Source organism: Mesorhizobium sp. BHbdii (assembly GCF_053848045.1).
Genome location: NZ_JBSPKX010000005.1, coordinates 274,578 through 385,506 on the forward strand (window position 1 = coordinate 274,578; position 110,929 = coordinate 385,506).

111 protein-coding genes, 1 other RNA gene, 4 pseudogenes and 1 riboswitch (2 of these 117 only partly in view) are annotated in these 110,929 nt (G+C 62.9%); of the genes and pseudogenes, 38 read left to right on the forward strand and 78 right to left on the reverse strand.

Annotated elements, in window-relative coordinates:
- From ACWTU8_RS24860 to ACWTU8_RS24870, 3 genes are all read right to left on the reverse strand, one after another.
- Positions 1-714: the 5' portion of an amino acid ABC transporter ATP-binding protein gene (locus ACWTU8_RS24860; RefSeq protein WP_455850241.1), read on the reverse strand. It extends 60 nt beyond the left edge of the window; 714 of the gene's 774 nt are visible here — the first part of the coding sequence; its start codon is at positions 712-714; its stop codon lies off the left edge, out of view.
- A complete protein-coding gene (locus ACWTU8_RS24865; protein ID WP_029348816.1) occupies positions 711-1,391 on the reverse strand; it encodes an amino acid ABC transporter permease in 681 nt (226 codons plus the stop codon). Before ACWTU8_RS24865 ends, ACWTU8_RS24860 begins: the two co-directional genes overlap by 4 nt.
- A gap of 159 nt (positions 1,392-1,550) precedes the next feature.
- Entirely contained in the window at positions 1,551-2,324 is a 774-nt protein-coding gene (locus ACWTU8_RS24870) for an amino acid ABC transporter substrate-binding protein (protein ID WP_455850242.1), read from the reverse strand.
- 331 nt (positions 2,325-2,655) lie between these two features.
- Between ACWTU8_RS24870 and ACWTU8_RS24875 the strand changes: the two genes are divergently transcribed.
- Positions 2,656-3,519 (forward strand): RNA polymerase factor sigma-32, encoded by an 864-nt coding sequence (locus ACWTU8_RS24875; protein WP_455850243.1) that lies wholly within the window; start codon positions 2,656-2,658, stop codon positions 3,517-3,519.
- A gap of 3 nt (positions 3,520-3,522) precedes the next feature.
- Here ACWTU8_RS24875 and ACWTU8_RS24880 read toward each other — a convergent pair whose 3' ends face one another.
- From ACWTU8_RS24880 to thiB, 4 genes are all read right to left on the reverse strand, one after another.
- Positions 3,523-4,950 carry a M48 family metalloprotease gene (locus ACWTU8_RS24880; protein ID WP_455850388.1) on the reverse strand — a complete coding sequence of 476 codons (1,428 nt, stop codon included), beginning with the start codon at positions 4,948-4,950 and terminating at the stop codon, positions 3,523-3,525.
- Between the two features lie 297 nt (positions 4,951-5,247).
- Positions 5,248-6,018: a thiamine ABC transporter ATP-binding protein gene (gene thiQ, locus ACWTU8_RS24885; protein WP_455850244.1), complete on the reverse strand. Its 771-nt coding sequence runs from the start codon at positions 6,016-6,018 to the stop codon at positions 5,248-5,250.
- On the reverse strand, positions 6,015-7,637 hold the full coding sequence (gene thiP / locus ACWTU8_RS24890; protein WP_455850245.1) for a thiamine/thiamine pyrophosphate ABC transporter permease: 1,623 nt from the start codon (positions 7,635-7,637) through the stop codon (positions 6,015-6,017). Before thiP ends, thiQ begins: the two co-directional genes overlap by 4 nt.
- A gap of 125 nt (positions 7,638-7,762) precedes the next feature.
- Complete coding sequence (gene thiB, locus ACWTU8_RS24895) at positions 7,763-8,776, reverse strand: thiamine ABC transporter substrate binding subunit (protein ID WP_095517973.1); 1,014 nt, start codon at positions 8,774-8,776, stop codon at positions 7,763-7,765.
- A 43-nt stretch (positions 8,777-8,819) separates the two neighbouring features.
- A riboswitch (TPP riboswitch) is annotated at positions 8,820-8,934 on the reverse strand.
- 102 nt (positions 8,935-9,036) lie between these two features.
- Between thiB and ACWTU8_RS24900 the strand changes: the two genes are divergently transcribed.
- The 4 genes from ACWTU8_RS24900 to ACWTU8_RS24915 are packed head-to-tail and all read left to right on the forward strand — an operon-like array spanning position 9,037 to position 11,889.
- Positions 9,037-9,681 carry a thiamine diphosphokinase gene (locus ACWTU8_RS24900; RefSeq protein WP_455850246.1) on the forward strand — a complete coding sequence of 215 codons (645 nt, stop codon included), beginning with the start codon at positions 9,037-9,039 and terminating at the stop codon, positions 9,679-9,681.
- Between the two features lies 1 nt (position 9,682).
- Positions 9,683-11,506, forward strand: a complete 1,824-nt coding sequence (locus ACWTU8_RS24905) for an ABC-F family ATP-binding cassette domain-containing protein (protein WP_455850247.1) — start codon at positions 9,683-9,685, stop codon at positions 11,504-11,506.
- A 42-nt stretch (positions 11,507-11,548) separates the two neighbouring features.
- Positions 11,549-11,746 carry a type II toxin-antitoxin system CcdA family antitoxin gene (locus ACWTU8_RS24910; protein WP_455850248.1) on the forward strand — a complete coding sequence of 66 codons (198 nt, stop codon included), beginning with the start codon at positions 11,549-11,551 and terminating at the stop codon, positions 11,744-11,746.
- Entirely contained in the window at positions 11,746-11,889 is a 144-nt protein-coding gene (locus tag ACWTU8_RS24915) for a CcdB family protein (protein WP_455838574.1), read from the forward strand. The genes ACWTU8_RS24910 and ACWTU8_RS24915 overlap by 1 nt, the downstream gene beginning before the upstream one ends.
- A 189-nt stretch (positions 11,890-12,078) precedes the next feature.
- On the opposite strand, the gene ACWTU8_RS24920 is transcribed toward ACWTU8_RS24915, so the two are convergent.
- Complete coding sequence (locus ACWTU8_RS24920; RefSeq protein WP_455850249.1) at positions 12,079-13,734, reverse strand: hypothetical protein; 1,656 nt, start codon at positions 13,732-13,734, stop codon at positions 12,079-12,081.
- Between the two features lie 72 nt (positions 13,735-13,806).
- Entirely contained in the window at positions 13,807-15,105 is a 1,299-nt protein-coding gene (locus tag ACWTU8_RS24925; protein WP_455850250.1) for an adenylosuccinate synthase, read from the reverse strand.
- A 320-nt stretch (positions 15,106-15,425) separates the two neighbouring features.
- On the opposite strand from ACWTU8_RS24925, the gene ACWTU8_RS24930 reads away from it, so the two are divergent.
- Complete coding sequence (locus ACWTU8_RS24930) at positions 15,426-16,316, forward strand: DMT family transporter (RefSeq protein WP_455850251.1); 891 nt, start codon at positions 15,426-15,428, stop codon at positions 16,314-16,316.
- Between the two features lie 108 nt (positions 16,317-16,424).
- Here the strand turns inward: ACWTU8_RS24930 and serA are convergent, their stop codons facing one another.
- The 5 genes from serA to glmM form a co-directional block, all read right to left on the reverse strand.
- Complete coding sequence (gene serA / locus ACWTU8_RS24935) at positions 16,425-18,023, reverse strand: phosphoglycerate dehydrogenase (protein WP_127209862.1); 1,599 nt, start codon at positions 18,021-18,023, stop codon at positions 16,425-16,427.
- A gap of 68 nt (positions 18,024-18,091) precedes the next feature.
- Positions 18,092-19,267 (reverse strand): phosphoserine transaminase, encoded by a 1,176-nt coding sequence (locus ACWTU8_RS24940; protein WP_455850252.1) that lies wholly within the window; start codon positions 19,265-19,267, stop codon positions 18,092-18,094.
- 204 nt (positions 19,268-19,471) lie between these two features.
- Positions 19,472-20,332: an outer membrane protein gene (locus tag ACWTU8_RS24945; RefSeq protein WP_455850253.1), complete on the reverse strand. Its 861-nt coding sequence runs from the start codon at positions 20,330-20,332 to the stop codon at positions 19,472-19,474.
- Positions 20,333-20,522: 190 nt separating this feature from the next.
- On the reverse strand, positions 20,523-21,353 hold the full coding sequence (locus ACWTU8_RS24950) for an outer membrane protein (protein ID WP_065011265.1): 831 nt from the start codon (positions 21,351-21,353) through the stop codon (positions 20,523-20,525).
- A 225-nt stretch (positions 21,354-21,578) separates the two neighbouring features.
- Positions 21,579-22,931, reverse strand: coding sequence for a phosphoglucosamine mutase (gene glmM / locus ACWTU8_RS24955; protein ID WP_455850254.1), 1,353 nt, complete (start codon positions 22,929-22,931; stop codon positions 21,579-21,581).
- A gap of 521 nt (positions 22,932-23,452) precedes the next feature.
- On the opposite strand from glmM, the gene ACWTU8_RS24960 reads away from it, so the two are divergent.
- A complete protein-coding gene (locus ACWTU8_RS24960; protein WP_455850255.1) occupies positions 23,453-24,244 on the forward strand; it encodes a hypothetical protein in 792 nt (263 codons plus the stop codon).
- 329 nt (positions 24,245-24,573) lie between these two features.
- Here ACWTU8_RS24960 and ftsH read toward each other — a convergent pair whose 3' ends face one another.
- The 9 genes from ftsH to ybgC form a co-directional block, all read right to left on the reverse strand.
- Positions 24,574-26,502, reverse strand: coding sequence for an ATP-dependent zinc metalloprotease FtsH (gene ftsH / locus ACWTU8_RS24965; protein ID WP_065011263.1), 1,929 nt, complete (start codon positions 26,500-26,502; stop codon positions 24,574-24,576).
- Between the two features lie 123 nt (positions 26,503-26,625).
- A complete protein-coding gene (gene tilS, locus ACWTU8_RS24970; protein WP_455850256.1) occupies positions 26,626-28,035 on the reverse strand; it encodes a tRNA lysidine(34) synthetase TilS in 1,410 nt (469 codons plus the stop codon).
- Entirely contained in the window at positions 28,029-29,141 is a 1,113-nt protein-coding gene (gene ybgF, locus ACWTU8_RS24975; protein WP_455850257.1) for a tol-pal system protein YbgF, read from the reverse strand. The genes tilS and ybgF overlap by 7 nt, the downstream gene beginning before the upstream one ends.
- A 202-nt stretch (positions 29,142-29,343) precedes the next feature.
- On the reverse strand, positions 29,344-29,850 hold the full coding sequence (pal, locus tag ACWTU8_RS24980) for a peptidoglycan-associated lipoprotein Pal (RefSeq protein ID WP_095517985.1): 507 nt from the start codon (positions 29,848-29,850) through the stop codon (positions 29,344-29,346).
- 270 nt (positions 29,851-30,120) lie between these two features.
- On the reverse strand, positions 30,121-31,404 hold the full coding sequence (tolB, locus tag ACWTU8_RS24985; protein ID WP_455850389.1) for a Tol-Pal system beta propeller repeat protein TolB: 1,284 nt from the start codon (positions 31,402-31,404) through the stop codon (positions 30,121-30,123).
- Positions 31,405-31,471: 67 nt separating this feature from the next.
- A complete protein-coding gene (locus tag ACWTU8_RS24990) occupies positions 31,472-32,629 on the reverse strand; it encodes a TonB family protein (RefSeq protein ID WP_455850258.1) in 1,158 nt (385 codons plus the stop codon).
- A gap of 7 nt (positions 32,630-32,636) precedes the next feature.
- The gene (tolR, locus tag ACWTU8_RS24995) at positions 32,637-33,095 is read right to left on the reverse strand and encodes a protein TolR (protein ID WP_065011259.1); all 459 of its coding nucleotides are present in this window, start codon (positions 33,093-33,095) and stop codon (positions 32,637-32,639) included.
- 9 nt (positions 33,096-33,104) lie between these two features.
- Positions 33,105-33,815 carry a protein TolQ gene (gene tolQ, locus ACWTU8_RS25000; RefSeq protein ID WP_029348869.1) on the reverse strand — a complete coding sequence of 237 codons (711 nt, stop codon included), beginning with the start codon at positions 33,813-33,815 and terminating at the stop codon, positions 33,105-33,107.
- A 278-nt stretch (positions 33,816-34,093) separates the two neighbouring features.
- Positions 34,094-34,570 carry a tol-pal system-associated acyl-CoA thioesterase gene (gene ybgC / locus ACWTU8_RS25005; protein ID WP_455850259.1) on the reverse strand — a complete coding sequence of 159 codons (477 nt, stop codon included), beginning with the start codon at positions 34,568-34,570 and terminating at the stop codon, positions 34,094-34,096.
- A 126-nt stretch (positions 34,571-34,696) separates the two neighbouring features.
- On the opposite strand from ybgC, the gene ACWTU8_RS25010 reads away from it, so the two are divergent.
- The gene (locus ACWTU8_RS25010) at positions 34,697-35,947 is read left to right on the forward strand and encodes a glycoside hydrolase family 5 protein (protein ID WP_455850260.1); all 1,251 of its coding nucleotides are present in this window, start codon (positions 34,697-34,699) and stop codon (positions 35,945-35,947) included.
- Between the two features lie 6 nt (positions 35,948-35,953).
- Here ACWTU8_RS25010 and ACWTU8_RS25015 read toward each other — a convergent pair.
- From ACWTU8_RS25015 to ACWTU8_RS25050, 8 genes and pseudogenes are all read right to left on the reverse strand, one after another.
- Positions 35,954-36,852, reverse strand: a pseudogene (locus ACWTU8_RS25015) (metallophosphoesterase).
- 127 nt (positions 36,853-36,979) lie between these two features.
- On the reverse strand, positions 36,980-38,017 hold the full coding sequence (ruvB, locus tag ACWTU8_RS25020) for a Holliday junction branch migration DNA helicase RuvB (RefSeq protein WP_287159637.1): 1,038 nt from the start codon (positions 38,015-38,017) through the stop codon (positions 36,980-36,982).
- A 43-nt stretch (positions 38,018-38,060) separates the two neighbouring features.
- Positions 38,061-38,681, reverse strand: a complete 621-nt coding sequence (gene ruvA / locus ACWTU8_RS25025; RefSeq protein ID WP_287093023.1) for a Holliday junction branch migration protein RuvA — start codon at positions 38,679-38,681, stop codon at positions 38,061-38,063.
- A gap of 27 nt (positions 38,682-38,708) precedes the next feature.
- Complete coding sequence (locus ACWTU8_RS25030; protein WP_455850261.1) at positions 38,709-39,128, reverse strand: type II toxin-antitoxin system VapC family toxin; 420 nt, start codon at positions 39,126-39,128, stop codon at positions 38,709-38,711.
- Positions 39,106-39,375 carry an AbrB/MazE/SpoVT family DNA-binding domain-containing protein gene (locus tag ACWTU8_RS25035; protein ID WP_095517992.1) on the reverse strand — a complete coding sequence of 90 codons (270 nt, stop codon included), beginning with the start codon at positions 39,373-39,375 and terminating at the stop codon, positions 39,106-39,108. Before ACWTU8_RS25035 ends, ACWTU8_RS25030 begins: the two co-directional genes overlap by 23 nt.
- A gap of 44 nt (positions 39,376-39,419) precedes the next feature.
- Positions 39,420-39,941 carry a crossover junction endodeoxyribonuclease RuvC gene (gene ruvC / locus ACWTU8_RS25040; RefSeq protein WP_455850262.1) on the reverse strand — a complete coding sequence of 174 codons (522 nt, stop codon included), beginning with the start codon at positions 39,939-39,941 and terminating at the stop codon, positions 39,420-39,422.
- Between the two features lie 316 nt (positions 39,942-40,257).
- Positions 40,258-40,788, reverse strand: coding sequence for a protease adaptor protein RcdA (gene rcdA, locus ACWTU8_RS25045; protein WP_029348882.1), 531 nt, complete (start codon positions 40,786-40,788; stop codon positions 40,258-40,260).
- A 364-nt stretch (positions 40,789-41,152) separates the two neighbouring features.
- Positions 41,153-41,557: a hypothetical protein gene (locus ACWTU8_RS25050; RefSeq protein WP_455850263.1), complete on the reverse strand. Its 405-nt coding sequence runs from the start codon at positions 41,555-41,557 to the stop codon at positions 41,153-41,155.
- 346 nt (positions 41,558-41,903) lie between these two features.
- On the opposite strand from ACWTU8_RS25050, the gene ACWTU8_RS25055 reads away from it, so the two are divergent.
- Positions 41,904-42,455 carry a DUF2269 family protein gene (locus tag ACWTU8_RS25055; protein ID WP_455850264.1) on the forward strand — a complete coding sequence of 184 codons (552 nt, stop codon included), beginning with the start codon at positions 41,904-41,906 and terminating at the stop codon, positions 42,453-42,455.
- Between the two features lie 49 nt (positions 42,456-42,504).
- On the opposite strand, the gene ACWTU8_RS25060 is transcribed toward ACWTU8_RS25055, so the two are convergent.
- Entirely contained in the window at positions 42,505-43,275 is a 771-nt protein-coding gene (locus ACWTU8_RS25060; protein WP_455850265.1) for a sulfite exporter TauE/SafE family protein, read from the reverse strand.
- 112 nt (positions 43,276-43,387) lie between these two features.
- Positions 43,388-43,846 (reverse strand): Lrp/AsnC family transcriptional regulator, encoded by a 459-nt coding sequence (locus tag ACWTU8_RS25065; RefSeq protein WP_135934361.1) that lies wholly within the window; start codon positions 43,844-43,846, stop codon positions 43,388-43,390.
- A 134-nt stretch (positions 43,847-43,980) separates the two neighbouring features.
- Here ACWTU8_RS25065 and ACWTU8_RS25070 point away from each other — a divergent pair, with 134 nt between their 5' ends.
- From ACWTU8_RS25070 to ACWTU8_RS25110, 9 genes are all read left to right on the forward strand, one after another.
- The gene (locus ACWTU8_RS25070; RefSeq protein ID WP_455850266.1) at positions 43,981-44,916 is read left to right on the forward strand and encodes a DMT family transporter; all 936 of its coding nucleotides are present in this window, start codon (positions 43,981-43,983) and stop codon (positions 44,914-44,916) included.
- A 134-nt stretch (positions 44,917-45,050) separates the two neighbouring features.
- Positions 45,051-45,698: a thiamine phosphate synthase gene (locus tag ACWTU8_RS25075; protein WP_455850267.1), complete on the forward strand. Its 648-nt coding sequence runs from the start codon at positions 45,051-45,053 to the stop codon at positions 45,696-45,698.
- Positions 45,658-46,731, forward strand: coding sequence for a tetratricopeptide repeat protein (locus ACWTU8_RS25080; protein ID WP_455850268.1), 1,074 nt, complete (start codon positions 45,658-45,660; stop codon positions 46,729-46,731). Before ACWTU8_RS25075 ends, ACWTU8_RS25080 begins: the two co-directional genes overlap by 41 nt.
- Positions 46,732-46,903: 172 nt before the next feature.
- A complete protein-coding gene (gene efp / locus ACWTU8_RS25085) occupies positions 46,904-47,470 on the forward strand; it encodes an elongation factor P (protein WP_065011342.1) in 567 nt (188 codons plus the stop codon).
- Between the two features lie 41 nt (positions 47,471-47,511).
- Positions 47,512-48,312, forward strand: a complete 801-nt coding sequence (locus tag ACWTU8_RS25090) for an inositol monophosphatase family protein (protein ID WP_455850269.1) — start codon at positions 47,512-47,514, stop codon at positions 48,310-48,312.
- Between the two features lie 107 nt (positions 48,313-48,419).
- Positions 48,420-49,112 (forward strand): PAQR family membrane homeostasis protein TrhA, encoded by a 693-nt coding sequence (gene trhA, locus ACWTU8_RS25095; protein ID WP_455850270.1) that lies wholly within the window; start codon positions 48,420-48,422, stop codon positions 49,110-49,112.
- 107 nt (positions 49,113-49,219) lie between these two features.
- Positions 49,220-50,245: a MotA/TolQ/ExbB proton channel family protein gene (locus ACWTU8_RS25100; RefSeq protein WP_455850271.1), complete on the forward strand. Its 1,026-nt coding sequence runs from the start codon at positions 49,220-49,222 to the stop codon at positions 50,243-50,245.
- A 1-nt stretch (position 50,246) separates the two neighbouring features.
- Positions 50,247-51,278: a peptidoglycan -binding protein gene (locus tag ACWTU8_RS25105; protein WP_029348904.1), complete on the forward strand. Its 1,032-nt coding sequence runs from the start codon at positions 50,247-50,249 to the stop codon at positions 51,276-51,278.
- 218 nt (positions 51,279-51,496) lie between these two features.
- Positions 51,497-51,895 carry a hypothetical protein gene (locus ACWTU8_RS25110; protein ID WP_455850272.1) on the forward strand — a complete coding sequence of 133 codons (399 nt, stop codon included), beginning with the start codon at positions 51,497-51,499 and terminating at the stop codon, positions 51,893-51,895.
- Positions 51,896-52,021: 126 nt separating this feature from the next.
- Here ACWTU8_RS25110 and ACWTU8_RS25115 read toward each other — a convergent pair whose 3' ends face one another.
- The gene (locus tag ACWTU8_RS25115; protein WP_455850273.1) at positions 52,022-52,366 is read right to left on the reverse strand and encodes a DUF1304 domain-containing protein; all 345 of its coding nucleotides are present in this window, start codon (positions 52,364-52,366) and stop codon (positions 52,022-52,024) included.
- 186 nt (positions 52,367-52,552) lie between these two features.
- Between ACWTU8_RS25115 and ACWTU8_RS25120 the strand changes: the two genes are divergently transcribed.
- Together ACWTU8_RS25120 and ACWTU8_RS25125 are read left to right on the forward strand one after the other, a co-directional pair.
- A complete protein-coding gene (locus ACWTU8_RS25120) occupies positions 52,553-54,037 on the forward strand; it encodes a carboxypeptidase M32 (RefSeq protein WP_455850274.1) in 1,485 nt (494 codons plus the stop codon).
- A 157-nt stretch (positions 54,038-54,194) separates the two neighbouring features.
- Positions 54,195-56,207 carry a DUF3857 domain-containing protein gene (locus tag ACWTU8_RS25125; protein WP_455850390.1) on the forward strand — a complete coding sequence of 671 codons (2,013 nt, stop codon included), beginning with the start codon at positions 54,195-54,197 and terminating at the stop codon, positions 56,205-56,207.
- A 15-nt stretch (positions 56,208-56,222) separates the two neighbouring features.
- Here ACWTU8_RS25125 and ACWTU8_RS25130 read toward each other — a convergent pair whose 3' ends face one another.
- Positions 56,223-58,025 (reverse strand): ABC transporter transmembrane domain-containing protein, encoded by a 1,803-nt coding sequence (locus ACWTU8_RS25130; protein WP_455850275.1) that lies wholly within the window; start codon positions 58,023-58,025, stop codon positions 56,223-56,225.
- A gap of 203 nt (positions 58,026-58,228) precedes the next feature.
- Between ACWTU8_RS25130 and rpmE the strand changes: the two genes are divergently transcribed.
- Together rpmE and ACWTU8_RS25140 are read left to right on the forward strand one after the other, a co-directional pair.
- Entirely contained in the window at positions 58,229-58,450 is a 222-nt protein-coding gene (gene rpmE / locus ACWTU8_RS25135) for a 50S ribosomal protein L31 (protein ID WP_065011237.1), read from the forward strand.
- Positions 58,451-58,536: 86 nt separating this feature from the next.
- Positions 58,537-59,055: a hypothetical protein gene (locus ACWTU8_RS25140; RefSeq protein ID WP_455850276.1), complete on the forward strand. Its 519-nt coding sequence runs from the start codon at positions 58,537-58,539 to the stop codon at positions 59,053-59,055.
- 9 nt (positions 59,056-59,064) lie between these two features.
- On the opposite strand, the gene ACWTU8_RS25145 is transcribed toward ACWTU8_RS25140, so the two are convergent.
- Positions 59,065-59,706 (reverse strand): TetR/AcrR family transcriptional regulator, encoded by a 642-nt coding sequence (locus ACWTU8_RS25145; protein WP_455850277.1) that lies wholly within the window; start codon positions 59,704-59,706, stop codon positions 59,065-59,067.
- 113 nt (positions 59,707-59,819) lie between these two features.
- Here ACWTU8_RS25145 and ACWTU8_RS25150 point away from each other — a divergent pair, with 113 nt between their 5' ends.
- Together ACWTU8_RS25150 and ACWTU8_RS25155 are read left to right on the forward strand one after the other, a co-directional pair.
- Positions 59,820-60,653: an NmrA family transcriptional regulator gene (locus ACWTU8_RS25150; RefSeq protein ID WP_455850278.1), complete on the forward strand. Its 834-nt coding sequence runs from the start codon at positions 59,820-59,822 to the stop codon at positions 60,651-60,653.
- 1 nt (position 60,654) lies between these two features.
- Positions 60,655-61,134: an anthrone oxygenase family protein gene (locus ACWTU8_RS25155; protein WP_455850279.1), complete on the forward strand. Its 480-nt coding sequence runs from the start codon at positions 60,655-60,657 to the stop codon at positions 61,132-61,134.
- 27 nt (positions 61,135-61,161) lie between these two features.
- On the opposite strand, the gene ACWTU8_RS25160 is transcribed toward ACWTU8_RS25155, so the two are convergent.
- The 3 genes from ACWTU8_RS25160 to ACWTU8_RS25170 form a co-directional block, all read right to left on the reverse strand.
- Positions 61,162-61,473, reverse strand: a complete 312-nt coding sequence (locus tag ACWTU8_RS25160) for a SelT/SelW/SelH family protein (protein WP_065011235.1) — start codon at positions 61,471-61,473, stop codon at positions 61,162-61,164.
- A gap of 82 nt (positions 61,474-61,555) precedes the next feature.
- Entirely contained in the window at positions 61,556-62,305 is a 750-nt protein-coding gene (locus ACWTU8_RS25165) for a YebC/PmpR family DNA-binding transcriptional regulator (RefSeq protein WP_023800014.1), read from the reverse strand.
- A gap of 219 nt (positions 62,306-62,524) precedes the next feature.
- The gene (locus ACWTU8_RS25170) at positions 62,525-62,848 is read right to left on the reverse strand and encodes an ArsR/SmtB family transcription factor (protein ID WP_455850280.1); all 324 of its coding nucleotides are present in this window, start codon (positions 62,846-62,848) and stop codon (positions 62,525-62,527) included.
- 51 nt (positions 62,849-62,899) lie between these two features.
- Between ACWTU8_RS25170 and ACWTU8_RS25175 the strand changes: the two genes are divergently transcribed.
- The 3 genes from ACWTU8_RS25175 to ACWTU8_RS25185 are packed head-to-tail and all read left to right on the forward strand — an operon-like array spanning position 62,900 to position 64,277.
- Complete coding sequence (locus ACWTU8_RS25175) at positions 62,900-63,382, forward strand: SRPBCC domain-containing protein (protein WP_455840173.1); 483 nt, start codon at positions 62,900-62,902, stop codon at positions 63,380-63,382.
- A 16-nt stretch (positions 63,383-63,398) separates the two neighbouring features.
- Positions 63,399-63,761: a hypothetical protein gene (locus tag ACWTU8_RS25180; RefSeq protein WP_455850281.1), complete on the forward strand. Its 363-nt coding sequence runs from the start codon at positions 63,399-63,401 to the stop codon at positions 63,759-63,761.
- Positions 63,762-63,809: 48 nt separating this feature from the next.
- Positions 63,810-64,277 carry an SRPBCC family protein gene (locus ACWTU8_RS25185; protein WP_455850282.1) on the forward strand — a complete coding sequence of 156 codons (468 nt, stop codon included), beginning with the start codon at positions 63,810-63,812 and terminating at the stop codon, positions 64,275-64,277.
- 34 nt (positions 64,278-64,311) lie between these two features.
- Here the strand turns inward: ACWTU8_RS25185 and ACWTU8_RS25190 are convergent, their stop codons facing one another.
- The 4 genes from ACWTU8_RS25190 to ssrS all read right to left on the reverse strand — a co-directional run bounded on the left by ACWTU8_RS25190 (position 64,312) and on the right by ssrS (position 66,991).
- Positions 64,312-65,076, reverse strand: a complete 765-nt coding sequence (locus tag ACWTU8_RS25190; RefSeq protein WP_029348937.1) for a TerC family protein — start codon at positions 65,074-65,076, stop codon at positions 64,312-64,314.
- A 71-nt stretch (positions 65,077-65,147) separates the two neighbouring features.
- Entirely contained in the window at positions 65,148-65,972 is an 825-nt protein-coding gene (locus tag ACWTU8_RS25195) for a TIGR00282 family metallophosphoesterase (protein ID WP_455850283.1), read from the reverse strand.
- Between the two features lie 81 nt (positions 65,973-66,053).
- A complete protein-coding gene (locus ACWTU8_RS25200) occupies positions 66,054-66,641 on the reverse strand; it encodes a 5-formyltetrahydrofolate cyclo-ligase (protein WP_455850284.1) in 588 nt (195 codons plus the stop codon).
- 194 nt (positions 66,642-66,835) lie between these two features.
- A non-coding RNA gene (ssrS, locus tag ACWTU8_RS25205) (6S RNA) lies at positions 66,836-66,991 on the reverse strand.
- A 181-nt stretch (positions 66,992-67,172) separates the two neighbouring features.
- On the opposite strand from ssrS, the gene ACWTU8_RS25210 reads away from it, so the two are divergent.
- From ACWTU8_RS25210 to msrB, 5 genes are all read left to right on the forward strand, one after another.
- A complete protein-coding gene (locus tag ACWTU8_RS25210; RefSeq protein ID WP_455850285.1) occupies positions 67,173-68,012 on the forward strand; it encodes an AAA family ATPase in 840 nt (279 codons plus the stop codon).
- Positions 68,013-68,190: 178 nt separating this feature from the next.
- Positions 68,191-68,637 carry an N-acetyltransferase family protein gene (locus ACWTU8_RS25215; RefSeq protein ID WP_455850286.1) on the forward strand — a complete coding sequence of 149 codons (447 nt, stop codon included), beginning with the start codon at positions 68,191-68,193 and terminating at the stop codon, positions 68,635-68,637.
- An 8-nt stretch (positions 68,638-68,645) separates the two neighbouring features.
- Positions 68,646-69,836, forward strand: a complete 1,191-nt coding sequence (locus ACWTU8_RS25220; protein ID WP_455850287.1) for a vWA domain-containing protein — start codon at positions 68,646-68,648, stop codon at positions 69,834-69,836.
- 32 nt (positions 69,837-69,868) lie between these two features.
- Positions 69,869-70,666: an MBL fold metallo-hydrolase gene (locus ACWTU8_RS25225; protein WP_455850288.1), complete on the forward strand. Its 798-nt coding sequence runs from the start codon at positions 69,869-69,871 to the stop codon at positions 70,664-70,666.
- Between the two features lie 110 nt (positions 70,667-70,776).
- Positions 70,777-71,181: a peptide-methionine (R)-S-oxide reductase MsrB gene (gene msrB, locus ACWTU8_RS25230; RefSeq protein WP_027152870.1), complete on the forward strand. Its 405-nt coding sequence runs from the start codon at positions 70,777-70,779 to the stop codon at positions 71,179-71,181.
- A 61-nt stretch (positions 71,182-71,242) separates the two neighbouring features.
- Here the strand turns inward: msrB and ACWTU8_RS25235 are convergent, their stop codons facing one another.
- Positions 71,243-71,587 carry a hypothetical protein gene (locus ACWTU8_RS25235; protein ID WP_128342557.1) on the reverse strand — a complete coding sequence of 115 codons (345 nt, stop codon included), beginning with the start codon at positions 71,585-71,587 and terminating at the stop codon, positions 71,243-71,245.
- A gap of 213 nt (positions 71,588-71,800) precedes the next feature.
- On the opposite strand from ACWTU8_RS25235, the gene ACWTU8_RS25240 reads away from it, so the two are divergent.
- Complete coding sequence (locus ACWTU8_RS25240; RefSeq protein WP_455850289.1) at positions 71,801-72,310, forward strand: arsenate reductase ArsC; 510 nt, start codon at positions 71,801-71,803, stop codon at positions 72,308-72,310.
- A gap of 129 nt (positions 72,311-72,439) precedes the next feature.
- On the opposite strand, the gene ACWTU8_RS25245 is transcribed toward ACWTU8_RS25240, so the two are convergent.
- The 13 genes and pseudogenes from ACWTU8_RS25245 to ACWTU8_RS25305 all read right to left on the reverse strand — a co-directional run bounded on the left by ACWTU8_RS25245 (position 72,440) and on the right by ACWTU8_RS25305 (position 86,980).
- Positions 72,440-72,895 (reverse strand): hypothetical protein, encoded by a 456-nt coding sequence (locus ACWTU8_RS25245; RefSeq protein ID WP_455850290.1) that lies wholly within the window; start codon positions 72,893-72,895, stop codon positions 72,440-72,442.
- A gap of 49 nt (positions 72,896-72,944) precedes the next feature.
- Entirely contained in the window at positions 72,945-73,205 is a 261-nt protein-coding gene (locus ACWTU8_RS25250; RefSeq protein ID WP_023800031.1) for a DUF2312 domain-containing protein, read from the reverse strand.
- 363 nt (positions 73,206-73,568) lie between these two features.
- Positions 73,569-77,027 (reverse strand): pyruvate carboxylase, encoded by a 3,459-nt coding sequence (gene pyc, locus ACWTU8_RS25255; protein WP_455850291.1) that lies wholly within the window; start codon positions 77,025-77,027, stop codon positions 73,569-73,571.
- 234 nt (positions 77,028-77,261) lie between these two features.
- Positions 77,262-78,380 carry a branched-chain amino acid ABC transporter substrate-binding protein gene (locus ACWTU8_RS25260; RefSeq protein WP_455850292.1) on the reverse strand — a complete coding sequence of 373 codons (1,119 nt, stop codon included), beginning with the start codon at positions 78,378-78,380 and terminating at the stop codon, positions 77,262-77,264.
- A 139-nt stretch (positions 78,381-78,519) separates the two neighbouring features.
- Positions 78,520-78,867, reverse strand: a complete 348-nt coding sequence (locus tag ACWTU8_RS25265) for a DUF6867 family protein (RefSeq protein ID WP_455850293.1) — start codon at positions 78,865-78,867, stop codon at positions 78,520-78,522.
- 17 nt (positions 78,868-78,884) lie between these two features.
- Entirely contained in the window at positions 78,885-79,613 is a 729-nt protein-coding gene (locus ACWTU8_RS25270; RefSeq protein WP_029348958.1) for an ABC transporter ATP-binding protein, read from the reverse strand.
- Positions 79,614-79,622: 9 nt separating this feature from the next.
- Positions 79,623-80,789: pseudogene (locus ACWTU8_RS25275) on the reverse strand (ABC transporter ATP-binding protein); the annotation flags it as partial.
- Positions 80,789-81,910 (reverse strand): annotated as a pseudogene (livM, locus tag ACWTU8_RS25280) (high-affinity branched-chain amino acid ABC transporter permease LivM); the annotation flags it as partial. The pseudogenes livM and ACWTU8_RS25275, both read right to left, overlap by 1 nt.
- Positions 81,911-82,105: 195 nt before the next feature.
- Positions 82,106-82,384 (reverse strand): annotated as a pseudogene (locus tag ACWTU8_RS25285) (DUF3382 domain-containing protein); the annotation flags it as partial.
- 4 nt (positions 82,385-82,388) lie between these two features.
- Positions 82,389-83,291, reverse strand: a complete 903-nt coding sequence (locus ACWTU8_RS25290; protein ID WP_455850294.1) for a branched-chain amino acid ABC transporter permease — start codon at positions 83,289-83,291, stop codon at positions 82,389-82,391.
- Between the two features lie 335 nt (positions 83,292-83,626).
- Positions 83,627-84,628: a 4-hydroxyproline epimerase gene (locus tag ACWTU8_RS25295; protein ID WP_455850295.1), complete on the reverse strand. Its 1,002-nt coding sequence runs from the start codon at positions 84,626-84,628 to the stop codon at positions 83,627-83,629.
- A 12-nt stretch (positions 84,629-84,640) separates the two neighbouring features.
- On the reverse strand, positions 84,641-85,891 hold the full coding sequence (locus ACWTU8_RS25300; protein ID WP_455850296.1) for an NAD(P)/FAD-dependent oxidoreductase: 1,251 nt from the start codon (positions 85,889-85,891) through the stop codon (positions 84,641-84,643).
- Between the two features lie 195 nt (positions 85,892-86,086).
- On the reverse strand, positions 86,087-86,980 hold the full coding sequence (locus ACWTU8_RS25305) for a dihydrodipicolinate synthase family protein (RefSeq protein WP_455850297.1): 894 nt from the start codon (positions 86,978-86,980) through the stop codon (positions 86,087-86,089).
- A 101-nt stretch (positions 86,981-87,081) separates the two neighbouring features.
- Here ACWTU8_RS25305 and ACWTU8_RS25310 point away from each other — a divergent pair, with 101 nt between their 5' ends.
- Positions 87,082-87,741, forward strand: a complete 660-nt coding sequence (locus ACWTU8_RS25310; RefSeq protein ID WP_455850298.1) for a GntR family transcriptional regulator — start codon at positions 87,082-87,084, stop codon at positions 87,739-87,741.
- 150 nt (positions 87,742-87,891) lie between these two features.
- Here ACWTU8_RS25310 and ACWTU8_RS25315 read toward each other — a convergent pair whose 3' ends face one another.
- Positions 87,892-88,206 (reverse strand): hypothetical protein, encoded by a 315-nt coding sequence (locus ACWTU8_RS25315; RefSeq protein ID WP_455850299.1) that lies wholly within the window; start codon positions 88,204-88,206, stop codon positions 87,892-87,894.
- A 12-nt stretch (positions 88,207-88,218) separates the two neighbouring features.
- Between ACWTU8_RS25315 and ACWTU8_RS25320 the strand changes: the two genes are divergently transcribed.
- Complete coding sequence (locus tag ACWTU8_RS25320; protein WP_455850300.1) at positions 88,219-88,485, forward strand: hypothetical protein; 267 nt, start codon at positions 88,219-88,221, stop codon at positions 88,483-88,485.
- Between the two features lie 5 nt (positions 88,486-88,490).
- Here ACWTU8_RS25320 and ACWTU8_RS25325 read toward each other — a convergent pair whose 3' ends face one another.
- Together ACWTU8_RS25325 and ACWTU8_RS25330 are read right to left on the reverse strand one after the other, a co-directional pair.
- Positions 88,491-88,790 (reverse strand): hypothetical protein, encoded by a 300-nt coding sequence (locus tag ACWTU8_RS25325; RefSeq protein WP_029348981.1) that lies wholly within the window; start codon positions 88,788-88,790, stop codon positions 88,491-88,493.
- Between the two features lie 511 nt (positions 88,791-89,301).
- Positions 89,302-90,798 (reverse strand): CoA-acylating methylmalonate-semialdehyde dehydrogenase, encoded by a 1,497-nt coding sequence (locus ACWTU8_RS25330; RefSeq protein WP_455850301.1) that lies wholly within the window; start codon positions 90,796-90,798, stop codon positions 89,302-89,304.
- 375 nt (positions 90,799-91,173) lie between these two features.
- On the opposite strand from ACWTU8_RS25330, the gene ACWTU8_RS25335 reads away from it, so the two are divergent.
- Positions 91,174-92,055, forward strand: coding sequence for a LysR family transcriptional regulator (locus ACWTU8_RS25335; RefSeq protein WP_455850302.1), 882 nt, complete (start codon positions 91,174-91,176; stop codon positions 92,053-92,055).
- A gap of 96 nt (positions 92,056-92,151) precedes the next feature.
- Here the strand turns inward: ACWTU8_RS25335 and ACWTU8_RS25340 are convergent, their stop codons facing one another.
- From ACWTU8_RS25340 to rsfS, 10 genes are all read right to left on the reverse strand, one after another.
- The gene (locus ACWTU8_RS25340; RefSeq protein ID WP_455850303.1) at positions 92,152-93,408 is read right to left on the reverse strand and encodes a D-amino acid dehydrogenase; all 1,257 of its coding nucleotides are present in this window, start codon (positions 93,406-93,408) and stop codon (positions 92,152-92,154) included.
- Positions 93,409-93,429: 21 nt separating this feature from the next.
- Positions 93,430-93,969 (reverse strand): nucleoside-diphosphate kinase, encoded by a 540-nt coding sequence (locus ACWTU8_RS25345; RefSeq protein WP_455850304.1) that lies wholly within the window; start codon positions 93,967-93,969, stop codon positions 93,430-93,432.
- 13 nt (positions 93,970-93,982) lie between these two features.
- Positions 93,983-94,405: a nucleoside diphosphate kinase regulator gene (rnk, locus tag ACWTU8_RS25350; protein WP_455850305.1), complete on the reverse strand. Its 423-nt coding sequence runs from the start codon at positions 94,403-94,405 to the stop codon at positions 93,983-93,985.
- 271 nt (positions 94,406-94,676) lie between these two features.
- Positions 94,677-95,828 carry an alanine racemase gene (alr, locus tag ACWTU8_RS25355; protein WP_455850306.1) on the reverse strand — a complete coding sequence of 384 codons (1,152 nt, stop codon included), beginning with the start codon at positions 95,826-95,828 and terminating at the stop codon, positions 94,677-94,679.
- An 89-nt stretch (positions 95,829-95,917) separates the two neighbouring features.
- Positions 95,918-96,439 carry an RNA pyrophosphohydrolase gene (locus ACWTU8_RS25360; protein WP_455850307.1) on the reverse strand — a complete coding sequence of 174 codons (522 nt, stop codon included), beginning with the start codon at positions 96,437-96,439 and terminating at the stop codon, positions 95,918-95,920.
- Positions 96,440-96,441: 2 nt separating this feature from the next.
- Positions 96,442-97,641, reverse strand: a complete 1,200-nt coding sequence (locus ACWTU8_RS25365; RefSeq protein WP_455850308.1) for a divergent polysaccharide deacetylase family protein — start codon at positions 97,639-97,641, stop codon at positions 96,442-96,444.
- A 172-nt stretch (positions 97,642-97,813) separates the two neighbouring features.
- On the reverse strand, positions 97,814-99,139 hold the full coding sequence (locus ACWTU8_RS25370; RefSeq protein ID WP_029348996.1) for a S41 family peptidase: 1,326 nt from the start codon (positions 99,137-99,139) through the stop codon (positions 97,814-97,816).
- Position 99,140: 1 nt separating this feature from the next.
- A complete protein-coding gene (locus ACWTU8_RS25375; RefSeq protein WP_455850309.1) occupies positions 99,141-100,517 on the reverse strand; it encodes a murein hydrolase activator EnvC family protein in 1,377 nt (458 codons plus the stop codon).
- Positions 100,518-100,682: 165 nt separating this feature from the next.
- Positions 100,683-101,165, reverse strand: a complete 483-nt coding sequence (gene rlmH / locus ACWTU8_RS25380; protein WP_455850310.1) for a 23S rRNA (pseudouridine(1915)-N(3))-methyltransferase RlmH — start codon at positions 101,163-101,165, stop codon at positions 100,683-100,685.
- 81 nt (positions 101,166-101,246) lie between these two features.
- Positions 101,247-101,624 carry a ribosome silencing factor gene (rsfS, locus tag ACWTU8_RS25385; protein ID WP_455850391.1) on the reverse strand — a complete coding sequence of 126 codons (378 nt, stop codon included), beginning with the start codon at positions 101,622-101,624 and terminating at the stop codon, positions 101,247-101,249.
- 240 nt (positions 101,625-101,864) lie between these two features.
- On the opposite strand from rsfS, the gene ACWTU8_RS25390 reads away from it, so the two are divergent.
- Positions 101,865-102,719 carry a mechanosensitive ion channel family protein gene (locus tag ACWTU8_RS25390; protein ID WP_287113893.1) on the forward strand — a complete coding sequence of 285 codons (855 nt, stop codon included), beginning with the start codon at positions 101,865-101,867 and terminating at the stop codon, positions 102,717-102,719.
- A gap of 23 nt (positions 102,720-102,742) precedes the next feature.
- Here ACWTU8_RS25390 and ACWTU8_RS25395 read toward each other — a convergent pair whose 3' ends face one another.
- The 5 genes from ACWTU8_RS25395 to obgE all read right to left on the reverse strand — a co-directional run bounded on the left by ACWTU8_RS25395 (position 102,743) and on the right by obgE (position 108,377).
- On the reverse strand, positions 102,743-104,038 hold the full coding sequence (locus ACWTU8_RS25395; protein WP_455850311.1) for an MFS transporter: 1,296 nt from the start codon (positions 104,036-104,038) through the stop codon (positions 102,743-102,745).
- 103 nt (positions 104,039-104,141) lie between these two features.
- Positions 104,142-104,729, reverse strand: a complete 588-nt coding sequence (locus tag ACWTU8_RS25400; RefSeq protein ID WP_455850312.1) for a nicotinate-nucleotide adenylyltransferase — start codon at positions 104,727-104,729, stop codon at positions 104,142-104,144.
- A 163-nt stretch (positions 104,730-104,892) separates the two neighbouring features.
- Positions 104,893-106,179 carry a glutamate-5-semialdehyde dehydrogenase gene (locus tag ACWTU8_RS25405; protein WP_455850313.1) on the reverse strand — a complete coding sequence of 429 codons (1,287 nt, stop codon included), beginning with the start codon at positions 106,177-106,179 and terminating at the stop codon, positions 104,893-104,895.
- Positions 106,180-106,182: 3 nt separating this feature from the next.
- Positions 106,183-107,346: a glutamate 5-kinase gene (proB, locus tag ACWTU8_RS25410; RefSeq protein ID WP_455850314.1), complete on the reverse strand. Its 1,164-nt coding sequence runs from the start codon at positions 107,344-107,346 to the stop codon at positions 106,183-106,185.
- Positions 107,347-107,348: 2 nt separating this feature from the next.
- Complete coding sequence (gene obgE, locus ACWTU8_RS25415) at positions 107,349-108,377, reverse strand: GTPase ObgE (protein ID WP_455850315.1); 1,029 nt, start codon at positions 108,375-108,377, stop codon at positions 107,349-107,351.
- Positions 108,378-108,471: 94 nt separating this feature from the next.
- Between obgE and ACWTU8_RS25420 the strand changes: the two genes are divergently transcribed.
- Positions 108,472-109,323, forward strand: coding sequence for an endonuclease/exonuclease/phosphatase family protein (locus ACWTU8_RS25420; protein ID WP_455850316.1), 852 nt, complete (start codon positions 108,472-108,474; stop codon positions 109,321-109,323).
- A gap of 10 nt (positions 109,324-109,333) precedes the next feature.
- Here the strand turns inward: ACWTU8_RS25420 and ACWTU8_RS25425 are convergent, their stop codons facing one another.
- From ACWTU8_RS25425 to ACWTU8_RS25435, 3 genes are all read right to left on the reverse strand, one after another.
- On the reverse strand, positions 109,334-109,921 hold the full coding sequence (locus ACWTU8_RS25425; RefSeq protein WP_455850317.1) for a GNAT family N-acetyltransferase: 588 nt from the start codon (positions 109,919-109,921) through the stop codon (positions 109,334-109,336).
- A gap of 118 nt (positions 109,922-110,039) precedes the next feature.
- Positions 110,040-110,309, reverse strand: coding sequence for a 50S ribosomal protein L27 (gene rpmA, locus ACWTU8_RS25430; RefSeq protein ID WP_023678077.1), 270 nt, complete (start codon positions 110,307-110,309; stop codon positions 110,040-110,042).
- 100 nt (positions 110,310-110,409) lie between these two features.
- Positions 110,410-110,929, reverse strand: the 3' portion of a protein-coding gene (locus ACWTU8_RS25435) for a 50S ribosomal protein L21 (RefSeq protein ID WP_095518038.1). Its footprint extends 134 nt past the window's final position; 520 of the gene's 654 nt are visible here — the last part of the coding sequence; its start codon lies beyond the right edge, outside the window; its stop codon occupies positions 110,410-110,412.

Consider the following 110,929-nt stretch of genomic DNA (forward strand, 5'->3'; position numbering starts at 1 on the left):
CGTTCGCTGGCGCTCCGGATTGCTGAACAGGACAGCGGCGGGGCCTTTCTCGACGATGGCGCCGGCGTCGAGGAACACCACCTCCTGCGCGATCTTCGATGCGAGGCGCAGGTCGTGCGTCGCCATCACCATGGTGGTCCCCTCGCGGGCGAGCCGGCTGAGCACGTCGACCACCTCCTGCGCCAGTTCCGGATCGAGCGCCGAGGTCGGCTCGTCGCACAACAGCACTTTCGGCGATGGCGCCAGCGCCCGGGCGATCGCAACGCGTTGCTGCTGGCCGCCTGACAGCGTCGCCGGCCAGGCATCGGCCTTATGCGCCATCCCGACCTTTTCGAGCAGAGCGAGCCCCCGCTCGCGCGCCCTCGCCGTCGGCCATTTCAGCACCGTCACCAGCCCCTCCATGACATTCTCGATCGCGGTGCGGTGTGGGAACAGCTGGAAATTCTGGAACACCATGCCCGTCTGCAGCCGCAGGCGCCGGATGGCCGTTGCGGAAACCTTGCCGCCAGGGTGGAATTCGAGCGCGTCGTCGCCGATGCGCACCGTGCCCGAAGTCGGGATCTCAAGCAGGTTGATGCAGCGCAGAAGCGTGCTTTTCCCGCCGCCCGAGGGACCGACAAGGGCTGTGACGCTGCCTTCCTCGATGGTGACGGTCACGCCCTTCAGCACGAGGTTGTCGCCGAAGCGCTTCTCGATGTCGGTGAGGCCGATCATGAGCGCGCCTCCAGGAAGCCGCCATAGCGGTTAAGCCGCTTTTCCAAGCGCGTCTGCAATGCCGACAGCACCGAGCTCAGCGCCAGATACAGGGCCGCCGCCTCGATATAGAGGATCAGCGGCTCATAGGTGGTGGCGACGATCCGCTGCGCCGCCTGGAACATTTCCGGCACGGTGATGGCGGCGGCCAGCGATGTATCCTTGACCAGCGAGATGAAGGTGTTGGACAGCGGCGGCACCGCCACGCGGCCGGCCTGCGGCAGTATGGTGCGCCGCATCGCCTGGCTCCAGGTCATGCCGATCGAGTAGGCCGCCTCCCACTGCCCCTTGGGCACCGAGCCTATGACGGCGCGGATGATTTCCGACGTATAGGCGCCGATGTTGAGCGTGAAGCCGATCAACGCGGCTGAAAAAGCGTCGAGCAGGATGCCGACCGAGGGCAGGCCGTAGAAGATCAGGAAGAGCTGCACCAGAAGTGGCGTGCCACGGAAGATCCAGACGTAGAAGCGGACCACGGCGACCAGCGGCTTCGGGCCGAACAGCCGGACAAGCGCCGCAACCAGCCCTACGAAGAGACCGAATGCGAACGACAGGAGCGTTAGCGGCACGGTGAAGATCAGCGCGGCCCATAGCAGCGTCGGCAATGAGTCCAGCATCAATTGCAGCCAGTGCGGCACGAAAACCCTCCTTGCGAGATTGCCGCCCAAAACCGGCCCGGCAGCATCGAGGCGCGACCATACGATCGTCATATCACGCGAAAAGCGGCGGCCGTCAAAGACGGCTCGCCGCGATGCTTGCCATGCGGGCCGGCAACCGGCCCGCTCCGTGCGATGCGCTTACTTCGAAACGTCCTGGCCGAAATAGGTGTCGGCGATCTTCTGGTAGGTGCCGTCGGCCTTGATGTCGGCCAGTGCCTGATTGATGGCGGCGACCAGTTCCGGATCGCCCTTGCGCACGATGACGCCGGAATAGTCGGCGTTTTCTTCCTGCGCGGCGATCTTCACATTGGCGTCGGGCTTTTGCTTCTTGAAATCGAGGAAAGACAGGCTGTCGTTGATGGTGGCGTCGGCGCGGCCGGTAAGAAGCAGCTGGATCGATTGGTCGAAACCATCGGTGCCGACGAGCTCGGCGCCGTTCGTTTCGGCGAGTTTGCCGAAATTCGAAGTCAGCGACTGCGCCGCCTTCTTGCCCTTGAGGTCGGCAAAGCTCTTGATATCGGTATTGTCGCCGCGCACGATCAGCACCGCCTTGGAAGCGATGTAGGGATCGGAGAAATCATACTTGGCCTTTCGCGCCTCGGTGATGCCGACCTGATTGATGACGGCGTCATAACGCTTGGCGTCGAGGCCGGCGATCAGCCCGTCCCATTTGCCTTCGAGGAATTCGGCCTTGACGCCGAGGCGCTCGGCAATCGCCTGGGCTATCTCGACGTCGAAGCCGACCAATGCACCCGAGGCATCATGATAGGTGAAGGGGGCATAGGTGCCTTCGGTGCCGACCTTAAGGACGCCGACCTGCTTGATCTGATCGAGATTTGCGCCGGTATGGCCTGATGTGACGGCCAAAACCTGCAGTGTTCCGGCGACGATAAGCGATTTGAGCCATTTCATTTTTCTGTGATCCCGTCCTTGGCCGACGTCCGGCGTATTTGTTGAGCGCCGGAAACTGACAGATGCAGCCTGGCGAAATAAGGAACCGGATTTCAAAAATAAGACGCTTTTGAAATCCAATTCTCAAAACCACGTCGAGTCACGCCAACCGACCGCGCAGCGACCGCCGCAACGAGCTTTCGCCAGTGCAATCCACGCGCCATCAGCCGCGGAACCATTCACCCGCGTGGCACGTTCTTGGCTGTTGTAGGGCGCGGCGTCGCCAATTCAACCACGATGCCAGCTCAGGGTCGAGCGATCGCACCGCAACGCCCGGAACAGGGAGCGTGGCATGATGGAAGATATGGCAGGGCGAACCATGGTCCGCGCGGCGATGAAAGCCCCCTATCTCGAGCGCGACGAGGAGCATCTTCTCGCGCTGCGCTGGAAGCAAGACAACGACCAGCAGGCGCTGCACCAAATCGCCATGGCGCATATGCGGCTGGTCATTTCCATGGCCTCGAAATTCCGCCACTACGGTCTGCCGCTCGGCGACCTGGTCCAGGAAGGCCATGTCGGCCTGCTGGAGGCAGCGGCCCGTTTCGAACCGGAGCGCGAGGTGCGGTTTTCGACCTATGCGACGTGGTGGATCCGCGCCTCGATGCAGGACTATATCCTGCGCAACTGGTCGATCGTGCGTGGCGGCACCAGTTCGGCGCAAAAGGCGCTGTTCTTCAATTTGCGGCGCCTGCGCGCCCGCTTGGCGAACGGCGCCGAGCCGATCTCGAATACTTCGCTCTACCGCGAGGTGTCGGTGGCGCTCGGCGTCTCGGAGGCCGACGTGGCGATGATGGACTCCCGCCTTTCGGCACCGGATAGCTCGCTCAACCAGCCGCTCGCCGACGATGCGGGCGCCACCGAGCGAATGGATTTCCTGGTTTCTGACGATCCTTTGCCGGACGAGGTCGTAAGCGACACGATCGATGTCGAACGCCGCTCTGTCTGGCTGAAAACGGCGCTCGGCGCGCTCAATGCCCGCGAGCTCAGGATCATCGAGGAGCGCCGGCTGAGCGACGAGGGCGCGACGCTCGAAGCCCTCGGCGAGGCGCTCGGCATCTCCAAGGAGCGCGTCCGCCAAATCGAGGCACGCGCCATGGAAAAGCTCAAGATAGCGCTGGTGAAGCAAAACCCCGAGTTTCTGGCGACAGCCGCCTGAATCTTATTTGTCGGTGATGATCTTGACCTTGTCGCCGGCGGACACTGCTGCACCGGGCGACATCGCGTTGAGCACCCTGAACAGGTCCAGCTTGCGATCGACGCCGACCATCTGCGCGGCGAGCGACCCCATGGTCTGTCCGGGCCGCACCGTGACAACGCGGATATGCAGCGGCTTCAGCGCCGCTTTCTCGGTTGCGCTCAAGATACGGAAGGAGCCGCTGACCGAGCGCGCCAAGGCATCCAGCGAGGTGCTGGCGGAAGGTGCCGCGGTCAACAGCCGGTAGACCTGACCGCCGGCGCGGATCACGGCGATGTCGAACTGCCAGCCCTCGGCGCTGGCATGCGCCGTCGCCGCCTCGTTGCCATTGATCGTTTCCTGGCGCACGCTGCTTTCGTCGAGACCGGCCACCCAGCCGCTGCGGATGTAGTCGGTCAGCGAGCGGCTCTTGTCGATCGAAACGCCGTCGAAGCGGATCGCTATGTCGCCTGGCCCGGTTGCCGTCACCGCCGCGGCCGAGTTGTCGATGATGAAGCCATCGGGCACCGAGAACGACACGCCGAGCCCTGGATGCAGGAAGGTTTCGCCACGCACATAGCCCTCTTCCGGTGTGTCGCCGTAGAGCAGGCCGTCTATACCGGCGAGGAAGGCGTCGCGGTCGCGCGTGCCGACGCCGGGCGCACCGAACTGGCGGGCATGACGCTGCGCCAGATCGATGCGTTGCGGCGTGTTGGGATGCGTCGCCAGGAAGTCGAGGCTGGCGTCGGTGGCGCCGCTGATAGAGCGGAAATCGGTGTAGGCCGACATGGACTGCAGGAAGCGGCCGGCGGCAAAGGGATCGAAGCCCGCCTCGCCGATCGACTTGATGCCGATGCCGTCAGCCTCAAGCTCCTGATTGCGCGAGAACTGGGCAAGCCGCAGCTTGCCACGGATCAGTGCCGCCTTGGCGGTCGGGCTGTCGCCGAGCACATCCGAGACGACCTTGGTTGCAAACCCCTCCTCAGCCTCGAGCTGCTGGCGCTGCAAGCCGTGGTTTGCAGTGACGTGGCCCATCTCATGCGCGATGACCGCGGCGAGCTCGGCCGAATCGTTGGCCAGCGCCAACAGGCCGCGCGTGATGTAGAGATAGCCGCCCGGCAGCGCGAAAGCATTGACGTTGGGCGAATTGAGGATGGTGATGCGGTAGGTCTGGGTCGGGTTGGCGGACACCACGGTCAGGCTGCCGACGACCTTGGCGACCATACGTTCGAGCTTGGGATCGGAATACTCGCCGCCATAGGTGGCGAGGATGCGCGGGTGCTGCGCCTTCGCCATTTCGGCGAGCTTGCTGTTGGCTGCGACATTGTCGACCGTGATCGGTTTGTTGGAAGGCTGGAAGCCGGATTCCTGCACGTCCGGAGGCGTGAACATCTGGCAGCTTGCCAGCGCCATGGCAAAGCCGGCCAGCGCGAGGAAGCGCGCCAGTGGTTTCCTTCTCACTCTGTCGGTGCCGGTCGGCAGAACAGCTTCCTTTCGGGTCTCAGCACATGGCCCTGAAAATCGGGCATCGATTTTCAGAAAGGATCATACGCACAATCAACTGCCACAGCGTCCTTCGCGCCCACGAGCACGCATGACACCGAAGTGGCAAATCACAACCTATGCCGGACCAGTATCGGAGGACCTAGCCACACTACTTTGACCATGGCAAGCAAGCACCACATCGCCTGAAGCCGGTTTGGCCGTAAATTATGTCCGCTTCCGGGCAACATCTCGTGATCCCGCGCCAAACGGACCTGCACCGATATAGTGCCGGAAGGCTTCCGGTCCAGCCTTGGTGAAAAAATCGGCGACAGTCCCGGTTGCGGCAACTGTGGCATTGTCCAGGAACACCATGTCCTTGCCGATACGGTGGGCGTCCTCCGGCTGATGCGTGACGAACAGCACCGTCATGCGCCGCTCTGCATGAACGTCGGCTACCAGATCGAGCATGTCGTCGCGCAAGGCCGGTCCGAGCGAGGCGAACGGTTCGTCGAGCAAGAGCACCGGCCGGTCGCGCACCAGGACGCGGGCGAGCGCGACGCGTTGCCGCTCGCCACCGGAGAGTTCGCGCGGCAGGCGCTGTTGCTTGCCGGCAAGGCCGACGCGCTTGAGCGCCGCGGCGACCGCAGCGTGGTCGGCCTCGGTCAGCCTGAGCGACGGCGAGCGGCCAAGGCCGACATTTCGTTCGACCGAAAGATGGGCAAAGAGATTGTTTTCCTGGAACACCATCGACACCGGCCGCGCCGAAGGCGGTTTGGCGCCGAAATCGGCGCCGCCGATCAGCACGCGGCCCGATCGCGGCCTCTCGAAGCCGGCCACCAGATTGAGCAGTGTCGATTTTCCCGAACCGCTCGACCCCATGATGGCGGTGATCTTCGAGGCGGCGAACTCGACATCGAATAAAAACGGCGCTTCGCCATAGCTGAACGAGACCTTTTCCAGCCGCACAGCCGTACCGCTTTCACTGTTGAGCGTCATGATTTTTCTCCCCCCCGTCCCAGCCAGTCCGCGGCCAGGACAAGCGCGAGACAGACCAGGCCGAGCAGCAATGCCAGGCCTGCCGCGTCCATAGTGCGGTAGCTGCCCATGCGCGACAGCAAGAGATAAGGCAGCGTCTGCAGGGAGTCGCTGCCGAACAGGGCAATGACGCCGAGATCGCCGAGCGACAAAGCCATCGCGAACGCGAAACCGGTGGCGAGCGGCCGCCGCAGCGACGGCCAGTCGACCAGCCGGAACCGGTCCCAGCCCGAAATGCCAAGCAGTAAACAGAGCCGTTCGTGGCGTTCGCTCGCCGCATCATAGCCGGGGCGAATGGCGCGGATGGCAAACGGCATCGCCATCACCGCGTTGACGGCGACGACCATGACAGGGGCGATGGCAAAGACATCGCTGAAAGTACGCAGGAGAAGGAACCAGCCGGCGCCGATTACGATGGGCGGCACGACGAGGACGAAGCCGGCGCCGGTATCGGTGGCGTATTCGAGCAGCGTCTTGGCGTCGACGCGACGCCTCAAGGCCAGCGCCCGTCGTGCCATGACGAGCGACAGCGACAGCGCCACTGAAAGCAGCGCCGCCAGCAAGGCGAGCACGGCGCTGGTCAGCGTTGCCTGCCGCACCGCGCGCTCGGCCGCCAGCCGGCCGAGATCGGCCCCAAGGCCTGACGTCACCGTGGCCGCCATCGGCCCGGCGACGAACAGCAATGCCAGAACGATCAATGCTGCGTTCAGCACGGTCTCGGCCGTACCAGCCGAAAGATACCGGCGCGGTGCCACCGGCAGGTTGGCGTCGCCGACGGTGTTGGCGCCAAGCCGCATCAATGCAAGCACCACGATGAAGGTCAGCGCGATCTGCAGCAGTGTCAGCGTGACCGCGCGGGCAGGATCGAAATCGAAACGCAGCGCCTGATAGATGGCGACCTCCAGTGTCGTCGCGCCCGGCCCACCGCCCAGCGTGAGCACGATGGTAAAGGATGTGATGCAGAGCATGAAGACAAGCCCGGCGACCCCTGGCAGTGCCGCACGCAGCGTCGGCCATTCGATCAACCGGAATGCGGGTCTGGCGCCCATGCCGAGCTGGCTCGCCAGCCGCCACTGGTCGGCCGGCACCGTCGCCAGCGCCTCGAGGAACAGCCGCGTCGCCAGCGGCAGATTGAAGAAGACATGGGCTACGAGGATGCCGGACAGGCCGTATATGCCCGGCCAGCCCTGACCGCCAATCGCGGTGAGCACGCCGGCGAAATAGCCGGCACGGCCATAGAGAGCCAGAATGCCGAGTGCGGCGACGATGGCCGGCAGCGCAAGCGGCACGGCGAAGAGCTGCAGGATCAAGGCACGACCAAAGAAGCGCGGATGCCGCGACAGCGCCCGCGCAACGAACAGCGCCGGCACCACGGAAAGCAGTGTCGACAGCAAAGCCTGCCACAGCGTGAAACGGGCGACACGGAAGAGGTAGGAATCGAAAGTCGACGCGGCGCCGGTCGGGTTGCGCGTAGCTTCAAGGATGAGCCCGGCGAACGCTCCGCCGATCAGCAGCGCAACAGCGGCAAGCGCGATGGTGCCGGCGGTGACGCGGGGATCGGCAGGATATCCGGTATGCATGCCGCCCTGCCTGGTTCAACGATCGTCGAAGCAGAAAATATGGCTGAGGCCGAGTTCCCGCCCACGCCCCTCTGTCCTGCAGGACAGAGGGGGGCACCGTAAGGTGATCATCTTTCAATCACAAGCTACTTGCTCATCACCGACAGCCATTCGTCGACCCAGGCCTTGCGGTTGGCGGCGACCTCTTCGGGGCTGAACAGCAAAGTCTTGGTCGGCTTGACGAGCTTGTCGAAGGCCGGATTGAGCGGCTTGTCAGTTTTGCCGGCAGGAAACATCCAGTTGGTCTCGGGGATGACATCCTGGAATTTCGGCCCGGTCATGAAAGTCAAGAACTGTTTCGCCAACGGGTTCTTCGCACCCGTGGTGGTTATGCCGGCAACCTCGATCTGCAGATACTCGCCCTCCTCGAAGGACGCCGCCTGATAGCGTTCGGTGTTTTCGGCGACCATGTGATAGGCCGGCGACGTGGTATAGGACAGCACCATCGGCGCCTCACCCTTGGTGAACAGGCCATAGGCCTCGCTCCAGCCCGGCGTCACGGTGAGCACCTTTGCCTTAAGCTTGGCCCAGGCTTCCGGCGCCTTGTCGCCATAGACCGACCTCACCCACAACAGCAGGCCGAGACCGGGCGTCGAGGTGCGCGGATCCTGGATAACGATCTTCTCATCGGCATTGCCGTCGACCAATTCCTTCAGGCTCTTCGGCGGGGTCTTTAGCTTTTCGGTGTCGTAGACGACGGCGAAATAGCCATAGTCGAACGGCACGAAAATATTGTCGCTCCAGCCACCCGGCACATTGACGTCGATGACGACGCCATGCGGCGAAAACAGGCCGGTGGCCTTGGCTTCGGCCGTCAGATTGGTGTCGAGGCCGAGCACGATGTCGGCCTTGGTTGCGGCGCCTTCCAGCTTGACGCGGTTGAGCAGGGCGACGCCGTCGGCGACCGCGACGAATTCGAGAGTACAGCCGCATTCGGCCTCGAAGGCCTTCTTCACCGCGGGGCCTGGACCCCAGTCGGCGGTGAAGCTCTCATAGGTATAGACGGTGAGTTTTTCCTGCGCGGATGCCGGCCCGATGCCGGCGAGAAGGGCCGCCGCAAGCAGCATTGCCGAAACAAGAGTGTATAAAAACGTGCGCATCGGCGCCTCCTTCGTTCACGTTGAAAGGAATTGAGGCGTCGGGCTGTCCGAAACGTCTAATCCCTCCGCCGGTACAAACCGGATCAGGTTCAGCGGGTTGGCATGGTTGCCTCTCAGCTGGTCCGCGAAGATCGCGTCCAGCACCCCGTTAGAGCGTTTCGACACATAGGCCCGGCCCAGGTGTGGCGCAAGCGGAAGTTTGCCGGGCATCCGGAACGCGGCCTTCCGTTTCGCAAGCAGGGCTGGTAAGGGCCACGCATATGAGCAAATTCACCATCCTGCTTGGCGGCGATCTTATCCGCACGCCGCTGCTCGACCGCCAGGTCGCTGGCACGCGTGTCATCGCCGCCGACGCCGGCATGAGCCATGCCCGGACGCTGAGCCTGACGCCGGAACTCTGGGTCGGCGACTTCGATTCGGTGCCGGCGGATTTGCCGGACGAGCTGGCCGCCGTGCCCCGCCAGGTGTTTCCGGCAGAAAAGGACAAGACCGACGGCGAACTGGCTATCGCCGCCGCGCTCGAACGCGGCGCGACCAGCCTCGTGCTTGCCGGCGCGTTCGGTGGCAAGCGGACCGACCACGCCTTCTTGCACCTGGCGCTCAGCGTCCGACTGGCCGAGGCAGGGACGGAGGTGCTTTTGACCAGCGGCGCACAGGAAGGCATCCCCTTGCTTCGCGGAAAGGTCGGCTTCGACTACGCCGATGGCACGCTGTTTTCGATTCTCGGCTTTTCCGACCTTTCCGGCCTGAGCGTGACCGGCGCCAAATGGCCGCTGAACCATATCGAGATGGCGTTCGGCTCGTCGCTGACCATTTCCAATGAGGTCAAGGGCCGGCTTGAAATCGCGCTGGGCAGCGGCCGCGCGCTGTTGCTCGCCCACCCATTCCCCCTTACCGAAAGCTGACATGGCGCCGCCACTTCTCAATCTCGACGGGATAAAACTGACCTTCGGTGGCACGCCGCTGCTCGACGGAGCGGAACTGACGGCGTCGGCGGGCGACAAGATCGCTTTGGTCGGCCGCAACGGCTCGGGCAAGTCGACGTTGCTCAAGATCGCTGCGGGATTGATCGAGCCGCAGGACGGCGAGGTGTTCCGCCAGCCTTCGGCGACAGTGCGCTACCTGCCGCAAATGCCCGACATGGATGATTTCGCCAGCGTCCGCGCCTACGTCGAGGCGGGGCTCGGACCCGCCGACGATCCCTACCGCGCCACCTATCTGATGGAGCATCTCGGCCTGTCCGGCGACGAGCGGCCGAACGATCTCTCCGGCGGCGAGGCGCGCCGTGCTGCCCTTGCCCGCGTCATGGCGCCGGAGCCCGACATTCTCCTCCTTGATGAGCCGACCAACCATCTCGACCTGTCGGTCATCGAGTGGCTGGAGGAGGAGCTTGGCCGCACCTCTTCGGCGCTGATCGTCATCTCGCACGACCGCCGTTTCCTCGAGCGCGTGTCACGCGCCACTGTCTGGCTCGATCGCGGCCAGACCCGCAGGCTCGACAAGGGCTTTGGCCATTTCGAGGAATGGCGCGACAACGTGCTGGAAGAAGAAGAGCGCGAGCAGCACAAGCTTGGCCGCCAGATCGTGCGCGAGGAGCACTGGTTGCGCTACGGCGTGACGGCAAGGCGCAAGCGCAACATGCGCCGGCTCGGCGAACTGCAGACCCTGCGCCAGCGTTTTCGTGGCCATCGCGGCGCCGAGGGTGCGGCGACCATGGTGGCCAGCGACGCCGCCGAATCCGGCAAGCTGGTGATCGAGGCCAAGAACATCGAGAAGAGCTTTGGCGATCTTACCGTGGTCAAGGGCTTCTCGACCCGCATCCAGCGCGGCGATCGTGTCGGCTTGGTCGGCCCGAACGGCGCCGGCAAGACGACGCTGCTGAAGATGCTGACCGGCGAATTGAAGCCGGATTCAGGCTCGGTGCGGCTCGGCACCAATCTGGAGATCGCCACGCTCGACCAGAAGCGCGAGGCGGTTGACCCGGCCGAAACACTGGCGCAATACCTCACCGACGGGCGCGGCGAGAACCTTGTCATCAATGGCGAGCAGCGCCACGTCGTCTCCTATATGAAGGATTTCCTGTTCAAGCCGGAACAGGCGCGCACGCCGGTGCGCGAGCTTTCGGGCGGCGAGCGGGCGCGGCTGCTGCTCGCCCGCGTGCTGGCGCGGCCGGCAAACCTGCTGGTGCTCGACGAGCCGACCAACGATCTCGACATGGAGACACTGGAACTGCTTCAGGAACTGGTCGCCGGTTTTGCCGGTACCGTCATCCTGGTCAGCCACGACCGCGATTTCCTCGATCGCACGGTGACCAGCCTGATCGCGCCGGACGGCGGCGGCCGCTGGATCGAATATGCCGGCGGCTATTCCGACATGCTGGCGCAGCGCGGCGGCACCAGACTGGACGATCGCAAGGCACGGCCGCCAAAGGCGGAGACCAGCGAAGTGGCGGCGGCAGGCAGGACCGAAGCAGCTGCGCCGAAGGGTCCAGCAAAGAAACTGTCGTTCAAGCAGAAATTCGCGCTGGAATCACTGCCGAAGAAGATCGAGGCGGTGAACGCCTCGATCTCACGGCTGGAGAACAACATCGCCGACCCGGCCTATTACGAGCGCGACCCGGCCTCATTCCAGCAGACCATCGCCGCGCTCGATAAGGAGCGCGCCACGCTGGCAGCGCTCGAGGAGGAATGGCTGGAACTGGAGATGCTGCGCGAGGAGATGGAGGGGTAGGGATTTCATGCGTGCTCTTATGCGCCTACCTTATGCGCATGAATGGGAGCTGCTCCATTGATCGAAGACGCCAAGGCGCTCGGTATTAACATATCTCGCGCCGCCGAGGAGGGTATCGCCAAGGCGATTTCAGCCGAAAAAACGCGCCGGTGGCAGGAGGAAAACAGGGAGACGATCGAGAGCTCTAACGACTATGTCAGGCGCAACGGTCTGCCACTGGCCAAGTACCGGCCGTTTTGATGGCGCGTTACGATTTCTACCGGAGAGCTGAAGGCGACGGCTATCTGCTCGACGTTCAGGCTGATCTTCTTAAAAGTCTAAACACAAGGGTTGTTATCCCGTTGATGCCGCCCAACAGGCCCCGGTGCCGGGCCGCCGGCTAAACCCCACCTTCACGATCAACGGCAGTGACCATGTCATGGTCACTCAATTCATATCAGCCTTGATGGGCTTCTGAATTGTCTGCTGCCGAAGGAAATCTTTCCAGTCGTCACGACGACATCGTGGCCGCACTCGACATGCTGTTCCAAGGCTTCTGAGCCAAAGGGAGCGTTGAGGCTGGTGAGCCGGCCTCAGCCCGCCGTCTTTGTTTGCCAGGCCTTCAGCGCCTCGTCGAACACCTTCTCGCCGGGAATGCCCTTTTCCATGGTGAGCAGCGCCCGCCGTCCGGTCTTGTAGACGACCGGCACGTCGATCCAGTTCTGCCCCCGGAGCAGGGTGAGATTGGCGTCTTCGTCCGCCTTGGTGTCGTTGAGAGCGACCAGGAAGAAGCCATCGGCGATCTTGGCCGGGATGCCGATCAGCGGGCTGCCGGCATCCTGTTCAGAGCCCTTCATGGCGACGCGCAGGATATTGTCGACGCCGCCGCCGTCGAAACCATCGGGCGTCAGGAAAATCATCTCGATGATATGGCTGGCCGGCAGTGTCTGGTCGGTGTTGCGGCGGATGGTCATGCGCAGCTGCACGTCCTTGCCCGGAATGCTCGCTTCGGCGCGGATTGCCGGCTCGGGCGGCAAATTGCCGCCGGGCGATTCCTGCACCAGCGACCAGACGATGCTGCCGGGCTCGGCCGAGCCTTGGGCGGTGCTGGTACGCTCCTCGTAGAAGATTGCCTTTTGGCCGACCGCCAGCGCGGTTTCCGCAGGCGCGGCTGTCGGCGCGGCCGGCGCAGCACCCGGGGCCGGCGCTGCCGGGGCGGCTGCGCTATCGGTCGGCGCCGCCGGCGCCGGCGTTGCTTCATCGGCAGGCGGTGTTGTGGGGGCAGCGCCGGGCGTGGCGGGCGCAGTCGTGGCTGGCGTTTCGCCGGCCGGCGCTGTAGGCGCAGGTGCGGCCGGCGGCGGTGTGGTCAGTGCTGCGACGGATTCGCCCTCTCCGATACCGCTTTGTCCTGAAGCGGGGCCGGGATCGACCTCACCGCCCTCCGGTGTCAGCCGCTGGGTGAACTTTGTGCCCTCGGCATCCGTTGGAGCCGCTGCGGCCGGGGGCCTTGCCGCGGCCTCGGTAGCCGGCTCGGCCGGGGCCGGCTTCACCAACGGTTCTATGGTTGCAACAGTCGTGCTGTTGAGACCCATCATGTTGCTGAACGCGTCCTTGTTCAGCCAGACGCCGTAGCCGCCGCCGGCGACGACGAGCAAAGCGATGACAGCGGCGATCAGCCCGCCATAGCTGCGCTTGCGCTCGGCAGGACGAAGACGCTGAAAGGTGTCCGGCGCCGGCTCCTCGTCGTTGGGAAAGACATGGTCTCGAAACGTATCGCTCTTCTCGTCCGCCGCCGGAAAATCCGCGTCCGAAGGCACCGCATCGGTGCGCTCTGGCGGAAAAGCAACGGATGGCGGTTTTTGCCAATTCGGCGCGGCTTTGGCGGCAGGCGCCGGCTGCCATGTCGGCTCGGTCTTTGCCGGTTGCCATGCCGGCTCGGCCTTTGCCGGCTGCCGGACGTGGCTGGGTTGGTTCTTGTTGCGGTCGATGGAGGAGAAGATGTCCTCCAGCTCCGACAGCGGATCGGATGCCGGCGCAGGCTTGGCGTACTCCCGCTCGACGCTGGCGATGGCCTCCTCCAGGGTGCGCTTATGCTGGGCAACGACCGAAGGCGCCAGCGGCGGTATGTTCTTGGCCAGCTTGTCCGCGATCGTGGAACGGGCCTTGTCATAGACCCTCGCGCGTATTTCCGGCGTCGGGTTGTCGAGTTTATCGAGCGTCTTTTTCAGAGCACCAACAAAATCTGCCATGCTTCAGTTGACCTGCATTTCGTTTCTGGGCCGGCCCCCGCAAATCGGCCGATGCCCGGAACGGCTGAGAATCTAGTCTTGAAACGGATCGGTCACAAGTATTGTGTCGTCCCGTTCAGGGCTGGTGGAAAGGAGTGCGACCGGCGCGCCGATCAGCTCCTCGATGTGACGGACATATTTGACTGCCTGGGCCGGCAGATCGTTCCAGCTTCTGGCGCCGGCGGTGGTGCCTTTCCAGCCCTCCAGCGTCTCGTAGACTGGTTCGACGCGCCCCTGCGCACCCTGGCTGGCCGGTAGATAATCGATCGCCTCGCCATCGAGACGGTAGCCGGTGCAGACCTTAATCTCGTCCAGCCCGTCGAGCACGTCGAGCTTGGTCAGCGCAATGCCCTTGATGCCGTTGACGGCCACGGCCTGACGAACCAGCACGGCATCGAACCAGCCGCAGCGGCGCTTGCGGCCGGTGACGACGCCGAACTCATGGCCACGCGTGCCCAGGAACTCGCCGATCTCGTTCTTCTGTTCGGTCGGAAACGGACCTTCGCCGACACGCGTCGTATAGGCCTTGGTGATGCCGAGTACATAGCCGATGGCACCCGGGCCGACGCCGGATCCGGCGGCGGCTTGACCAGCTACCGTGTTGGACGAGGTGACGAACGGATAAGTGCCGTGGTCGATGTCGAGCAGCGTGCCTTGCGCGCCCTCGAACAGGATGCGTTCGCCGGCGCGGCGCTTGTCGTCGAGGATCTTCCAGACACGGTCCATATAGGGCAGGATCTCGTCGGCGACCGAAATCAGCTCACTCATGATTGCGTCATGCGTGACTTCGGCGTGGCCGAGCCCACGGCGCAGCGCATTGTGGTGCGTCAGCAGCCTGTCGACCTTCAAGGGCAGCGTTTCCAAATCCGCCAAATCCATCACCCTGACCGCGCGCCGGCCCACCTTATCCTCATAGGCGGGGCCGATGCCACGACGGGTCGTGCCGATCTTCGTCCCGGAATTGGTGGCGGCGTCTTCGCGGAATCCGTCCAGCTCCCGGTGCAAGGACAGGATAAGCGCGGTGTTTTCGGCTATTTTCAGGCGCTCCGGCGTCACCTCGACGCCTTGCGCCTTCAATTTCGCCACTTCCGCGACGAAGGCGTGCGGATCGAAGACGACGCCATTGCCGATGATGGACAGCTTGCCTTGCCGCACCACCCCGGACGGCAGCAGCGACAGCTTGTAGACCTTGCCGTCGACGACCAGCGTATGGCCGGCATTGTGGCCGCCCTGGAAGCGTACGACGACGTCGGCGCGTTCCGACAGCCAGTCCACGATCTTGCCTTTGCCCTCGTCGCCCCATTGCGAGCCGACGACCACCACATTGGCCATGTTTCTTTTCCCTTGAGGCGCCGCTCGGAGCGGCTTGAAATAGTTCGAAACGACAGGCTTCTATCGCATAGGCCCGAAAATCGGAATCGATTTTCGGAAAGCACGATGCGAACATTCAAGCCTTGAGACGCGTACTTTGTCCGTCCAGTGGACGCACGTCGCTCTATAACGTCAAGACCCGGCGAGCGCGACCATTCTTTACCGCCGAAAGCGCCCTCAGGCACAACAATTTTCGCCTTTGACATCATTTACTTGGGCGAACCGCCACAATAGGTCGGCAAAAGACCCTTCGCCTGCCCTCCCGGCTGGAAATTTTAGCCATGCATCGAACCGCCTATCTGTTCCTGCTGTTCACCACCTTGCTGTGGGGCGGCAACTCCGTGGCCGGCAAGCTGGCGGTCGACCACATCTCGCCGATGACGCTGGTCTTCCTACGCTGGGTTCTGGCCGTTCTGATCATGCTGCCGCTCGGCTGGCGAACGCTGCGCGAGGACTGGCCGGTGGTGCGCAAGCATTGGTTGCTGCTTGGCGGGCTCGGCGCTTGCGGCTTCACCTTCTTCAACGCGATCTTCTACACGGCGCTCAACTACACGACGGCGATCAACGTCTCGATCGAGCAGGCGGCGATACCGATCGTGATCATCCTCGCCAATTTCGTGCTGTTTCGCCTGCGTGTGAACCGGGTGCAGATCGCCGGCGTCGTGCTGACGATTGTCGGTGTCGCCCTGACAGCCAGCCATGGCGATCTGCGCCAGGTTCTCAAGCTGGATCTCAACTTCGGCGACGCCATCATGCTGATCGCGGTGCTTTGCTACAGCTTCTACTCGGTCGGGCTGCGGCTGAAGCCGGCTATACGCTGGCAAAGCCTGATGCTGGCGCTGTCGATTGCCGCACTTGTCACCTCGCTGCCTTTCTTCCTGTGGGAAGTGGCCGCCGGCAAGGTCATCGTCCCCGATGCGAGCGGCTGGGCGATAGCGTTCTACACCGCGATCGGCGCCTCAGTCGTCTCGCAGATCTTTTACATCAGGGGCAACGAACTGATCGGCGCCAACCGGGCTGGCCTGTTCATCAACCTGGTGCCGATCTTCGGCACGCTCCTGTCGGTGCTGATCGTCGGTGAGACATTCCAGCTCTATCAGGGACTGGCCCTGGTGCTGGTGCTTGGCGGTATCAGCCTCGCCGAATACAGCGGAAGGAAGATGGCGATTTAGCCGGCAAATATTCGACGCCGCATGGAGATGGTGCAATCCAGAGCCTGTCAGCCACATTGTCCAAGCGCCCCGCGTGCTTGCAGAGCACGCGGGGCGCGTGGGCATTATTCAGGCGCCCACATCGAAATGCAGCCGCTTGGCGGAGTCGATCGACTTGTGCGCCCGCACCTGTTCCAGCACGTTTTCCGGGAACGGCGCATCGAGATAAAGCAGTGCAATGGCATCGCCGCCAGGCCGGTTGCGGCCGAGCTGGAAGTTGGCGATGTTGACGCCGTTCTCGCCGCAGACCGTGCCGAGCAGGCCGATGATGCCGGGCGCATCGGCATTCGTCGTGTAGAGCATGTGCTGGCCGACCTCGGCGTCGAGGTTGATGCCCTTGATCTGGATGAAGCGCGGCTTTCCGTCCGAGAAGCAGGTGCCGGCGATCGAACGCGTTCTATGCTCGGTCTTGACCGTCAGCTTGATGTAGCCGTCGAACACGCCGGATTTGTCGCGCTTGACCTCGGCGACGATGATGCCGCGCTCCTTCACCATGATCGGCGCCGACACCATGTTGACGTCGGAGACTTGCGGCCGGATCAGGCCGGCAAGAGTGGCGCTGATCAGCGCGCGCGTGTTCATCGTCGCGGTCGAGCCGTCGAACAGTATCTCGACCTCCTTGATCGGATCCTCGGTGACCTGGCCGACAAAGGCGCCGAGCACTTCGGCAAGCTTGACGAAAGGCTTCAGGCGCGGCGCTTCTTCAGCGGTGATCGACGGCATGTTGATGGCGTTGGAAACAGCGCCCTTGATCAGATAGTCGGCCATCTGCTCGGCGACCTGCAGGGCGACATTCTCCTGCGCCTCCATCGTCGACGCACCGAGATGCGGCGTCGCCACCACGTGCTCCATGCCGAACAGCTCACTTTTCTCCGCCGGCTCTACCTCGAACACATCGATGCCAGCGCCCGCCACCTTGCCGCTTTTCAACGCCGCGATCAGGTCGGCCTCGACGATCAGCCCGCCACGGGCGCAGTTGATGATGCGCACGCCGGTCTTCATTTTGGCGATCGCCGCGGCGTCGATGATGTTGCGCGTCTTGTCGGTCAATGGCGTGTGCAGAGTGATGAAATCGGCGCGGGTGAACAGCTCGTCCAGTTCGACCTTCTCGACGCCGAGCTCCTCGGCGCGGCTGTCCGACAGGAACGGGTCGAAGGCGATGACGTGCATCTTCAGGCCGACGCCGCGCGTGGCCACGATCGAGCCGATATTGCCGCAGCCGATGATGCCCAGCGTCTTGCCGGTGATCTCGATGCCCATGAAGCGGTTCTTTTCCCATTTGCCGGCATGGGTCGAGGCATTGGCTTCCGGTATCTGGCGGGCCAGCGCGAAGATCATGGCGACGGCATGCTCGGCGGTGGTGATCGAATTGCCGAACGGCGTGTTCATGACAATGATGCCCTTGCGGCTCGCCGCCGGGATGTCGACATTGTCGACGCCGATGCCGGCGCGGCCGACCACCTTGAGCCTGGTGGCCGCGTTGATCAGCTTTTCGGTGACTTTGGTCGCCGAACGGATGGCGAGGCCGTCATACTGGCCGATCACTTCGAGCAGCTTTTCCTTGTCCTTGCCGAGGTCGGGCAGGTAGTCGACGTCGATGCCGCGATCCCTAAAGATCTGAACGGCAGTGGTGGAGAGTTTGTCTGAGACGAGAACGCGGGGCGCCATGGCGGCCTCCTTCAAATGAGATTTGATCCGTTTGGGAATGGGCGGCCCCGAGGGCCGCCACGGGAAACTCAGGCGGCCGCCTTGAGCGACGCCTTTTGTGCGGCAAAGGCCCAGTCGAGCCACGGCAGCAGCGCTTCGAGGTCGGAGGTCTCGACCGTCGCGCCGCACCAGATGCGCAGGCCGGGCGGCGCATCGCGATAGGCGCCGAGATCGTAGGCGACGCCTTCCTTGTCGAGCGTCGAGACGATCCCCTTGGCGAACGCCGCTTGTCCGTCGGCATCAAGCGCGGCGACATCCGGGTCGGTGAAGGAAAGACAGACGGACGTGTTCGACCGCGTCGCCGGGTCGGTGGCCAGATGGCCGAGCCATGCGGATCTGTCGACGAAACCGTCGATAACGGCGACATTGGCGTCGGCGCGGGCAATCAATGCGTCGAGGCCGCCGATCGACTTCGCCCAACGCAGCGCGTCAAGATAGTCCTCGACGCACAGCATCGATGGCGTGTTGATGGTCTCGCCCTTGAAGATGCCTTCGATGAGCTTGCCGCCCGAGGTGAGGCGAAAGATTTTCGGCAGCGGCCAGGCGGGCTTGTAGCTTTCCAGCCGCTCGACGGCGCGCGGGCTGAGGATCAGCATGCCGTGCGCACCTTCGCCGCCCAGCACCTTCTGCCAGGAGAAGGTGACGACATCGAGCTTCTGGAAATCGAGCTTTTGCGCAAAGGCCGCCGACGTCGCGTCGCAGATGGTCAGGCCCTTGCGGCTGACCGGAATGAACTCACCGTTCGGGACACGCACGCCTGATGTCGTGCCGTTCCAGGTGAAGACCACATCGCGGTCGAAGTCGATTTTTGTCAGATCCGGCAGCGCGCCGTAACCGGCCTCGATCCTGCGCACGTCGGCGAGCTTCAGCTGCTTGACCACGTCGGTGACCCAGCCGGAACCGAAACTCTCCCAGGCGATCATGTCGACGCCGCGCTCGCCGAGCAGCGACCACAGCGCCATCTCGACCGCGCCGGTATCCGACGCCGGCACAATGCCGATGCGATAGTCTGCCGGAACCTGGAGGACCTCTCGCGTCAGCTCGATCGCCTGTTCGAGCTTGGTCTTGCCGATCTTGGCGCGGTGCGAGCGTCCGAGCGCGGCATTGGTCAGCGCCTCGACCGACCAGCCGGGACGTTTTGCACAGGGACCTGAGGAAAAATTGGGATTTGCCGGACGGAGTCCGGGCTTCGTATGCGTCGTCATTGTGGTCTATCCTTCCAGATAGTGGCCCCTCGTTGGGGAGGGGTGGCCCACGGACGGCGATATGCGTTCAGGCGTCAGGCGTCAAGGGGAAAGTTTTTGTCGCTGGCAGGATACTGGTCGCATGCGGCGAAAATGCCATGGCTTAAAACGCAAACGGCGGACTCTAGAATCCGCCGTTCAAATTCTTCGGGCTTTTCGCCATGCTTACCAGAGATCGTAACGCAGCCCGACCTTGACTGTCTGGTAGTCTATGCCTTTGTGGATGTTGAAAGCGCCATCGTCATAGGCGACGTATTTTGCGTTGGGCACGGCGAAATATTCGTAGCCGAGGTCGACCGAGACGTTCTTGGTCACCCGATAGGAAAGGCCGGCGCCTATCGAGTACGCGAGATTGAATTTGGCTTCCGAGTCGGTCGCGCCCTCGTATCCCGCAGGGTCATCGCAAATGAAGCCACCGGTTCCGGAGGGGTTTGGGGCCACCTCGACGCAATCGCGCGCGCCGATGCTCTTGTAGTATTTGTTATAGGCGACACCGAGGCCGCCGCCAATATACGGAGTTATCCCAACATACGTGCCGAGATCTACATAGCCGTTGGCCATGACGCTATAGCCCTTGTTGGAGGCATTGTTGGAGAGATCGCACGCCTGTGTTGCCGGTACGGAATTGATGTTCCCGAAGAGGTCGGCTTCGAGTGTCGATCCGTCGCAAGTGGCTGCCAGCTTCTGATGTTCCCCGAATTTGTCGGTCGGGAGAATCCCACCGTTCAGTTCGACCCTAAGATAGTCATTGACGTGATACCCCATACCGATGCTGCCTGTGAAAAGGCTGCTCTCCTCGGTAAAGCTGTCAAGCGGGCCAGTTACCGTTTCCTTATGTTCGAACGGATGGCTGAACGCGTAGCCGACATCGCCGCGCAGATACCATCCCGAACCGACTTCGACCGGCACATAGTCGGGCGCCTGGTCGACATAGATCGGCGGATCGTAGTCGGCACCAAGTGCCTGCGACAGCGGCATCAGGGCGATTGCTGCAAGCGCCAGCGCTATGCGCGATTTGACTGTCATGATCCCCGGCTCCCGAAGGTGGCGCCATTCGCGATCGCGAGCGCCGTTTCAGGAAGCATTGTTAACCATAGTGGTTAAACGGCGGTTAAGGATAACAAGGGGTTAGCGAATTGATTTTGATGCGCTTTCCCGGCCAAACGAAAACCGCCCGGCTTTCGCCGGGCGGTCCGCAACCCTGCTCTCGAAGCGACTACTTGGTGTAGACCGGTTCGGGTTCGTAGGCGATCGGCTCCGGCTGGGCGCAGCCCGAGTTGCCGAACTGGTAGCGCAGGCCGCCGCGCACTTCGTGCACATTGATGCCTTTGTCATGGCCCGGACCGACGCCACTGGCGAAGTCGAACATCTTACCGCCTTCGATATGGCTGTAGCGGTAGCCGACATCGAGCTTGACACGATCGGTCAGGCAGTAGGATGCGCCCGCCATGGCGGCATAGGCAAAACGCCAGCCTTTGCCGCCGCTATGCTCAAACGAACCGTCCTCAGTGACGTTGTGCAGCGTATCCCACTTGACCCAGGCACCGCCGATGCCGGCGCCGACATACGGCGTGATGCCATGCCAGGTGCCGATATCGACATAGGCGTTGGCGAGAAGCAGCAGCGCCGTATAGGACGAGGTGTCGGTCGAAGTGCAGGGATCTCCATCGAGGCAGATGCCGCTGGTCGAGCCGCGGAAATCGGATTTGCTCATCCAGTCGGCGGTCAGGTCGGTGCGAAAATGCTGGTTGATCTGATAGCCGACGCCGGCGCCGGCCGAGAAGGCGCCCTCCAGCTTGCCGCTGTCAAAGCGGCCGGTGCCTGGATCCGGCCCGTAGGTGATGTAGTCGCCGCCGCGGAACTTCGACCAGTGGTAGTCGATGTCGCCGCGAATGTACCAACCGCCATATTCGACCGGCTGCTCGTAGACGGGCGGCGGCGGGGCCGGCTCGACCACGGGCGGCTCGACGAAGTCGGCGGCGAACACTGGTCCGGCCACGCCCGCGAGCAGCGCGGCAAAGAGGGCCATTCTTGCTGTATTGAACATGCTTGTCACCCCTGAGAACCCTCGGCACAGCGAACGCGTCCGAATCTGATTGGCTTCAGTCGTGGATAATGAATTGGAAAAGTTAAAACGCGTTTAACCGTATCGCTTAACCATGTACCTCTAAATCTTTCAGAGTTTTCGCGTCATTTCTGCGGAGAATTTGCGTGCAAGCCAACGAAAAAAGCCCGCCGGAGGCGGGCTTTCAAACTGGCAAAAGCTGCAGGATCAGGCGGCGCTGCGCGTTTCCGAAATGACCTCGACGATATCGTTGACGACGGCCTCGACCAGTTGCTGATCGTCGCCTTCCGCCATGACGCGGATGAGCGGTTCCGTGCCGGATGGCCGGATGACCAGGCGCCCGGCCTTGCCCAGGCGGTGCCGTCCATCTTCGATCGCCGCCTTGACCAGGGCTTCCTCGAGCGGCTTGCCGCCGGAAATGTGGACGTTCTTCAGCAGCTGCGGCACCGGCGCAAACTTCTTCGACAGTTCGCTGACCGGCCGGTTCTGCCGCTTGATGCAGGCGAGCACCTGGAGCGCCGAGACGAGGCCGTCGCCGGTGGTGGAAAAATCGGACAGCACGATGTGGCCCGACTGTTCGCCGCCGACATTCAGGCCGTGCGCACGCATGTGCTCGACGACATAGCGGTCGCCGACCTTGGTGCGGTGCAACTGCAGGTTCATGTCGCCGAGGAAGCGTTCGAGGCCGAGATTGGACATCACCGTCGAGACGATGCCACCTCCGGCCAGCCGTCCGCTCTGATGCCAGGACTCGGCGATCAGCGCCATGATCTGATCGCCATCGACGATCGCGCCGTTCTCGTCGACGATGACGACGCGGTCGGCATCGCCGTCGAGCGCGATGCCGATATCGGCGCGCACTTCGTGGACCTTCTTCTGCAGGCCGGCCGGATGGGTCGAGCCGCACTCCTTGTTGATGTTGAAGCCATTGGGCTCGACATTGATAGCGACGACCTCGGCGCCGAGTTCCCACAGCGCCTCGGGCGCCACCTTGTATGCAGCGCCGTTGGCGCAATCGACGACGATGCGGAGGCCCGAAAGCGACATCGAGCGCGGCAGCGTGCGCTTGGCGAATTCGATGTAGCGGTCATGGACGCCGTCGACGCGCTTGGCGCGGCCGAGCCCGTCCGAATCGGCGAGCGCCAGGTCGATATCCTTGTCGAGCATCCCCTCAATTCGCTCCTCGATCTCATCGGAGAGCTTGTAGCCATCTGGGCCGAACAGCTTGATACCGTTGTCGTAGTAGGGATTGTGCGAGGCCGAGATCATCACGCCGATGTCGGCGCGCAATGAGCGCACCAGCATGGCGACCGCGGGCGTCGGAATCGGGCCGAGCAGGAATACGTCCATGCCGGCGGCGCACAAACCCGACACCATCGCATTCTCGATCATGTAACCGGAAAGCCTGGTGTCCTTGCCGAGCACGACGCGGTGGCGATGGTTGCCGCGCTGGAACGAAAGGCCGGCGGCCATGCCGACCCTCATGGCGACCTCCGCCGTCATTGGAAACCTGTTGGCGCGCCCGCGAATGCCGTCCGTACCGAAATAACTTCCTGCCATGCTAGCCAGCTTCCCGATGGTTCTTTTCCGGCACGTCATGCCATAAATTGGCCCGAGCCCTATCATCACAATGCATGATTATAGGTCACCAATCCTTAGAAAATTGTTGTTTTGTGTGTTTTGTGTCACGCTCGTGCGTGGATTTTCAAGTTCTCTGCCTGGTTGCGGCAGCAGCGTTCAGGAACTTCAGACTGCATCTGGATTCTTTGTTGTCTCAGTCAGTAGGCACTGAACTCGCAATCCGCGGGTCGAGTGGCCCTGGATCGGGCATTCAGTTGCGCCGCAGCGGCGACACTCGATCCAACCCGCCATGTCAGGCAGTCCCTCACTGGGCCGCTCTATGCGCGCTTTCCGTGCAAAAGCGCTCGGGAAAATCTACCTGGCGGACAGGAGCTGGCTACGACTTTATCGAAATAATGCACTTTCCGACAGCTTTTACGCCATTTCGCCTCTGGCGCAACCAGCCGTTGAGTGCTACTGCTTGCTTGGTACATATCGTGAACATCTGAGGGAGAAGACGCATGCTCATCCATCGACTTGCCACTTTGACGGGTCTCGCCGTCGTGACTTTATTCCTGACGGCGCCCGCCAATGCGCTGACCATGACTGAATGCAGCACCAAGTATAACGCGGCAAAGGACGCCGGAACACTTGGCGGGCAGAACTGGAACCAGTTCCGCAAGGCAGAATGCGGTACCGACGCCGCCGACGCCACGCCAGCCGCGGCGGAAAGCACCAGCGCTGCAACTACCGACGCGGCACCGGGCCCGACGGCGGAAGAATGCAGCACCAAATACCAGGCCGCAAAGGCCGCCGGCACGCTGAACGGCACGAAGTGGAATGACTTCCGCAAGAGCGAATGCGCCGCCGGCGCCAGCGCGACGGTGGAACCCGCCGCAGCGACGCCCAAGGCAGCGGCGACTGCCAACGCAGGCAACGGCCTCAGCAGGGCGGATTGCAGCGCCAAGTATCAGGCGGCCAAGACCGGCAACACGCTGAACGGCATGAAGTGGAACGACTTCCGCATGAGCCAGTGCGGTGCCGGTGCTTCCGACGACGACACCATGCCGGCAGCCGATCAGGCAAGCCTCACCAGCCACCCGGAAACGCCGACCGTCACCGCTCCCCAGGGTGTGACGTTTCCGAAGGCGATCTCCACCAAGTATAGCAGCGAAACCCCGGCGAAGGGCCGCATGCACACCTGCCGCGACCAGTACCACGCCAACAAGGAGGCCGATACGCTGGGTGGCCTCAAGTGGATCCAGAAGGGTGGCGGCTTCTACAGCCTTTGCAATGCCGCGCTGAAGAGCTGATCGGCAGTAACACCTGAAGACAGGAAGGCCCGCCAACCGCAAGGTTCGCGGGCCTTCCTGTTGCCGGCGATAGATTGTGCCGGCAGTGCTGAAGGTTTGTAAAAGCGGAGGTGACGGCCGGTCTCCCCCTTGCGGGGCCCGTGCGGGGGAGACCGGCCCTCATCACGGCCTCCGCAAACCTTCAGCGTCTACCTCCCATGTGGAGAAGTCCCCGGCACCGGGTGAAGCGATGGAGTTTTCAGGCCGCGACCGACTGTTGGCAGCCCTCCAATGAAAACGCCGCGATCAACACCGCGGCGATTTCCGAAATCAATCTCCTGAGCCGGACCCTAGCTTGACGGCTGAGGCTCCATGCCGCCTTCGGGCTCCGGGCCCTTCTTGCGGCGGCTGCCGGACTTCGGCACGGCCGAGCCACGGCTCGGTGGCGTGTCGTCGCCGAGATCGCGGGCGGGCTTGTGGCCGGCGATCAGCTGCTTGATCTCCTCGCCGGACAGCGTCTCATATTCCAACAGCCCCTGCGCCAGCGCGATCCATTCCTTCTTCTTCTTGGTCAGGATGGATTTCGCCGTCGAATAGGCCTCGTCGATCAGCCGGCGCACTTCGGCGTCGATGATCTGCGCCGTCTCTTCCGAGACGTTCTGCGTGCGCGCCACCGAATGGCCGAGGAAGACCTCTTCCTGGTTATCGCCATAGGCGACATGGCCGAGCTTGTCGGAGAAGCCCCAGCGCGTGACCATGGCGCGCGCCAGCTTGGTTGCCTGCTCGATGTCCGAGGAGGCGCCCGAGGTGATGTTCTCCTTGCCGAACTTGAACTCCTCGGCGACTCGGCCACCCATCATGATGGCGAGGCGCGAGATCATGTATTTGTAGCTCATCGAATAACGGTCGCCTTCCGGCAGCTGCATGACCATGCCAAGCGCCCGGCCGCGCGGGATGATGGTCGCCTTGTGCAGCGGATCGGCCGACGGCACGTTCAGCGCCAGAATGGCGTGGCCGGCCTCGTGATAGGCGGTGAGTTCCTTCTCGGCCTGGGTCATCGCCGACGAGCGGCGCTCGGCGCCCATCATGATCTTGTCCTTGGCGTCCTCGAACTCGGCCATGGTGACAAGGCGCTTGTTACGCCGCGCCGCCATCAGGGCGGATTCGTTGACGAGGTTCATCAGGTCGGCGCCGGAAAAGCCCGGCGTGCCGCGTGCGATCACCTTGAGGTCGACATTGGGCGCCAGCGGCACGTTGCGCACATGCACCTTCAGGATCTTCTCGCGGCCGACGATGTCGGGGTTCGGCACCACCACCTGGCGGTCGAAACGGCCGGGCCTGAGCAGCGCCGGGTCGAGCACGTCCGGCCGGTTGGTGGCGGCGATCAGGATGATGCTTTCGTTGGATTCGAAGCCGTCCATTTCGACCAGCAACTGGTTCAGCGTCTGCTCGCGTTCGTCGTTGCCGCCGCCGAGGCCGGCGCCGCGATGGCGGCCGACCGCGTCGATTTCGTCGATGAAGATGATGCAGGGCGCATTCTTCTTGGCCTGGTCGAACATATCGCGGACGCGGCTGGCGCCAACGCCGACGAACATCTCGACAAAATCCGAGCCGGAAATGGTGAAGAACGGCACGTTGGCCTCACCGGCGACCGAACGGGCAAGCAGCGTCTTGCCGGTCCCGGGAGGGCCGACGAGCAGCACGCCGCGCGGGATCTTGCCGCCAAGCCGCTGGAACTTCTGCGGATCACGCAGGAATTCGACGATCTCTTCAAGATCTTGCTTGGCTTCATCGACGCCGGCGACGTCCTGGAAGGTGACGCGGCCATGCGCTTCGGTCAAAAGCTTGGCCTTCGACTTGCCGAAACCCATGGCGCGGCCGGAGCCGGATTGCATCTGGCGCATGAAGAATATCCAGACGCCAAGGATTAGGATCATCGGCAGCCAGGAGATGAGATAGCCGAACAGCGAATTGGAACCGTCGGATTCGGGGCGCGCGTTGATGGTGACGTTCTTGTCCTGGAGTCTTGAAACCAGCGACGGATCCCCCGGCGAATAGGTCTGGAAGCCGGTAGAGGTGTCGGTATAGGTGCCCGAGATGCGGGCGCCCGCTATGGTCACCGTCTTGACCCGGCCGGCTGCGACATCCTGCAGGAACTGCGAATAGGGGACATCGCTCGCTGCTCCGCGCGTCTGCGGCGTCTGGAACAGATTGAAGAGAGCGATGAGCAGGACCGCTATGATCGCCCAGAGCGCGAGATTGCGATAATTCGGATTCATCAATTGTCCCGTTGGTGTCCGCTGGCGGACACGCGTCGTGAGAGGAAACTTGGGTCTAACATAGGGATGGCGCCTTCCCTTGCCAAGCAGAACAGCATGTCGCGGTTAAGCTTTCGCCCACGATCAACCGGCAGTGTGGCCGCTAAAAGGCGTGGCAGGAAGAAGCGGCGCGCCGATCAGCGCGGCGACCGTTCCGGCCGGCGCCAGGTCGAAGGACGGCAGGAAGCGGGCAAAGGGCGCGACCACCGGGCATACCGCCATTCCCGGCAAGACCGGGCTGTCCTGCGCCGAACCGAGGCATTCGCCAAGAAGTTCACTTGCGCGCCACAGCACCGGCTCGGCCGCCAGGGCCGCGCGGACAAGGCTTGGCGGCGTGCCGTCGTCGGCAATTGGCCGTTTTGCGGCACGAGCCGCGCCGAGCGGCGCGATCAAAAATGCACCTGGTTCGTCGTCCAACGTGATCCTCCAGCGGCCGTCCCAGAGGGCATTGTCCACGGCAGGAGCAGCGGGCGGCAGGTTGCGGGTTTCGCGACGCAGGAAGATGCCGGCACGCCGTGCATCGACCACCGTCCGCGACAATGTGGCGCAAAACGGGGTCGCGAAAAATGGGGTTGTGCCAGATGGTCCGGCCCTCAGCCGATCGAGCAGCGCCTTGCTGCGAACCTGGTCGGGCAGAAAGGCAACGCCGCCGACAGTCGCCAGCAGGATGCGCAGCGCATAGACGGCCGCCGCCTCGTCGCCGGCCGTCGCAAAGCCCGGATCGAGACGGATAAGGCCGGCGGTGGGCCTGCTGGCAAAGCCGCGGATCAGCGCGGCCGCGCGATGGCCAAGCTGTTCGCGCTCCACCGCAGCCCGCGCGGCCAGCGCCACCGCGTCTTCCACGCGCTGGGTACCATAGCGGTCGGCAAGTGCCGCGCGGATACGCGGCCTCTCGAAAGCCTCGTCTTCATTGGTCGGGTCTTCGACCCAGCCGACATTCGCGCGCTGCAGGACTTCGCGCAGCGCCGCCCGCCGTGTGCCGAGAAGCGGCCGTGCGATCCAGATCTGCCAGTCGTAAAGAGTCGCGGGCGCCATGCCGGCGAGACCTCGCCCATCTTCGCGTGCCCCATCCTCGCGTGCTTTCCGCATCAGCACGGTCTCGGCCTGGTCGTCGGCAGTGTGGCCGGTCAGGATCAGGCCGATACCTTCCGCCTGCGCTGCCTCGGCCAGCAGCCGGTAACGTGCCTCTCGCGCGGCAGCCGGCAGGCCGGTCGACGGCTTGCGCCTGGACCAGACCAGGGTGCGGTGGGCAATGCCGCGCCCGAGGCAAAGCCTGGCCACGGCTTGCGCTTCCGCTGCCGAGCCCGGCCGCAGAGCGTGATCGATCGTCACAGCCAGCAATTTCGTTGCGGGCGCGGTACGGTCGAGGTGATCTTTGAGGAGAAGGAGAAGGGCGGTCGAGTCGCTGCCGCCGGACACGGCCGCAACAGCGCCGTTGGTAAAGTCGATCTGCGAAAAAACCGAAGGGTCAGGCTCGGTTTCTAGCGTCAGCACGCCGCGAGCGCCCTTTCCTGCTTGACGCGTTCCTTGAGCGTGCCGGAAACGTTGGGATAGCGCTTACCGATCTCGCCGAAAGTGGCGCAGGCCACTTCGCGCTGATTCAATCCGACCAGCGAGACACCGAGCTTCAGCAGCATGTCGGGAGCCTTCTTGGCCTTCGGATAGTCCTTGCTGGCGGCGAGGAAAGTCTCGGCCGCGTCGCGGTATTTCTGCTGGCCGAGCAGCGACTCACCCAGCCAGTAATGCGCGTCCGCCGCCTTGGCGTTCTTGGGGAAGCGGGCGATGTGGTCGCGAAAACCCTGTTCGGCAGTGCTGTAGTCGCCCGACAGGATGAACTGGTAGGAGTTGCGGTAAAGCTCCTCGGGGTCGTCGGTGGCGGGCAGCGCCGCGACCACCGTGTCGTCGGACTTGCCGGCCTGGGTACCGTTGGCTTGGTCACCCGTGGCCTGGTCGGCGGGGATGGGGGCGGTATTTTGCGCCGGGGCATGTGCCTGCGTGTTGCCGTCGGCCTCGACCACATTGCCGTTCTTGTCGACGGTGATGGTGCCGAACGTCTTCGGCGGCGTGCCCGGGATCACCCTGCCGGGTTCGCCTGTAGGCGATTCGACGATGACCTCCCCGCTCTGTCCGCCGGCGGGCGGTGTGCCCGCATCGGTGGGCGCGTGCGTCGCCGGAGCCTCGGCGACGCTGCTGTCGGTGTTGGTGGTTGCGTCCGACTTTTTCTGCTCCGCTGGTTGCTGCGCGCCTTGCGAACCGCCTTCCAACTGCTGGAAGCGGAACTCGTTGTCTTCCTGCTGCTTGCGGATCTGCTCCTGCATCTGCAGCACCTGGAAGTTGAGCTCCTCAATCTTGCCATTCATCTGGCGGAGCTGTTCCTCCAGCGCCGTAGTGCCGGTGCCATCCTGGGCGAATTGAACCTGATCCGGTTTCTTTCTTTCGCCGAAAACGCCGGGCAAGTTGATCTTCGGCAAATGGAAGGAAAAGCCACCTTTCGGCGGTTGTTGCTCGTTGCCGCTTGCCCCCGTACCGCCAGCAAGTGCGGCGACGCTTGATACGAGCAGCAACGCAAGCGTGCCGCTCAAGACCGATCTGAAATGCATGTGCCTCTCGCCGTGAAATTGTTTGCCTGTTGCATGCCTTCCGATCGGAGTGGGACCGTCAGGCGCCTCGGCTCTTAGCAGGACGCAGGACTTCGGCCAAATTTTGTTTCAAGTCCCATATACTGGCGCCGGACATGAAAAAGGCGGCCGCGGCCGCCTTTCGCACATATGTGTTGCATTTCTGCCGATCAGAAATTGCCGATCAAGAACCGGCGCCGCCGAGCGTGGTGACAGCGCGGCGGTTCTGCGACCAGCATGAGATGTCGTCGCAAACCGCAACCGGACGCTCCTTGCCGTAGGAAATGGTCTTCAGGCGCTGGGCAGAAACACCCCTGGCGACGAGGAAGTCGCGGGTGGCGGCGGCACGGCGGGCGCCGAGCGCCAGATTGTATTCGCGCGTGCCGCGCTCGTCGGCATGGCCTTCGATAACGATGGCATACTGCCTATACTGGTTCAGCCACTGCGCCTGTCGCGAAAGCGTCGTCTGCGCGTCGGCGCGGATCGAGGACGAATCCGTATCGAAGAAGATGCGGTCGCCGATGTTGACGGTGAAGTCCTGGGCCGATCCGGGCGTTGCCGCTCCGGCGCCGCTGAGACCGAGATCGGCGGCGCTGTTCGGGGTCTTCTTCGAGGCGCAACCGGCAATGGCGAGCGACGCCACCAGCGCGATCATCACCGGGTTTCTAGTAAGTGCTGCGATACGGCCCATGCCGCCTCTCCTTCGCAATTCGAGTGATTTCGTTGATCGTCCAGTAACCACGTTTGGGTTAACCGGCGTTCAAGAAATACGGTTAAAATTTGGTTTCGGCTGCCGTCCGCAGCCGTTTTGCCAGGGGCCGCCCGACGGGTCCACAATGTGCGCGGACCCTAGGCGGAAATGCGGCTAAAACGCGACCAAGCCGTGGAAAGGAGCGAATTGAAGAGTTGAGGAATCCCGTTTTCTCCATCTCTTCAATTCTTCATTTCTCCAATTCCTCTCTCACTCGAGCAGCGGCGACCAGGCCGGGTCCGACGCGAAATTCGCGGTCGGGATCGACTGCTCGTTGCGCCCAGTGAGATCGACCGAAACGAGTTTCGGCCCGCCGGCTGAATCGCGGAAGAACATCAGCACCCGCCCGTTGGGCGCCCAGGTCGGCCCCTCCTGCTGGAAGCCAGTTGAAAGGATTCGCTCGCCCGAACCGTCGACGCGCATGACGCCGATCTGGAATTCGCCGGCAGTCTGCTTGGTGAAGGCGATGAGATCGCCGCGCGGCGACCATACCGGCGTCGAATAGACGCCGTCGCCGAAGGAGATGCGGGTCTGGCCCGAACCGTCGGCGCCCATCACATAGATCTGCGCGCGGCCGCCGCGGTCGGAGGTGAACACCACCTTGCTGCCATCCGGCGAATAGGACGGCGAGGTGTCGATGGCCGTCGAATTGGTGAGCCTGGTCGTCGAGCGGCTTCTCAGGTCCATGGCGAAGATGTTGGAATTGCCGTCGTCGCGCAGCAGGCTCATGATCACCTTCTGGCCGTCGGGCGAAAAGCGCGGCGCAAAGGTCATGCCGGGAAAGTCGCCGACCAGTTCGCGCTGCCCGGTCTCGATCTGCAGCAGATAGACCTTCGGCTGGCCGCTTTCATAGGACATGTAAGTGATTTCCTGCCGGTTTGGCGAGAAGCGCGGGGTCAGCACGATCGACCTGCCATCCGACAGATAGCGGACGTTGGCGCCGTCCTGGTCCATGATGGCGAGGCGCTTCTTGCGCGCGTTCTTTGCGCCCGATTCGTCGATGAAGACGACGCGCGTGTCGAAATAGCCCTTCTCGCCGGTCAGCCGCTCATAGATCGCATCGGCGATGATATGAGCGACGCGCCTCGTATTGGCGTCGTTGGCGAAGAACTGCTCGCCCGACATCTGCTGGCCGGCAAAGGTGTCCCACAGCCTGTACTGGGCGCGGACGCGGCCATCGGCCTCCTTGCTGACGCTGCCGGTGACCAGCGCCTGGGCATTGATCACCTTCCAGTCCTCGAAGCGGGGCGTGGCATCCGGATTGGAGATCTTTTCGATGAAGGCGCTCTTGTCGATCGGCGCGAACAGGCCGGAGCGTTTCAGGTCTGCGCTGACGATGCCGGAAATCTCCGCGCCCAACGCATCGCCGCCCTGGAAATCGGTGATGGCGATTGGCAGCGGCTCGACATTGCCTTTGTTGACGTTGAGCTCAACGAGCGCCCGCGCCGGCAAGGTGGCGGTGGCAGTCATGCCCAGCGCCATCGCTACGATCATCAGGAGCGGCTTGAGGATGGATTTCATGTCTTCTCGCTTCTCTTCAACGATTCTACGGGCGCCAGACCTATAGGCCCAGCATCTCCCTCGGATCGAACGTGACCCGCACGTCGGCCCAGATGTCTTGTTTGCCTGCGGGAACCTGCAGGCCGGCCACATCGCATTTCTGAACCGCGCGAACGGCACTTTCGTCGAACGGGCGGCTTCCGCTCGACTTTTCGACAGATGGCCGTCCTTCCAGCTTGCCGGAGGCGTCGAGGTTGAACCGGACTACGACGATGAAATTCTCGGAACCCTCGAGCCCTACCGGCAGGGTCCAGCAACCACCAAGCTGAGCCTCCAACGCCCCCTGCTCCGACCTTGAAAGCTTCTGGCCCTGATTCTTGTCCCCGCCCAGCGATGCCTGCTGGGTTGAACGCTTGGCCCCGCCGCCGGACGGCTTCCGCTTGTCGAGCAACGCGGCAATCTCGTCGGCGTTGAACTGCTTGTCTTCCGACTTCGGCTTGGACGAGGCCTCCTTGACCGGCTTGTCGGCGTCCTTGCGCTCCGGCGCCTTGGCGCTTTCGGCCTGGGCCGGCTGCGGCTTCGGCCGCGCCTGAGGCGCAGGTGCAGAGTCCGGAAGCTGCGTCGTCTCGGTGGGCTGCTCTTTCGTTATTGCTTCGGCGATGGCATCCGGCTTGACCTCAGGCTGCGGGTCGATGGCGGCGGTCTTGTCTTGCGGCGGCGTCGGCGCCGGCTCCTTGGCCGGTGTTGGCTTAGGCTCCGCCTGCTTGACAGGCTCGGGCTTGACCTCTTCCTTCGGCTGCGGGACCGGTGCGACCTCCGTCGCCGGAACAGGCTCGGGCTGTTCCTTCGGCTTCGGCACATCCTCGGGCTTCGGCTTCTCTTTCGGCGTCGGCGCGGGCGGCGGCGCCTCAGCCATATCGACCGGCTGGGGCTTGGGTTCCGGCGTCGGCGGCTTGTCGGTATCGACGCTGTTCTCACCGACCGTCTGCGCCTCGGCCACGATGTCCGGGCGCTGGGTAGGCAATGGCGCCGGCTTTTCACTCACCGCAGCCTTCTTGTCGCCCTGCTGTATCTGCGCGATCGCTTCCATCGGCACGATTTCGACCGCCAGCGACTCGGCATCGGACGCCGGTAATGCAGCCGGCGCCGACAGCGTGAACAGGCCGAAGCCGATCACGACCGTATGCAAGATCACCGATGTGGTGAGGCCGGTCCTCATCTTGCGTCTATTGATCCTGTTCCTGCAGTGAAACCAGGCCGATATTCTTGTATCCGGCGGCCGAGATGCGGGCCATCACCTTCATGGCGGTGCCATAGTCCGTCGACTTGTCGCCGCGGATGAAGATGCGCTCGTCATAGCCGGTCTTTGAGATCGCCTGCAGCTTCGCCACCAGTTCCTCAACCGGGATTTCGGTCTCCTGGAGATAGATCTGGCCGGCGGAGTTGATGGAGACCGTGATCGGCTGCGTGTCGACATTCATCGCCTTGGCCTGCGTGTCCGGCAGGTCGATCGGCACGCCGACCGTCAGCAGTGGCGCCGCGACCATAAAGATGATCAACAGCACCAGCATCACGTCGACCATCGGCGTGACGTTGATTTCAGATATCATCGCGTGATGGCGGCCGCGCCGCCTGTGGCCGCGACCACCGCGTCCCCCGCCACCCGCGCCTACGGACATTCCCATGATTGTTCCTCAGGTCTTCTGCGCGACTTTTTCATCGATTTGGCGCGAGAGTATGGCGGAGAACTCGTCCGCGAACCCCTCCATGCGCACGGCGATCTTGCTCGCGTCCGACGACAGCTTGTTGTAGGCGATGACGGCGGGGATGGCCGCGAGCAGGCCTATTGCCGTGGCCAGCAGCGCTTCGGCAATGCCGGGTGCGACCACCGACAGGCTGGTATTCTTGGATGCGGCGATCGCCTGGAACGAGGTCATGATGCCGATCACCGTGCCGAACAGGCCGATGAAGGGCGCCGCCGAGCCGGTGGTGGCGAGAAAGCCAAGCCGTCCTTCCAGCTTTTCCATTTCGCGGGTCAGCGCCAGGTCCATCGCCTTGTCGATGCGGGTCTGCAGGCCAAGCGGCGATTTCGCGCCCTTCTCGAAGCTCTTCTTCCATTCGCGCATGGCGGCGACGAAGATGGCGCCCATACCGGTCGTTTTGCGGTCGGCGAGCGTGCGGTAGAGCTCCTCCAGCGACTGCCCGGACCAGAACACCTGTTCGAAGCGATTGAGCGCGAGCCGCATGCGGCCATAGGCGACGAGCTTGTCGACGATGATCGCCCAGGTCCAGATCGAGGCGCAGAGCAGCCCGATCATGACCAGCTTGACCACCCAGCCGGCCTGCATGAACAGCGCCCAAATCGACAAATGCGCGCCCGGTTCGGCGAGTGCGATATTTTCCATGGTTACGTCCTTAAGATTTTCCGGGCACGGCTGGCGGCTGGCCCATGGGCATCCCTTGTCGTCCGTTCGCGCAACGCTTGCGGAATAACCCCAAAATGCACCGTTGACGGCCTTTTCGGGGCAAATGTTGGTGAAAGGAAGGCGCTGGATTCCTCCAATCTTCTCCACTCTCTTCATGAACCGTTATGGTTAAGGATGGGTTAGGACGTACAGCGCGGCGCATTGCCGCGCCTTGGCGAGCCGCCTGGCATCGTCAGCGGATCATCGGGATCGATAATTTACCGATTTGATGTCTTGGGCATGAAGGCTGCGATCCATTCCTTCGGAAAGCGCCTTGGCCGGCCGTTTTCGCCGACGATCGCCGCTTCGACCCGCGCCTCGACCAGCACCTCGCCGCCGCGCTTCAGCTGCTGCGCCATGAAGATGCGGGCGCCCGAAATGTCCTCGGTGCGCGTCTCGATGGTCAGGATGTCGTCCATGCGGGCGGAGCCGCGAAAGTCGATCTCCATGCGCCGCACCACCCAGATTATTCTTTCGCCATGCTTGCCCTCGGCAAGCTCGGTGTGGTGGACGCCGGCAAGCCTGAGATAATCGGAACGGCCGCGCTCGAAGAATTCGAGATAGCGCGCGTGATAGACGACGCCGGAGAAATCGGTGTCGGCATAATAGACCCGCGCCATCAGCCGGTGGCCGAATTCGGTCAGCGCCCCGGAAAGCCCGGCGCAGAGCGCCGCCGATTCACCATGATCGTCCATCGCGCTTTCCTTTTTTGGCCTGACCGGGCACCTAAAGCGCGACGCGGTTCAGGTTCCGGGCGCGTCATTGTCCCAAGACCGCTACCAAGTTTTGGGCGACACACATTGACTTGGCGCATGAACCCGATGGCATTGTTGACGGCGATGATCAAGACCTTGATGACGGCGCTGCTTATGCTGGCCGTGCTGGTGCTGCCGGGCCAGGCCGCGAGCTTTTCGATGAAGCGCGGCCTCAATCTCGACCAATGGACGACCTGGCCGGGCGAGGAAAAATGGAGCGACCGGCAGGCGATAATGCCCTATCCGGAATGGCGCAAGTTCCTCAATGACGATGACCTCAAGGCGCTGAAGAGCGCTGGCTTCGACTTCCTGCGCATGCCGGTCGATCCGTCGCCATTTCTGTCCGGCGAGACGTTAGCGCTGCGCGACGGGCTCTATGCCAGCGTGCTGGACTCGGTGCGCATGGTCAATCGCGCCGGACTGAAAGTGATCGTCGACATGCATCTGATCCCCAGCGGCAGCAGCCGCAAGACGGGCATGGGCGAGGTGATGGGCGACCCGAAAACCTTCGAAGCCTATGTCGAAATGGTACGCAGGATGGCGCGCACGCTGGCCGATGAGGATCCGCGCCAAGTCGCTTTCGAGCCGATGAACGAGCCGGTCGTCGACTGCGACGCCGACGGCACCAGCTTCTGGCCGGAGCGCCAGCAGAGACTGTTCGCGGCGGCGCGTTCGTCGGCCACGAAGCTCACCCTGATCCTGACCGGCGCCTGCTATTCCAATGCGGCATCGCTGGCAAAGATCGATCCGAAGGCGATCCCGGACGACAATATCATCTGGACCTTTCACACCTACGACCCGTTCCTGCTGACCCATCAGGGCGCGACCTGGGCCGGCGATTTCATCCCCTATGTGACTGGCCTGCCCTATCCGCTCAGCGCCGTCCCGCGCGCCCAGCTGGAGGCAGCGCTCGATACGATCCGCGCAAGGATCAAGGCCGAGGCGCCATGGGCGCGGCAGAGCGGCTTGCTTGCCTATCTCGACGAGCAGGTCGCCAGCATGGACACAGATGAGAAGCTGCTCGAGACGATAAATGCACCGTTCACCAGGGTCGAGGCCTGGGCAAAGGCCAACGGCATCAGACCGGAGAACATCACGCTGGGCGAATTCGGCATGATCCGCCAGGAATACGGCAATGCCCAAGTGATGCCGGCCGAATACCGCGCCGCTTATATAAGGGATATGATCGCGCGCGCAGAAGCCCATGGCTTCTCGTGGTCGGTCTGGAGTTATGGCGGCGCCTTCGGCATCGTCGAGGCGTTTGATGGCGACAAGGCCGAGCCGGATGTGATGGACGCGATCAAGTCACTTCATTGAAGCGGTTCAGGCTGAATCCATTTCGATCGAAAGAATCTCTGGGCGCATCCCAAAACGCACCGGCAGGATGCTGAAACCGAGCCCTCCGGAGACGATCAGGTTACGGTTCTCCTCCACGACATGGCCATAGGCAAAACGGTTGCCGAAGCTGACTGGAGAATAGCCGAGCAACCGCACCTGTCCGCCATGGGTATGACCGGAAAGCGTCAACGATACCCGGGACGGGACCTTCGGGAATATGTCCGGCTTATGCGCCAGCAGGTAACAGGAGCCTTGTCGCGCACCTTTGCCAGCGTGCCATGCAGGTCGTCCAGTCCTTTGAATCTGCTGCGGCCCCAGGCCTTGCCCGGCCGCAGCGCAAGTTGGTCCGCAAGTCCGGCGACCCAAAAGCCATGCCCGTCTTTTTCCAGGCGCGCCGCATCGTTTTCCAGGACCGGGATGCCGGCACTTTCGAGTGCCCTGCGCGCCACCGTCGGGCCGAACCCGGCTTTCTGCGCAGAAAGGGCCTCCCACCAGTCGTGATTGCCAAGGATTGACCACACGCCGAGCGGCGCCTTCAGTCCTGACAAGGCCGGCGCCCATTCGGAGGAACCCACCCAGTCCGAAACCAGGCGTGTGCCGGCTGCATAGTCGCCAAGCAGGACAATCAGATCCGGCTGCAGGCTGTTCTGCCGTTAGGAAAGCGACCTAATCCGCTCCGGCGTCATCCATGGCCGGCAAGCATGGATATCGGCGAGAGCGACGACGCGAAGCCGCAATCCCGCAGGCCAGTTTGGCGGCGTCAATGAATAGCGCTTTACATGCGTCAACAACATCGGCTCAAGGCCAACCGCATAAGCGCTGAGCGACACGGCCGATAAGAACGAGCCGCCGATGAGGCGCAGGAAGCCACGTCTGGTGATCATCGCTCAGCTCCGTCGTTCGTGGGACGGACGGTCCCACAGCGAAGCGTTAGAGCCCGCAAATGCGCCGGCAAGCTGACCAGGATCAGGAGATTTTGCGCAGGAATGAAGCCGCAACGCCGCGCGGACGCTACTCTTCCTGGAACAGGCTGATCTGCTGCTGCGCCAAGTCCTTCGGCGCATCGAGGCCGAGATGCCGCCAGGCATTGGCGGTCAGCACGCGGCCGCGCGGCGTGCGCTGGATGAATCCCTGCTGGATCAGATAGGGCTCGATGATGTCCTCGATGGCGTCGCGCGGCTCGGAAAGCCCTGCCGCGATCGTCTCGATGCCCACCGGCCCGCCGCCAAAATTCCGCGCGATCATCGAGAGGTAGCGGCGGTCGAGCGCGTCGAGGCCGAGCCCATCGACCTCCAGCCGCGTCAGCGCTTCGTCGGCGATCTGCCGGTCGACATGACCGTCGCCGGCGACGGAGGCAAAATCGCGCACGCGGCGCAACAGCCGTCCGGCGATGCGCGGCGTGCCACGCGCGCGTCGCGCGATCTCCAGCGCGCCGTCGTCGCCGAGCGGCATGCCAAGAATGCGGGCGCCGCGCCGCACGATCTGCTCCAGTTCCTCGACGGAGTAGAAATTGAGACGGACCGGGATGCCGAAGCGGTCGCGCAGCGGATTGGTCAGAAGACCGAGCCGGGTGGTGGCGGCGACGAGGGTGAAACGGGCTAGGTCGATCTTGACCGAGCGCGCCGCCGGCCCTTCGCCGATGATCAGGTCGAGCTGGAAATCCTCCATCGCCGGATAGAGAATTTCCTCGACCGCGGGGTTGAGCCGGTGGATCTCGTCGATGAACAGCACGTCGCGGTCTTCGAGATTGGTGAGCAGTGCTGCGAGATCGCCGGCCTTGGCGATGACCGGGCCGGAGGTCGAGCGGAAATTGACGCCGAGCTCGCGCGCCATGATCTGCGCCAGCGTTGTCTTGCCGAGGCCGGGCGGCCCGACGAACAGCACATGGTCGAGCGCCTCGCTGCGGCCCTTGGCGGCCTCGATGAACACTTTGAGATTGGCCCGCACCGCCGCCTGGCCGACAAAATCGCCGAGCGTCTGCGGCCGCAAGGTTTGCTCGGCATCTTCGCCGCGCTTGTCGGGAGCGATGAGGCGTGGCGAAAGGCTCATGCCGCTTTCCTTGCACAGGGTAGGGAACGGGACAAGCACAGTCTCACCGCGCCAGCTCCTTCAGCCCGAAGCGGATCAGCTTCGATGCATCCGCATCCTCGCCGGCGCTTTTCAGCGCAGCCGCCACCGCATTGGCGGCGATGTCGCGCGAATAGCCGAGATTGACCAGCGCCGAGACGGCGTCGGTGATCGGCGCCGGTGCGACGCCTTCGCCGAGTTCCTGCTTCAGGCCGATGGTGCCGGAGGCAGTGCCCGCATAGGCTGGCGCCTTGTTCTTCAGTTCGGTGACGATCCGCTCGGCCACCTTCTTGCCGACGCCCGGCGCGCGGCTGACCATGGCAATATCACGCAGCGCGATAGCATTGGCGAGATCGGCCGGCGCCAGCGTCGACAGAATAGCCAGCGCCACCTTGGCGCCGACGCCCTGTACATTGCTCATCAACAGCCGGAACCATTCGCGCTCCAGCACCGACTGGAATCCGTAGAGCCGCAGCATATCCTCGCGTACATAGGTCTCGATGAACAGCACCACCGCCTCGCCGGGGGCCGGCAAGGCGGCCAGCGTGCGCGTCGAGCAGTGGGCGACATAGCCGACGCCGTGCACGTCGATGATGCAGAAATCCTCGTCGATCTCGTCCAGCGTGCCTTTGAGCTTGCCGATCATGCCAAAGCTCTCATGGGTACAGGCCCCTCATGGATAGGTTTCAGGAGACATGATATCGAGATCCGGAAAATAGCTGCGGTAGCGCGCGGCATCGCGCGTCAACAGACGATGCCCAGCGACAACCGCATGGGCTGCGATAAAGAAATCCGACAGGGTTCGTTCGCGGACCCCGCCTGCGCGGCGATAGCGGGAATGCGTTACACCGGCGAGGAATGCCGCTTCCCATGGCAAGAGTTCGCGATCCATCTTAAGCGTTTCGACTGCTTTACGGAGTGCCGGCTCGGTCGCTATCAGCGGCGCGAGTTCGGACCAGACGATTGTATTGATGACGAGTGTACCATCGCGCCGGCATGCTGTGATCGCTGACGCCGACCACTTCGTCTCCTGTCCGGCAGGACCCCAAACATCGATCAGGACATTTGTGTCAATCAATGTCGAGATCTTCACGTGGACCCCTCAGCCACTCCATATACTCGTCCGTTGTCATGCCTCCCAGGTCCAACGTGCCGGCCATATGATCGAGCAGCTGGCTGAATTTGCGAGAGGCCTCTTCTTCGGAAATGTTTTCGTTGACCGCAACAACACGAGCGCCGTCGTCTGTGGGCACGAACTCCACCTCGGAGCCCGGGCCAATCCCCAAATGATCCCGTATCTCCTTCGGGATCGTCACTTGGCCTTTGCTTGTCACGCGCATGGTAATACCTCGTTGGTATTACTTATTGCCGAACCGAGAACAGGTCAAGAACAAACTTGTCCGGCCAGCGCCGTCCTATAGGCAACACTCTGCCGGTGATGCGCGTGGCAGATGGCAATGGCCAGGGCGTCGGCGGCATCGTCGGTGTCGAAAGTCGCCTTCGGCATCAGCACCTTGACCATCATGTGGATCTGCTTCTTGTCGCCGTGACCGACGCCGATCACCGCCTTCTTGACGGCGTTTGGCGCATATTCGGCAACGACCAGGCCGGCCAGCGCCGGCACCAGCATGGCGATGCCGCGCGCCTGGCCAAGCTTCAGCGTCGCTGCCGCATCCTTGTTGACGAAAGTCTGCTCGACCGCCGCCTCGTGCGGCATGGCGGCATGCAGGATTTCGGCGAGCCCATCATGCAACTGGCAAAGGCGCCTCGCCAGCGCCGCCTTGTCGTCGGAACGCACGGTGCCGGAGGCGACGAAGCGCAGCGAATTGCCGAGGCTCTCGACGATGCCCCAGCCGGTACGCCTCAGCCCCGGATCGATGCCGATGATGCGAATCGCTTCCCCCATTCGCCAAGTCTACCCTTGGCGGACAGCGATGCCAGCGAAATGTGAACAAACCAGAAACAGGGTTCTCACAGCGTCCCATAGGCTGAGAATTCGCTCTGACGAGGCAGATGGCGTGGTTTTGGAGAACCGAAGCGGAGCGGACATTTGGGTCCGTGAGCCCGCGCATGACCCCCAAAATCGGACTCGATTTTCGGAAAAGGATCATGCGCAAAATCTAAGCGCTACAGCGTCCTTTGCGCGTCCCCAGGCGCGCGGCGCTGTACGCAAGCGCAGAAAACGGCGCCAGGTGTCCGTCGGAGTAGTATCAAGCAGCCTGTCAGCCCCGGGCAAAAGCCGTGTTCAGCAGCGTGATCTGGTCGGAAACCGGATTGACGCGGCGGCCGGATGGCGAGACGTCGGCCACGGCGCCGCCGTAGATTTCCTCGTCCATGCGACGCACCAGCGCCTGCAGTCGCAGCGAGCGGTTGACGAGGTCAAGAAAATCCTTGGGCAGTTCGACCCAGCCTGCGGCATCGTTGTTGGCGGAAGCGGTGTCGAGACGCACCTTGGATTTTTCGGAAGCAACCTGATCGCGGGTCATCTCGCCGGAATTCGCCGCACGCTGCAAAAGCAGCCAGGAGGCGACCTGCATCAGCCTCGTGGTCAGCCGCATCGATTCGGCCGCATAGAGCGTCGCCGCCAGCCTGGACAGTTTCTTCGCCTCGGCCCGGCCCTTGCCGTCCAGATATTCGGCCGCCTGCTCGACCAGGCCCATGCCTTCCTGATAGAGCGGCTTGAAGGATTGGGAGAAAACCCGCCGCTCCGCCAGCTTGATGGTTTTCGCGCTTCCCTTCGAAGAGTCGTTCATCGATACGCCCTGCACTTGCCTTACAGCCGGTCGATTCGGCGCCATCGCCGTCACGTCCTGCACCCTATATGACCGAGACTTGAAAATGCGCTTCGGGGCGGGTGAAGGCAAGCACATGTTTAACAAACGGTTAACGGCGGCGCAGGCCCCCGGGCAATCCGGATCGCGGGCAAAAAAAGAGCCGCGGGTAAGGCGGCTCTCAGGAGTTTAACAGGGAGGCGTCAAACAAAGTGGCTCCAACCACTCGGTAAGAATCCAGATCACTGGATGTACATAGTAAACGCCTGTAAAGCTTAATGAAGCCTTAACGGCACGGATATTTTTTGATCGAGCGCCGCCCGCCTGTGCCGTAACAGCACAATACTCAGGCCTTTTGGGCCTCAGGAAGCCGCTCGGCTTTCCACACCTCCGGCAGTGCGATGTAGGCAAACAGCAGCAATCCCGCGTAAAAACCCATCGAGGACGTTGCCACCAGCGGCTCGATCGCCGGGGTGCCGGCAAGCATGATATAAAGGCCGATCAACAGGCCGATGCCACTGATTGCCGTCAACCAGAAATGGACGGTGGCAAGCCTCTTTTCCGCGACTGCCGGAAACAGATGGTAGAAGAAGGCAAACACCGCCGACATCAGCCATCCGGCCACCATGATGTGGGCGTGAGTCGGCATCTGCGCATGGTCTTTGCTGATCGCCATCTGAAGGCCGAGCGCCATCCCGAACAGTGCATAGACGACGGCCAGCGTGAAGAAATTTCGTGCTACCTTTTGCATAGTATCCCCCGATTTGCCTTTTCCCGTCATGGGAATGGGTTGAATTCAGGCGGTCGACCCGCCACCGGGTCCCCGGCATCGGCGCATTAGCATCGGCAATGTTTCTGGACGATGCCGCATCGCGCCCGACCCTTCCCCGGCTCTGCCAGAATAGCAGAAAGCGGCGCGACGCGCTTGCGCAATCGTTGAACGATGCCGTTACGGCGTGTCTCATAGGACGGCGAAACAAAGCGGCCGCCCACGCGACATCGTTCCGAAACAGGCGCCGCGCTAAACGCCCGCTCCTCGCAGCGAGATGGAGCAAGTATGCGCCGCTCGCAATCGTCAACATCCAAGGAGGGGAACCATGGATTGGTACTCTATCGTCAAATTTCTGCACGTCGTCTCGGCGACCCTCTGGGTCGGCGGCGGCTTCACGCTGATGGTGCTCGCGATGCGCGCCGATCGCGCTGGAAACATCGAAGGCATGCTGCAGGCCATGCGCGCCACTGGCGAGCTGGGCAACAGGTTCTTCGCGCCGATGTCGATGCTGACGCTCGCCTTCGGGCTGATAATGTGTTGGTTCTGGGTCGGCTTCTCCGACCTGTGGATCCTGATCGGCCTTGCCGGCTATGCGACGACCTTCTGCATCGGCATGTTCATCTTCAGGCCGACCGCCGACCGCATGGCGGGGATGATCGCCAAGGACGGCGTGACGCCGGCGGCCCTCGCTCAGGGCCAGCGCATCCTCAACGCTGCACGCGTCGACTATTCGGTGATGCTGGTGATCATCGCCGACATGGTGCTGAAGCCGACGCTGAACGACATCACCATCCTGGGCTGCATGGCGCTGGTCCTGACCACCGGAATTGCTCTCGCCCTCGGCGGAACGCGCCGGTTGGTGCCTAGCGCCGCCTGAAATGACGCTGCTGGCGCCTCGGCTGCCGGCAGCTTCCATGGCTGGCAATCTAGAGAAGGCCGGAAATCCCGTCCCACAGAAGCTTGACCGCAACTACCGCCACGGTTGCGTAGGTGAAGGGGTAGAACAGTTCCGGCCGCATCCGCCGGACCAGCCAGGCGCCGGCGATGGTCGAAAGCGGCGCCAGCGGTACCAGAACCGCCGACGCGGTCAGGTTGGTGGTATCGAACTGTCCCAGCGCAAAATAGGGGATGAGCTTCAATGCGTTGGTGGCGGCAAAGAAGATTGCAGCGGTGCCCGACAGCACTTTCGGATCAAGCCGGATCGGCAGCGCATAGACCTGAAAGGGCGGACCGCCGACATGGGCGACGAAGCTGGTGAAGCCGGCGACCGTCCCCCAGAAGGCAGCAGCCGCGCGGTTGGGCTCGGCTAAGTGGCTCGCACCGTGCCGCATTTGTAGATAGCCCCAGCGAAGCACGAAGAGAATGGCCACCGCGCCGACGATCAGCCGCACCATTTCCGCTGTCACCAGCGCCGCGGTCAGCCAGCCGAGGCCGATGCCGATCACCGCCCCCGGCATCATGTCCGTAAGCATCTTCCGGTCGTAGACACCCCACCATGTCCACACCGAGACGATGTCCATCAGGCATAGAATCGGCAGCAGGATGGCGGCGGCCTGCACCGGCGGCATGGCCAGCGTCATCAGCGGCACCCCGATGAAACCGACCGCACCGCCAAAGCCGCCCTTGGACAGACCGACCAGGATGACGGCTGGAATGGCGGCGGCATAGAACCAGGGATCGAGCAGAAGACCTGACATCGGCGGGGAGCAGTTGGAGGGAAAGCGTATAGACGCTGGAATAGCCGATAAACTTTCGCGCCGCGACCGCAAATGTGCACACAATGCGATGCGTCGTGAGTGCTGAGGCCTGTTACGGTTTTGAGATGGCGGTCGCGGCAAGCGGCGGCGGGCGCCTCCGGATCGGCTGGGCCTTGATGATGGCTGTGCTCGTTTCGGCTTTGTCGGCGATACGGTCGAGAAGCTTGTCGAGATCGCCGATCGAGCGCACGAACAGCCGGGCAACAAAGCAGTCGTCGCCCGTCACCTTGTCGCATTCGCCAAACTCCGGGATCTCCTCGATCAGCTTCTGGACGATATGCAGCTTGCCCGGCAAGGGCCGGATGCGAACAATCGCCTGCAGCGAGTAGCCGAGCGCTTGCGGGTCGATCTCGACGGTGAAAGCCCTGATAACGCCGCGATCCTCCAGCCGACGCAGCCGTTCCGCCACGCTCGGCGACGACAGTCCTACCTGCTGGGCCAGTTCCTTCAACGAGGTTCGCGAATCCTTGATCAGGATTTCGAGAAGGCGTCGGTCCAGATCGTCCAGCATTTGACATTCCCAACGAAAGGGCCGCCGTCACCTTATTTAATTAGGCACGGCCGGAATATCACCTATCGCAAGACATAGGAAGCGCTTGTACCGCATGGGATTATCAACCCATCAGCATTCGAGAGGTAATCTTCATGGACAGCACGGTGCGCGGCACAATCGAAATGACGGCCGCAATGGCCATCCTCGGCACGATCGGATGGTTCGTCGTCATGTCGGGCGAGCCCATCATGGACGTCGTCTTCTGGCGCTGCGCCTTCGGCGCGATAACGCTGCTGATCATCTGCGCTGCCTTGGGATTGCTGCGCGGCAGGCTGTCGCTGCGCATCGTGGCGATTGCGGCCCTTGGGGGCGCGGCCATCGTCATCAACTGGTTGCTGCTGTTCAGTTCGTTTTCCCACGCCTCGATCTCGATCGCCACGGCAGTCTACAACACCCAGCCCTTCATGCTGGTCGGCTTTGGCGCGCTCTTCTTCTCAGAGCGGCTGACCATGACGAAGCTGGCCTGGCTCGGCATCGCCTTCGCCGGCATGCTGCTGATCGTGCACGCCTCGCCTGATGTGGGGCCCGATGCAGGTCCTAATACAGGTACAGGCAATCTCGGTTCGGATTATTTTACCGGCATCGCGATGGCGCTGGGTGCGGCTTTTTTCTGGGCCGTCGCCGCCATCGTCACCAAGGAGCTCAAAGGCACGCCACCGCACCTGATCGCCCTGATCCAGGTCTGCGTCGGCGTCGTCATGCTGGCACCCTTCGCCAACCTTTCCCACCTTCCCGCCGATGCGTGGAGCTGGAGCATGCTGGCGACGCTTGGCGTCGTCCATACCGGTCTGATGTACATCCTGATGTACGGCGCCATTCAGAAACTGCCGACGCATCTGCAGGGATCGCTGTCCTTCATCTACCCTGTGGTCGCGATCCTGGTCGATGTCATCGCCTTCGGCCACCGGCTGCATCCGGCCCAGATCGTCGGCGCCGCCGCCATCCTGGTCGCCGCCGCCGGCATGAATCTCGGCTGGACACTGTGGAAATCGAAGACACCAGCCGAGAGCACTCAGGCGATCAAGTGAGCGAAGAACGTCGCCGGACGACAATCATGCGCCAATGATCCTGCCCCGCCCGCCTGTTCAAGGCCGGCACTTTGCTCTATGCCGCAATGCAACCATCTTCGCCCGGCATAGGCGAAAACCGGAATCGAAAACCAATGAACGACGCAACGCCTCCAAATCGCTGCCGCATCGTGCTGATCGCGCCGCCCGGCGTGCCGGCTGAGCGCATCGGCGCGGCGTTCGAGGGCGGCGACGTCGCCTCGCTGATCCTGCCCGAGAACGGCATGGACGAGGCCTCCTTCCAGGCCTTCGCCGAACAGATCGTGCCGGCGGCGCAAGCGGCAGGCGTTGCCGTCGTCATTGCCGGCGACACCCGCATCGCCGGCCGCGTCCAGGCAGATGGCATCCATGTCGAGGTCGGCAAGGCCGAACTCGCCGAGACGATCGACCGTTTTCAGGCAAAAATGATGGTCGGCACCGGCGGCGCCAAGACACGCGACGATGCGCTGGAACTCGGCGAGCTCAGGCCCGACTACATCTTCTTCGGCCGCTTCGGCTACGACAACAAGCCGGAGCCGCACCCGCGCAACCTGTCGCTGGGTCAATGGTGGGCGGATGTGATCCAGATCCCTTGCATCGTCATGGCCGGGTCCGACCTCGCCTCGGTCGAAGCGGTAGCTGCCACCGGCGCCGAATTCGTGGCGCTGTCCAGCGCCGTCTTTGCCGACGGCGCCGACCCGAAGATGGCAGTCGCCAGCGCCAATGCGCTGCTCGACGAAACCGCGCCGCGTTTCGAGGACTGACGTGCCGGCGTGGACAATCCTTTTCGGTGCTTTGCTTGCGGCGCTCACGGTGCAGGCCGCCGTGGCGGAAACCGCCCCGTTGCCGCAACCCAAGCCCGACATCGGTGCAAGCACGGACAAGCCGATCGCCACGCCGCTGCCGCAGCCCGCCACCACGGCCCCGTTGCCGTCGGCCGACGCCATCAATCCCGACCGCTTCGGTGCAAAGCCGTCGGATTCTGCCTATGGCGCCTTCCAGCGCGGCCTTTACAAGACGGCCTACAACCTCGCTTTGGCTCGCGCCCAAAACGGCGACCCGGCGGCGCAGACATTGATCGCGGAGATATTGTCGCGCGGTCTTGGCGTGCCGGTCAACGCTGCGGAGGCGGCAAAGTGGTACGCGCTTGCCGCCGAGCAGGGCATACCAGAATCGCAGTTCCAGTATGCGCTGATGCTGCTCGACGGCCGCTACGTCAAGAAGGACGAAAGGGGGGCCTACGCGCTGATGCAGGCCGCCGCCGAGGCCGGCAACCGTCTGGCACAGTTCAATTTCGCGCAGCTGCTGGTCCAGCAGGACCCCGGCGATGCCGGCATCGCAAAGGCGGTGTCCTATTATCAGCGCGCCGCCGCGACCGGCCTTGCCGACGCGCAATATGCGATGGCGCAGGTCTATGCCAATGGCGTCGGCGGCAAGCCGCGCGACGAGGTCCAGGCGCGAGGGCTGCTGGCGCAGGCAGCACGGCAGAACTACGATACGGCGCAGATCGATCTCGCCGCCTGGATGATCGAGGGACGTGGTGGCGCCCGCGACCTGAAGTCCGGCTTCGGCTGGATGAAACAGGCCGCCGAGGGCGGCAATGTCGCCGCCCAGAACCGCCTCGCCAAGCTTTACATGGGCGGCATCGGCACCGATCCGGATCCGATCCTTGCCGGCGCCTGGTACGTTGTCGCCCGTCGCGCCGGGCTCATCGATCCGCAGATGGACGATTTTCTGCGGGGCCTGACCGACGACCAGACGAAGCAGGCGCTGCAGATGGCCAACCGCCTGCCGTAGAGCGTCGCGGACGGTGAATTATCTGGCAGCGAATGCTGACGAGGGGATGGCTCCGCCCCTACTCCCCTCCTGCCCACTCCCTTGTCCACTCCCTTGCCTCTCCTGGCGATTTGTGGTCTTGGAGGCGCCAAATCGCTTTCGTCGCGAATATCTCATTCCGGATCACATCATCATGGCCAAGATCAATGGCAACGAAATCCGTCCCGGCAACGTCATCGAACATGATGGCGGCCTATGGGTGGCGGTCAGGACCAACACCGTCAAGCCCGGCAAGGGCGGCGCCTATAACCAAGTCGAGCTGAAGAATCTGATCAACGGCACCAAGCTTAATGAGCGTTTCCGCTCCGCCGAAACCGTCGAACAGATCCGGCTGGAGATGAAGGATTTCTCCTACCTCTACGAGCAGGGCGAAGCGCTGGTGTTCATGGACACCGAAAGCTACGAGCAGCTTGAACTGCAAAAGGATTTCGTCGGCGATCGCGCCGCCTTCCTGCAGGACGGCATGATGGTGACGGTCCAGCTCTATGATGAAAGGCCGATCGGCATTTCACTGCCCGACCAGGTGACGCTGACCATCACCGAGGCCGATCCAGTGGTGAAGGGTCAGACGGCCGCCTCATCCTATAAGCCGGCGATGCTGGAGAACGGCATCCGCGTGCTGGTGCCGCCGTTCATCGGGTCGGGCGAACGTATCATCGTCGACACCAACGAAATCACTTACGTGCGCCGCGCCGACTAAAGCGCCCGGCAGCAGGAAGAAGCGCAGCAGGAAAAAGTACAATGGCGCGTTCCGCGATCCTCAATGTAATGGTCCAGGCCGCCATGAAGGCCGGCCGCTCGCTGTCGCGCGATTTCGGCGAAGTCCAGAACCTGCAGGTCTCGATGAAGGGGCCGGGCGACTATGTCAGCCAGGCCGACCGCAAGGCCGAAGACATCCTTTTCACCGAGCTGTCGAAGGCGCGGCCGGGCTACGCCTTCCTGATGGAGGAGCGCGGCCTGATCGAAGGCGACGACGGCCAGCACCGCTGGATCGTCGATCCGCTCGACGGCACCACCAATTTCCTGCACGGCATTCCGCTCTTCGCCATCTCGATCGCGCTGGAGCGTCAGGGCCAGATCGTCGCCGGCGTCGTCTACAATCCGGCGATGGACGAACTCTACACTGCCGAGCGCGGCGGCGGCGCCTTTATGAACGACCGCCGGTTGCGGGTCGCCGGCCGCACCAAGCTGATCGACGCGGTGATCGGCTGCGGAGTGCCGCATCTCGGCCGCGGTCAGCATGGCAATTTCCTGGTCGAGCTGCGCAACGTGATGGCCGAAGTCTCGGGCGTGCGCCGCCTCGGCTCCGCGTCGCTCGATCTCGCCTACGTCGCTGCCGGCCGCATGGACGGATTCTGGGAAACCGGCCTGTCGGCCTGGGACGTCGCCGCCGGCATCCTGCTGATCCGCGAGGCAGGCGGCTTCATCTCCGACTTCGCCGGCGGGCAGAACATGCTGGATGGCGGCTCGATCGTCGCCGGCAACGAGATCATCCAGCGTGCGCTGTTGAAGGTCGTCAGGAAGCCGGTGACGCCGCGCTAGCTCTAGCTAGCGGACTTGGCGCGCTGAACCGCCGCAGTCGCAAAACCGCAACCAACGCTTGAAATACTGCCCCGCATCCGCCCAGATAAGGGGATGCAGGATCATTCATGACGCATATCGGCCCCGAATCCCGGATCGAAATCCCCTTCATGGGACGCTGGCATTATTCGCGCGCCGAAATGATCGCCGACGGCATCGTCCATGCGGTGGGCATCATGCTCGCCATTGCCGCCGGCTCGGCGCTGCTGGCGCTGGCCTCCTTCCATGCCGGTCCGGGCGAATATATCGCCGCCGCTTTCTACGTGGTTTCGCTGCTCACCGTGCTGTCGGTGTCGCTGGCCTATAACCTGTGGCCGGTGTCGTCGCCGGCCAAGTGGATATTGCGGCGCTTCGATCATGCCGCGATCTATCTGCTGATCGCCGCGACCTACACGCCTTTCCTCGCCCAGCTCGACGGCTCGCCGCTGGCCATCTCGATGATCGTCCTGGTCTGGCTCGCGGCAGCGATCGGCATCGCCATCAAAGTGCTTCTTCCCGGCCGCTTCGACCGGCTGGCGATCGTCTTCTATCTTGCGATCGGCTGGAGCGGCATCGTTCTTGTCGAGCCGCTGGTCCAGACATTGCCGACGACATCGATCGCGCTGATTGTTGCCGGCGGCATCGTCTATTCCTGCGGCGTCATCTTCTTCGCCTGGAAGGGCCTGCGCTTCCACAATGCGCTGTGGCACGGCTTTGTCGTCACCGGCGCCGGCCTGCATCTTGCCGCCATGGTCGACTGCCTGGTCATCAACCGACTCTGACGCCAATGGTCCGGCCGGCAATATTGCCAAGCGCCATTCAATTTGGTCACAATTGCGTTTAGAGTCGCCGTCAAACGTGAATTGACGGCATCGGAAACGGGGCACGGATGGCTTTTCTCAAATCCTTCGGCGTGGGCAGACGCTCCGACGTCCTGATGTACGACCCGCACAAATTGTCGAGCCCGCAGGTTTTTCTGCTGACCATGGTCATCTTCCTGATGATCGTCGCCTTCATCGCCGCCATCCTGACCCGTCAGATCTCGACCGCCTTTGCCACCAATCCCGGTCTCAACGGCCTGATCATCGGCGTGCTTGCGGTCGGCATCCTGCTGGCCTTCGTGCAGGTCGGCCGGCTGTTTCGCGAAGTGCGCTGGGTCAACTCATTTCGGGCCGGCTCCGAAATCACCGAACCGGTGCTGCTGGCGCCGATGAAGGCGATGATCGGCCGCTCGTCGACGATCGCCTTCTCGACCAGCTCGATGCGCACCATGCTCGATTCGATCGCCACCCGCCTCGACGAAAGCCGCGACACCTCGCGCTATCTTGTCGGGCTGCTGGTGTTCCTTGGCCTGCTCGGCACCTTCTGGGGCCTGCTCAACACGATCGGCTCGATCCGCGAAACTATTGACTCGCTCGATCCCGGCTCCGGCGATGCCGCCGCCGTGCTCGAATCGCTGAAGCAGGGGCTTTCCGCGCCGCTCGCCGGCATGGGCACCGCCTTCTCGTCGTCGCTGTTTGGCCTGTCCGGTTCCCTGGTGCTCGGCTTCCTCGACCTGCAGGCTGGCCGCGCCCAGACACGCTTCTACACCGAGCTCGAAAACTGGCTGTCCTCGGTCACCGACCTGTCGTCCGACATCGTCGTCGCCGAACCGCCAAAGGCCGAGTCCTCCGACGAGATCCGCGTCCTGTCGGAAAGACTGCGCAGCATGCAGGAAAGCGGCGGCGGCGCCAATCCGCGTGTCGCCACCGCCATGGCCAACCTTGCCGACGGCATTTCGGGCCTGGTCAAGAACATGCGCTCGGAGCAGCAGATCATGCGCGACTGGGTCGAGGCCCAGTCGGACGAGCAGAAGGCTATGCGCAATACGCTGGAGAAGATCGCCGACGCCCTGAAGAAGACCGGAGTCCATTAGCATGGCTCTCGCCAGGAGCCGGCGTACCGATCGCCGTATCGATTACTGGCCAGGCTTCGTCGACGCGCTGTCGACGTTGCTGCTGGCGATCATGTTCCTGCTCACCGTATTCGTGCTGGCGCAGTTCCTGCTCGGCCGCGAAATCTCCGGCAAGGACACGGTACTCAACCGCCTCAACTTGCAGATAAACGAACTGACCCAGCTTCTGGCGCTGGAGCGCTCGACGACGCAGGACAAGGAAGATTCGCTCGCCAATTTGCAGGCGTCGCTGTCGGCGTCGGAGGCGGAAAAGAGCCGGCTCGAGCAATTGCTGGCGCAAGGCGCCGGTGCCGGCGACGCGGCCAACCAGCGCGCCACGGCGCTTTCTGGTGAACTCGACAACCAGCGCCAGATAAGCCAGCAGGCGCTGAGCCAGGTCGAAATCCTCAACCAGCAGATCGCGGCGCTGCGCAGGCAGATCGGAGCGCTCGAAGAAGCGCTCAACGTATCCGAAACGCGCGACCGCGAGTCCAACACCAAGATCGCCGATCTCGGCCGCCGCCTGAACGTCGCGCTGGCGCAACGGGTGCAGGAACTGAACCGCTATCGGTCCGACTTCTTCGGGCGCTTGCGCGAGATCCTCGCCGATCGCGAGAACATCCGCATCGTCGGCGACCGCTTCGTCTTCCAGTCGGAAGTGCTTTTCCCGACAGGCTCCGAAGTGATCAACGATGCCGGCAAGGACGAGATGAAGAAGCTCGCCGACGCCATTATCGACCTGCAGAAGGAGATCCCGCCGGAGATCAACTGGGTACTGCGCGTCGACGGCCACACCGATGACAAGCCGCTATCGGGCACCGGCCGCTACCGCGACAATTGGGAATTGTCGACGGCGCGCTCGACCTCGGTGGTGAAGTTCCTGATCGAAAACGGCGTGCCGGCCAACCGGCTGGTTGCGGCCGGCTTCGGTGAATTCCAGCCGCTCGACCCCGCCGACACCGAAGATGCACGCAACAAGAACCGCCGCATCGAGCTGAAACTGACCGAGCGCTGATCGTCCCGGCTCCAGCGGCGGCCGCATTTAGGGCGCCAATGCGGGCTAGCAAGGCCTGAAAGATTACCTTTTTTGACTTCACTTTGCCGAGGACCGCTCCTAGGCTCTGTCACGGGGCCGGCGGTGGAACCATCCATCGCGACGCGACGGAACCGACGGCCCACGGCCGGAAGGTGGCGTCCCAACCGCAGCCTTCCCCAGTAAAAGGAGACGCAACCATGCGCTCTTTCACTCCCGAAACCCTCAGGACTGCAACGCTCGCGGCACCTCTCGTCACCGTTCCGTTTGCTGGCGCCTACGCCAGCCCGCGTGAGACAGCTTTGATAAACCAGATAGAGAGCGTGGATACCGGTATACGGGCCGCGATGCAGGCCAACGGGATCAAGCCGGACGAGGCGCGTGACTTGCGCACGCAGGTCGCTCACCTTGATCGGGCCGCGCAGAGGGCCGCGCGAGATGGGACGATGCCGACCACGCAATGTCAGCAGTTGCTGGCGCAGCTCGATCATGTGAGTCAGAAGCTGCGGGCTGCCACCGGCAGCGCCTTCCTCATCGGCAGCGGCGGCGGTGGCGGATATTATCCGAACGGCTACGGCCCAAAATATCCAAACGGCTGAAACCCTCCATTACAGCGCCGCAGTTCGATCTTGCGAATGATCCTTTGATTTTGCGCATGTCCGTTGCGCACCGAAGGCCCGCGCAGCAAGAGCCGTGCTCCGAAAATTGATTCCGATTTTTCGGGGTCATGCGCCCAGCCAAAGTACGATCAGCGCCAGCACTGCCGGTAGAGTCTGGATGTAGAGGATTTTCCTATCGACCGTCGCCGCGCCGTAGAGGCCGGCGATGGCGACGCAGAGCAGGAAAAACACCTTGATCTGGAAACCGGCCTCGCCGAGGTAAAGCCCCCAGATCAGCCCGGCTGCGAGAAAGCCGTTGTAAAGCCCTGGTTGGCCGCAAGCACTTTCGATGCGCTGGCGAATTCCGGCGTCAGCCTTGTGGCCGCGTGGCGTATTCCACAGCACCATCTCCAGATAGACGATGTAGAGGTGGATCAGCGCCACCAACCCGACCAGCACGTTGGCGATCATGCTTCATCTCCCGTCGCGGCACGGCGCCGCCTTGCGATATTGATCACGCACGCCACCGCTCCCGCAAGACGCATTGCGGCGTGCATTCAGCTAGCAACCAATGTGCCCTTCGCCGACGGCCTTCTGGGTTGCCAATGCCCGCGCATTGGTATCTTTTCCCGCCGTTCAAATTCAGCGGAACCCACCATGTCCTTTCAAAAACTCGACGACCTCGGTCACAAGCTCGAAGCGCTGGAGCATGCGCTCGCCATTCTCGGCGCCGACGAGGCGACCCATATGGCCGTGGGCGGCGGCGAAAAGCGCGCCGAGGCGATGTCGGCGCTGGCCGGCATGCATCACGCCAGAGCGACCGCGCCGGAGATCGCCCACTGGATCGCTGCGGCCGAGCAGGAAACGCTGAACGAAGAACAGCAGGCAGCGGTCAAGGAGTTCCGGCGGCAGTATACCAACCTGACCTGCCTGCCGGTTGAATTCGTCGAGCGCCAAACGACCGCGCGCATGCGCTCCGAGCAGCTCTGGCGCGACCTGCGGGCGAAAAACGACTGGGCAGGATTTTTGCCGGCTCTTGAAGGCGTCGTGGCGCTAGTGCGCGAGGAAGCAGCACTTCGCGCCGACGTGCTCGGCCTCGATCCCTACGACGCGCTGATGGAGCAGTACGATCCCGGCAACCGCGCCGCCGACATCACGCCGGTCTTCGCCGAGCTGAAGACCTTCCTTAGGGATTTCGTGCCGGAGGCACTGGCCGTGCAGGAAGAGCGGCTGGCGAAAAACCCTCTGAAGCCGCTTTCGGGCAGCTACGCGATCGAAAAGCAGCGCGAGCTTGGCCTCGCCATGATGGCGGCGGTCGGCTTCGACCTCACCCACGGCTCGCTTTCGGTTTCGCATCATCCGTTCTGTGGCGGCGTGCCGAGCGACGCGCGCATCACCACCCGCTACAAGACCTCCGACTTCCTGTCGGCACTGATGGGAGTGCTGCACGAGACCGGCCATGCGCTTTACGAACAGAACCTGCCGAAGGCATGGGCGCACTGGCCGCTTGGCAAGGCGCGCGGCATGGCCGTGCATGAAAGCCAGAGCCTGTTCGTCGAAAAGCAGATCGGCCGCAACCCCGAATTCTGGCGCTGGGCGCTGCCGGTGGTCGAACGGCACCTGGGCGAGACCTGGTCGATCGACGACATCCTGCCGCATGTTCATAGGATCGAGCGCGGGCTGATCCGCGTCGACGCCGACGAGGTCACATATCCGCTGCACGTCATCCTGCGCTACGAGCTGGAGCAGGAGCTTGTCTCGGGGCGGCTGGAGGCCGCCGACCTGCCCGAGGCTTGGGACACCAAGATGCGCGACTATCTCGGCCTGTCGACCATCGACAACCCGGCCGACGGGCCGATGCAGGACGTGCACTGGCCGGGTGCCGCCTTCGGCTATTTCCCGTCCTATACGCTGGGCGCAATGATGGCGGCGCAGCAATGGGCGGCGCTGACCAGAGACCATCCTTCGGCCGACGAAGACCTCGCCACGGGAAATTTCGCGGCGATCAACGACTGGCGCCGCGAAAGGATCTGGTCGCAAGGTTCGCGCTGGTCGACGCCCGACCTGCTCGAACGCGCCACCAGCGAGAAACTCAACGCCGCGCATTTCACCGATCACCTGAAGAAGCGCTACGGCGCATAGGACGGCACCCCCTCCCATCCATCCCACCTGACCGATCATTGGGGTTCTCTAAGATGATTCACCATTCTCGGTCCTAGCCGAGCCACCCTGCCTTGCAGGACGCAATTTACTTTTCTATCACTAGTGGCATTCGATTGTACCTGGGGACGTGCAGGGCATGGGGCGGGCAAGGCACTTTCAGGCGGCGACAACAGTGGCCGCAAGACTTACTATATTGGCAAGACTCACCGTATTGATTGTCATTTGCACGGTCTGTTGGCCGGCCATGGCCGGTACAACCGTTCACAAGGGCAGCGTTGGCGACTGGATCGAGCCAGTCGCGCTTCCCAAGGCCGATCCGCAATTCGACAGCCAGATCAAGAACGGCATATCCAACCTGCTGTCGGATTATCAGATCCGGAAGCGCCCGGGCGGGTTGGAGGTCTTCGACCGCTATGCCTACAAGATCGTCGACCGCACCGGCCTGGAACGCGGCGCCAGCATAAGTTTTGAATTCGATCCTGCGACATCCGAGGTCACCGTGAACTGGATAGACATCATTCGCGACGGCGTGGTGATCCAGCATCTTTCCGATGCTGAGTTCGACGTGTTTCGGCGCGAGAGGGATGCGGAGAAGGGCCTCTTCGATGGTTGGCTGACCGCTTACCTGAACATCAACGATGTCCGGGTCGGAGACATCGTCGATTATGGCAAGACCACGGTCAGAACTCCGATCATCGGCACGGATCTTCTTTTCCATTCCTTTGCCGTGGCCTGGGACGAACCAATCGCTTTGATCCGCAAAAGAGTGACGTGGCCAACGGTGCAGCCCCTGAATGTCCGACAGGTCAGGACGGACATACGCCCGGATGTCCAGTCTACCGGAGAAACGACGACCTATCTTTGGCAAAGCGCCAACCCGACGCCGGTGAAATCGCAGGAATATCTGCCGCCGGACTTTCTCACATACCCATCCATCGAAATCTCTTCGACGTCTAAATGGCAAGATATCGTCGACACGGTTCTTCCGTACTATCGGCTCGACCAGGAACTGCCGGCAGATTTCGCAGCGAAGCTCGATGCCATTGCCGCGAAATACGATGCGCCAGAAGACAGGATGATTGAGGTGATGCGGTTGGTCCAGGACAACATCCGTTATGTCAGCCTGTCCATGGGCCGTGGTTCGTATATCCCGCGCAGCCCGACGACCGTGGTGGCAAGCGGCTTCGGAGATTGCAAGGACAAGGCGCTGCTTCTCGCCTCCAGCCTACGGCGACTGGGAATCCGCGCGGACGTGGCTCTCACCGATCTTGACGAAGGGCTTGCTCTCGCCGCGATACTCCCGACGATAAGGGCGTTCGACCATGTTATCGTGAAGGTCGCCATCGACAGCCAGATCTACTGGATAGACGCGACCAACTATCTGCAGGGAGGCAGGGCAGATAATCTTATACCGCCCGACTACGGCTTTGCTCTGCCCATTGTCGCCGACAAGGCGGAAATGGAAAAGATAGAACGAAAGGAGCTCTACCAGCCGACCACCTTTGTGAATGAGGTATTCGATTTCCCCAAACGCAAAGGCGAGCCGCTCAAACTGACCGTCACCACGACCTATTGGGGCGCAGATGCCGATAGCATGCGCTATAAGCTTGTCTCGCAATCGGCGGCAAGGATCGCGGACGACTATCTCAAATATTACAATCGCCAGTATCCCGGAATGAAAAGCCTGGGGCCGCTGGTGACGAACGACAGCCGCGACAAGAATCTGGTTTCGGTAACCGAATCCTACGATCTGTCGGCAGGCGATCTCGATGCCGATAACCTCTCCAAGGACTTTGCTCTGAAATCGGATGTCGGCATCAGATATTTGCCGGAGCCCGACCTCCTCGAAAGGAGCGCGCCAATCTGGCTAGGCAGCCCGATCTTTCGACGACACCGGTGCACCGTCAGAAATTTGAAGGCCCACTTCGTAGGCCCTGAGGACAATGACGACGTGATTACGCCCTACGTTGCATTCAAGGCTCGTTGGACGAGCACCTCTACCGAATTTCAGGTCGACTGGTTTCTCAAGACTCTCAATGACCGGATTCCCGCCAAGAGTACCGGCCCTTATTTGAAATCCCTCAAGAAGATCAACGACAACTCGGCTTGGAACTACAATTTCGCCTATTCGGACGCCGAAGCGAACTGACGCCAGTGGAAGGACCTACTCCGCGGCACCTCTGAAAGCATTCGACCCGGTTTCGAACTGCAGCTTGGCCAGCCGCGCATAGATACCGCCCTTGGCAACGAGGCTTTGATGGGTGCCTTCCTCGACGATGCAGCCGCCATCCATGACGAGGATCCGGTCGGCCTTCAGAACCGTCGCCAGACGGTGGGCGATAACGATGGTGGTGCGGCCCTGCATCAGCCGCTCCAGCGCCGTCTGCACCAGCGTCTCGCTTTCGGCGTCGAGTGCCGAGGTCGCCTCGTCGAGCAGAAGGATCGGCGCATCCCGCAGAATCGCGCGGGCAATCGCCACGCGCTGGCGCTGGCCGCCGGACAGGGTCACGCCGCGCTCGCCGACCTCGCTGTCATAGCCTTTCTCGAGCTTCAGGATGAACTCGTCGGCAAGCGCATCCTTCGCCGCCGCCTCGATCTCGGCCTGGCTGGCGTCCGGACGGCCGAAGCCGATATTGTCACGCGCGCTGGCCGCGAAGATGGTGACATCCTGCGGCACGATGGCTATTCGCTCTCGTATTGCGACGGGATCGGCCTCGCGCACATTAACGCCGTCGATCATGATCTTGCCGATCTCGGGGTCATAGAAGCGCAGAAGCAACGAAAAGACGGTGCTCTTGCCGGCGCCCGACGGGCCGACGATCGCCACTGTCTCGCCGGGCTTGACCTGGAAACTCAGACCGTGGACGGCGGCGCGGTCGGGCCCAGCCGGATAGGAGAAGGATACGTCGTCGAAACTTATTGCGCCTCCGGCCGTCGCCGGCAGTAGTTTCGGATGCGCGGGGGCTTGGATCGCGGGCTTCTCGGCCAGGATCTCGGTCAGCCGTTCGGCAGCACCCGCCGCCTGGGCAAGCTCGCCCCACACTTCCGACAGCGCACCGAGGGCGCCGGCGGCGAACACCGAATAGAGCAGGAATTGGCCGAGCGTGCCCGGCGACAGCGTGCCGCCAAGCACGTCGCGCGATCCGAACCACAGCACCGCCACCACCGAGGAAAAGATCATGAAGATGGCGAAGAAGGTGAGGAAAGATCGGGCAAAGATCGAAGATCGCGCCGCCTCGAACGCGGCTTCCACGGCAGATGAAAAATTCCCGGTGACCAGTTTCTCGTTGGTGAAGGCCTGCAGCGTGCGCACCGCGCCGATCTGCTCGCTGGCATAGGCCGTCGCGTCGGCCAGCGTGTCCTGCGCCAGCCGCGATTTGCGCCGCACCGAGCGGCCGAAGGCGACCAGCGGCAGCACGATCACCGGGATAGCGGCAATGACGAGGCCCGACAGTTTCGGGCTGGTGAAGACCATCATCGCCACGGCTCCGAGCCCCAGGATGACATTGCGCAGCGCCACCGAAGCGGTGGCACCGACTGCCGACTTGACCTGCGTTGTGTCGGCGGCGAGCCGCGACACAATCTCGCCCGACTGGGCCGTGTCGAAGAAAGACGGCGACAGCGTCGTGACATGGCGGAACACGTCGTTGCGGATGTCGGCGACGACGCGCTCGCCCAGCGTGATGACGAAATAGTAGCGGCTGGCCGACGCCGCGGCGAGCAAGGCAGCCATCACCACCAGCATGGCGAAATACTCTGCGATGAAACTGGAATCGGAAGCTGAAAAGCCGTGGTCGATCATGCGCCGCACGGCTAGCGGCAGCGCCAGCGTCGTCGCCGCCGCTACGGTCAGCGAGACGACCGCGCCAATGACCATCTTCCGGTAGCGGGTGATATAGGGGAACAGGCGCCGCAGCGGCTTGAGCGAGCGCCTACGCTCGTCTGCATCGCCGCTGGTGTGCGCCATGACCGTTTCCTCTGGCTCTTTTTGTATGCGCCTTAATATGCGCTTGCCGCGGCCTTGTGATTCAATTCCGGCTGATGTATAGGCTCGCCGACCGTTTTTAAAAGCCGTGGCTCCTCAATAGCTGCGGCTTCGAGTTTTAAAAAGGGGCGCATCGACGCAGGCTTTATGCCCGTCAGCAGCGCCGGCGAACCAGGAATAGCACAATGAAGACCGACATCCATCCCGACTACCACACCATCAAGATCGTCATGACCGACGGCACCGAATACATGACCCGTTCGACCTGGGGCAAGGAGGGCGACACGATGAACCTCGACATCGACCCGACCACCCATCCGGCCTGGACCGGCGGCCAGCAGACCCTGCTCGACCGCGGCGGCCGCTTGTCGAAGTTCAAGAAGCGTTTCGAAGGTTTCGGCCTCTAAGCCGCAGACTTTTCGCAGATCAAGAACCCGCCCTCGTGGCGGGTTTTTTGTTGACTGGAGCCACCCGGCACAGGAGGGTCGACTGGTTGGCGAAGGGCGGCGACATGATAGCATTCAACGATGAACGATGGTCCGGCCTCACGGGCGGATACAAGGTCGTTTATGATCCACGACCGGCCTTGCGAAGGCTGGCCGTTCACTACGATGACAAGTCGGTCTGGGACGAGCTCTGGAACGAACTGCATCATCAGGGCGATGTTGGAGACGCATCTTACGCCGCGGTTGTGGAACTGGCTCGCATCTCCGAAGGCCAAACTCCAGTATATTGGGGAGCTTACGGTCTGGCCGCGACGATCGAAGAAGCGCGATTGGCCTACGACCGGAACCCGCCGGTTCCGGATTGGATCGAACCACACTACAAAACTGCGTGGCAGATCCTTTTCGAATTGGCCTTGCGGGATCTGGCAGTTTCGGCGGACGACCCGACCGTAAACTGCGCATTGGCCGTTGTCGCCCTTCATAGAGGCCGGTTCAGCCTCGGCCGCATGGCGATGTGCGCGGAAGATGAGCGCACGGAAATGCTACGGGATTATTTCGGCCGGTAGTCTCCGGCTCTATTCGCCGACCAGTTCGCGCAGCGCCATCCGCTTATAGGCGGCGACCAGGTCGTCGCCTTCTTGCCGCCCGACCGAGATTGCCAGCCGCATGGTGGCCTCGCCCATCTGCCAGATGAGAAACGCCGTCGTTTCCAGCGCCGCCGGATCGGCGGCAGGCCGCAGCCGTTTTAGCACCGCCGTGAGGAATTCGGCGTTGGCCCGGCTGTCGGCAAGCTCGAGTTCCCGCAGCGCCTTGTCGGCCTGTGTGCCCGACCAGATGTCACGCATCACCGGCTCCGCCAGGAACAGCCCGTAATAGATATCCACCAGCTCGGAAAACGCCCGCCGCAGCCCTTCCGCGTCGCTAACCTCGGCAAGTGCTGCCGCGATGCAGGCCTGGCTTTCAGCGGTGTAGCGCTCGGCCAGCGCCCAGATGATCGCCCGCTTGTCCGGAAAGAACTGGTAGAGCGAGCCGATCGACACGCCGGCCCGCTCCGCCACTTCGCCCATGCGCATGGCATCGCTGCCTTGCTCGGCGATCAAAGCGGAGGCGGCGGCCAGCATCCGTTCGACCCGTTCGCGGCTGCGTTGCTGGCTTGGCGCCCGGCGCGGCGATGCGATGTGGCCATCCTGTGAACCCGATACGGTCGAGCCTTCCATCACTGTCTCCTAAGCGAATGATCAACAAATTGGCTTGACTCGCAAAATACGAGGGTTTATCACATTTTGCAAACGTGAGGATTACTCATGTTTGTGAGCAAAGGAAATCACCCATGATCGACACAGTACGGAAACCGACTTTAATCCTCGGCGGCACCGGCAAGACCGGCCGTCGTCTCGCAAACCGGCTGACGGTGCAGAGCCTGCCAGTGCGGATCTGCTCACGCTCGGGCACGCCGCCCTTCAACTGGGAAAACAACACGACCTGGGAACCCGCGCTTGATGGTGTCGGGGCCGTCTACATCAGCTACTATCCCGATCTTGCGATGCCGGGTGCCCCCGAAGCGGTCGCCGCCTTCGCCAACCTTGCCGTGGAGCGCGGTGTGCGCCGGCTGGTGCTGCTGTCGGGGCGTGGCGAAACCGAAGCGCAACGCGCCGAAGAGATGCTGAAAGCCTCAGGCGCCGACTGGACGATCCTGCGCTGCGCCTGGTTTGCCCAGAACTTCAGCGAGAGTTTTTTGCTCGATCCGCTGCTTGCAGGTGAAGTGGCACTACCGGTCGGCAATGTCGGAGAACCGTTCGTCGACGCCGAGGACATTGCCGACGCCGCCGTTACGGTGCTTACCCGGCAAGGTCATATCGGGCAGCTTTACGAGCTGACCGGGCCGCGGCTGCTGAGCTTCGCCGAGGCGGTCGCCGAGATCGGCAAGGCAGCTGGCCGCAACATCGGCTTCAAGCAAATTTCGCATGCCGAGTTCGCCGCCGCAATCGCCGCGCACGCGCTGCCGGCCGAGTTTGCCTGGCTGCTCAACGAACTGTTCACCGAGGTGCTCGACGGCCGCAACGAGGCGCTGGCCGACGGCGTCGAGCGCGTGCTCGGCCGAGCGCCAAGGGACTTCTCCGCCTACGCAATCGAAACCGCCGCTACGGGCATCTGGAGCAACTGACATGATCATGAAACTGCTCCCCATCCTAACCTTCGTAGCCGCGCTCGGCTCGGGCGTCGTCGCTGGTGTCTTCTTCGCCTTTTCCAGCTTCGTCATGCCGGGCCTCGCCCGCATGCCTGCCGCGGGCGGCATCGCCGCCATGAATTCGATCAACGTCACTGCGGTGACGCCGATGTTCATGACCGCGCTTTTCGGCACCGGACTGGTCTGCCTCGTCCTCGTTGTCGGCGCCATTCTCGGCTGGAATCAGCCGGGTTCGTTCTGGCTTCTCGCCGGCGCCCTGATCTATGTCGTCGGCAACCTGATCGTGACCATGATCTTCAACGTGCCGCTCAACAACGCGCTGGCCGCCGTCGATCCGGCAAGCGCCAACGGCGCCGCCGTGTGGGCCACCTATCTCAGGGACTGGGTGATGTGGAACCACGTCCGCACCATTACCGCCATCGTGGCGCTGGGCTGCTTCATCGTGGCGTGGCGGTGAATGAGGCCAGTAATAAAAGACCTTGCGTCAGGCAGGGTCTTTTGACTTGTGGCCCTTACGATCGGCATGACCGAGATGGCGATCCGGATCGATCACGTCGCGAACCAGTTGCTTAAGCCTTGCAGCGTCGGGAAAGCCGCCGTCGCGCTTGCGGTCCCAGACCAGCGTGTCGTTGCAGGAAATGGTGAAAATACCGCCGGTGCCCGGCACCAGCGTGACCTCGCCCAGATCCGTTCCGAAAGTCGAGAGCAGCTCCTGCGCCATCCAGCCGGCCCGCAGCAGCCACTGGCACTGCGTGCAATAGGTGATGCGGACCTGAGGCAGCGCCTGTGGGGTCATGTCAGACTGAGCTCGCTCATGTCAGACTGAGCTTTGCTCATGTCTTCGGGCTGAGCTCGCTCATGTCTGGGCTGAGCTGTGCTCATGCGGCGCTCAGCTTCGCCATGGTCTCGTCGTCGACCTCGAAATTGGCGTAGACACTCTGCACGTCGTCATCGTCCTCAAGCGTCGCGACCAGCTTCATCAGCGATTGTGCCCGCTCCTCGTCGACCGCGATGTTGGTTTGCGGCTTCCAGATCGGCTTCACTGATTCAGCCTCGCCGAGCGCCCCTTCCAGCGCCTTTGACACTTCGCCGAGGTTCTCGAAGGCGCAATAGATCGTGTGCCCTTCCTCGTCCGACTGGACGTCGTCGGCACCGGCTTCGATTGCCGCGTCCATGACCTTCTCGGCACTGCCGACTGACGCCGGATAGAAGATCTCGCCGACACGGTCCCACATGAACGACACCGAGCCGGTTTCGCCCATCGCCCCACCGGCCTTGGTGAAGGCGGCGCGCACATTCGACGCCGAGCGGTTGCGGTTGTCGGTCAGCGCCTCGACGATCAGCGCAACGCCACCCGGCCCGTAGCCTTCGTAGCGCACGGCTTCGTAAGTCTCGGCGTCGCCCATCGACGCCTTGTTGATGGCGCGCTGGATATTGTCCTTCGGCATCGACACCGCTTTGGCGTTCTGCACGGCCAAGCGCAGGCGCGGGTTCATCGACGGATCCGGCGTGCCGCTCTTGGCGGCGACGGTTATTTCGCGCGCCAGCTTGGAAAACATTTTCGACCGCACCGCGTCCTGGCGGCCCTTGCGGTGCATGATGTTCTTGAACTGTGAATGGCCAGCCATGGCACCCCTGTCGTCTTCTTGGCAGAGCATCCTGCAGCGAGACCTCGCCTTTTGCCAAAATGCTCGAAGTCATAATTTCAGAACGTTCCTGGTCCGTCCGGATGGACGTACGGCGCTCTATGTCGGAATGGCCGGCTTATAGATAAATCGGCTCAATTCGTCCAGCCGCGCCGTAACGGTGGTGCGCAACACGTCCGCCAGCTGCATTCCTGCGGCCATTCACCCGTCCAGATCGGATTTCAGCCGGTCGAGAATGGTGATCGCGTGCGTGGCGTACTGACTGATCCAGCGGTCGTGGATCTGCTGGATCGGCAGCGCATTGAGATGATTCCAGCGTTCGCGCCCCTCGCGCCGCGCGACGACCAGGTCGGCTTCCTCCAGCACTTTCAGATGCAGCATGACGGTGCAGCGGTCCATGTCGGGAAAGGCATCGCACAGCATGCCGGTAGTGCGCGGCGCGTCCTTCAGCTCGTCCAGCAGCGCACGCCGGCGCGGATGCGCCAGCGCCTTGAAAACATTGTCATCCTGCGCTTTGCTTGACATGTTATATTTTTATAACATAATACCGATCTGATCAAGGAAGGAGCTGCGGATATGTCTCTTGGATTCAGGGTTTCGGGCCGCATCGGCAAACCGGTCGCCGAAGTCTTCGATGCGGTCGTCAATCCGAAGAAGCTCAGCGGCTATTTCACCACCATCGGCGGCGCCAGCGCCCCGCTGGTGGCCGGCGCCAAGGTCGTCTGGTGGGGCAAGGTCCCGGTCGAGGTCGACGAGGTGGAGAAAAACAACCGCATCGTGCTGCGCTGGGATGCCACCGACGCCGACGGCAAGCCGGCTTACAAGACGCGCGTCGAGATGAATTTCGAGCCGCTGGATGACGGCGGCACCTTCGTCACCATCGCCGAGGCCGGCTGGCACGAGGACGCGGTCGGCCTGAAGAAGTCCTACCTCAATTGCGAGGGCTGGTCGCAGATGCTGGCCTGCATGAAGGCCTATGTCGAATACGGGATCAATTTGCGCGACGGCTATTACCGCAGCGAGATGAAGGGCGAACCGGCCAGTGAAGACAATATCTGAAAAGACGGAGGAAAGGATGACTGCGAAGATCACCGGCGGCATCAACATCGCCATGAAAGTGCCGCCCCACCAATATCAGGACACGATCGCCTTCTATCGGGATGTCGTCGGGCTGAAGCCGTTCACAGCCAAAGTGCCGGCTGTTGGTTTCGAGCTCGGCCCCAATCGCCTGTGGATCGATGAGGCGCCGATGCTGAGCCAGGCCGAGGTCTGGCTGGAGCTGTTCACCGATGATTTTCCGGCCGCAGCCGATCATCTCGCCAAGGCCGGCGTCGTGCGCTGCGACGCCATCGAGGCGCTCGGCGAAAATTTCCGCGGCGGCTGGATCACCAATCCGGCCAATATTATCCACCTGGTGCGCGAACCCGACGCCTGGTGACCCCGACGCCTGGCGACAGGGGCGGCATCGACTGAGAAGGAGGACGACATGGAAATCCGCGAGACACCTACCGCCGAAGCCGGCATGCTGATCCGGCGGCCGGTCGCAGAAGTGTTCGAAGCCATCGTCGATCCGGCGATCACCCGGAAATTCTGGTTCACTCATGGCAGCGACAGGCTCGACAGCGGCAAGGAGGTTCGCTGGGAATGGCGCATGTATGACGTCTCGGCGCCGGTCACGGTCAGCGAGATCGTCAGGAACGAAAAGATCGTCATGCAATGGAGCGATCCGCCGACCACAGTGGTCTGGACTTTTACCGAGATGCCGGGCGGCACGACCTTTGTCGAGGTTCGCAATTTCGGTTTTGCCGGCAGCCCCGATGAACAGGTCAAGCAGGCGATCGGCTCGACCGATGGCTTCGCGCTCGTGCTCGCCGGCGCCAAGGCGTGGCTGGAGCAAGGGCTGAAGCTTGGCCTGATCGGCGACCGTCATCCGAAGGGTGTTCCGGCGACCTAGAACGCACCGGCTTCGCCAGACCGGCGCGCCAACCTTAGTGCCCGCCGGCCTTTGCCTTTCTGCGACGTCGCGCCAGCATATTGAGGCCCTCGACAAGGGCGGAAAAACCCATGGCGGCGTAGATGTAGCCCTTCGGCACATGGAAGCCCATGCCGTCGGCGATCAGCGTCATGCCGATCATCAGCAGGAAACTCAGCGCCAGCATGACGATGCTCGGGTTCTTGGCGATGAAGTTGGCGAGCGGCCCGGCCGCCAGCATCATCACGGTGACTGCCACGATAACGGCGATGTACATGATGGCGATCTCGTCGGTCATCCCGACCGCAGTGATGATCGAATCGATCGAGAAGACGAGGTCGAGCAGCAGGATCTGGAAGATGGCGCCGGCCATCGAAAGCTGCAGCGTCTCGCCCATCATCGTGTCCTGGTGATCCTCGAGATCGACCGTGTGGTGTATCTCCTTGGTCGCTTTCCAGACGAGGAATAGGCCGCCGGCGATCAGGATCAGATCGCGCCAGGAAAAGCCATGGCCGAAAGCGGTGAATACCGGCGCCGTCAACTGGACGATGATCGAGATGGTGGCAAGCAGCACCAGCCGCATGATCAGCGCGGCGGAAATGCCGAGCCGCCGGGCGCGGGCCCTTTGTGCCTCCGGCAATTTGTTGGTCAGGATCGAGATGAAGATCAGATTGTCGATGCCGAGCACGACCTCCAGCACGATCAGCGTCAGCAACGCGACCCACGCGGTCGGATCGGAGACAAAGGCGAAATGCGGCGCCAGGAATTCGATGAGCTGCATGGAGGTCGTCCCCTCTTACGATCTAGAGCAGTGTCGCCGGCAGTTAGGTATCGCAGGCGTTGATATCAATGTCACGACCAGAAAGATGGCGCGGTTTCCTCGAGCCGCGGTCCGCGGCGAAACGGCGCAATCCGCTCGGTCAGGCCGCTGCGATCCGAAATGTCGACACCGACGCCGCACAATGTCGCCGGGCCGGTCGCCGCCTCGAAGCGTCCTTTCGGCACCTTCGACAGAAACCGGTTGAGCGGCTCCTCCTTGTCCATGCCGAGCGAGGAATCATAGTCGCCGCACATGCCGGCGTCGGAGATATAACCGGTGCCGCCATTGAGGATGTGGTGGTCGCCGGTCGGCTGGTGCGTGTGGGTGCCGACGACGAGACTGGCGCGGCCGTCGACGAAATGCGCAAAGCACATTTTTTCGGAGGTCGCCTCGGCATGGAAATCGATGACCACCGCATCGGCCTGCTCGCCGAGCGGGCAGGCGGCAAGCTCGCGCTCACCGGCCTGGAACGGATCGTCGAGTTCGGGATGCATGAACACCCGGCCCATGATGTTGGCGACCAGAACGCGCGCGCCATTCCTGGCAATGTAGACGCCGGAGCCGCGCCCCGGCGTGCCCCTGGGGAAATTGGACGGGCGCAGGAACCGCTCCTCGCGCGGGGCGAAAACCAGCGCGTCGCGCTGGTCCCAGACATGGTTCCCGGTGGTGACGACATCGGCACCCGCCGAGATCGTCTCGCGAAAGATCTCTTCGGTGATGCCGAAACCGCCGGCGGCGTTCTCACCATTGACGATGACGAAGTCGAGTTTGAAATCCGAGATCAGGCCGGGCAGTTGTTCCCACACCGCCGTGCGTCCCGTCTTGCCGACCATATCGCCGAGGAAGAGAAGTCTCATATAAGCATGATCCCGAACCGAAGGTCAGCGAAGCAAAAAGCTGCATGACTTTCGGAAAAGACCATGCGTCCAGGAACTTATCTACAATTTCGGCGCGAACCGGCGCAACCCGTTCTCGGTGAGTATTTCCGAGATGATCACGTCATGCGGCTCGTCCGGCACCAGCGCCACCTCCTGGCAGTCGAAAGCAATGCCGATCAGCCGCGGCGGTTGCCCCTTGTCGACCAGCCGCGCGATCGCGCGGTCGTAATAACCGGCGCCGTAGCCGATCCGGTGGCCGCGCGCGTCGAAAGCCGCGAGCGGCACGAGCATCACCTGGGGATCGAGCACCTCCGCCTCCTCATGCGGTCCGACGGTTCCGAACCCCGTGTCGACCATCGGTGCGCCACGCACCAGTTCGCGAAAGACGATGGTGGTCTTGTCGAGAATCGCCGGCAGGCAAAGCCTTGCTCCCTTTTCGCGCAAGGCGAACATCAGCGGCCGGATATCGACTTCCGAGCGCATCGGCCAGAAGCCGGAGACGATCTGGCCAGGCTCTATCGCAATGCTGTCCCGCGCCGTCTCGGCCATTTCGAGCGCTGCCTCCACCCGCCAGAATGGATCGAGCGCGTCGCGGCGCCCGAGTGCTTCGCGTCGCAAATGTCTTTTCAGGTCTTTCAAGGTTGTCATGCGCGGACGGTAGAAAAGATCAGCTTTGGATGGAGTTTTAGGAGCGACGTTTTCTACCGCATGATCCACCGAAGTGTCAGCGGTTCGGTGAAAAGATAATGCGAAATGAGGTCAGCGGAGCGAACTTTTCGTTCGTGAGCACCGCACAAAGCGGTGCGACGACAAAATCCGCCAAATATGGCCTTTTTGATGGGTGACGATCCACACAACCGGTGGAGAGAGCGATCCCGGGAACCTACAAAGTAGGTGGGCGCCGTATGAGAAAACCCACGGGTCTTCCCAGGGACAGCTCCCTAGAGATCATTAAGGCCCCGGGGAAAATGTTCTCCTGCCGGGAAGCGCAGACCGTCACGACCAATATAGGCTGACGATCGACCAAGCGCCAGAGAGATGGCCATGTTCGCCGGCTCAATTCGTCACAAAGCCCTGCCTGGGACCTGCGCGACACAAGGTTTCACCGCGCCTCGCCGCGATGCCTTGCACAGGCTGGACTGTCTCCTTACGGTTGCCCATCAAAACCGAGGAGCAAGAATGCGTTTCGAAGGCACGGCGGCCTATGTCGCCGACAAGGATCTGATGGTGGCGGTCAATGCGGCGATCGCGCTGGAGCGGCCATTGCTGGTCAAGGGCGAGCCCGGCACCGGCAAGACCGAACTGGCCAGGCAAGTGGCGGCGGCGCTCGGCCTCGAGCTGATCGAATGGCACGTCAAGTCGACGACAAGGGCGCAGCAGGGCCTCTACGAGTATGACGCCGTCTCGCGGCTGCGCGACAGCCAGCTCGGCGACGAGCGCTTCAACGACATCAGGAACTATATCAACCGCGGCAAGCTGTGGGACGCCTTCGCCGCAGGCAAGAAGGTCGTGCTTCTGATCGACGAGATCGACAAGGCAGATATCGAGTTCCCCAACGACCTGTTGCAGGAACTCGATAGGATGGAGTTCTTCGTCTACGAGACCGGCGAAACGATCCGCGCCGCCGTGCGCCCGATCGTCATCATCACCTCCAACAACGAGAAGGAACTGCCGGACGCCTTCCTGCGCCGCTGCTTCTTCCACTATATCCGCTTCCCCGACGTCGAGACGCTGCACAGGATAGTCGACGTGCACTATCCCGGCATCAAGCAGAACCTGGTGCGCGCCGCATTGACCCAGTTCTACGAGATCCGCGACGTGCCTGGCCTGAAGAAGAAGCCGTCGACCTCCGAGGCGCTCGATTGGATCAGACTCTTGGTCGCCGATGACATCGCGCCCGAGGAATTGCGCGCCGATCCGAAGAATGCGCTGCCGAAGTTGCATGGTGCGCTTTTGAAGAACGAACAGGACGTGCATTTGTTCGAGCGCCTGGCATTTATGGCGAGAAGGCAGGGGTGAGGAGCGGTCGGCCAAAGGCCGACGAAAAGCCGACGATTTGGCTTTTGGAGCGACGAACGCCCGGAGCCATGGCGGAGGGCCGGGCATACGCGTCGGACAGCGCTTTCCCGTTGCTGGACCGTTGCCGCCGGCCGGGCACCGAGGCAGCCTAGGCATAAAGCTTCGGAAGGGAAATGAAATGACCGGGATCACCGTCCGCCCACTGGCACAATCCGACCACGCCGACTGGCAGCGTCTGTGGACTGCCTACCTCAACTTCTACGAAACCAGACTGCCGGAGGAGGTCTACGCCGTCACCTGGAAGCGCCTGTTCACGGCGGGTGAGTTCGAACCGAACGGGTTCATCGCCACCCTCGACGGCAAGGCGGTCGGCCTCACGCACTATCTCTACCATCGCTCCTGCTGGTCGCAGATCAACAATTGCTATCTGCAAGACCTGTTCGCCGACCCGGATGTGCGCGGCAAGGGCGTCGGCGCCGCCCTGATCGAAGCGGTCAAGCGGGAAGCCGGCAAGGTCGGCGTCAAGAACGTCTACTGGATGACCCACGAAACCAACACCACAGCGCGCAAGCTCTACGACCACGTGGCGCGGCGGACCGGCTTCATCGAGTATGATCTGCTATAGGCAGTGCGATGTTCATCCCCTTCTTCCTCGAACTGAAGGCTGCGCGGGTTCCCGTCTCGCTCCGAGAATATCTGTCGCTGCTGGAAGGGCTGGAGGCGGGGCTGGTCGACTATGACGTCGAGGGATTTTACTATCTCGCCCGCTCAGCATTGGTGAAGGACGAGCGCCACATCGACCGTTTCGACCAGGTCTTTTCGCACGTTTTCAAGGGCGTCGAAGCGCTGGCTGGCGAAAACGCGGTCGATGTCGAAAACATTCCGGAGGAATGGCTGCGCCGGCTTGCCGAAAAGCACCTGACCGACGAGGAGAAAAAGCTGGTCGAAGCGCTCGGCGGTTTCGAAAAGCTGATGGAAACGCTGAAGAAGCGGCTGGAGGAACAGAAGGGCCGCCACCAGGGTGGCTCGAAATGGATCGGCACCGGCGGCACCTCGCCCTTCGGCGCCTACGGCTACAACCCCGAAGGCGTTCGCATCGGCCAGCATGAAGGCCGCAACCGCCGCGCGGTCAAAGTCTGGGACAAGCGCGAGTTCAGGAATTTCGACGATGCCGTCGAGCTCGGCACCCGCAACATCAAGGTCGCGCTGAAGCGCCTGCGCCGCTGGGTGCGCGAAGGCGCCGAGGAGGAGTTCGACCTGCCCGGCACCATCCACGCCACGGCCGAACATGGCTATCTCGACGTGCAGACGCGACCTGAGCGACGCAATGCCGTGAAGCTGCTGATGTTCTTCGACGTCGGCGGCTCGATGGACGACCACATCAGAAGCGTCGAGGAGCTGTTTTCGGCTGCCCGTGCCGAATTCCGCCAGCTCGAATATTTCTACTTCCACAACTGCCTTTATGAAGGCGTTTGGAAGGACAATCGCCGCCGGCATACGGAAGTGATCCCGACCTTCGACCTCCTCCACAAATACGGCCCGGACTACAAGGTGATCGTCGTCGGCGATGCTTCGATGAGCCCTTACGAGATCGCGCATCCCGGTGGCTCGGTCGAGCACTGGAATCCGGAGGCCGGCGTCGTCTGGCTCGGCCGTCTGCTGCAGCAATGGCCGAACGCGGTATGGTTCAACCCGGAAAACCAGAAGAACTGGGGTTTCACCCATTCGATCGCCATGATCCGCAATATCTTTGGCGGCCGCATGTTTCCGCTGACGCTCGCCGGGCTCGAAGCCGCGACAAAGCAACTTTCAAGGAAGCACTGAATGGATTTCCGGCAAGCAAGACAGGAAGGCCGATGACCTGTTTCCTCTGCCTGCAATGTGGCGTCCAGTTCCCGGCAGCAGCCGCGCCGCCCGACCATTGCCCGATCTGCGAGGACGAGCGGCAATATGTGCGCTGGGAGGGCCAGGCCTGGATCACGCCGGAAGAGCTCGCCGCCGGGCATCGGATCGTGATCAAGGACGATGCCGGCGTGCTCGCCTTCGGCATCGAGCCGCGCTTCGCCATCGGTCAGCGGGCGCTGCTGGCGCAAACCGCGTATGGCAATGTCCTGTGGGACTGCATCTCGATGGTCAGCGACGAGGCGGTGGCCGAAATCAACCGACGGGGCGGCCTGGCCGCGATCGCCATTTCGCACTGCCATTATTATTCGGCAATGGTCGAGTGGAGCGAGGCGTTTGGCGGCGTGCCGATCTACCTGCACGCCGATGATCGCAAGTGGATCATGCGGCCGCATCCGGCTGTTGTCAGTTGGGAGGGTGAGACCCGCGTCCTAAGCCCCGCGCTGACACTTATCCGTTGCGGCGGTCACTTTGCCGGTGGCCAGGTGCTGCACTGGAAACGCGAGGGCGGCGACGCCGTCCTGGCCGGCGACATCTTGCAGGTGACGCCGACTCGCCGCCATGTCAGCTTTATGTACAGCTACCCCAACTACATCCCGCTCAATGCGGCGAAAGTGCTCGGCATCGAGGCTGCGCTGGAGCCTTTCGCGTTCGACCATATCTATGGCGCATGGTGGAACCAGAACGTCATCGGAGATGCAAAGACGGCATTTGCAGCGTCGGTTGCGCGGTATCTCGCGGCGATCGCCTGAGGAATTCTTCGCGGCAGGATCGGAAATACCGGCAAACGCCGTAACAAATGCCTATTTTAGGCGAACTGGGGGAAGACAACCCCAATAGCGGCATGAGCTAAGAGGCGAAAATGGATAGTCACACCTACCCCGTAACCCGCACCGATGCCGAATGGCGCGCCCGGCTGACGCCGGAGCAATATGCGGTGATGCGCAACCACGGCACCGAGCGGCCGGGCAGTTGCGCCCTGCTTCACGAGAAGCGCGCCGGCACCTTTTCCTGTGTCGGCTGCGACCAGCCTTTGTTCGAATCCAAGCTGAAGTTCGAGAGCGGCACCGGGTGGCCGAGCTTCAACGATCCGGTGCCCGGTTCGGTCGAGACGACCGTCGACCGCAGCTATGGCATGGTCCGCACCGAATGCCATTGCGCCCGCTGCGGCAGCCATCTTGGCCATGTCTTCGAGGACGGCCCGCCGCCGACCGGCCTGCGCTATTGTATCAATGGCGTCGCGCTGAAATTCGAGCCGGCCGCCTGATAGGAATTCGACGGTGGCAAAGGACGGCTGCGGCCGCCCTTTGCCGGGCAGCACTTTCCTGTCAGATCACCACCACCAGGATCAGCCACAGCACAGCCCCCAGCGTCATCAGCGAAGCCTTGACGCCACCGGATTTTTCGGCGGTCCGCCACACCGCAAAAGTCAGAAAGAAATTGTACGGCACCGGCGCGAAATGCACCGCCAGAACGAGAGCGAGCGGCAGCTTCAGCCCGAGGAGGATGAGCGCCAGCACCGACACTGCGACGTTGATCGCCGTGCCGACAAGGACAAGATCGCGCCAGAACAGCCGATCGAGCGGGGCCGTGCCTTGCCAGCGCGAGCGGAAGAAACCCGCCGCACGGCCTGCCTCGCCGTCTTCGCCTTCGAAGGTCTCTGGCGCACTCATAGATGCGGCTTTCTCTCGTTCGATAGCAGAGATGTCCAAAGCAGCAAGCCTGTCAACGCAACTCGATCATCGGCACGCAAGCGTATGATCTGACAGATTGTCATCAAACGGTCGTGAAACCTTTCTACGTCGCCCTTGTCGGCATCTCGGCAAGGGTACCTTACCGGAATTTGCCGCCTCCATCATCCAGTCGCCTGACAGGGAGGTCTTGAGATGAGCGATAATGTCTACAACGTGCTGTTTCTTTGCAACGCCAATTCGGCGCGATCGATCATGGCGGAAGCCATCCTCAATCGGATCGGTGCCGGCAGGTTCAAGGCCTTTTCCGCCGGTTCGCAGCCGAAGGGCGAGGTCAATCCCTTCGCACTGCAGCTGCTCGAAAGCCTCAATTACGATACGAGCTCCGCCCGTTCGAAAGGCTGGGACGAGTTTGCCGAGCCCGACGCGCCGGAAATGAATTTCATCTTCACGCTTTGCGACAGCACCGCAAACGAATCTTGTCCGATCTGGCCGGGTCATCCGATGACCGCGCTCTGGTCTATTCCGGACCCAGCCAAGGCGGACGGCACCGAAGCCGAACTGCACCTTGCCTTTGCCGATGCCTATCGCATGCTCAACAACCGTATTTCGCTGTTCACCAACCTGCGGGTGGATGCACTCGACCACCTGGCGCTGCAACAGCATCTCGATGCGATCGGCCGGGATACGGCGAAGCCGAACTAATGCATGTCGCCCAAAAGTGCGCAGCGGTTTTGGGGTAACGACATGCATAAAAACAAAACTAAAGCGCGTCGCACGAATTGCTTCAGACGCGACGCGCTTTAGGCCCAAGCCGCCGACAGGCAGGCGAATTCACGAACCGGCTTCGCCACCCTCGCCGAGAACCTCGTCAACGGCGCGCTCGAAGCGCGATGCTTCCGTCACCAGCCAGTCAGCCATGGCCGGCCAATTGTCCTCGGCAAAGCAGTTCACCCGCCACAGCGAATTGATGCCGAGGCCCTCGCAACTCTGTTCCGGCCTGAGCTTCAACCTGTCTTCGATCGCCGGCTGGAACGGCTTCAACCGCGACCAGGCTTCCGTGGCACCGAACTTCTCGTTGCGGCCGAAGAAGACGCCGACATGGTTCTGCGCCGGCGCGACATACATGGAAAGGACCAAGGCGAAGTCGGGCAACCCGCGCTGCCAGAACCAGGGTCCGCGCCGCGCCATCAGAGCCCTTTCTTCCGGATGCCGTTCCGAAAACAGCGTCCAGAAGCCGCGTTGGCGGAATTCCGAGGCGCGGCGGACGCCAAAGTCGAATTCGCTCATGGTTCGACCCGTTGAGGGCGCCGCAACCGGCGCCCAGGCTGTTACCAGCCTACACCATGCCGAGCGCGGCTTTGTAGAGGTCGAGGATGGTTTCCTCCTCCTGCCGCTCGGCCTGGTCCTTCTTGCGCAGACGGATGATCGACCGCATCGCCTTGGTGTCGAAGCCGGTGCCCTTGGCCTCGGCGAACACTTCCTTGATGTCGTCGGCAATCGTCTTCTTCTCTTCCTCGAGCCGCTCGATGCGCTCGATGAAGGCACGCAGCTGGCCGGCGGCAACAGTCTGGCTGGTTTCGGTGATGTCGTCGGCCATTTTTTCTCCGCATCGTTTTCATTCCGCGACTCAGGAACGTGTCGCGGCGAATTTGCAGCGGTTCGATGCCCGACCGGGGGCGACCGGTCAAGCTGTTATCGATGCGGCATGAAGGGTTAGGCACACCCCAAGGTGTTGAGATTCAGATCAGGCCGAGTCGAAAACGGTGGCTGCCGAGAACCGGAGCGTACTTAAGTACGTGAGCCCGCGCATGATCCCCGAAATCGAGATCGAGTTTTGGAAAGGATCATGCGCAAATCAAGTACTACAGCGTCCTGTGCGCGCCCGAGGGGCGTGCGGCGCTGTAGACAAGCGCAGGCAGCCGGCGTTTGCAGGCCGGCATCACCTGAATATCAACGCACCTTACCCGAATGCGATCAGCAGGTCCTTGGCGTCGATCTGATCGCCGGCCTTGACCAGCACTTCGGCGATTGTGCCGTCGCGCTCGGCATGCAATGCCGTTTCCATCTTCATCGCCTCGATCGACAGCAGCACGTCGCCGGCCTTGACCGCCTGGCCGGCGGCAACGGCAAGCGCCGAGACGACGCCGGGCATCGGCGCGCCGACATGCGCCTCATTGCCCGGCTCGGCCTTGCGCCGCGCCTTGGCGGCGGAAGCGCCATGCGCGCGGTCCGGCACTTTGACCCGGCGCGGCTGGCCGTTGAGCTCGAAGAACACGGTGACCATGCCCTTCTCGTCGACATCGCCGATGGCCAAGCAGCGCACCACCAGCGTCTTGCCCTTCTCGATGTCGACAAAGATCTCGTCTTCCGGCTTCATGCCGTAGAAATAGGTCGGCGTCGGCAGCACGCTGACCGGCCCGTAGGTTTCCTGGGCTGCGGTAAAGTCGGAGAAAACCTTCGGGTACATCAGCCATGAGGCGAATTCGAATTCGCTGAGCTTGCGCTCGAGCTTGTCTTCGATCTCCTTGCGGCTGGCCTTGAGATTGGCCGGCTTCAGCAGGGAGCCAGGCCGGGCCGTGATTGGCCTGTCGCCCTTAAGCACCTTCTTCTGCAGTGCCTCCGGCCAACCGCCGGGCGACTGGCCGAGATCGCCGCGCAGCATCGACACGACTGAATCCGGGAAGGCGATATCCCTGGCCGGATTTTCGACATCGGCAACCGTCAGGTCCTGGCTTACCATCATCAGCGCCATGTCGCCGACAACCTTGGACGACGGTGTCACCTTGACGATGTCACCGAACATCAGATTGACGTCGTGATAGGTCTGTGCCACTTCGTGCCAGCGTGTCTCCAGACCGAGCGAGCGCGCCTGTTCCTTGAGATTGGTGAACTGCCCGCCTGGCATTTCGTGCAGGTAGACTTCCGAAGCCGGCCCCTTCAGGTCGCTCTCGAAGGCGGCATACTGGTTGCGCACCGCCTCCCAGTAGAACGAGATGTTCCTGATCCATTGCGGATCGAGACCCGGATCCCGCTCGGTGCCCTTCAGCGCTTCGATGATCGAGCCCAGGCAAGGCTGCGAGGTGTTGCCGGACAAGGAATCCATCGCCGCGTCGATGGCGTCGACGCCGCTGTCCACCGCCGCCAGCACCGTCGCCGCCGACAGGCCCGACGTGTCGTGCGTGTGGAAATGGATCGGCAGATCGGTCGCCTCGCGTAGCGCCTTGAACAGCACTCGTGCCGCCGCGGGCTTCAGGAGGCCGGCCATGTCCTTGACCGCGATGATATGGGCGCCGGCCGCCTGCAATTCTCTGGCCAGCGCGACATAGTATTTGAGGTCGTATTTGGCTCGGGCCGGGTCGAGTATATCGCCGGTGTAGCAGATCGCCGCTTCGATCAGCTTGCCTTCGGCGCCGACCGCGTCCATGGCGACCCGCATATTATCGACCCAGTTCAAACAGTCGAAGACGCGGAACAGGTCGATGCCGCCGGCGGCGGCCTGTTTGACGAAATGCTCGACGACATTGTCTGGATAGTTGGTGTAGCCAACGCCGTTGGCGCCGCGCAACAGCATCTGCAGCAACAAGTTGGGCGCCGCCTCGCGGACCAGCGACAGGCGCTCCCAAGGGTCTTCGGTGAGGAAGCGCATGGCGACGTCGAAGGTCGCCCCGCCCCAGCATTCGAGCGATAACAGCTGCGGCAGCGCGCGCGCATAGGTGCCGGCAATGCCGGCGATGTCATATGTGCGCACGCGCGTCGCGAGCAGGGATTGGTGTCCGTCGCGCATCGTCGTGTCGGTGACGAGCACTTGCTTTTGCGCCCGCATCCAGGCCGCGAATTTCTCCGGCCCAAGTGCGTCGAGCTTCTGCTTGCTGCCGTCGGGCACATTGCCGTTGAGATAGGGCACCATGGGTGCCGCCGCATCCGCCTTCGGCTGCGGCCGGCCGCGCGTCTCGGGATGGCCGTTGACGCTGACATCGGCCAGGTAGTTGAGCAGCTTGGTCGCGCGATCCTGTCGCTTCACGCTCGCGAACAGTTCCGGCGTCGTGTCGATGAACTTGGTCGTATAGGAATTATCGGCGAAACTCGGATGATTGATGATCGCCTCGAGGAAGGTGAGGTTGGTCGCCACGCCGCGAATACGGAACTCGCGCAGCGCGCGGTTCATGCGGGCGATGGTTTCGGCCGGCGTCGGTGCCCAGGCCGTCACCTTCTCCAGCAGCGGGTCGTAAAAACGGGTGATGACCGCGCCGGAATAGGCGGTGCCGCCATCGAGGCGGATGCCGAAACCGGTGGCGCCGCGATAGGCGGTGATGCGGCCATAGTCGGGAATGAAATTGTGCTCGGGATCTTCCGTAGTAATGCGGCACTGCAGCGCGTGGCCGTTGAGCCTGAGATCCTTCTGCGCCGGCACACCCGATTCCGGCGTACCGATGGCGAAACCGTCGAGGATGTGGATCTGCGCCTTGACGATGTCGATGCCGGTCACCTGCTCGGTGACGGTGTGCTCGACCTGGATGCGCGGGTTGACCTCTATGAAATAGAATTTGCCGGTGTCGGCATCCTGCAGGAACTCGACCGTGCCGGCGCCGATATAGCTCGTTTCGCGAGCGATCTTCAGAGCATAATCGCAGAGCTCCTCGCGCCGTGACATTTCGAGATACGGCGCCGGCGCGCGCTCGACCACCTTCTGGTTGCGGCGCTGGATCGAGCAATCGCGCTCGAACAGGTGCACGGCATTGCCGTGTGTGTCACCCAGCACCTGCACCTCGACATGGCGGGCGCGCTCGATCAGCTTTTCGAGATAGACCTCGTCCTTGCCGAAGGCGGCTTTCGCTTCGCGCTTGCCCTCCGTCACCTCGCGGGCGAGATCGGCTTCCGAGCGGATGGCGCGCATGCCGCGGCCGCCGCCGCCCCACGATGCCTTCAGCATCACCGGATAGCCGATCGTCTTGGCGAGTGCCTTCACCGCCTCGATGTCCTCGGGCAAGGGATCGGTGGCGGGAATTACCGGCACGCCAACTTCGATCGCCAGGTTGCGTGCGGCGACCTTGTTGCCGAGCCTGCGCATCGTATCCGGCTTGGGTCCGATGAAGATGATGCCGGCCTTGGCGCAGGCTTCGGCGAATTCAGGGCTTTCCGACAGCAGCCCATAGCCCGGATGGATGGCATCGGCGCCCGAAAGCCTGGCGACGCGGATCACTTCCTCGATCGACAGATAGCTTTCGATCGGCCCCATATCCTTGGTCAGATGCGGCCCGCGCCCGACCTGGTAGCTTTCGTCGGCCTTGAAGCGGTGCAGCGAGTATTTGTCTTCCTCGGCCCAGATCGCCACGGTTTTGAGGCCGAGTTCGTTGGCCGCGCGGAAGACGCGGATGGCGATTTCGGACCGGTTGGCGACAAGGATCTTCGTGATGGCCAAGGACAAGGCTCCGGACGCTGACGGGAAGGGAACTGGCGCCATGATTAACGCGAAAATGCTGCAGTGCAAACAAAATCGAAGGAAGCGATTAAACCGATTAAACCAATTCTTTCCCTTAGAGCGCTGCGCATTCCCTCGAATGCGCAAAGGACGCTCTAACAATAGGTAATACGTCAAACGAAAAATGCCCGGCGCGAGGCGCCGGGCATTCCAAAATTGTCGTCGTCGACAGGCTTACATCTTCTGGACGTAGGTGTACTTGCCGTCGTCGCCCTTTTTCCATTCGTACATGACGTAGCCAGGCAGCGTCGGATCGCCCTTCTCGTCATAGGAAAGATCGCCCAGCACGGTCTTGAAGGGGCCGTTGGCCTTGAGAGACTTGGCAACTTCCATCGGATCGTTCGACTTGGCGGCAGTCGCGGCTCCCGCGATGGCCTGCATGGCGGCGTAGGAGTAGAGCGTGTAGGCCTCCGGCTCGAAGCCCTGCGCACGGAACTTCTCGACGAGTTCCTTGTTCGCCGGGATCAGACGTGGATCCGGACCGAACGTGTTCAGCGTGCCCGCAACCGCGTCACCCGCGATCGAGGCCAGCTCGTTCGAAACGATACCGTCGCCGGAAACCAGCGTGGCCTTGAGGCCTTGGTCAGCCACCTGGCGGATGATCAGGCCGGCCTCGGTGTGCAGACCACCCCAATAGATGATGGAAACGCCGGCTTCCTTCATCTTGGCTATCAACGCTGAGAAGTCCTTGTCGCCGACATTGACGCCCTCGTACATGACTTCCGTCACGCCGGCAGCGTTCATCGCCTTCTTGGTCTCGTCGGCAAGACCTTGACCATAGGTCGTCTTGTCGTGGATGACCGCGATCTTGGCATCCTTGAAGTTCTCCGCGAGATAGGCGCCGGCGATGCTGCCCTGCTGGTCGTCGCGTCCGCAGGTGCGGAACGTGTTCCACATACCGCGTTCGGTAAACTTCGGATTGGTCGCGGCCGGGGTGATCTCGAGGATACCGTTTTCCGCGTAGACTTCCGATGCCGGGATCGAAACGCCCGAGTTGAAGTGGCCGACCACGAACTTGACGCCGTCGCCGACGAACTTGTTGGCGACCGAGATGCCCTGCTTCGGATCGGAGACGTCGTCGCCGACCGTGAGCTTGATCTGCTCGCCGTTAATGCCGCCGGCCGCATTGATGTCGGCGACAGCCTGTTCGGCGCCCTTTTGCAGTTGCGCGCCGAAGGCGGCGTTCGGACCGGTGATCGGACCGGCAACGCCGACCAGGATGTCAGCCCACGCGCTTCCGCTGAACGCGACGAGCGCGGTCAGGGCGACGGCGGACAAAAGTGATTTTCTCATGTAAAACGCTCCCATTTACAGAGTGGGCGTGGATGATGCTTTCATGCGATGCCCACCTTTACTCGCAGAAAACGTACTTTGCCGATTTTCAGGCACTTGTCACGCCGATTCAGCCCCTAAACGGCGTTAATGGTGAACGTCAACCTTTTGGTTTCCAACTCAAAAGCGATGCTCTTTCGTAAAGCCAGTTATACTGTGTCACCATCTGGTTGGTGCGCGTGTATTGATAACCGATGAAGCCCAATATCATCAGGACGATGGTGTCGACGACGTAGTACTGCAGCGAGAACATCGTGCCGCCGAACAGTGCGTGATGGATGAACCTTACGGCGATGCCGAGGGCGAGCAAATAGGCGAACAATTGGACGAAGCTGCGCCAAGTCTGGGCGCAGGCCTTGCCCGTCATCCATGCCGCCCAGCCGCCAAGCAGGCAGGTGACGAAGAAGAACTGCCAAACCGAGGGTTCCTCATAGAGAATGCCCTGCATGATGAAGACTCCTGAACTCAGTGATGGCCGCCTTCGAGATAGGCGGCGCGCACGTCCGGATCGGCGAGCAGCTCCTTGCCAGTGCCGCTCATCGTCACATTGCCGTTGACCATGACATAGCCGCGCGTGGCGAGTTTCAGCGCGCCGAAGGCGTTCTGCTCGACCAGGAACACGGTCAGCCCCTGCGTGCGGTTCAACTCCCGGATGGCGTCGAAGATCTGCTTGACGATCAGCGGCGCCAGGCCCAGCGACGGCTCGTCGAGCAGGAGCAGCTTCGGTCGCGCCATCAACGCACGTCCGATCGACAGCATCTGCTGCTCGCCGCCCGACAGCGTGCCACCGCGTTGGGCAATGCGTTCCTTCAGGCGCGGAAACAGCGTGAACACCTTCTCGACATCCTCGTCGTAGTGCTTGAGGTTGTCGAGGCTGGCGCCCATCTGCAGGTTTTCCATCACCGTCATGCGCGGGAAGATGCGCCGGCCCTCCGGCGACTGGGCAATCCGCATGCGCGCGATCTCATGGGTCGGCAACTGGGTGATGTCGGTGCCGGCAAAGGTGATGGTGCCCGCCCGCGCCCGTGGAGCGCCAAAAATGGTCATCATCAGCGTCGACTTGCCGGCGCCGTTGGCGCCGATCAGCGCCACGATCTCGCCCTGCTTGACGGTGACGTCGACGCCGTTCAGCGCCCTGATGTTGCCGTAGTAGGTCTGGACGCCCTTGATATCGAGCAGCGTTGTACCGGCCATTTATTTACGCCCTCCACGTCGGTTGGACGCGCCCGGTGTCTTCGGCTTTACCGGAGCCTTGGTGGCCGGCTTTGCCGCGGAGGATTTCGCGGCAGAAGGTTTCGTGCTGGGCTTGGCAGCCGCCGGAGAGGCTGCCTTGCTCGCTGCGGCGACACTCGACCTTGCGTCGACCTGCCCGGCCTTCGAGGCGCCTTTCGACACTGTGACGCGTTCTCCCTCGCTGTGGCCGACTGTATCGGTCACCGGTCCGGCGAAATACGAAGATGATGTGCCCGGGCCGTGCGCCGAATCCGGACCCGTATCCAGTTGCTCGATGACGTCTTCGTCGCCGACCTCGGTCAGTACAGTCTCGACGTCCTCGTCTTCGACGCCGAGATAGGCGGCGATGACACGCGGGTCGGTGCGTACCGCATGCGGACTGCCGTCCGAGATTTTGCGCCCGTATTCGAGCACCACGACATGATCGGAAATCTGCATGACCACCGCCATGTCGTGCTCGATCAGCAGGATCGAGGTCCCGGTGTTGTCCTTGATATCCATCAGGAGCGCGTTGAGCGCCATGGATTCCTTCGGATTGAGCCCGGCGGCCGGTTCGTCGAGGCAGAGCAACTCCGGACCCGTGCACATGGCCCGCGCGATCTCCAGGCGCCGTTGTGCGCCGTAGGGCAGGTCGCCGGCCGGATCGTCGGCTCGATCGACGAGGTCGGCCTTTTCCAGCCAGTGCCTGGCGAGGTCGATCGACTCGGCCGACGCTGTCCGGTAGCCGCTGAAGCCGAACAGGCCGAGGACGGTGTAGCCGGAAGCCTTCATCAGCTTGTTGTGCTGCGCCACCAGCAGGTTCTCGAGCAGCGTCATACCCGAGAACAGACGAATGTTCTGGAAGGTGCGCGCCACCTTGGCGCGCGCCGGAATTTCATGGTTCGGCAGGCGTTCCAACAGATAGCTCGAGCCATCGCGCCGGTTGAGCGTGAGCATGCCTTCAGACGGCTTGTAGAAGCCGGTGATGCAGTTGAACACGGTGGTCTTGCCGGCGCCGTTCGGCCCGATCAGCGCAGTGATCTCGCCGCGCCTGGCCTGGAAGGACAGGTCGCCGATGGCGACCAGACCACCGAACTTCATCGACAGATGCTCGACCTGCAGGATGGCATCGTTCATGGATGGGATCGCGTCACTCATCAGCCGTGGCCCTCCTTGGTGAAGGAGCCGGATACAGCCCTGCTCTCCTTGAGGAAGGCTGTCGGTTCACGACTGCCGACGAAGCCCCGCGGCTTCCACAGCATGACGATGACCATGGCCATGCCAAACAGCAGCATGCGGTAGAGTTCCGGCGTGAAGTCGGGACCGAAGACCTGCTTCAGGAAATCGAGCTCGCGCAGCACCTCGGTGCCGCCGATCATCACCATGGCGGCGACGGCGATGCCGACCAGCGAACCCATGCCGCCGAGCACGACGATGGCGAGGATGATCGCCGATTCCAGGAAGATGAAGGATTCGGGGCTGACAAAACCTTGCCGCGCCGCGAAGAACGAGCCGGCGAAGCCGCCGAACATGGCGCCGGTGGCAAAGGCGGTGAGCTTGGTGGTGGTGGTGTTGATGCCGAGCGAACGGCAGGCGATCTCGTCCTCGCGCAGCGCTTCCCAGGCGCGGCCGACGGGCATGCGCCTAAGCCTTATGGTGACGAACGCAGTGAGCAGGCAGAGCCCGAGGATCAGGTAGTAGAGGAAGATCTTATAATAAGCGCTCGACGTGGCGATGTCCAAAACCTTGGCGATATAGTTCGGATCCGAGACGTTGAACGTCATCAGGCCGAAAAAGGTGACCTTGGGGATGCCGGAGATACCAGCCGAGCCGTTGGTAACCTCACGCCAATTGATCAGCACGAGACGAATGATCTCGCCGAAGGCCAGCGTCACGATCGCCAGGTAGTCGCCACGCAGGCGCAGCACCGGAAAGCCGAGCAGCACCCCCCAGAAGGCGGCCATGGCGCCGGCGGCGGGCAGCAGGATCCAGAACGACAGGCCGTATTGCGTGCCGAGTAGCGCATAGCAATAAGCGCCGACGGCATAAAAGGCGACATAACCAAGATCGAGCAGGCCGGCGAGGCCGACGACGATGTTCAGCCCCCAGGCCAGCATCACATAGATCAGGATTTGAATGCCGTAATTGTCGACCCATTTCAGAGAACCCTGGAACCCGGCGGCCACCGATCCTCCGTACAAGGCAAGCACCAGCACAACGATGATCGGGTAGAGCGCCAGTGCGGTTATACCCAATGCCGAGAAATGGGCATGGATGAAGGTTCGGAAATAAAACATCACCGATGCGAGGGCGTAGATGATCGCCAGCGCCCTCAGGAACCGTGCATAACCGGCCAGAGCGGACCCCAGCAATCCGTCAAGGGAGCCGGCAAGGAAAACCAGCACGGCCACTGTGGCGATGGCAGCGATGAAATAGGGCAGGCGGAAGAACCGCGTCGCCATGCTCTCCGGCAGCAGGCCGGTGGCGACGTCGACGATCTTCTGATTTGCCAGGAAGGGCTGTCCGTAGGCGACGTAGAGAAAACGCCCGGCCATGGTCAGCACAACCACGACGGCAAGAAGCCACCAGCGCTGTACAAGGATCAGCTCATTGGAGATGTTCTGATCGGTCCTCAGGCCGATGAACAGCACGAAAAGGCCGAGCGCGATGGCGCCGGCATAAAGCGCTTCGCGGGTGGCGCGCTGCATGGGGGTGGCGACGATGTCGCGCTCCGGAGATGCGGTGACCGCCATGATCTCAGACCTTTTCGACTTCTGGCCGACCGAGAATGCCGGAAGGCAGGAAGATCAGCACGATCGCCAGGATGGAGAAGGCGGCGACGTCCTTGTAGTCGATCGAGAAATAAGCCGACCACATGCTTTCGATGAAGCCGATCATCAGCCCGCCGAGCACGGCGCCGGGCAACGAGCCGATGCCGCCGAGCACGGCCGCGGTGAATGCCTTCACGCCGGGCGTGAAACCGTCGGAGAAGGCGATGACGCCATAATACATCAGGAACAGCGTGCCGGCGACGGCGGCAAGGGCTGCACCCATGACGAAGGTGATCGAGATGGTGCGGTCGACGTCGATGCCGAGCAATGCCGCCATCTTGCGGTCCTGCTCGCATGCCCTTTGGGCTCGACCCAGCGAGGTCTTGTTGACCAGGTACCAGAACAGCGCCAACAGCAGCGCGGTGACTATGACGATCACGATCTGCTTCAGCGACACGCTGATGCCCTCGATATTATAGACCGTGGACACCATCGGCGGGATCGGCTTGTTGCGTGGCCCCTGCGTCACCTGGACGAAGTTCGACAGCGCGATCGACATGCCGATCGCGGTGATCAGCGGCGCCAGCCGGAACGAACCGCGCAACGGCCGGTAGGCCACCTTCTCGATCGTCCAATTGTACAGGCTGGTCAACAGCATCGCGACGATCATCATGACCAGGAGCGCGATCACCACCGGGACCGAATAGAACAACGCGCCGAGGATGAGGAAAACGATGAGAGCGGTGAAGGCGCCGACCATGAAGATGTCGCCATGGGCGAAATTGATCATGCCGATGATGCCGTACACCATCGTATAGCCGATCGCTATCAGCCCATAGATCGATCCCAGCGTCAGCCCATTGATAAGCTGCTGGACAAAATACTGCATGCTGTCGTGGCTCCCCTGGAATGTCGCCCATGCAGACGCATTCCTTTTCGTATTTCCCCTAGTCGTAAAGTTTCGAGCCCGGATTGCAACGTCATTTTTTAATCGGCATGCGTGATTTTGAAGCACGCAATCGGATTGCCCGTTCTTCCCTTCCCGGCCTCTGGACTATCGCGGACCCTATCATTGGCATAACGCAATGTCTTTGGCGATTCGTCGTCAAAATGCACGCCGTTTCGAACGAATCGCCGTCAAAATAAGTTCATGAGCGGGATCGTTGCGCCATCGAAGCGATCGATCTTTGCGTTCCCTTTCATTTCCCCGGGTCAGGATACTCTCTATTTGACGACGAATCCGTGCGCGAACGGATCGCGATCGTCGATGAAGATCGTGTTCAATCCGGTCATGCGCGCCCAGCCACCGATCGAGGGAATGATCGCCGGCTTGTCCGCCACCGTGACTTCCTTCTCGACCCTGCCTTTGAACAGCGAGCCGATGATCGATTCGTGGACGAAATCGTCGCCAGACCTAAGCTTGCCCTTGGCGTGAAGCTGCGCCATCCGCGCCGAGGTGCCGGTGCCGCAAGGCGAGCGGTCGATCGCCTTGTCGCCGTAGAAGACAGCGTTGCGCGCATCCGCCTGGCTGTCGGTCGGCGCACCCGTCCACAGCATATGCGAAAGCCGGTCGATGCCGGGATTCTCGGGATGCACGAAGGCGTACTTCTCGTTGAGCCGCTGCCGCACCACCGGGCTCCAGGCGATGAGGTCGCTGGCGGAATGGTCGGCCATGTCGCGATAGTTCTTTTGCGGCTCGACGATGGCGTAGAAATTGCCGCCATAGGCGACGTCGACGATGATCTCGCCGAGCTGCGGACATTCCACCGTCAGTCCCTCGGCATGGAGGAAGGACGGCACGTTGGTGATTCGCACCTCCTCGACATATTCGCCGACCTGTTTGTATTCGGCGGTGACCAGGCCGGCCGGTGTGTCCAGCCTGAGCAAACCCGGCGTCTTCGGCTTGACCAGCCCGTGCTCGATGGCCATCGTCACCGTGCCGATGGTGCCATGACCGCACATTGGCAGACACCCCGAGGTTTCGATGAACAGGATGGCGATGTCACAATCGGGCCGCGTCGGCGGATAGAGGATCGAGCCGGACATCACGTCATGGCCGCGCGGCTCGAACATCAGCCCGGTGCGGATCCAGTCATACTCGGCCAGGAAATGCGCGCGCCGCTCCATCATCGTCGCGCCCTGGAGCAGCGGTCCGCCGCCGGCGACCAGCCGCACCGGATTGCCGCAGGTGTGACCGTCGATGCAGAAGAAGGAGTGGCGCGCCATGTCTAGATCCCGTCAGAAGCGGTTCGGGGAAAACGCAGAAAGATCAAACACCGGATTTTGGCCGAGAATGAGATCGCGGACCAGGCGCCCGGTGGCAGCTGCCTGGGTCAGGCCGAGATGGCCGTGGCCGAAGGCATAGACGATCGTGCCGGCATGCCTGGCGCCACCGACCACCGGCAGCGAATCCGGCAGCGACGGCCGAAACCCCATCCATTCGCGGCCGCCGGCTGGGTCAAGCCCCGGCAGGAATTTTTGTGCCTTGTCGAGCAGCGCTTTCGAGCGGGCGTAATTGGGCGGCCGCTCGATCCCGCCGAGCTCGACCGCGCCGCCGACGCGCACACCGGTTTCGAGCGGGGTGATGACGAAGCCGTGGCCGGAGAAGATCAGTTGCCGCTTCACACCGAAGGCGGTTTTCGGCAGGGTCGTGTTGTAGCCGCGCTCGGTTTCGAGCGGGATGCGGTCTCCGATATGTTTCGCCAGGAGATGCGACCACGCGCCGGCGGCGATGACGAGGCATTTTGCTTGCCGCACCCTACCGTCGGCCAGCGTCAACGTCGCGCCATCCTGCCCCGCTCCGACATGGTCGATCCGAGCCTTTTCGAAACGCGCGCCGTTCTTCTCAGCAAAGGTCCAGATCGCCTTGCCCAATAATTTCGGATCCGTAACGGTCTTCCATCCCGGCACGAAAGTGCCCTTGACGAAACGCGGCGACAGGCCGGGCTGCAAGGCGACGAGAGCATCGCCCTCGACATGGCTGAAGCCGATGCCGAAGCGTTGCCTGGCCGCCCAGCCGGGCAGCGATGCCTTGAACTCGGCCTCGCTCTCGTAAAGTTCGAGCGATCCGTCCTCGCGCAGCATGTTTCCGGTGCCCGAGCGCGCCATCAGCCCGGCCCATTCGGCCTCGGCGAGCCGCATCATCCGGGCCTGCGCCGCGAGGCTGGCCTCGTAGCGGTCGCTTCGTCCGGCGCGCCAGAAGCGGATAAGCCAGGGCAGCAGCTTGGGCAGGTAGGCGGGCGGGATGCTGAGCGGGCCGAGTGGGTCGGCAAGCCATTTCGGCAGATGCCTGATCATGCCCTTGTGGGCCAGCGGCAACACATCGGAAAAGGCCAAGGCAGCGGCATTGCCGGAACTCGTTTCCTCGCAGATGCCCGTTCGATCGAAGATCGTGACGTTTCGCCCCGCCTCGGCCAGATAGGCGGCGACACAGATGCCGATGATGCCGCCGCCGATAATGGCGATGTCGAGCGTCGCATCGCTATTCATGGCTGCGCGCCGCGCTGCATGGCTCGGCCTCCGCCTCGCTCCGCAACTTGGAGCCAGCCTCCTCATCCGGCCCTTCGGCCCGCCTTCTCCCAGTCGGGGAGAAGAGGCTGACGCCAGCGGTTGCGACCTCTTCTCCCCTCGGGGAGAAGGTGGCCGCGAAGCGGCCGGATGAGGGGGTCCGCGACATTGCCACCCTTAGAATTGTGGCAGCACGGGCCGCACCGCCAGCGCATCCCTGACGATCTTTTCGACGGTCTTTCGGCGCTCGCCCGACAGCGGCTGGCGCGGCATGCGCACGCGGTCGTTGGTGTTGATCGCCAGGACTTCGGCGAGCTTGATGTTCTGCACCAGATAGGTCGACACGTCGAGGTCGAGCAGCGGCCGGAACCAGCGGTAGATTTTCAGCGCCTCCTCGCGGCGGCCCTGCTTCATCAACTGATAGATCGCGACCGTCTCGCGGGGGAACGCGGTGACCAGTCCCGCCACCCAGCCGATGGCACCGACCGACAGCGCCTCGAACGCAAGATTGTCGACGCCGGTGAACAGGTCGTAACGGTCGCCGAAGCGGTTGATGATTTCGGTCGAGCGGCGGATGTCGTCGGAGGATTCCTTGATGGCGACGAAACGCTTGTCCTTCGCCAGTTCCTCCATCTGATCGACGGTGACGTCGACGCGGTAGGCAAGCCGGTTGGAATAGATCATCACCGGCAGGTCGCCGGCCTCCGCAACGGCACGCAGCGCGGCGACCGTCTCCTCCGCATTGGTGTGGTAGATCGGGCTCGGCACCACCATCAGCCCATTGGCCCCCTCCTTGGCGGCGCGGCGCGCGATTGCCGCCGCCTCGCGCGTGCCGGGTTCGTTGACCGTCAGCAGAACCGGTTTGTTGCCAGCGCTCTTCTGCGCGGTCTTCAGCACGTCGATCTTCTCGTCATGCGAGAGCATCGGCCCCTCGCCGAGCGAACCGCAGACGATGATGCCGTCGCAGCCGGCCTCCATCTGCAGCGCAAAGCAGCGCTCCATCTCGGCGTGGTCAAGGCGGTCGTCCTCGGTGAATTTGGTCGTGACGGCGGGGAAAACTCCAGTCCACATGGTGGTCGCTCCATCTGATATATCAGTCGTATATTTCTCAACAAACGGACTGTCAACACGGAATTCGCTATGATATATCAAAAAATATCAGGAGTTCGCCTTTGATATTCAATGAAACAAGCCCAGCGTTCGAGCCAGTGGCGACGAAAGCCTACCGGGTGCTCGAGCACATGATCGTAACGCTCGAACTGGCGCCTTCAAGCTTCATCACCGAGGGCGCCGTGATCGACAGGCTGGGACTTGGCCGCACGCCGGTGCGCGAGGCGATCCAGCGACTGGCGTGGGAGGGACTGCTGGAGGTCCGGCCCCGTGCCGGCATCGCCATTGCCCCGCTCCATCCCGGCGACTGGTTGCGCGTTCTCGATGCACGGCGTGGCGTCGAGGTGGTTCTTGCCCGTTCGGCCGCCCGCTTCGTCACCCGTGAGGCCGCCGACCTGTTTCACGATGCCGCGCTTGCCATGCAGAAGGCGGTGATATCAGGCAATGTACTAGCCTTCATTCAGGCCGACAAGGCGCTCGACGAGGCGCTGGCACTGGCGGCCGACAACCCGTTCGCCGCGCGGCTGGCTGCTCCCTTGCAGACCCACAGCCGCCGCTTCTGGTTCCGCTACAAGGCCGATACCGGGCTCGCCGAATCGGCCGAGCACCACGTCGCGCTGATCCGCTCGATCCTCGACGGCGACGAAGACGCCGCCGCCAAGGATGCCAAGCGCCTGATGGCGCTGCTGCGCGGCCATGCCGAGGCGGCTGCCACGCGCTAGCAGGTCGGCATCAAAGCTTCGGCTGGCTTTTTGAGTCCCGCCCATCTCAAAAAGGCATCGAGCGCGCCTGGTCTGACGGCGAAAGAAAGAGCAAAAGACCGGAAAGCGCCCGGAGGCTGCTGCCAGGTGCCGAGCATCGCCTAATTTCCGTCATGCGTCCTGATCGGCCGGGATCATCACGTTTTCCCAATGTTCGCCGGCCGCGACGATGCAGCTTCTGCCGGCGACATCGGTAACGATGATCGTCCAGCTTCCGGTGTCGGCGACATAGACTTCCATAATCGCCATCTGACCGATCAGCCCGAAAGCAAACTGTCTTTCCTGGAACTCCTCGCTCAGGTGGGCGACAAGATCGCCATGTTCAACGCAGTATTGATATTGGGCGCTTGCGGCGTTCGTACCCACCGCCAATACGCCAGCAAGAACCAGGGTTTTCACCCAGACCAACAGCGATTTGCGTGCCATAGGGCACCTCCTTTGCCATCACGTCCGGCAAAGGGGGCGCGTCATTTTGCCGGAACGATCCAGGCCGGTTCCGACGTCGTCACCATCGCGTCGTTCCTTTCCGTGTTCCGGTCTGTCATTAGCGGGGACGATTCAAGATGTTCCCACTATGTTCCGTATATGGTGTCGGCAACGAAAAAGCGCAAGCAGGCGCCCGCTGGGGCGCCTGTGGATCAGTTCAAGATCGTCGCCCAGAATCGCGGCCTGCGCGGCCATGCCGAGGCGGCTGTCACGCGCTAAGCGGCTCAGGTGCCTGGCAGTGCGGCTGTCGTCACCGCGCTCTCCCAGCCTTCACCCACCGAAACCACGCAGCTTTGTCCGCGTGTGTCGCTGGCGAGGATGGTCCAGGTGCCTTTATCGGAAACGAAGACTTCAACAATCACATTCGGATTGACGACGCCGAGCGCGGTCGGATTTTCCCGGAACTTCTCGCCGAGCGCCTTGATCATGTCGGCTCGTGGCGCGCATTGTTCGGCCGCTGTTGCCGGAGCGGCGGAAAACGCGGCAGCCGCCGCGCCAACTATCGACACCATAAGACGCATCATCTGACACCTCCTTGCGCCGGCCGATCTCCCCGAAGCTGTCGCCAGCGCTTGATCTGCCGCGCCTTCTCGCGGCAGGATTGCAGATTAAGGTTTCTGCCGCCGCCTGGTTCCATCACATTAGCGTTCACGCACATACGGGCCGCGACTGGTCAACAAAAAGGCCCGGTCGCTAGCCAGGCCCTTTTCTTCTCGATTTACAAATCTGGACCAGCTTGTCGACCGGCTAGTTCATTGTCGGGATGACGAATTCGGCCGTCTTTGACGCCTGCCCGCGCCCGCAGCCGAAGGCGAGGACGCGCAAACAAGCAACTGTCCGGCTAGTTCATTGTCGGGATGACGAATTCGGCCCGTCCCTGATGCCTGCCCGCGCGCCCGCAGCCGAAGGCGAGGACGCGCAAACAAACAATCGTCCGGCTAGTTCATTGTCGGGATGACGAATTCGGCCCGTCCTTGATGCCTGCCCGCGCGCCCCCAGCCGAAGGCGAGGACGCGCAAACAAACAATCGTCCGGCTAGTTCATTGTCGGGATGACGAATTCGGCGCCGTCCTTGACGCCGGACGGCCAGCGCGAGGTCACCGTCTTAGTCTTGGTGTAGAAACGGAACGCGTCCGGTCCGTGCTGGTTGAGGTCGCCGAAGGAAGACGCTTTCCAGCCGCCGAACGTATAATAGGCGATCGGCACCGGGATCGGCACGTTGATACCGACCATGCCGACCTGGACTCGCGAGGCGAAGTCGCGGGCTGCATCGCCGTCGCGGGTGAAAATGGCGACGCCGTTGCCCATTTCGTGGTCGTTGGCGAGCTTGATCGCGTTCTCGTAAGTCGGCGCGCGTACTACGGAGAGCACCGGCCCAAAGATCTCTTCCTTGTAGATGCGCATGTCGGCGGTCACGTTGTCGAACAGGCAGCCGCCCATATAGTAGCCGTTCTCATAGCCCTGCATGGAAAAGCCGCGGCCGTCGACGACCAGCTTGGCGCCTTCCCTGACGCCGGTATCGACATAGCCCTTGACCCGCTCCAGCGCCTGCGCCGTCACCAGCGGGCCGAAATCGGCGGACGAATCCGTCGACGGGCCGACCTTCAGGCTTTCGACGCGCGGCACCAGCTTTTCCATCAGCCGATTGGCGGTATCGTTGCCGACCGGGACAGCCACCGAGATCGCCATGCAGCGCTCGCCGGCCGAGCCGTAGCCGGCGCCGATCAGCGCGTCGACGGTCTGGTCCATGTCGGCGTCGGGCATGATGATCATGTGGTTCTTAGCGCCGCCGAAGCACTGCACGCGCTTGCCGGCCGCGCAGCCGCGCGAATAGATGTACTGGGCGATCGGCGTCGAGCCGACAAAGCCGATGGCCTTGATGTCGGGATCGTCGAGGATGGCGTCGACCACGTCCTTGTCTCCGTTGACGATATTGAGGATGCCCGCCGGCAGGCCGGCCTCGATGAACAGCTCGGCGATGCGAATCGGCACGCCGGGGTCGCGCTCCGAAGGCTTCAGGATGAAGGCGTTGCCGCAAGCGATAGCCGGCGCGATCTTCCACAATGGGATCATCGCCGGAAAATTGAACGGCGTGATGCCGGCAACGACGCCGAGCGGCTGGCGCATCGAATAGACATCGATGCCGGGGCCGGCGCCGTCGGTGAACTCGCCCTTCATCATGTGCGGTGCGCCGATGCAGACCTCGACCACTTCCAGGCCGCGCTGGATGTCGCCCTTGGCGTCGGCGATGGTCTTGCCGTGTTCGCGCGCCAGAATGTCAGCCAGCGCATCATACTCCCGGGCGACCAGTTCGAGAAACTTCATCAAGACGCGCACGCGCCGCTGCGGATTGGTCGCCGCCCAGCCGGGCTGCGCCGCCTTGGCGTTTTCCACAGCCGCGCGCAGTTCAGCCTGCGAAGCCAGCGCCACCGTGCCGCGCACCGTGCCGTCCATCGGCTGCATGACGTCCTGCTTGCGGCCGCTGGTCCCTGCGACACGCTTGCCGCCGATAAAATGACCGTATTCGATCATGGTTTCTCTCCCTGTATTTGTGATGCGCTATTGTCCGCCTTTGCGCGGCCCATGGCAACGCCAGCGAAAACGCAACCGTTGTGCGGTAAATAGATAGCGGTGCGCGGCTGTGCATCAATTGCCGCAAATGGTAAGAATGCAGGTCCCTAGCAGCAAGGATTGAGAAACTGAGTTCATTCGCGCCCCCTCTGTCCTGCCGGACATCTCCCCCACGAGTGGGGAGATTGGCTGTCATCCCGACTTTCGCCAACCCGTTGCAAGGAAGTCGCCGCCGGAGCGGCCGGCCGATCTCCCCCCAAGTAGGGGAGATGTCCCGCAGGACAGAGGGGGGCGCCTTGGAGCGCTGCCGTAATCGTCGTCATACGGATCACCCTCATGAATTGGGATGACGTCCGCATCTTCCTCGCCGTGGCGCGTGCCGGCCAGATCCTTGGCGCGGCCAAGCGGCTGGAGCTCAACCACGCCACCGTCTCGCGCCGCGTCGCCGCACTCGAGGATGCGCTGCGCACAAAACTTTTTCGTCGGCTGACCACCGGCAGCGAGCTGACGCCGGCTGGCGAGCGCTTTCTCGACATCGCCGAGCGCATGGAAGGCGACATGATCGCCGCGCGCTCGACCGTGGCGGGCGAAGGCGACGATGTTTCGGGCACGGTGCGCATCGGCGCGCCTGATGGTTTCGGCGTCGCCTTCCTGGCCAAACGCCTCGGCGCACTGACGGCGCTTCACCGCGAACTCACCATCCAGCTGGTGCCGGTGCCGCGTTCCTTCTCGCTGTCCAGGCGCGAAGCCGACATCGCCATCACCGTGGAGCGGCCGACCGAAGGCAGGCTGGTGGCGGGGAAGCTGGTCGACTACACGCTCGGCCTGTTCGCGTCCCGCGCCTATACCGAAACGCATGGCCTGCCCCAGACGCCCGCCGAGCTCGGCCGGCACACGCTGATCGGCTATGTGCCGGACCTCATCGTCAGCCCGTCGCTCGACTATGCGGCCGAGTTCAGCGCCGACTGGCGCGCGAGCTTCGCCATCTCCTCGGCACTCGGCCAGGCTGAAGCGGTGCGCTCCGGCGCCGGCATCGGCATTCTGCACACCTTCGTCGCCCGTTCGATGCCGGAACTGGTGGCTGTCGACATTGTCGCGCCCATCCGCCGCGCCTACTGGTTGGTCTATCACGAATCGGTCAGACCGCTGCGCCGCGTCCAGATCGTCGCGAGCTTCATCACCAAGGCGGTGGAACGGGAGCGAAGCCTGTTCGTCTGATGATATTCATCTGACGCGGCGAAGTGTGTTGAAGCTTGATCCAAGTCGCGGGCAAGTTCCTCACCGCGCTCGAATGCGTGAAGGACACTTCCGATCCTACCGCTGGTATCGCTCCGGTCCGAGGTCGCGGACATTGATGTCCGGCACCCGGCTCGAAATGATGTCGGCCAGGACCTTGGCCGAGCCGCAGGCCATGGTCCAGCCGAGCGTGCCATGGCCGGTGTTGAGATAAAGGTTGGAGAACTCGGTGCGGCCGATCAGCGGCGGCCCGTCCGGCGTCATCGGCCGCAACCCGCACCAAAAGGTCGCCGACTTCATATCGCCGCTGCCCGGAAAAAGGTCGCCAAGCGAATGTTCGAGCGTGCGCCGCCGCGATTCATGCAGCGTCAGGTCGAAGCCGGAAATTTCCGCCGTGCCACCGACCCGGATGCGGTCGCCGAGCCTGGTGATCGCCACCTTGTAGGTCTCGTCCATCACCGTCGACACCGGTGCTGCGGCAGCATCCTTGATCGGCACAGTGATCGAATAGCCCTTGACCGGATAGACCGGGACGGGTCGTTTCAGCGTGCGCATGAACTTGGCCGAATAGCTGCCCATCGCCATCACATAGGCGTCGGCAGCCTTCCAACCTTTGCTCGTACTGAGGTTGGCGATACGGTTGCGCTTCTTGACGAAGCGCCGTATCTCCGTGTCGTATTCGAAGGTGACACCACGCGCCACGCAGAGCTCGGCCAGACGGTCGGTGAACATCTTGCAGTCACCGGTTTCGTCGCCCGGCAGTCGCAGGCCTCCGACGAATTTATCACGCACCCCTGCCAGCCCCGGCTCGGCTGAGATGCAGCCGTCGGGATCGAGAATCTCGTAGGGAACGCCATATGTCTTCAACACTTCGACATCGCCGGCAGTGCCGTCGAGCTGCTGTTGAGTGCGAAAAAGCTGCAGCGTTCCCTTGGCGCGCTCGTCATACGCGATGCCGCTCGCCTCGCGCAACGCTTTCAGCGTGTCGCGGCTGTATTCGGCCAAAGGCACCATCCGCGCCTTGTTCACCGCATAGCGCTCAGCCGTGCAGTTGCGCAGCATCCTGACCAGCCATACCCACATATGCGGATCGAGAGTCGGCCGCACCACCAGCGGACCATGCTTCATCAACAGCCATTTGATCGCTTTCAGCGGGACGCCCGGACCGGCCCAGGGCGAGGCGTAGCCGGGCGAAATCTCGCCGGCATTGGCAAAGCTGGTTTCCAGCGCCGGACCCTTCTGGCGGTCGATGACAGTCACTTCATGGCCGGCCTCGGCCAGATAATAAGCGGTGGTGACCCCGATGACGCCGCCGCCCAGCACGAAGATCTTCATCGCTCGCTCCTTAAAGGCCGATCACGCCGACGAGGGGCCAGGATCGTCCTCCCCTGTCTGCCGGATTTTACCTATTTCGCCAAGTGGCCTGTCGTCCGCCGTGGCGCTGTAGACAAGAGTGAGCTTGTGCGGTCGCCGCTCGGCCATCCGCTTTTCCTCTGCCGCTCGCCGCGCTGCCTCAGGCTGGTAAAGCACGGTGTCGATCAGCATCAATTCCCGCCTGCCGTCCGGCTGCTCGACAAGCGCAGTCTGCCCCTGCGCCATCCCGAGCATGCAAATCCCTCGCCTGGTGGTGACGGGCAAGCTGGATCCGACTGGTCCGCGCATCTCGTTTTGCACCAGAGTTCGCGTCTCCGACGGCCCGGAATCGATGTGGAAGACCACCCTGCTGTTCAGCGTCACGACGTCGGGATCGACCGAATCGATCGGGACGATGCAGGCGTGCGAGAGCTTGTGCTCAAGCATCGGCACGATCGGATCGGCGAATGGCCGCCGACGCGCCAACATTAGTTCGAGCACCGAGAAATCCTTCATCGTCAGGCGACAGATTGTGCTTGGCATGAAAGTCTCCCGATCAAGGCAGTCGGGCAGACGGGAGTGCCTCGACAGCGTCGATGGTCACTGACAAGTCTCTGCCGTCGCGACTTCGCCAGCTCACCACCTGGCCGGTGGCTGCTCCGATGAGGGCCGTCCCGAGCGGCGTCAGCACCGATATCCTGCTTTCGGCAATGTCGGCTTCGCCCGGATAGACCAGCGTAATGCGTTGCGAGCTCCCGTCATTGCTGAGGATCGTCACCGTCGAACCCATCCGCACCACGCCGGCCGGCATCGCTGCCGCCCTCGTGACCCTGGCTCGATCCATTTCCGCCAGCAGCTCTTCGGCCATGTCGGGGGCGCGCTCGAGATAGGCTCTGGCCAGGCTGGTCAGCCTGCCATGATCCGCGTCGCTGACCAGAATCCGGCTTTGCGGGCCAGCCTGTGTTGTTGCATGTTGCATGGCAAACCTCGTGTACTTGGCGCATCGAACGAATGCGCGCTGCCGTCGTGCCAACGACGGCCCGATGAAAGCCGTCAGCGCAAAGAACTGAAGGCTCGATGACGATGTCAGTGATTAGATGCCCCGATTCAGGCGGCTGCCAAACGGCAGCCGTCCCGGGGCTACGCTCCCGCGATGGGGCAGACCCTGAAACAGGTTCTGATATGGGCGAGGTTGCTCATGTATGAAGCCTTGCCGAGAAGCCCTCGCTTGTCAAGCGCGGCGAAATCGCTCAACCGCCGATATAGCGCCGGTGAAAACGGTGTCCGAGGCTGGTCAAGATTTCATAGCCGATGGTGCCGGCATGGCCGGCCGCCTGATCCACCGTCTGCGACGGTCCGATCAGTTCGACGAGGTCACCCGCCTTCAGCCTGTCGGGCGGCAGGGCCGAAATGTCGAGAACGATCGAATCCATCGATACACGGCCCACGAACGGCAAACGCACATTTTCGAACCAGGCGGCGGAAGCCGCGCGACGATGCCAGCCATCGGCATAGCCAAGCGAGATCGTTGCGGCGACCAGCGAATCGGTCACGTGAAAAATATGGCCATAGCCGACGCCGGCTCCCCTATCGAGGCTGCGCGTCTGTATGACCTTTGCCTGAAGCCGCACCACAGGCAGCATCGGATTTTCCTGGGCTGACGTCGGATTGATGCCGTAGAGCGCCGCACCGGGCCGGGCGAGGTCGTAGTGAAAGGGCTGCCCAAGAAAGATGCCGGAGGAGTTGGCCAGCGAGGCCGGCACCGGTGGCAGCATCCTGCGCAGCCGCTCGAATTCCAGCCGCTGCTGCTCGTTGGCCGGATGCTCGGGCTCGTCGGCGCGAGCGAGATGGCTCATCACGAACGTGGCGTTGATGCCGTCGAAAGCCCGCGGATCGGCAGTGACGGCCTCCACCTCGGCTGCCGCCATGCCGAGCCGCGACATGCCGCTGTCGACCTGGATTGCAGCCTTGAGCTTGCGGCCGGCCCGCTGTGCCGCCGAGCGCCAGGCGGCGAATTGGCCGGCGCTGTTGATAACCGCCCCCAGCCCCGCTTCGACGGCTTCGCTTTCAGCGCCCGGCTGAATGCCGTTCAGCACGTATATCGCCGGCCGTGCGCCGAGCGCCTGGCGCAGCAAGACACCTTCGGCCAGATGCGCGACGAAAAAAGTAGCGCAGCCCTCGGCCGCCAGCGCCGCCGCCACCTGGGCCCCGCCGAGCCCGTAGCCGTCGGCCTTGACGACACCCGCGCAGCCAACATCGCCTAAACGCGCCTTGAGCCGCCGGTAATTTTCGCGGATAGCGCCGAGATCGACGGTCAATATGGCGCCGGCCGCCACTTCGCTGATCGGCGCGGCTTTGACGGCGACCCTTTCAGAAAGAGATTTTTTGGAAGCGCCGTTCATGCCAACCCCGTCTGCAGCGGATTGGCCATCCATAAGGCCACCGCGCTGACGCGGCAACCGTGGTCGGCGCGAGCGCGGCTTGCGCCAAGCTACGCAACCAGATGCCGGAACGCCGCAACCACATCCTCATAGACCTGACGCTTGAACGGCACGATCAGGTTGGGCAATTCCTCCATTGGCCGCCAATCCCATTTGTCGAACTCGGCGGTGTGGCCGCCCGGCGGCGGATTGATCTCAATCTCGCTCACGTCGCCGTGAAAGCGGAAGGCGAACCATTTTTGCGTCTGGCCGCGATATTTCCCCTTGAAGGCGATGCCGACCAGATGGGCCGGCAGGTCGTAATATATCCAGTTCGGCGCCTCATCCAGCAACGAGACGCTGCGCATGCCGGTTTCTTCGTAGAGTTCCCGCTGTGCCGCCTGCAGCGGCTCTTCGCCCTTGTCGATGCCGCCCTGCGGCATCTGCCAGAGCTGCGTCGTGCCGGCGAATTCGCTGTCCGGCTCGGCAATGCGATGCCCGACCCAGACCAGCCCGTCGCCGTTGAGGATCATCAGTCCGACACAGCGACGATAAGGCAGCGTCTCGGGATCGACCGGTTCTTTCTTCGTCATGCTCAACCTTTTTCCGGATCCACCGCCACTGCCGAAATCGGCACGATCTCGATGCCGCGCTTCTTGGCCTCGACCACCCAGGCGGACACGGTGTCGACCGTCAGGTCGAAGGCCGAGCCGATGCCGACGGCAAAGCCTTTCGCCCGCGCGGTGGCTTCCAGCTCGTCCAGCTTCTTCAAAATGGCGCCGCGGTCCCGCACCGCGTCGATCGACGTGTCGCCGGCAACGAACGGCACGCCGTTTTTCAACGCCAGGTCGGGTGCCAGGCTACGCGCCGACGAACCGTCGTCAACATAGGCCAGGCCGCGCCTGCCGAGCTCTGCCATCAGCGGCCCCATCGCCGCCTCATCGGCCGAAAAACGTGCGCCCATATAGTTCATGACGCCGGTGTAGTTGGTCGTCCGCGACAGCGCCCAGCGCAAATTCTTCAAATTCTCGTCCGCCGTCGCAGCGACCGTCAGCGTGTTGCGGCCGGGATTGACGTTCGGATAGTCGAACGGTTCGAGCGGCACCTGCATGACTATCTCATGGCCGCTTTGCCGCGCCGCCTGCATCCATCGGCCGATGCTGTTGCCCTGCGCCGCGAAGCCCAGGGTCACTTCGGCCGGCAGCTTTGCGATGGCCGCCTGCGTGCCGGTCTGCGACACGGCAAGCCCGCCGATGACAATCGCCACGCGCGCACCGCGTGAACCGGACCACGGCCGCGCATAGAGATCGAACGGCCGCCTGCCGTCAGCGGCACGAACCGGCAATGGGCCGGTTTCGCCGGCCTCGACCAGCGCCCTGTCGGGAATATGCGCGATCCTCAGATTTTGGCCGATCGTCGAAGGGTCGCGAATGACAATGGCCGCCCTGGGCGAACCATTGCCCTCTTCGGTCTGCATGTGGATGATCTGCGGCTCGCCCGTCTCGGGCCTGCCCATCTTGGATCCGCTCGTCTTGGATGCTGCTTCCGCCTTCAATGCCGGCTCAGTGGTCGGCGCTGCGGATTCGACCACTGCTGTCGTCTTCGGCGTCGAAACGGCGACTTCTTCCGGCTTTCGAAACGGCCTTTCGCGCAGCGCAATCGCGCCGGAGACGCCGATTACGGCCAGCACCAGGAGCGTGGCCGCGACCACACCCGCGCTGATCCTGCGGGGCGCGCGCGGCGGCCGGACGGCCTGCCCGAGTGGGCGTTCGATGTCGTTGCCGATGTCAGCCAAGCCGCATCCCAGCCGCGGTTCCCCCGAATCAAACTGCCGAGGCCTTGCGGCCCCGGCAGCATTACATCGCTTCGATCAGGCAGCCAGACCTGTTGTCCGGCCTGATCGACCTTTACTGGTTCGGCACGGCCCCTACTGGTTCGGCACGGCCCCTACTGGTTCAGCACGGCCCCTACTGGTTCAGCACGGCCTTGTCCGGATTCGGCGGGAACGCCGGATCGGTCTTCTCGCCGCGCAGCAACTGCTCGGCAAAGATGAGTTGCAGGTCGTCCTTCGGCTCCGGCGGCACATAGGCTGCTGAGCCCGAACCGGTATCGCCCTCGTCGCTGCCCTTGATGTGGCCCTTGAGGTCCGACTCGCCGCGCGTCAAATCCCTGCCCTGCAGGTCCGGCGGCAACGGCTGGTCGACCTTGATGTCGGGCGTGATGCCCTTGCCCTGGATCGACTTGCCGGACGGCGTGTAATAGAGCGCCGTCGTCAGGCGCAGCGCGCCGTTCTCGCCGAGCGGGACGATGGTCTGCACCGAACCCTTGCCGAAGGACTGCGTGCCGACCACCGTGGCGCGGCGCAGATCCTGCAGCGCGCCGGCGACGATTTCGGACGCACTGGCCGAGCCGCCATTGACGAGCACGACCAGCGGCTTGCCGTCGATGTCGTCGCCCGGCCGCGCGTCGAAGCGGGTGACGTCCTTCGGATCGCGGCCGCGCGTCGAGACGATCTCGCCACGGGTGAGGAAGGCGTCGGACACGCTCACCGCCTGGTCGAGCAACCCGCCCGGATTGAGGCGCAGATCGAGCACGTAGCCCTTGAGCTTTTCGTCCGGCACCTGCTTCTTGATGGTGTCGATGGCGTTCTCGAGGTCGTCATGGGTCTTTTCGGTGAAGGAGGTGATCTTCATGTAGCCGATGTCGTTCTCGACCCGAAACTTGACCGCCTTGACCTTGATGATGTCGCGCACCACCGTCAGCTCGATCGGCTTGTCGGCGCCCTGGCGCAGGATAGTGAGCTTGATCGGCGTGTTGACCAGCCCGCGCATCTTCTCGACCGCGTCGTTGAGGCTCAGGCCGCGAACCTCCTCGCCGTCGATCTTGGCAATATAGTCGCCGGCAAGCACGCCCGCTTTGGCGGCCGGCGTATCGTCGATCGGCGTGATCACCTTGACCAGGTCGTTCTCCATGGTGACCTCGATGCCGAGGCCGCCGAACTCGCCCTTGGTCTGCACGCGCATGTCCTGCGCCTCTTCGGCGTTCATATACGAGGAGTGCGGGTCGAGTGAGGTAAGCATGCCGTTGATAGCGTTTTCGACCAGCGACTTGTCGTCGGGCGGCGTCACATACTGCGCCCGCACCCGCTCGAAGATGTCACCAAAGATCGCCAGCTGCTTATAGGTCTCGGAGCCCGCAGCGTTCGCCGTCGAGCCGGGGGCGCCATAGACCAGGCTCATCGCGGATGCGCCCATCAGCGCACCGGCAAACAGAAGCGAAAGTTTCCGCATCATCTCACGTCCTTCCAGAGAAACGGTCCGCCCACCATGGGGTCGGATCGACGGGTTTTCCATCCTTGCGGAACTCAACATAGAGCTCCGGCGTGGCATTTCCATTCTTCGATGCCGAGGTGCTCGCCACCCGGGCCTCTCCCATCGCGCCGACTGGCTCCCCTGCGAGCACCGACTGGCCAGACGCGACGCTGATTCTGCTCATCCCCGCGAGAACGACATGATAGCCGTCACCCGCGTTCAGGATCAAGAGTTGACCATAGGAGCGAAAAGGTCCCGCATAAAGCACATTTCCGTCCGCTGGCGCGGTGACGATGGCTCCCGATTGTGTCGCAACCATGTCACCGAGCATCACTGCGCCGTTATCGTCGCTGGCCCCGAACCGCCGCTTGATCTTGCCGGTGACGGGCAGCGCGATCTGCCCCTGAAGCGCCGAAAACGGTGCAGTGGCGGTGAGCCGGTTGGCTTCCGGGACCGGCAGGGCCGTCAGTTCCGTCTGTGCCGGGGCCTTCTGTGCCGGGGCCGTCTGTGCCGGAGCCGTCTGTGCCGGAGCCTTGTCGGCGTCCGCGGCCTTCTGCTCGGCTGCCTCCGCCGCGTCCGCCGCTTTGCGGGCCTTGTCGGCCTCGAGCGAGGCGATCAGTTCCTTCAGGCTGCCGGCCTTGGCCGCCAGTGCTGCGGATCGCTGCTTTTCCGCCGCCAGTGCCGTTTGCGTTTCGGCCTCGAGCTTCTGCTTGGCTTCGAGCAGCATGCCGAGCCGCTTCTTTTCCGCCGTCTGTTCGCCGACTGCCGCCGTCAGCCGCGCCCGCTCCGCCTCGATCGAAGCGGTCACCCGCGACTGCTCCTTGAGGTCCGCCAGCAATATCTCGGTCTGCTGGCGCAGTTCCGGCACCACGGCGCCGAGCAGGATGGCGCTGCGCACCGACGACAGCGCGTCCTCCGGCTTGACCAGGATGGCCGGCGGCGGATTGAGCCCCATACGCTGCAGCGCGGCCAGCACCTCGGCCAGAACGTCGCGTCTAGCGGCCAGCGAGGCGCGGATTTTCTGCTCCTCGCCCTTCAACCCTTCCAGCTTGGCACCGATGTCCTCGATGTCCTGGCCGAGCTTCTGCTCGGTCATCGCCGACTGGATCAGCGCCGCGGTGATAGAGGCATGGTCCTTCTTGACCGTCGCCATGTCGGCGGCGAGCTTGGCCAACCGCTCCGACGACAGCGTGATCTCCTTCGACACCCGTTCGTATTCGGCACGGCTCTGGTCCGGATCAGGCGCCATGTCGAGCCTGTTCTCAGCCCGCGAGGCACCAAGCGACAGCATAAGCAGCGCCGCTGCCAAGCCGCAGCGTGCGCGCCAAAAGCCCGTTCGCGATTTCCAATCTTCAGACATTGAAGCCCGACTCTATGCGTGGCTTCGTTAACGAACCATCAACCATGTTCGAGAGCCCTGCCGACCACAAACAGCCTCGTGACGCATTGAGGCGAAAATCCGGGCGGCTCACGCCAATCCACGGGTTTTGGGTTGGAGCCTGCCCATGGATTTGCGGGCAAGGACTCACGAGCGATGATAGGGATGACCCGAAAGAATAGTGAGGGCCCGGTAAAGCTGCTCGCCCAACATGACACGGACCAGTTGGTGCGGCCATGTCAGCGCGCCGAACGATACCATCAGATCGGCCTGATCGCGCAGCGACTGGTCGTGACCGTCGGCACCGCCGATGGCGATGACGAGTGCCTTGCGGCCGCCATCACGCAACAGGCCGATGCGCCCGGCGAAATCCTCGGAGGAAAAGTTCTTGCCTCGCTCGTCGAGCAGCATCAGCGCGGTACCGGGCTGCAGCTGCGTCTGCAGCTTCTGGCCTTCTTCGCGGCGACGCTCGTTGGCGGTCTGGGCGCGGCCCTCCGGAATCTCGACAACCCCCGAGAATTCGAGCCCCACGGCCTGCCCGCTCTTGGCGAAGCGCTCGAAATACCTGTCGGCGAGCTGCTTCTCGGGGCCGGCTTTCATCCGGCCCACGGCGTGAACGGTGATTTTCATCCCTGCCTCGAAGAGCCGCTAATGCATGTCACCAAAAGTGGTCACCGGTTTTGGGAACGACATGCATCAATCAAATTCGGCTCAGTGGAGGGTCTCTTCCTCGAGGTCCGGCGCTTGCCACATCTTTTCGAGATTATAGAAGTCGCGGACTTCGGGACGGAAGACATGGACGATGATGTCGCCCGAATCGATCAGGACCCAGTCGGCGCCGGCCAATCCCTCGACGCGCGCCGTGCCGAGCCCGGCATCCTTGAGCGCCGTGAGGAGATGATCGGCGACAGCCGAGACATGACGGTGCGATCGGCCGGACGCGATGACCATATAGTCACCGAGGCTCGATTTTCCCTGAATGTCGATTGAGACGATGTTTTCGGCCTTGGAGTCTTCCAGACTGGCAAGGACTGTCTTGATGGCGCGGGACACGGCGTCGTTTACGCTGATCCCGGCCGGCGAAGGCACGATGTCGGCCTTCTTCCACAGTGCTGTTCTCAGTGTATTTCCTTTCGCAGCAAGAACAACCAAATCACCCTTCAAAGCAGGTGACACCCCTTAGATAGGCAGAGTTGCGTTGCAGTTTCAAGACGGCAGCCCTGCTGTAGCCAACGAAGAACCGTTCTTCCGGTTCCGTAGTTGAAGAAAAAACGGAACTCTTGTCGCCTGGCCTGGGTTATCGGCGCATTGACCAACCGGATCCCCCTCATGCCTATCGACCCTCAGAACGCTCTCCTCACCGTGCAGTCCGGCCTTGCGCAGGTCAGCGCGCTGATCGTCTCGTACGCCTTCTCGGCCATCGGCGCCGTCATCCTGCTGGTCCTCGGCTATACCGTCGCCGGTCTTGCCCAGCGCTCGATCTATGCCGGCCTCGGCCATATCCATGGCTTCGACACGACGCTGCGCCACTTCTTCTCGAGGATCGTCCGTTACGCCATACTGATCCTCGTCGTCGTCATGGTGCTCGGCCAGTTCGGCGTCCAGACGACCTCAATCATTGCCGCCATTGGTGCCATCGGCCTGGCCATCGGCCTGGCGCTGCAGGGCACCCTGCAGAACATTGCCGCCGGCATCATGCTGCTGGCGTTGCGGCCATTCCGCATCGGCGAATATGTCGAGGTCGGCGCCATCGCCGGGACCATCGAGGAAATCGGCCTGTTCGCCACCACGTTGAGAACGGTCGACGGCGTCTACATCCTCGCCCCCAATTCGACGCTGTGGAACCAGCCTGTCCGCAACTATACACGCAACGGTGCCCGACGTGGCGACATCACGCTGACCATCGGCTCCTGGAACGACATCGATTTCGCTCAAAAGACCATGCTCGGCGTCGCCGCAGCCGACCGACGTGTCAGGCGGGAGCCGGCGCCGATTGCCTTTGTAGCGACCGTCGGCGACAGCAACGTCGCCATCACCTTGCGTTACTGGACCTCGGCTGCGGATTTCTTCGCCACCCAGATCGATCTCACCAAACGCGCCAAGCAGGCTTTCGACAGCGAAGGCGTTTCTATACCCGCGCCACCACCGGAAGCGCCACGGCAGGAAGCCACCACCAGACAGTGATATGATCAATTGCCGGCGTAGGTCTACTTGTCCGCGCGACGCTGTGCTTCGGATGGGAAAGCGAGGTCTACCGGCAACGGTGCTTGCGCCGTCATCGGCGCGAAATTGCCGGTTTCGGCGGCGGGGACAGGTGACATCGCCACCACACGCCACAGCACGAACAGGCAAAAACCAGTGGCAATGACGATGGCCACATAGATGAAAGCCTGCGTTCCATAGATGGCGGAAAGCCCGGTCACGATGCCGGGCACGATGAAGCCGGACAGCGACCACGCAAAAAGAAGCGAACTGGACAGCGCCACCATGTCGTCCTTGCCGGCGCGGTCGGCGGCATGTGCGCTGGCCAGCGAATAGATCGATTCCGACGCGCCGGCCCAGATCACATAGATGACGACCAGCGCCGCCAGCGCACCACCATCGAAGCCGAGGGCGAACAGGCCCGCCACCATGGCAAGCGCCGAAGCGGCGACCAGCACAAATCGCCGGTCGGTGCGGTCGGAAATCCATCCGAGCGGGATCTGCAGGATCAATGTGCCGACAGGCATCACCGACAAAAGCAGTGCCACATCTGCCTGGCTGTAGCCCTTGGCCGTGGCATGGATCGGCGCGAAGCCCGAAATCGTCATCGACAGGCCGCCGACGGCAAGCATGCCGGCGACGCCCACCGGCGAAATCCGCCAGGCCCGGCCAAGCGCGACCGACGCCGCCTGCGGCGGCGGTGGCTGGGCGAGCCGCGTCAGCCCAACGGGGAGGATCGACAGCGCGGTGAAGGCGATGCCGATCAAGGGCGCGTCCGCAGCCCTTATATCGATCAGCGCCAGTGTAGAATAGCCGACGCCGAGCCCGGCGACATAGGCGACGTAGAAGAAGGCCATGACCCTGCCGCGTATGGCGTTGGCGACGACGTCGTTCAGCCAGCTTTGCGCGACGATGAACAGGCCGCATATGGCAAAGCCATAGAGCGCGCGTGCCGCGATCCACGACAGCGGGTGCGGCCCGGCCCCGACGGCGGCGTTCGACAGCACGATCAGCGCCGACAGCACCATGAACGCGCGAGCATGGCCGACGCGCCGCACCAGCGGACCGGTCAAGATGCAGCCTGCGAGGCCGCCGGCCGAAAGGCCGGTGACGATCAGCCCGGCCCAGGTCGGATCGAAGCCCTCGGCGCCGAGCCGGACCGGAATATAGGCGAACATCAGTCCGTTGCCGACCGCCACCAGCGCCATCGACAGGACGACGCTGGCAATGGCGATCGCCGGGGCTGGCGGGCTGCCCTGCGCCGGGTCGCGTCTGGTCTGGTTTCGCTCGAGAATCGCCATGCCCGCGCAGGATCGCCTACGGATCGGCGAAAAGCAGCCGCAAATGCGACATGGCCGGACTTGCCTTCTCCCCTTCTTGCGGGAGGACGCAGTGCGTGCAGGCTCAGTCCTGCCCCATTTTGCGGATCGCGGTCGACGACAGCGACGAGCGCGGGCCGTGAATGAAGGTCCAGGCCGGCGCCTTCATGCGGGCGAGCCGCGGCGCGTCACCCTCGTCGACACGCGCGTAATCGAAGGTCTTGGCGATGACCGACGACAGGAACGACAGCGTCGCGCCAGGGCGGTCGACAACCGCGATCGGAAACGTCATCACGATCTGGCGCCAGCGCTGCCAGCGGTGGAAATCGCGAAGCGAATCGGCGCCCATGATCCAGACGAAGTCGACGCCCGGGTTGCGCGCCTTGACCAGGGCCAGCGTGTCGGCGGTGAAGCGGACATAATGGGTCGCTTCGAAGGCGGTGACCTTGACCTTCGGGTTCCGGACGATCTGCTCGGACCGGCGCAGCCGCTCGGCCAGCGGCGCCAATTCCCGCGCGCTCTTGAGCGGATTGCCCGGCGTCACCATCCACCACAGCTGATCGAGCGCCAGACGTCTGAGCGCGATCTCGGCGACCAGTGCATGGCCGGCATGGGCAGGATTGAACGAGCCGCCGAACAGCCCGACGGCCAGGCCCTTTTCGGCATGCGGCATCTTCAGATAGTGGGATGGAACGAGCTCCTTGCCCTCCCCCCTGTGGGGAGGGTCGATCCGCGAAGCGGAGCGGGGTGGGGGTGTTGCAGTGTTCAGCGTCGTACCCCCTCCCGGCTCGCAATGCTCGCCACCCTCCCCACAACGGGGAGGGTAAGATCAGTGCTCAAGGCCTCACCTGTCCGGTCCCGCGCACGCGGTATTTGAACGAGGTCAGTTGCTCGACCCCGACCGGGCCGCGCGCGTGCATCTTGCCGGTGGCGATGCCGATCTCGGCGCCCATGCCGAATTCGCCGCCATCGGCGAATTGCGTCGAGGCGTTGTGCAGAAGGATCGCCGAATCGATCTCGCTGAAGAACCGTTCGACGGCGTTCGCATCCTCGGCGATGATCGCCTCGGTATGGTGCGAGGAGAACGTCTCGATATGCTCGATCGCGCCGACAACGCCGTCGACCAGTTTTACCGCGATGATAGCATCGAGATATTCGGTCACCCAGTCGGCGTCGCTAGCCGGTTTGGCGTCAGCAAAAACTTTCAGCACCTCGGCGTCGGCATGGATTTCGCACCCTGCCGCGCGCAACGCGTCGAGGATAGGCACCAGATGGGTGGAGGCGACGGCCCGGTCGACCAGCAGTGTTTCGGCAGCGCCGCAGACGCCGGTGCGCCGCATCTTGGCGTTGACCGCGATCCTGACCGCCATGTCGAGCTTGGCCGAGCGGTCGATATAGAGATGGCAAATGCCTTCGAGATGGGCAAAGACCGGCACCCGCGCCTCGTTCTGCACGCGCTCGACCAGGCTGCGGCCGCCGCGCGGAATGATCACGTCGAGCGCACCGCCAAGACCCCTCAGCATCTCGCCGACGGCGGCGCGGTCAGCGGTCGGCACCAGCTGGATGGCATCCTCCGGCAGCTTGGCCGCCTTCAGCCCTTCGACCAGGCAGGCATGGATAGCCGCCGAGGAGTTGAGCGAATCCGAGCCGCCGCGCAGGATCACCGGATTTCCGGCCTTCAGGCACAGCGCGCCGGCATCGGCCGTCACGTTCGGCCGGCTCTCGTAGATAACGCCGACCACGCCGAGCGGCGTGCTCACGCGCTCGATATGCAGGCCGTTCGGCCGGTCCCATTCGGCAATGACATCGCCGACCGGATCGCGCAATTCGGCGATTTCGCGGATCCCGGCGGCCATGGTGCGGATGCGCGCCGGGTCGAGCTTCAGCCGGTCCATTAACGCCGCCGACAGCCCGGACTCCCCGCCATTCCTGATGTCGATGGCATTGGCATCGAGAATGTCGCGCTCGCGGCGAAGGATCGCCTGCGCCATGGCGATCAACGCGGCGTGCTTGCGCTCGGCTGTGGCGACGGCCAGCGGTCGCGCGGCGGCCCGCGCGCGGCGGCCGATATCGGCCATCAGCGCGGCAGTGTCGTCCCGGGATTTTTCATGCAGCTTCAGCATGGCTCATCCTCCGCTGGTTACTTGGTCCCCGGCCCATACTTGGTCTGCGGGATGGCTCACCACAAGGTCGTCGCGGTGGATCATCGCCGATCGCGCCTCGTAGCCGAGCACCGTTTCGATCTCGGCCGTCTTCAACCCTGCGATCCTTACGGCATCGGCGGCATCGTAGGCAACCAGTCCGCGCGCTATCTCGCGGCCTTCGGGCGACAGGATCGCCACCGTGTCGCCGCGCGAGAAATTGCCGCTGACCAGTTTGACGCCGGCCGGCAACAGCGACTTGCCCGACAGCAGCGCACCGATGGCGCCGGCATCGACGGTCAGCCGGCCAGCCGGTTCGAGCTGCCCGGCGATCCACGTCTTGTAGCCTTTGACCGGATTGGCGCTTGGCCGGAAGAACGTCGCCCGCTCGCCACGCTCGATCGCCAGCAGCGACGACAACCGCGTACCTGATGTGATGATCATGGCGGTGCCGGCGGCGGTGGCAATCTTGCCGGCGTCGAGCTTGGTGCGCATGCCGCCGCGCGAAAGCTCAGAAGCGGCCGCACCTGCCATTGCCTCGATCTCGGGGGTGATGCGGTCAACGACCGGAATGAACCGGGCTTGCGGGTCGCGCGCCGGCGGCGCGGTGTAGAGCCCGTCAATGTCGGAGAGCAGCACCAAGAGATCGGCGCCCATCATGGTGGCGACGCGCGCCGCCAGCCGGTCATTGTCGCCATAGCGGATTTCGGAGGTCGCCACCGTGTCGTTCTCGTTGATGACCGGCACCGCCTTCATCTTGAGCAGCGTCGAGATCGTCGCCCGCGCATTGAGATAGCGGCGGCGCTCTTCGGTGTCGCCGAGCGTCAGCAGGATCTGGCCCGATTTCAGGCCGCCCTTGCCGAGCGCATCCGACCAGGCGCCGGCCAGCGCGATCTGCCCGACGGCCGCCGCCGCCTGGCTCTCCTCGAGCTTCAGTGCCCGCTTGCCGAGGCCTAAAATGGTGCGGCCAAGCGCGATGGCGCCGGACGACACGACGAGGATCTCGGCGCCACCTTTGGCCAGCACGGCGATGTCGTCAGCAAGCGAGGCCAGCCAGTCGCGCTTCAGGCCCGTCGTGCGGTCGACAAGCAGCGCCGAGCCGATCTTGACGGTGATGCGCCGGTATTTTCTCAGCGACTGCGCGGCCATCGCTATCTCCAGCGCGTCTCGACCGGAGTGGCGACAGCTTCGCGAGCCTCGGCCACAACCGCCATCAGCGCTCGCAGAACGGCTTCGACGCCTTCGCCGGTGACTGCGGACAAAAGCATCGGCGCACGGCCGGCGGCGCGTTTCAGCGAAGCAACCTTCTTCTTGCGTGCGTCGGCATCGAGCGTGTCGACCTGGGAAAGTGCTACGATCTCGACCTTCTCGACCAGCCCATGGCCATAGGCGTCGAGTTCGGTGCGCACGGTCTTGTAGGCCTTCCCCGGATTTTCTTCCTGCGCGGAGACGAGGTGCAGAAGGACGCGCGTGCGTTCGACATGTCCGAGGAAACGGTCGCCGATGCCGACGCCCTCATGCGCACCTTCGATCAGGCCGGGAACGTCGGCGATGACGAACTCGCGCCCATCGATGCGGGCCACACCGAGGCCAGGATGCAACGTAGTGAAGGGATAATCGGCAATCTTCGGCTTAGCAGCGGTGACGGCGGCCAGGAAGGTCGACTTGCCGGCGTTGGGAAGGCCAACCAGGCCGGCGTCGGCAATCAGCTTGAGCCTGAGCCAGATGTTGAGCTCTTCGCCCGGCTGGCCGGGATTGGCGCGGCGCGGAGCCTGGTTGGTCGAGGTCTTGAAATGCTGGTTGCCGAAGCCGCCATTGCCGCCCTTGGCAAGCAGGAAGCGTTGGCCGACCACGGTCAGGTCGCAAATCAGCGTCTCGTTGTCCTCGGCAAAGATCTGCGTTCCCGCCGGCACTTTCAGCGTGACGTCGGCACCTTTGGCGCCGGTCATGTTACGGCCCATCCCGTGCGTACCGGTCTTGGCCTTGAAATGCTGCTGATAGCGATAATCGATCAGCGTGTTCAGCCCATCGACCGCCTCAACCCAGACATCGCCACCGCGGCCGCCGTCGCCGCCATCGGGACCGCCGAACTCGATGAACTTTTCGCGCCGGAACGACACCGAGCCGGCGCCGCCGTCGCCGGAGCGGATGTAGACCTTGGCTTGATCGAGAAATTTCATCGGATTGCTGAGTTTCTGCTAGTGGCCTTGCGGCATTGCTCTAAAACGTTCGGCACTGCTCTAAACCAAGGCGGGGCGAAGGGCGAGGCTGTTTATGAACATGGCCGGCGTCGGCCTCGACGGCCGCTTCGATGTCGGCCGCATCGCCGATGCCGTGCGCGGCGCCGACGTGATCGCGCTGCAGGAGGTCTCGCGCAACAACCCCAACAATGGCGGCCGCGACATGGTGGCCGAGCTCGGCGAGGCGCTGCCCGAATACTTCGCCGTCTATGGCAGCAATTTCGAGGCCAATTTCGGCTCGCGCCTGGAAAACGGCCGCGCCTTCACCACCACCTTTCAGCTCGGCAACATGGTGCTGTCGAAAACGCCCGTTCATCTGTCGCGCAATCTCCTCTTGCCGCGCAGCCGCAGTTTGGAAGTGATGAATTTCCAGCGCGGCGCGCTGGAGGCGCTGATCGAGACGCCGCTTGGTTTCATCCGCTTCTATTCCACCCATCTCGACCATCGCAGCCCGGTCGAACGCGCCAGCCAGATCCGGTTTCTGCGCCAGCGCCTGTTGAACTATGCGATCGAGGGGGGCGCGCTGTCGGGGCTTGCCGAGGTCGGCCTGCCGGACCTGCCCTATCCCGAAGCCTTCGTCGTCACGGGCGACTTCAACATGCTGGCCGGATCGCCGGAATATGTCGAACTCGCCGGCCGCCTGGATCACGAATTCGGCATACCCATGACCGCCGACCTTGCCGTAGATGTGGCCCTGCGCCTTGCCGCCGCAGGCGCCGATCTCGTCTCCTGGATCGACCCCAAGCGACCTGACGACGCCAGCCGCTACAAGCGCATCGACTATGTCTTCACCAGCGCCTCGCTCGCCAAATCGCTGAAGCGCCTTTGGGTCGACCGGCAAGCGGTCGGCTCGGACCACCTGCCGGTCTGGGTCGAGATGGCCTGACCGGCGTCCATCAGAAATGCACCCAGTTTCGCAGGCTCGTCCAGGTCCTGCGATCGAGGCGGTAGCGCTCGACCGGCACCTGGCCGGCGACGATCGAGTTCAGCATGCCTTGGCCGGCATATTGGAAGCCGCATTTGTGGATGACCCGGCGTGAGGCCGGATTGATGACCCGCGTCGAGGCATGCAGCACCTGAATCGCCGTCTTCTGAAAGGCGAGGTCGACGAGCGCATGTGCGGCCTCCGTCGCATAGCCGCGCTTCCAGTAGGGCTCGCCGATCCAGTAGCCGAGCTCCAGCCCGCGATCAGTGGTGTTGAGGCCGGCGCAGCCGACGAAGGTTTCGGTACCGGCCAGCGTTAAGGCATAGGCAATCCCGGCCCGGCGCGATGCCGTCATCGCCAGGAAGGCGCGTGCCTCAGCCTCGCCATAGGGGTGGGGCATGCGGGCCAGCATTTCGGCGACGTGGCGGTTGTCGGCGAGCACCACCAGTTGCTCGATATCGCTTTCGCTCGGCGCCCGCAGGACCAGCCGCTCGGTCACCAGGACCGGGCAATCTATCGCGTAACTTTCACCGTCTGTGTCTTCCGCTTCGGCAACCATGTCAGTCCTCCAGGCACAAGAAAAAGGGGAGATGGAAACCCATCTCCCCTGATCCATTTCCTGGCTTGGCCAGACACCGGTTCCCGAGATGGGTGCCGGTGTTCTCGTACGGAACCGGCTACTCCGCGGCCTTCGTCATCGGGTTCACCGATACGTAGGTTCGGCCATTGGCTTTTTTGTTGAAGGTGACTGCGCCAGCTTCGAGCGCAAACAGCGTGTGATCCGTGCCAATGCCGACGTTGGTGCCGGGATGCCACGTCGTGCCGCGCTGACGAATGATGATGTTGCCCGGAATCACGGCTTCGCCGCCGAACTTCTTCACGCCGAGCCGCTTGGAATGGGAGTCGCGACCATTGCGCGACGAACCGCCAGCTTTCTTGTGTGCCATCTAACTAACTCCGATGCGCCGCAAGGGCGCTTAAAAGGTCTTATGAACGCGTTCGCGTTCCGTTTCAAGTCCGATCCGGCGACGATTGCGCCGGCTCGCTTTACTTCTTCGCCAATTCCTTGGCCTGCTCGCGCCAGTCCGTGATCTGGTCGGTGCTGAACGGCATATGCTCGTCGATCTTGGCGACATCCTTGTCGGACAGCTTGGCGAGCTGGGCGAAGGTCGTGATGCCCTGCTCGTTCAACTGGCCGGCAGCAACCGGGCCGATGCCCTTGATCACGGTCAGATCGTCCGGCTCGCCTTTCGGCGCCTTGAACAGCGGAGCCGCGGTTTCGCTTGCCTTGGCTTCGGTTTCCTTCGGCGCAGCCTCTGCCTTGGCTTCCTTCTTCGGAGCAGCCTTTGCCTCGGTCTTGGCCGCAGCCTTCTTCGTCGGCTTGGCACCATCCAGCAGGATCTCGGCGATCCGCACGGTGGTCAAAAGCTGGCGATGGCCGATCTTGCGGCGCGAATTCTGCCGACGGCGCTTCTTGAAGGCGATGACGGTGCGGTTCTTGCCCTGTTCGACGACTTCGGCGGTGACCAAGGCGCCGTCGACGAACGGCGCGCCGAACGTAACATTC

Coding starts and splice junctions, on each gene's coding strand:
- ACWTU8_RS25270 (WP_029348958.1), bottom strand. CDS start 79,613: ATGGCCGGTACAACGCTGCTCGATATCAAGGGCGTCCAGACCTACTAC.
- thiB (WP_095517973.1), bottom strand. CDS start 8,776: ATGCGCACGTTTTTATACACTCTTGTTTCGGCAATGCTGCTTGCGGCG.
- thiP (WP_455850245.1), bottom strand. CDS start 7,637: ATGCATACCGGATATCCTGCCGATCCCCGCGTCACCGCCGGCACCATC.
- rnk (WP_455850305.1), bottom strand. CDS start 94,405: ATGCAACATGCAACAACACAGGCTGGCCCGCAAAGCCGGATTCTGGTC.
- ACWTU8_RS25260 (WP_455850292.1), bottom strand. CDS start 78,380: ATGAGAAAATCACTTTTGTCCGCCGTCGCCCTGACCGCGCTCGTCGCG.
- rlmH (WP_455850310.1), bottom strand. CDS start 101,165: ATGAAAATCACCGTTCACGCCGTGGGCCGGATGAAAGCCGGCCCCGAG.
- ACWTU8_RS25155 (WP_455850279.1), top strand. CDS start 60,655: ATGATCATGAAACTGCTCCCCATCCTAACCTTCGTAGCCGCGCTCGGC.
- ACWTU8_RS25070 (WP_455850266.1), top strand. CDS start 43,981: ATGGACAGCACGGTGCGCGGCACAATCGAAATGACGGCCGCAATGGCC.
- ACWTU8_RS25170 (WP_455850280.1), bottom strand. CDS start 62,848: ATGTCAAGCAAAGCGCAGGATGACAATGTTTTCAAGGCGCTGGCGCAT.
- glmM (WP_455850254.1), bottom strand. CDS start 22,931: ATGGCAGGAAGTTATTTCGGTACGGACGGCATTCGCGGGCGCGCCAAC.
- ACWTU8_RS25220 (WP_455850287.1), top strand. CDS start 68,646: ATGTTCATCCCCTTCTTCCTCGAACTGAAGGCTGCGCGGGTTCCCGTC.
- serA (WP_127209862.1), bottom strand. CDS start 18,023: ATGGCGCCCCGCGTTCTCGTCTCAGACAAACTCTCCACCACTGCCGTT.
- ACWTU8_RS25210 (WP_455850285.1), top strand. CDS start 67,173: ATGCGTTTCGAAGGCACGGCGGCCTATGTCGCCGACAAGGATCTGATG.
- ACWTU8_RS24910 (WP_455850248.1), top strand. CDS start 11,549: ATGGGAGCTGCTCCATTGATCGAAGACGCCAAGGCGCTCGGTATTAAC.
- ruvA (WP_287093023.1), bottom strand. CDS start 38,681: ATGATCGGCAAGCTCAAAGGCACGCTGGACGAGATCGACGAGGATTTC.
- ACWTU8_RS25245 (WP_455850290.1), bottom strand. CDS start 72,895: ATGAGCGAATTCGACTTTGGCGTCCGCCGCGCCTCGGAATTCCGCCAA.
- ACWTU8_RS25105 (WP_029348904.1), top strand. CDS start 50,247: ATGGCTCTCGCCAGGAGCCGGCGTACCGATCGCCGTATCGATTACTGG.
- efp (WP_065011342.1), top strand. CDS start 46,904: ATGGCCAAGATCAATGGCAACGAAATCCGTCCCGGCAACGTCATCGAA.
- thiQ (WP_455850244.1), bottom strand. CDS start 6,018: ATGACGCTCAACAGTGAAAGCGGTACGGCTGTGCGGCTGGAAAAGGTC.
- ACWTU8_RS25200 (WP_455850284.1), bottom strand. CDS start 66,641: ATGACAACCTTGAAAGACCTGAAAAGACATTTGCGACGCGAAGCACTC.
- ACWTU8_RS25295 (WP_455850295.1), bottom strand. CDS start 84,628: ATGGCGCGCCACTCCTTCTTCTGCATCGACGGTCACACCTGCGGCAAT.
- ACWTU8_RS25185 (WP_455850282.1), top strand. CDS start 63,810: ATGGAAATCCGCGAGACACCTACCGCCGAAGCCGGCATGCTGATCCGG.
- ACWTU8_RS25130 (WP_455850275.1), bottom strand. CDS start 58,025: ATGGCGCACACCAGCGGCGATGCAGACGAGCGTAGGCGCTCGCTCAAG.
- ACWTU8_RS25215 (WP_455850286.1), top strand. CDS start 68,191: ATGACCGGGATCACCGTCCGCCCACTGGCACAATCCGACCACGCCGAC.
- ACWTU8_RS25325 (WP_029348981.1), bottom strand. CDS start 88,790: ATGATGCGTCTTATGGTGTCGATAGTTGGCGCGGCGGCTGCCGCGTTT.
- ACWTU8_RS25115 (WP_455850273.1), bottom strand. CDS start 52,366: ATGATCGCCAACGTGCTGGTCGGGTTGGTGGCGCTGATCCACCTCTAC.
- ACWTU8_RS25175 (WP_455840173.1), top strand. CDS start 62,900: ATGTCTCTTGGATTCAGGGTTTCGGGCCGCATCGGCAAACCGGTCGCC.
- ACWTU8_RS25315 (WP_455850299.1), bottom strand. CDS start 88,206: ATGGCACGCAAATCGCTGTTGGTCTGGGTGAAAACCCTGGTTCTTGCT.
- ACWTU8_RS25360 (WP_455850307.1), bottom strand. CDS start 96,439: ATGACGAAGAAAGAACCGGTCGATCCCGAGACGCTGCCTTATCGTCGC.
- ACWTU8_RS25110 (WP_455850272.1), top strand. CDS start 51,497: ATGCGCTCTTTCACTCCCGAAACCCTCAGGACTGCAACGCTCGCGGCA.
- ACWTU8_RS24990 (WP_455850258.1), bottom strand. CDS start 32,629: ATGAGGACCGGCCTCACCACATCGGTGATCTTGCATACGGTCGTGATC.
- ACWTU8_RS24960 (WP_455850255.1), top strand. CDS start 23,453: ATGCTCATCCATCGACTTGCCACTTTGACGGGTCTCGCCGTCGTGACT.
- ACWTU8_RS25120 (WP_455850274.1), top strand. CDS start 52,553: ATGTCCTTTCAAAAACTCGACGACCTCGGTCACAAGCTCGAAGCGCTG.
- ACWTU8_RS25305 (WP_455850297.1), bottom strand. CDS start 86,980: ATGTGGACTGGAGTTTTCCCCGCCGTCACGACCAAATTCACCGAGGAC.
- ACWTU8_RS25335 (WP_455850302.1), top strand. CDS start 91,174: ATGAATTGGGATGACGTCCGCATCTTCCTCGCCGTGGCGCGTGCCGGC.
- ybgC (WP_455850259.1), bottom strand. CDS start 34,570: ATGGACGATCATGGTGAATCGGCGGCGCTCTGCGCCGGGCTTTCCGGG.
- ruvC (WP_455850262.1), bottom strand. CDS start 39,941: ATGGGGGAAGCGATTCGCATCATCGGCATCGATCCGGGGCTGAGGCGT.
- ACWTU8_RS25420 (WP_455850316.1), top strand. CDS start 108,472: ATGAACATGGCCGGCGTCGGCCTCGACGGCCGCTTCGATGTCGGCCGC.
- ftsH (WP_065011263.1), bottom strand. CDS start 26,502: ATGAATCCGAATTATCGCAATCTCGCGCTCTGGGCGATCATAGCGGTC.
- rpmE (WP_065011237.1), top strand. CDS start 58,229: ATGAAGACCGACATCCATCCCGACTACCACACCATCAAGATCGTCATG.
- ACWTU8_RS25160 (WP_065011235.1), bottom strand. CDS start 61,473: ATGACCCCACAGGCGCTGCCTCAGGTCCGCATCACCTATTGCACGCAG.
- tolB (WP_455850389.1), bottom strand. CDS start 31,404: ATGATCGTAGCGATGGCGCTGGGCATGACTGCCACCGCCACCTTGCCG.
- ACWTU8_RS25290 (WP_455850294.1), bottom strand. CDS start 83,291: ATGCAGTATTTTGTCCAGCAGCTTATCAATGGGCTGACGCTGGGATCG.
- ACWTU8_RS25195 (WP_455850283.1), bottom strand. CDS start 65,972: ATGAGACTTCTCTTCCTCGGCGATATGGTCGGCAAGACGGGACGCACG.
- ACWTU8_RS25165 (WP_023800014.1), bottom strand. CDS start 62,305: ATGGCTGGCCATTCACAGTTCAAGAACATCATGCACCGCAAGGGCCGC.
- rpmA (WP_023678077.1), bottom strand. CDS start 110,309: ATGGCACACAAGAAAGCTGGCGGTTCGTCGCGCAATGGTCGCGACTCC.
- ACWTU8_RS24880 (WP_455850388.1), bottom strand. CDS start 4,950: ATGGCGCTGGCAAGCTGCCAGATGTTCACGCCTCCGGACGTGCAGGAA.
- ACWTU8_RS25250 (WP_023800031.1), bottom strand. CDS start 73,205: ATGGCCGACGACATCACCGAAACCAGCCAGACTGTTGCCGCCGGCCAG.
- ACWTU8_RS24870 (WP_455850242.1), bottom strand. CDS start 2,324: ATGAAATGGCTCAAATCGCTTATCGTCGCCGGAACACTGCAGGTTTTG.
- ybgF (WP_455850257.1), bottom strand. CDS start 29,141: ATGCATTTCAGATCGGTCTTGAGCGGCACGCTTGCGTTGCTGCTCGTA.
- ACWTU8_RS24875 (WP_455850243.1), top strand. CDS start 2,656: ATGATGGAAGATATGGCAGGGCGAACCATGGTCCGCGCGGCGATGAAA.
- ACWTU8_RS25060 (WP_455850265.1), bottom strand. CDS start 43,275: ATGTCAGGTCTTCTGCTCGATCCCTGGTTCTATGCCGCCGCCATTCCA.
- ACWTU8_RS25240 (WP_455850289.1), top strand. CDS start 71,801: ATGAGCGATAATGTCTACAACGTGCTGTTTCTTTGCAACGCCAATTCG.
- ACWTU8_RS25225 (WP_455850288.1), top strand. CDS start 69,869: ATGACCTGTTTCCTCTGCCTGCAATGTGGCGTCCAGTTCCCGGCAGCA.
- ACWTU8_RS25035 (WP_095517992.1), bottom strand. CDS start 39,375: ATGCGCGTGACAAGCAAAGGCCAAGTGACGATCCCGAAGGAGATACGG.
- ACWTU8_RS25400 (WP_455850312.1), bottom strand. CDS start 104,729: ATGCCGCATGCCGAAAAGGGCCTGGCCGTCGGGCTGTTCGGCGGCTCG.
- ACWTU8_RS25340 (WP_455850303.1), bottom strand. CDS start 93,408: ATGAAGATCTTCGTGCTGGGCGGCGGCGTCATCGGGGTCACCACCGCT.
- ruvB (WP_287159637.1), bottom strand. CDS start 38,017: ATGAGCCTTTCGCCACGCCTCATCGCTCCCGACAAGCGCGGCGAAGAT.
- ACWTU8_RS25405 (WP_455850313.1), bottom strand. CDS start 106,179: ATGCTGAAGCTGCATGAAAAATCCCGGGACGACACTGCCGCGCTGATG.
- ACWTU8_RS25265 (WP_455850293.1), bottom strand. CDS start 78,867: ATGCAGGGCATTCTCTATGAGGAACCCTCGGTTTGGCAGTTCTTCTTC.
- ACWTU8_RS25065 (WP_135934361.1), bottom strand. CDS start 43,846: ATGCTGGACGATCTGGACCGACGCCTTCTCGAAATCCTGATCAAGGAT.
- ACWTU8_RS25010 (WP_455850260.1), top strand. CDS start 34,697: ATGGCATTGTTGACGGCGATGATCAAGACCTTGATGACGGCGCTGCTT.
- proB (WP_455850314.1), bottom strand. CDS start 107,346: ATGGCCGCGCAGTCGCTGAGAAAATACCGGCGCATCACCGTCAAGATC.
- ACWTU8_RS24940 (WP_455850252.1), bottom strand. CDS start 19,267: ATGACGACGCATACGAAGCCCGGACTCCGTCCGGCAAATCCCAATTTT.
- obgE (WP_455850315.1), bottom strand. CDS start 108,377: ATGAAATTTCTCGATCAAGCCAAGGTCTACATCCGCTCCGGCGACGGC.
- ACWTU8_RS24900 (WP_455850246.1), top strand. CDS start 9,037: ATGAGCAAATTCACCATCCTGCTTGGCGGCGATCTTATCCGCACGCCG.
- ACWTU8_RS25090 (WP_455850269.1), top strand. CDS start 47,512: ATGGCGCGTTCCGCGATCCTCAATGTAATGGTCCAGGCCGCCATGAAG.
- ACWTU8_RS24925 (WP_455850250.1), bottom strand. CDS start 15,105: ATGGCCAATGTGGTGGTCGTCGGCTCGCAATGGGGCGACGAGGGCAAA.
- ACWTU8_RS25425 (WP_455850317.1), bottom strand. CDS start 109,921: ATGGTTGCCGAAGCGGAAGACACAGACGGTGAAAGTTACGCGATAGAT.
- ACWTU8_RS25150 (WP_455850278.1), top strand. CDS start 59,820: ATGATCGACACAGTACGGAAACCGACTTTAATCCTCGGCGGCACCGGC.
- ACWTU8_RS25050 (WP_455850263.1), bottom strand. CDS start 41,557: ATGCAAAAGGTAGCACGAAATTTCTTCACGCTGGCCGTCGTCTATGCA.
- ACWTU8_RS24920 (WP_455850249.1), bottom strand. CDS start 13,734: ATGGCAGATTTTGTTGGTGCTCTGAAAAAGACGCTCGATAAACTCGAC.
- ACWTU8_RS25075 (WP_455850267.1), top strand. CDS start 45,051: ATGAACGACGCAACGCCTCCAAATCGCTGCCGCATCGTGCTGATCGCG.
- tolR (WP_065011259.1), bottom strand. CDS start 33,095: ATGGGAATGTCCGTAGGCGCGGGTGGCGGGGGACGCGGTGGTCGCGGC.
- ACWTU8_RS25100 (WP_455850271.1), top strand. CDS start 49,220: ATGGCTTTTCTCAAATCCTTCGGCGTGGGCAGACGCTCCGACGTCCTG.
- ACWTU8_RS25330 (WP_455850301.1), bottom strand. CDS start 90,798: ATGATCGAATACGGTCATTTTATCGGCGGCAAGCGTGTCGCAGGGACC.
- ACWTU8_RS24915 (WP_455838574.1), top strand. CDS start 11,746: ATGGCGCGTTACGATTTCTACCGGAGAGCTGAAGGCGACGGCTATCTG.
- trhA (WP_455850270.1), top strand. CDS start 48,420: ATGACGCATATCGGCCCCGAATCCCGGATCGAAATCCCCTTCATGGGA.
- alr (WP_455850306.1), bottom strand. CDS start 95,828: ATGAACGGCGCTTCCAAAAAATCTCTTTCTGAAAGGGTCGCCGTCAAA.
- ACWTU8_RS25145 (WP_455850277.1), bottom strand. CDS start 59,706: ATGGAAGGCTCGACCGTATCGGGTTCACAGGATGGCCACATCGCATCG.
- ACWTU8_RS25390 (WP_287113893.1), top strand. CDS start 101,865: ATGCCTATCGACCCTCAGAACGCTCTCCTCACCGTGCAGTCCGGCCTT.
- msrB (WP_027152870.1), top strand. CDS start 70,777: ATGGATAGTCACACCTACCCCGTAACCCGCACCGATGCCGAATGGCGC.
- ACWTU8_RS24905 (WP_455850247.1), top strand. CDS start 9,683: ATGGCGCCGCCACTTCTCAATCTCGACGGGATAAAACTGACCTTCGGT.
- ACWTU8_RS25180 (WP_455850281.1), top strand. CDS start 63,399: ATGACTGCGAAGATCACCGGCGGCATCAACATCGCCATGAAAGTGCCG.
- ACWTU8_RS25080 (WP_455850268.1), top strand. CDS start 45,658: ATGCGCTGCTCGACGAAACCGCGCCGCGTTTCGAGGACTGACGTGCCG.
- ACWTU8_RS25345 (WP_455850304.1), bottom strand. CDS start 93,969: ATGCCAAGCACAATCTGTCGCCTGACGATGAAGGATTTCTCGGTGCTC.
- ACWTU8_RS25375 (WP_455850309.1), bottom strand. CDS start 100,517: ATGTCTGAAGATTGGAAATCGCGAACGGGCTTTTGGCGCGCACGCTGC.
- ACWTU8_RS24950 (WP_065011265.1), bottom strand. CDS start 21,353: ATGTTCAATACAGCAAGAATGGCCCTCTTTGCCGCGCTGCTCGCGGGC.
- pal (WP_095517985.1), bottom strand. CDS start 29,850: ATGGGCCGTATCGCAGCACTTACTAGAAACCCGGTGATGATCGCGCTG.
- rcdA (WP_029348882.1), bottom strand. CDS start 40,788: ATGAACGACTCTTCGAAGGGAAGCGCGAAAACCATCAAGCTGGCGGAG.
- ACWTU8_RS25125 (WP_455850390.1), top strand. CDS start 54,195: ATGGGGCGGGCAAGGCACTTTCAGGCGGCGACAACAGTGGCCGCAAGA.
- ACWTU8_RS25395 (WP_455850311.1), bottom strand. CDS start 104,038: ATGGCGATTCTCGAGCGAAACCAGACCAGACGCGACCCGGCGCAGGGC.
- ACWTU8_RS25370 (WP_029348996.1), bottom strand. CDS start 99,139: ATGATGCGGAAACTTTCGCTTCTGTTTGCCGGTGCGCTGATGGGCGCA.
- ACWTU8_RS24945 (WP_455850253.1), bottom strand. CDS start 20,332: ATGACAGTCAAATCGCGCATAGCGCTGGCGCTTGCAGCAATCGCCCTG.
- ACWTU8_RS25190 (WP_029348937.1), bottom strand. CDS start 65,076: ATGCAGCTCATCGAATTCCTGGCGCCGCATTTCGCCTTTGTCTCCGAT.
- ACWTU8_RS25055 (WP_455850264.1), top strand. CDS start 41,904: ATGGATTGGTACTCTATCGTCAAATTTCTGCACGTCGTCTCGGCGACC.
- ACWTU8_RS24930 (WP_455850251.1), top strand. CDS start 15,426: ATGCATCGAACCGCCTATCTGTTCCTGCTGTTCACCACCTTGCTGTGG.
- tolQ (WP_029348869.1), bottom strand. CDS start 33,815: ATGGAAAATATCGCACTCGCCGAACCGGGCGCGCATTTGTCGATTTGG.
- ACWTU8_RS25235 (WP_128342557.1), bottom strand. CDS start 71,587: ATGAGTGCGCCAGAGACCTTCGAAGGCGAAGACGGCGAGGCAGGCCGT.
- ACWTU8_RS25300 (WP_455850296.1), bottom strand. CDS start 85,891: ATGAATAGCGATGCGACGCTCGACATCGCCATTATCGGCGGCGGCATC.